Raw genomic sequence first — 112,254 nt, 5'->3', positions numbered from 1 at the left:
ACAAGGTCGGCTACCACGGCTTCCTGACCTGGGACCTGCAGTTCGACGGCGTCCGGATCCCCGCCGACGACCTCATCGTGGCGCCGGGCGACGGAGACGGCGACTCCTCTGGTGGCCAGCAGAGCAGCCGGGCGGGATTCGCCGAGGCGCAGGCGTTCCTGAACACCGCGCGGGTGCACACCGCCGCCCGGGCGGTCGGCCTGGCCCGTGCCGCCGTCGAGGACTCGGTGCTCTACCTGCAGGAGCGCGAGCAGTTCGGCCACCCGATCGGGGACTTCCAGGCGCTGCGCTTCGCGCTGGCGGAGATGGCCGCCGACGTCGAGCAGGCCCGGGCGTTCTACCGCCAGGTGGCCCACCTGCTGGACGAGGGCGTGGCCTGCGAGCGGGAGGCGGCCATGGTCAAGCTGCAGGCCACCGAGATGGCCGTGCGGGTGACCAACCAGGCCATGCAGCTGCACGGCGGCAACGGCTACACCACCGAGCGCCAGGTGGAGCGGCACTGGCGCGACGCCCGGCTGACCACGATCTTCGAGGGCACCAGCGAGATCCAGAAGCGCATCATCAGCGACCGGATGCTGCCGCGCAGCCCGCTGACCTGACCGGGCGGTGGGGTCCCGGGCGGGACCCCACCGGTGCTCAGCGCAGCTGGGTGCGCAGCCGGCGGCAGCGGCCGGCGGTCTCCGCGGCGGCCTCCGCCTGCATCCGGCAGTGCGGCCGCTCGGCCAGCCGGCCGCAGACCCGGGCACTGCGGTCCAGCGCGACGATCGTGGTCTCCAGCGCCGAGCGCACCACCAGGCCGGACGCCGGGGTGTTGCGGGACAGCAGCCGGCGGGTGCACGCGCTGAGGTCGGCGGCGTCCTGGGCGGTGCAGATGGCGGTGCGCAGCTCGGCGGGCTGGTCGTCGCCCATCATGGCCGCGATGCTGGTCAGCGCCAGCGTCTCGTAGCCGGCGAGGGCGTCCAGCACCTCGGCGAGCCGGTCGGGGCTGGCGGTGAGCGGCACGACCCGGGCCTCGGCCCGGAGCATGGCGGTGGTGGTCTTCACGTGGAGCCTCCGGTGGTCGTCCCTGTTGCCTTGCGCAACGACCGCCAGTGGAGTCCCCCGTCCTGGGGAGTTCTCCCTGATCTCGCTGTGACGTCGCTGGCAGTCGCGGCACGCCGAGCGCCGGACCCCTACGGTCGGGGCGTGACCAGCCCCGTCCGCACCGCGACGACCGCACCGGCCGCCGCCCCGGCCCGGCCCCGCCTGCGCGGCGTCGACGTCGCCCGCGGGCTCGCCGTCGTCGGCATGCTGTTCGTGGACAACCGCGGCAACGGCTCGATCGGTGAGCAGTTCGTGCACGCGCCCTGGCACGGGCTGCGGCTGGCCGACGTCGTCTTCCCGGTGTTCCTGCTGGTGGTGGGCGTGTCCATGCCGTTCTCCTCGCGCGCGGCCCGCCCCCGCGCGGTGCTGTGGCGGGTGGTCAAGCTGAGCGTGCTCGGCGTGCTGATCGTCACCGCCAAGTACGGCTGGGGCACCGTCGGTGCCGGGGTGCTCGGGCACATCGCGGGGGCCTACCTGCTCTGCTGGCTGCTGCTGCAGCTGCCCCGGGTCGCCCAGCTGCCGGTGGCCACCGCCGTGCTGGCGGCGCTGGTCGCGCTGGACACGCTGGTCGCCGTCCCCGGCACGGGCAGCGCCTCGGTGTCCCCGGAGGCGTCCTGGGCCCGCTGGTTCGACGAGACCATCGGCCTGCAGTTCTCCGCCGAGGCGCCGCACTCCTACCTGCCCAGCGCGCTGACCGTGTTCCTCGGCGTGCTGGCCGGGCGGGTGCTGCTGGAGCACACCGGGGGCGCCGTGCTGCGCCGGCTGGTGCCGGCCGGTGTCGCGCTGCTGGCCCTCGGGCTCGCGCTGGCGCCGCTGCTCCCGGTGAACAAGCGGCTCTGGACGCCGTCCTTCGTGCTGGTCACCGGGGGCATCGGCCTGCTGGTGCTGGCGGCTGCGTACTGGCTGGCCGACATGCGCCGGGTGCACCGCCCGTTCCGCCCCGCCGAGGTGCTGGGGCTGAACGCGATCGTCGCCTTCGCCGCCTCCGAGCTGCTCTTCCGGGCGCTGCTGTCCGGTGGGGTGCAGCCGGTGGTCGTCGACTGGCTGGCCTCGCTCACCTCGGTCACCGCCGCCGCCTACCTGTACCCGGCGGCCAGCGTGCTGGTCATCTGGGCGCTGTGCGCCGAGCTCGCCCGGCGCGGGATCGTCGTCCGGGTCTAGGTGTGCTGCTGGCACCCCTGCGCGGGCGCCGGCGAGGACCCCCCGACGCCGACGGGGCCCGGCGACCCGCGTGGTGCGCGGGTCGCCGGGCCCCGTGTGCGGGAACCGTGGAGCCGTGTGTCAGAAGCGGAACCGGCCCACCGTGACCCGGAGCTCCCCCGCCATCCGGGACAGGTCGTCGACGGACTCCCTGGTCCGGGTGAGGGCGTCGGTGGTCGACCCCGCGGCCGAGGACACCGCGGTGATGTTCTCCGCGATCTCACCCGTGCCGGACGCCGCCTCGGCGACCGAGCGGCTCATCTCCGTGGTGGTGGCCGTCTGCTCCTCCACGGCGCTGGCGATGGTGAGCTGGTAGTCGTTGATCGAGCCGATGACCGCGCTGATCCGGCCGATCGCCTGGGCGGCGCCGGTGGTGTCGGTCTGGATGGCCGTCACCCGGCGGGCGATCTCCTCGGTGGCCCGCGCCGTCTCCTGCGCCAGGTCCTTGACCTCGGTGGCGACCACCGCGAAGCCCTTGCCGGCCTCCCCGGCCCGGGCCGCCTCGATGGTGGCGTTGAGGGCGAGCAGGTTGGTCTGCTCGGCGATGGAGGTGATCAGCTTGACGACGTCGCCGATCTCGCGCGAGGAGTCACCGAGCTTGAGCACGGTGGCGTTGGTGGTCTCGGCCTCGGCGACTGCGGTCGCCGCGACCTGGGCCGCCTCGTTCGCGTTCCGCGAGATCTCGCGGATGCTGGCGCCCATCTGCTCCGCACCGGCGGCGACGGTGCCGACGTTGCGGGACACCTCGTCGGCGGCGGCCGACACGACCGCGGACTGCGCGGAGGTCTCCTGCGCCGAGGCCGAGATCTGGGACGCCGAGGAGCTCAGCTCGGTGGAGGACGCCGCGACGGCGTCCGCGGACTCGACCACCGATGCCATCAGGCCGCGCAGGTTGGTCAGGGCGGTGTCCAGCGTGGCCGCCATCTGGCCGACCTCGTCGCGCTGGTCGATCGTCGCCGGGTGGGTCAGGTCCCCGTCGGCCAGGTGCTCCAGCGAGCTCCGCACCCGGCCGAGCGCCCGGGTGATGCTGCGGGCGACGAGCAGTCCCAGCAGCCCGGCCAGCACGCTGCCCGCAGCCAGGACGGCGACGAGCGTGGTGCGCGTGCGCTCGTAGGCGGTCTGGGCCTCGGCGGCCTGTGCCGCTGCTTGCGCGTCCGCGACGTCGACGAGTTCCTGCAGGCCGTCGACCACTGCGGTGCTCATCGGGCTCACCGTGGGCATCAGCTGGCCCAGGGCCTGGAAGTCCTTGGCGGCCACGAGCTGGTCCAGCTTCTCGACGACGACCAGGTAGGCCGCCAGGTCCTCCTCGACGACCGCGACCTGCGCCGCCTCCGGTGAGCCGGGGCGCGCCAGGTCGCCGGCGCTCGCCACCGCCGCGCTCAATGCGTCCCGTGCGGCGTCGCGGGTCTCGGTCGCCGTCGCCGCTGTCTGGGGGTCCTTGGCGAACTGGACGGCGCTGGCCGCCACCCGGAACATGGCGTACTGGAAACGTGCCTCCGATGCCAGGCGCGCGCCCACGGTGTGCTGGCCGTACAGCTCCGCCGTCTGGTCGGCGGACGTGGACAGGGCGCGCAGCCCGCCCAGCCCCACCACGAGCGCGACGGTGACGGCCACACCCACGCTGAACAAGATCTTGGTGGTGACCCCGACGTCCCGGGCCGTCCTCGCGAGTCGTGACATCTGTGATCGCTCCTTCGTCGTCGTGCCCAAGCTCCGGCCGCATGCTCGACCGCGCACTCCTGAGGGGGACCCCTCGGGTGCCGTCCGCTGTCATCGGCACTGCGCCGGCGAGTTCGCGCCGGCGAGCACCATCGGTACCGGAACGACGCGGGGGAGGTGCTCGCCGGTCCGCACGGGTGGCCGAGTCGACTCCGCGGAGCGGAGGAGGGTGCGCAGGGGGTCACGGTGTGGCCCCCGGGCGGCCTGCCGGCCGGTTCACCCGGCGACGGCGGCAGCCTGCTCGGCGTCGGAGAGCGCCAGCATCTGCGTGGCGCTGACCAGCGAGATGCCCCGGTCGGCGATGCGCATGAGCGCCTCGGGCAGGGCCGCGACCTCCAGGTCGCGGCGGTGGGCCAGGTCCCGGGCGAACCGCGCGGTGGGGGAGAACGTGCCCCGGCCGATGCCGTCGTGCAGGCAGACGACGTCCCCGGCGTCCACGGTGGAGCCCAGGTAGGCGGCGATCGCGTCCACCGAGTCCAGCTCGTCGGGCCCGCGGGTGCACGACCAGATGTAGGTGTCGTAGCCGAGCTCGGCGGCGACCTGCAGCGCCTGGCCGGTCACCTGGCCGCGGGGCGGGCGGAAGCAGGTCAGCGGGGCGCCGACGACGGCGGCCACCTCGTCCCGGCAGCGGATCAGCTGCTCCCGGGTCTCCGCGGCGCTCAGGTAGGTCAGGTCCTGGTGCGTCCAGGTGTGGTTGCCCAGCTCGTGCCCGGCGGCCACCACCTCGCGCAGCAGCCCGGGGTGCCGGGCGGCGTTCCAGCCCATCACGTTGAAGGTGGCCGTGACGCCGGCCCTGTCCAGCGCGTCCAGCACGGCGCCGGTGTACTCCGGGGTGGGGCCGTCGTCGAAGGTCAGCGCGGCCACCGGCCGGCTCACCGGCATCGACCAGACGACGCGGTGCGTGCCCAGCCGGGCCACGCTCATGCCCTGCGCGGCCGCGGCGGAGGCCTGCAGGTGGCGCCGCTGGGCGACGGTGAACTGCTCCTCCGCCGCCTCGGCCCCGGGCAGCAGCCCGGAGGCGCCGACGGCCAGGCCCGCGGCGGCGCTGCCCGCGCCGAGCAGGAAGCTGCGGCGCGACGGCCTCACGGCGACCGCTCCGGCGTCGACGGCCCGGCGGGCCGGACGGGTCGGCCGCCCGCCGTGGCGGTGGGGCTGGTGATGCGCATGAGGTGTAGTCGGCGGTCCACCGCGGGCTCTTGAGCCCCCGGACGGGTGGCGGGTCAGCCGCCGCCGACCGGCTCCGGGCGGGCCAGGGTGAGCAGCTGGTCGGCCCCGACGAGCCGGATGCCCCGGTCGGCGATCCGGGACAGCGCCTCCGGCAGCGCCCGCACCTCCAGCTCGCGCCGGTCCGACAGCGCCCGGGCGAAGGCCGCGTCGGGGTCGAAGGTGCCCTGCCCGATCCCGTCGTGCAGGCCCAGCACGTCCCCGGCCACCACCGTGCTCCCCATGTAGGCGGCGACCTCGGCCACCTCCCGGCGGTCGCCCGGGCCGCGGGTCACCGACCAGATGTAGGTGTCGTAGCCCAGCTCCGCCGCCACCCGCAGTGCGTAGCCGGTCAGCTCGCCGCGGGGCGGGCGGAAGCTGGTGAACGGCCGGCCGGTCAGCGCCTCCACCTCGTCCTTGCAGCGGACCAGTTCGTCCCGGGTCTGGGCGGCGGTCAGCGTGGTCAGGTCGCGGTGGGTCCAGGTGTGGTTGCCGATCTCGTGCCCGGCGGCGAGCACGTCACGCAGCACCTCCGGGTGGTGCACGCCGTTCCAGCCCATCACGTTGAACGTGGCGCTCACCCCGGCGCGGTCCAGCGCGTCCAGGATCCGTGGCGTGAACTCCGGGGTGGGGCCGTCGTCGAAGGTGATGGCGGCGACCTGCTGGTCCACCGTGGCCGACCAGACCACCCGCCGGGTGCCGTAGCGGGCCACCTGCTCCCCGTCGTCGGCCGCGCCGCCGGCCTCGCCGAACCGCGCCTGGGCGGCTGCGGTGGCGTGGGCGCGCACCCGGTCGTCCTGGTCGGCGGCGAACGCGCCCGCGGCCGCGCCGACGGCGAGACCGGCCACGCCGGTGCCGGCGCCGAGGAGGAACTGCCGTCGGGTGCTCACGAGCGACGATGGAGCACCTGCTGCCTGGACGGTGGCTGGGAGACGGCTGGACGCTGGCAGCGACCTCAGCCGAGCAGCGTGTCGACCACCAGGTACAGGTTCAGCGCGGAGATGCCGGCCGCGATGGCGCCGGCGGTGACGGTGGTGACCCGGCGGTTCACCCAGGCGCCCATGATGCTGCGCCGGGCGGTCAGCCACACCAGCGGCACCAGCGCGAACGGGATGCCGAAGGAGAGCACCACCTGGGACCACACCAGGGCCGTGGTGGGGTCGGCGCCGAGCAGCAGGACGGCGAGCGCGGGGGCCAGGGTGATCAGCCGGCGCACCAGCACCGGCAGGTGGCGGCGCAGGAACCCGGCCATCACCACCTGCCCCGCGTGGGTGCCGACGCTGCTGGCCGCGAAGCCCGACGCCAGCAGGGCGAGCGCGAACGCGAGCGCGGCACCGTCGCCGGACTGCAGGGCCAGGCCGGCGTGCACGCCCTCCAGGCTCATCGCCTCACCGGTGCTGCTGCCGGAGAACAGCTGGGCGGCGACCACGAGCATCGCGGCGTTGACCAGGCCGGCCAGGCCCATGGCGAGCACGACGTCCAGCCGCTGGGCCCGGAGCAGTCGGGCGCGGCCGGCGGTGCTGCGGGCGGCGGTGTGGGTGTCGCCGTAGCGGTGCGGGGTCAGCGCCGAGTGCACGTAGATCACGTGCGGCATGACCGTGGCGCCCAGGATGCCGGTGGCCAGCAGCAGGCTGTCGCCGCCGCCGAGGGTGGGCAGCAGCCCGGCCGAGGCGGCGCCCGGGTCGAGCCCCGCGCCGAGCAGCGTGTAGCCGAAGCCGGCGGCGATGACCAGCAGCAGCGCGGCGATCACCCGCTCGAAGGGCCGGTGGCCGCGGGACTGGGCGCCGAGCAGGACGAAGGCGACGACGGCGGTGATGATGCCGCCCACCGGCAGCGGGACGGCGAACAGCAGGTTCAGCGCGACCGCGCCGCCCACGATCTCGGCCAGGTCGGTGGCGATCGCGACGACCTCGGCCTGCACCCACAGGCCACGGACGACGGGTCGCGGCAGGGTGTCCCGGCAGAGCGTGGCCAGGTCCCGGCCGGTGGCCAGGCCCAGCTTGGCGGTGAGGGTCTGCACCAGCATCGCCATCAGGTTGGCCGCGACGATGACCCACAGCAGTTGGTAGCCGAAGGACGCCCCGGCGCTGGAGTTGGTGGCGAAGTTCCCCGGGTCCACGTAGGCGATCGCGGCGACGAACGCCGGGCCGAGCAGCGGCCACAGCCGCCGCCGGGTCGACGTCCGCCTCGGTGTCCGCCTCGGTGGCCGCCGGGTGGCGGCGGTCAGGCCGACGGGCCGGGTGACGAGGGTGGCGGCCTCGGTGCGGGAGAGGAACACGGGTGCCTCGCAGGGGACGGGAGCGGTGCAGGAGGGCAGGCTCTCCTCACCTGCCCGGTGCACCCGGCCCGCCGGGGCCGACCCGTGGCCCGCCCGGGCCAGCTCCGCGGGCGGCCCGCCGGGCACCGGTCGGGCGGCGTCCGTGCGGATCCGGCCTGACCTACCCCGGGACCCGGGCGCGGCACCCGCGCCGCGGCGAGGTTGGCCCGCGCGGGCCAGGAAGTGCCGCGCAGCGGGTGGCCCGGTCCCGCCCGGGTAGCAGGACCGCGGGCCCGAGACCAGGGCGCGCCGACGACGTGCGGGAGCGCCGTGAGCAGTGCAGCAGCCTCAGGAGGAGCCGGCCGCCCGCCGGCCGTCCTCGCCCCGGTCGAGCCCCACCCGCCCGGCCAGCGCCGCCGCCTCGGTGCGCGTGGACACCCGCAGCTGCCGCAGCAGCCCGGCGACCAGCCGCTTCGCGGTGCGCTCGGAGACGTGCAGCTCGGTGGCGATGTCCACCGTGCTCTGCCCGGCCGCGACCATGCGCCACAGCCGTCGCTCGTCGGCGCTGAGCCGCCCGCTGATGCCGCGGTCCTCGCGCGGGGCGGCGTCTCCCAGGAGCCGGCGCAGCAGCCCGCTGGGCACCACCGCCCAGCCGTCGAGCACCGCCAGCAGCGGAGGCACCAGCAGCTCGGGGTCGCTCGTCTTGGGCAGGAAGGCCTCCGCACCCGCGTGCAGGGCCTCCAGCGCGGTGTCCTCGTCGGCCTGGCCGGACAGCGCCACCACCCGCGCGACGGGCGCGGCGCGACGGATCGCCGCGATCGCCCGGATGCCGCCCGGTGGGGGCATGTGCAGGTCGACCAGGGCGAGGTCCGCGCCGGTGCTGCGCACCAGGGCGGCGGCGGCCGAGGCGTCGTCGGTGGTGCCCACCACCCGCACCCGGTCCTCGCTCACCGGCGGCAGCAGCAGGGCCAGCCCGCGGCTGAACAGCTTGTGATCGTCCACCAGGACGATGCTGATCGGTGGTCGGGTGGGTGGTCCGGGTGCCTCGCGCATGTCGTCTCCCCGTCGTCTCCTGCGGTGCCCACGGCGAACGGCCGGCTCACCGGGGGTGCCCGTGACCGTCGTCGCTGACACGCCGCACGGCGCCCCGGCCCGGGCGGTGGGCCACGCCCTGCGCGAGCTGGCCGCCGCCGTCCGCCGCCGGGGCCGGCGCGGTGCCACCCGGGTCTCCGCGCAGGACGCGCTGGTGCGAGCGCTGTGCCACGACATGCGCAGCCCGCTCGCCTCGCTGGAGGCGCTGCTGCGCCACCTGGACGAGCCGGTCGGGGAGGACGCCTCCCGGCACGCGGAGCTGGTGGACCTGGCCCGCGCCCAGACCGAGCACCTGTCGTCCATGCTCCGCACCGCGGTGGCCACCGGGGGAGCGGTGGAGGGCCGGGCCGGGCTGCGCCGCCGGATGGGCGACGTGCTGGCCGCCGCCACAGCCGCCGCGGGCCTGCCGTCGTCCCAGTTGACGACAGAGTTCGGTGCCGGCGCCGCGGACGTCGAGGTGGCCGACGCGCGGGTGCAACGGATCCTGACCAACCTGCTGGAGAACGCGCACCGGCACGGTGAGGACGCCCCGGTGCGGCTGGTGCTGACCCGGCTGCCGGGCTGGGTGCGCATCTGCCTGTCCCAGCCCGGCGTCCCCGACCGGGTGGCCGGCCACCTGAGCACCGACGCCCCGCCGCAGGACCTCACCGGGCTGGGCCTGTGGTCGGTGCGCCGGCAGACCGCGGAGCTCGGCGGTGAGCTGAGCTGGCACCGGCCGCCGGGCGGCGACTTCACCTTCTGCGTCTGCCTCCCCGACCGCTGACGGAGGCCCCACCCACACGTTGGCACCGGGGGGCCAGCGGACGGCACGGGCGGGCCACCGGGCGTGGGCAGACACCTCCCGAGGCCGCACCAGCAGCCCGTCACCGCGATCGAGGAGATCACGTGTTCACCCACACCCACGCTCTGCAGTTCGAGGCCAAGCCCGACGGGCCCGACCCCGATCTCGCCCGCAAGATGCAGGAGATCCTCGGCGGTCAGTGGGGCGAGATGACCGTCGCCACCCAGTACCTGCTGCAGGGCTGGAACTGCCGGCTGCCCGGCAAGTACAAGGACATGCTGCTGGCCATCGGCACCGAGGAGCTGGCCCACGTCGAGATGATCGTGACCTGCATCGACCGGCTGCTGGACCACATGCCGCTCAAGCCGGACGCCGCCGACCGCAGCAAGGAGGCGGCCGCCGGGTACGGCCAGCACAACCCGCAGCACCCGCTGGCCAACGGCGGCGGCGCGTCCTACATGGACAGCATGGGCAACCCCTGGACCGGGGCCTACGTGACCGCCAGCGGCAACCTGTACGCCGACTTCGCCTACAACGCCTCGGCCGAGATGCAGGGCCGGCTCCAGGTCGCCCGGCTGTGGAACATGACCGACGACCCGGGAGTCAAGGACCTGCTGCGTTTCCTGCTGACCCGTGACCACATGCACCAGCAGCAGTGGCTGGCCGCGATGGAGGAGCTGAAGGCCGACGGGCTCGACGGCATCCCGGTGCCGGAGGCGTTCCCGCTGGAGGAGGAGCTGCCGGAGTTCGCCTACACGTTCATCGACGCCTCCGACGGCCCGGACGCCGCGGCCGGCCGCTGGGCCAGCGGCCCCGCCCTCGACGGCACCGACAACGTGCTGCGCGCCGCCCCGATCGCCGCGCACGCCGACGCGCCGATCCTGCCGCCGGGTGACCCGCGGCTGTACGGCACCCCGCCGGCGCCGATGACCGGTCTGCTGCAGAAGGCCAAGGACGCCCTGAAGTGACCGTCGGCGTCGGCGGCCCGGGTACCCGCCCGGGCCGCTGACGCCGGGTCCCCGCCCCCCGGAGGTCCCCGTGTCCCGCGCCCTGCCCTCGACCCTGCCCGCCGTCCTGCTCACCTCGCTCTACGCCCTCGCCCTGGTCGTCGCCCTCCTGCTCCCCGGCGCCGGCCTGCTGGCCGGCGGGCTCGTCGGTGCCGCCGTCGTGCAGCGCCTGCTGAGCCGTCACCGGGTGCACCAGCTGGCCCTCCGACGTCGTCCCGCGCTCGAGCCGGCGGCGGCCCTGCCCGCCGGCTGACCCCGCGCGACGCCGTCCGGCGGCCTCCCCCGGACGAGGTGCAGGCGTCCCCGCGGGCTCCAGTGCCGCCTCCCGGATGCCGACCCTGCGGCAGGAGCACCCCGACCCGGTGCCGCCGTCGGAGGGAGACCGGTGCACCCGCTGCGCGCCGTACGGTCCACCCGGGTGCCCGGCCGGGTCTGGGTGGCCGTGGCCGTGCTCGTCGCCTGCGCCCGCCCGCTGCTGGGAGAGCCGCTGGCCACCTGGTCCTACGTGGCCGTGGCGGTGTCCTGCTCGGTGGCCGCCTGGGTCGGCGTCCGGCGGGTCGGTCGCGGTTTCACGTCCCTCCGGCTGGTCGCGCTGGGCCTGTCGCTGGCCACCGCCGGTGACCTCGCCTGGTACCTGGTCTCGGTTCGACGGCTTCGTCGACGCAGCGGTGGTGTTCGTGGTCGTCGCCCTGGTCGAGTGGGAACTCGTCGTCGCCGACCTGCTCTCCGACGAGGGGACCCCCGTCGGCGTGCGGCTCGTCTGGGCGTCCTACCCGGTCCTGGACGCCGTCCTGATCGGCCTGGTCGTCGCCGTGACCGTCTGCACCCGCTCGCTGCAGCCCGCCCCGCTGTACGTCGCCCTGGGGGCCGCGCTGTGGCTGGTCTCCGACCTGGTCATGGCGCTGGTCGTCGACGCCGACGGCCTCACCCCGCTGCTGGACGTCGGCTGGCTGGTCGGCGGTCTGCTGCTCGCCGCGGCAGCGTGGTCACCGCTGACGCCACCCCGGGCGTCCGACGCGCGGCCGGTCGACCGGGTGCGGATGGGCATCGTCCTGTCGGCGCTGCTCGTCGCGCCGGTGCTGGAGGTCGTCGCCTGGCTGGGCGGCGCCGACACCGACCCGCTGTCGATGCTCGCCGCCACCGTCGTGCTGCTGGTGCTGGTCCACGTGCGGGCCGACCGGCTGCTGCGGGCGCAGGCCGAGCTGCACGAGGTCATCCGCTCCCGCGCCCGCTACTCCGAGGCGCTGGCCGCGCACTCCTCCGACGCCGTGGTCGTGCTCGACGAGCAGGGCCGCCTCACCCGCGACGCCCCGCTGTTCGCCGCCCTCGCCCACGACCCCCGGGCCGCCGTCGCCGGCGCCGACGTGCTGTCGCTGACCTCGGGGCAGGACGGCGAGGAGGCCCGCGCGGCCTTCGAGCGGGCCCTGCTCGCCCCGGGCCGGGTGGTCACCAGCGAGCTGCGCGGCCGGGTCCGGGACGGCCAGCAGGCGTGGCTCGGCGTCCGGCTGGTCAACCTGCTCGCCGACCCCGACGTGCGTGGCGTCGTGGTCACCATCGCCGACGTCACCGACCGCCGCCGGGCCGAGGAGGACCTGGCCCACCAGGCCTTCCACGACAGCCTCACCGGCCTTCCCAACCGTGCCCTGTTCGACGACCGCGTCACCCAGGCGTTGCACCGGGCCGCCCGCAGCGGCATCGAGCCGGCCGTCCTCTACGTCGACCTGGACGGCTTCAAGACCGTCAACGACACCCTGGGCCACCCCGCGGGGGACCAGCTGCTGCGCGAGGTCGCCGACCGGCTGCGCTGGGCCACCCGCACGGGGGACACCGTCAGCCGCCTGGGCGGCGACGAGTTCGCCATCCTGGTCGAGCGGGGGCACGACCCCGCCGAGGACGCCGCCGCGATGGCGCACCGGCTGCTGGAGGCGCTCGCCGTGCCGGTGCCGATCGACGGCGAGCCGGTCCGGGTGTCCGGCAGCGTGGGCATCGCCCTGGGCGACGGCCAGGCCACCGCCGCCTCCCTGCTGCGCGACGCCGACATCGCCATGTACCGGTCCAAGCAGGCGGGCAAGAGCTGCGCGACGGTCTTCCAGCCGCACATGCGCAGCGCCGTCCTGGAGCGGATGCGGTTGCAGACCGACCTGGTCGACGCCCTGGCGGCCGAGCAGTTCCGGCTGGTGTACCAGCCGGTGGTGGCACTGTCCGACGGGCGCGTCGTGGGCTTCGAGGCGCTGCTGCGCTGGGACCACCCGACACTGGGCGCGGTGCCGCCGGGCACCTTCGTGCCCATCGCGGAGGACTCCGGGCTGATCGAGCCGATCGGTCGCTGGGTGCTCGGCGAGGCCGCGCGCACCGCGGCCGGCTGGCAGCGGGCCCACCCGTCCCCGGTGCCGCTGACCATGGCGGTCAACGTGTCGGCCCGGCAGATCTCCTCCGGCCTGCTCACCGACCAGGTGGTGGCGGTGCTCGCCGAGACAGGCGTCGACCCGTCGTCGCTGCTCCTGGAGATCACCGAGACCGTGCTGGTGGAGGACCCGGAGCGGGCCGCGGAGTGCCTGCGGCAGCTGCACGCCCGCGGGGTGCGGCTGGCCATCGACGACTTCGGGACCGGCTGGTCCTCGCTGAGCTACCTGCGCCAGTTCGAGGTGGACGTGCTCAAGATCGACCGGTCGTTCATCGCCTCGATCACCGACCCGGACGAGGCCCCGGACATCGTGCACGGCCTGGTGGAGCTGGGCCGCACGCTCGGCCTGGAGATCATCGCCGAGGGCGTGGAGACCGAGCTGCAACGCGACCGGCTGCGGGCCGAGCGCTGCGACCTGGTTCAGGGCTACCTGTTCTCCCGCCCGCTGGAGCGCGCCGACGCCGACGCGCTGCTGCGCCAGCAGCAGCCCGCGGCCGCGCTCCCGGTGCCGGCCGCGCCGCTGGACGACCGGGTGACCGTGCCCGGCTCCTGACCGGGCTTCCGCCACACGGAAGTACCCTGGTCGCGGCCGGTGACGCAGCTCACGCTGAGCTGGTCACCCGTCGCGCCAGGCACCAGGAGTCCGCATGACCTCGATCGTCCGGGACCAGTGGTACGTCGCCGCGTACGGCCGGGAGGTCGGGCGGGAGCTGTTCAGCCGCACGATCTGCGGTGAGTCGGTGCTGTTCTGGCGCACCGAGGCCGGTGCGGTCACCGCGATGAGCGACCGCTGCGTGCACCGCCGGTTCCCGCTGTCCCAGGAGCCCAGCCACCTGGTCGGCGACACGGTCGTCTGCGGCTACCACGGCTTCACCTACGGCGCGGACGGCGGCTGCGTCGCCGTCCCCGGGCAGACCCGGGTGCCCCGCACCGCACGGCTGAAGAGCTACCCGGTGCTCGAGCAGGACTCCTTCGTCTGGGTGTTCATCGGCGACCCGGCCAGGGCCGACACCACCCGGGTGCCGCGCGCCCCGTGGCTGGCGCAGCAGGGCTGGACGACGGTCAGCGGCATGGAGCCGCTCGCCGCCCGGGCCAGCCTGCTGGTCGACAACCTGATGGACCTCTCGCACGAGACCTACCTGCACGGCGGCTACATCGGGACGCCGGAGGTGGCCGACACCCCGATCACCACCGAGGTCGACGAGGAGGCCGGGATCGTCTACGTCTCCCGGCACATGGCCGACGCCGAGTGCCCGCCGTTCTACGCCACGAGCACCGGCATCCAGGGGCGGATCACCCGCTGGCAGGACATCGAGTTCACCCCGCCGTGCCTCTACACGCTGCACAGCCGGATCGCCCCGGTCGGCGTGCTGCCGAACGACGACGGCAGCGACCCGGACGCCTTCCACGTCGAGGTCGTCTACGCGATCACCCCGGCGACCGAGTCCAGCACGCACGACTTCTGGGCCGTCGCCCGCGACTTCGCCCTGGACGACGAGGGCGTCTCGGACTTCCTGCGGGAGAGCAACCGCACCGTGGTGCTGCAGGACGTGACCGCGCTGGACGCGCTGGAGCAGGTGCTGGCCGGCGAGCCGGACGGCTACCAGGAGCTGTCGATCAACATCGACACCGGCGGGCTCGCCGCGCGCCGGGTCATCGCCCGGCTCGCCGCCGAGGCGGACGGTGCCGTCCCGGCCCGGCCGGTGGGGGTCACCAGCGCAGGTGCGGCCCGGTGAGCGACCCCGTGGCGAACACCGCGACCACCGCGCCGGCCGAGGTGCTGCCGGGTGAGCGGGTGCTCCGGGTGAGCTGGCTGCCGGGGTCCGACCGGCTGCGTGGCAGCTGCCACTGCGGGGCCGAGTCCGAGGCCGACGACCCGATCGCGATGTGGGAGTGGCTGCTGGCCCACCCCGACCACCCGGCCGCCGGCCCCGAGGCCCCGCCCGAGCCGATCGGCCCGCCGCCGGCGCACACCGTCTCCCGGCGCATCATGATCGGTGCCAGGACCCCGCTGCCCCCCACCGCGAGCACCCTCGCGGCCGGCCCCCGCAGCGCGGCCGAGACGAAGGAGCGCCGTGCACAGCACACATGACGAGGTCGACCTCCGCCTGCGGGTGGCCCGCCGGACGACGGGCGCCGAGGGGGTCGCCGTCCTGGAACTGCGTGACCCGTCGGGTGCGGACCTGCCGGGGTGGGCGCCGGGCGCGCACGTCGACCTGCTGCTGCCCGGCGGCCTGACCCGGCAGTACTCGCTGTGCGGCGACCCCGCCGACCGCTCGTCCTGGCAGCTCGGGGTGCTCCGCGAGCCGGCCGGGCGGGGCGGCTCGGCGTACGTGCACGACGAGCTGCTGGAGGGCACCGAGGTGGACGTGCGCGGCCCGCGGAACAACTTCCCGCTGGTCCCGTCGCCGCGGTACGTCTTCATCGCCGGCGGCATCGGCATCACGCCGATCATCCCGATGGCGGCCGCGGCCGAGCAGGCGGGCGCCGAGTGGGAGTTCCACTACGGCGGCCGGTCGCGCACCTCGATGGCGTTCCTGGACGCGCTGGACGCCGCGCACGGCGACCGGGTCACCCTGCACCCGCAGGACGAGGTGGGCCTGATCGACCTGGACCGGCTGCTGGGGACGCCGCGGCCGGACACGCTGGTCTACTGCTGCGGTCCCGAGCCGCTGCTCACCGCCGTCGAGCAGCGCTGCGCGGCCTGGCCCGCCGGCTCGCTGCACGTGGAGCGCTTCAGCCCCAAGGACGTCGGCGAGCCGGTGCTCACCGGCGCCTTCGAGGTGGAACTGGCGACGTCGGGCCGGACGCTGACCGTCGGCCCGGACACCTCGATCCTCGAGGCGGTGGAGGAGGCGGGCGTGCCGGTGCTGTCCTCCTGCCAGGAGGGCACCTGCGGCACCTGCGAGACCACCGTGCTGGAGGGCGTGGTGGACCACCGCGACTCGCTGCTGACCCCGGAGGAGCAGGCCGCCAACGACACGATGTTCATCTGCGTCTCCCGCTCGGCGGGCGGGAGGCTCGTGCTGGAGCTGTGAGCAGCCGGCCCACCCGTGGTGCACTGCCCGCATGAGCCGGCGGGACCCGGGCCCGCCGCCGGGCGGGCGCAGCGCGGGGGGCAAGCTGCTCGCGGTGCTGGACGCGTTCACCCGGGAGCGCCCGGCGCTCACGCTGTCCGAGCTGGCCCGGGCCACCGGCGTCCCGCTGTCCACGGCGCACCGGCTGGTCGCCGAGCTGTGCGCCTGGGGCGGTCTGGAGCGATCGGCGGACGGCCGCTACCGGGTGGGCCTGCGGGTGTGGGAGCTCGGCGCGCTCGCCCCGCGCGGCCTGGGCCTGCGCGAGGCGGCGCTGCCGTTCATGGAGGACCTGTACGAGGTGACGCACGAGAACGTGCAGCTGGCGGTGCGCCAGGACACCGAGGTGCTGTTCATCGAGCGCTTCGCCGCCCGGGACGCCGTGCCGGTGCTCACCCAGGTCGGTGGCCGGTTCGCGCTGTCGGCGACCGCCGTGGGCCTGGTGCTGCTCGCGCACGCCCCGGCCGAGGTGCAGGAGCGGGTGCTGGCGGCGCCGCTGCACCGGTTCACCGAGCACACCGTCGTCGACCCGCGCCGGCTGCGCGCTGTGCTGGCGGAGGTGCGCCGGGCCGGCTGCGCGGTCAGCGACCGGCAGGTGACCGTGGACGCGGTCTCTGTCGCCGCGCCCGTGCTGGCGCGGGGTGAGGTGGTCGCCGCGCTGTCCGTCGTCGTGCGGGGCAGCTCGGCGGCCGCGGTGCGGTCCGTGACGCCGGGCGTGCGGGCCGCCGCGCGGGCGATCTCGCGCGCCGTGGAACAGGCCGGGCTGACCCCGGAGGTGCTCAGCGCTCAGCCGGCCGGCTGAGCGGTGCGGGCTCGCGTGCCGCGGGTCGGGCCGGGTCGACCCCGGAGGCACTCCGCGCGCAGCCGGCCCTGCGCGCGCCCCGGGTCGGGTGTGGGCCCGGCGGCGGTGAGCCGGGTCCGCGCGTCGCTGATTGGATGGGGGACGACCGCCGGGGGACCCCGGCGGGGACCTGAGGAGGACGACCGTGTCTGCACCCCTGACCCGCCCCGAGGTCGACCCGCCGTCGGGTCCGGCCCCGGACGACCTGGTCATCGAGGACCTGGTCGTCGGGGACGGCCCCGAGGCGACCGCCGGCCAGCTCGTCCGCGCGCACTACGTCGGCGTGACCCACGAGGGCGGCGAGCAGTTCGACGCCTCCTGGGACCGCGGCGACCCGCTGGAGTTCCAGCTGGGCGTCGGCATGGTCATCGCCGGCTGGGACGAGGGCATCGCCGGGATGCGGGTCGGCGGCCGCCGCCGGCTCACCATCCCGGCGCACAAGGCCTACGGCGACCGCGGCGCCGGTGGCGTCATCAAGCCCGGCGCCACGCTGGTGTTCGTCGTCGACCTCGTCGGCGTGCGCTGACCCGTCGGCAGTGCCGCCGGGGGGCGGCTCACGTCCCCCGGCGCGCCGGGTGCGGCTCAGGGCACGAGCTCCGTGTCCCGACCGGCGGAATCACCGAGCCGCCCCGCCGGTTGGCCCCCACGTGCAGATCGAGGTGTGGTCGGACGTGGTGTGCCCGTGGTGCTTCATCGGCAAGCGCCGGCTGGAGGCCGCGCTGGCCCGGTTCCCGCACGCGGCCGACGTCGAGGTGACGTGGCGGTCGTTCCAGCTGGACCCGGCCGCGGTGCCGGGCGAGACGCACCCCACCCTGCCGGCGCTGGCCGCGAAGTACGGCCGCACCGTCGAGGAGATGACCGGCGCCCTGCGGCACGTCGAGGAGACCGCCGCCGCCGAGGGTCTGCGCTACGACCTCGCCCACGGGGTCAGCGGCAACACGCTGCTGGCCCACCAGCTGCTGCACCTGGCCGCCGACCGCGGTCTCGGCGCCGAGGCCGAGGAGCGGCTGTTCTCCGCGTACTTCGAGGAGGGCCGCTCGGTCTTCGACACCGACTCCCTGGTCGCACTCGGCACGGAGATCGGCCTGGACGCCGACGAGGCGCGGGCCGCGCTGACCGACGGCCGGTACCTGGACGCCGTCCACGAGGACGTCGCCACCGCCCGTGCGCTGGGCGCGACCGGGGTGCCGTTCTTCGTGGTCGACCGCGCCTACGGTGCCTCGGGCGCGCAACCGGCCGACGTCCTGCTCCAGCTGCTCACCCAGGCCTGGGCGGCCAGCCACCCGCTGGCCACCGTCCCGGCCGCCGAGGGCTGCACCGACGGCACGTGCGCCGTCTGACCCGGTCGTCCAGCCCCGGCCGGACGGCGCTCGGTCGGCCACGGACGGGCTCGGTCGGGCCGGGCCGGCTCAGTCGCCCGCGGACAGCAGCCGGGGCACCCGGCGCAGGACCGCCTCCGCGTCCGCGGACAGCCGGCGGACGACGTCGGTGGCCGACTCCTCGGCGGTGACCAGCCCGACGGCCTCGCCGGCGTAGAGCGGTGCGTGCTCGACGTCGCCGGACCGCCGGGCCGCGCGCACCTGCTCCTGGGCCGCGGTGTCCCCGCGCAGCGCGTCCTCCCGGCCGGCCCAGGCGCGGGTGAACTCGTTGGTCAGCGCCCGACCGGCCCACCGCTCGGGCCAGGGGACGCCCTGGGCGATGTCGAAGGCGCGGGTCAGCACCGTGTCCTCGCCCCGCGCGGCGCGCACCCGCTCGCGCGCGGCGGGGGTGTTCATCGCCTCGGGGCAGCTCAGCAGCGGGGTGCCCACCCACACGCCGGCGGCGCCGGCGACCAGCACCCCGGCCATCCCGGCGCCGGTGGCGACACCGCCCGCGGCGACCACCGGCCGGTCGGTCGCGGCCAGCACCTCCTGCAGCAGCGGCAGGGTCGCCCGCCGGCCGGTGTGCCCGCCGGCCTCGGTGCCCTGGGCGACGAGCACGTCCACCCCGGCCGCGGTCGCCCGCTCGACGTCGGCCAGCGTGTTCACCTGCGCGGCGACGGCGATGCCGGCGTCGTGCAGCGGGCCGACGAACGGCTCCGGGTCGCCGAAGGACACCGACACCAGCACCGGGGACGCCGCGATCGCCGCCGCCAGCAGCTCGGGGCGGTCGGCGAGGACCCACGCCATCAGCCCGATCCCGAAGGACACCTCCGCCTCGTCCGGGACGCGGGCCTGCTCGGCGATCCACTGCGGCGTCGTCGCCTGGCCGACCCCGATCATCCCGAGCCCGCCGCCCAGCGACACCGCCCGGGCCAGCTCACCGCCGGCGACCCCGGCCATGGGTGCGCCGAGCACCGGGGCGTGCAGGTCGAACCAACGGGTCAGCGAGGTGCGGATCACCCCGTCATGGTCGTCCCCGGTGGGCGCCCGCGCACGGCTGGGCACCCACCGGGGTCGCCCGGCGGGACGGGCACGCCCGTGGCGACGGCCGGGGTCAGCTGGTGGCCGGGCCGCCCGCCTCGGTGCCGGCCAGGCGGCGCAGCAGGTCGTGGCAGCGCTGGGCCCGCGGCGAGTCCTGCTCCATCACCTCGCGGAGGACGAGGCGACGTCGTCCAGGCCGGCGTCCGGGACGTGCTGGCCGTCGTGCCCGGCCTCCAGCGGGTGGTGGTGCACGGGGACCAGGTCGGAGGTGACGCCCGCGCCGACCGCCGGCGCACGCCGGCGCGGGTCGTTGACCTCGAGTGCACTGCAGGTCCCATCCTGTGCCCATGAGCATGGAGGTCACCGCCTGGACGGCGATGTACAACGCGATGCACGCCGAGCAGGACCGGCGCCCGTTCTCCCGCGCGGTGGCCCGGCGGGTGCTCGCCTTCGCCCGGCCGCACCGGGGTCACCTGGTGGCGTTCCTGCTGCTCACCGTGGTGATGGCCGTGTTGGCCGTGGCGACGCCGGTGCTGGCCGGGCGGGTGGTCGACGCCATCGTCGGCGGGGACGACGCGTCGGTGGTGTTCGCCCTGACCGGGCTGATCGCCGTCATCGCGGTGCTGGAGGCCGGCACCGGACTGGTGACCCGCTGGCTGTCGGCCACGATCGGGGAGGGCCTGATCCTCGACCTGCGCACCGCGGTGTTCGACCACGTCCAGCGGATGCCGGTGGCCTTCTTCACCCGCACGCGCACCGGCGCGCTGGTCAGCCGGCTCAACAACGACGTCATCGGCGCGCAGCGGGCGTTCAGCGACACCCTGTCCGGCGTGCTGGGCAACCTGGTCACGCTGCTGCTCACCCTGGCGGTGCTGCTCCGCATCTCCTGGCAGGTCACGTTGCTCACGCTGGTGCTGCTGCCGGTGTTCGTCGTCCCGGCCCGCCGGATGGGTGCCCGGCTGGCCCAGCTGACCCGGGAGGCCGCCACCCACGACTCGGTGATGGCCACCCGGATGACCGAGCGGTTCTCCGCACCCGGCGCCACGCTGATCAAGCTGTTCGGCCGCCCGGAGGACGAGTCGGCCGAGTTCGCCGAGCGGGCCGCGCGGGTGCGGTCCATCGGGGTGCGCACGGCGATGCTGCAGTCGGTGTTCGTCACCGCCCTCACCCTGGTGTCCGCCCTCGCCCTGGCCGTGGTCTACGCCCTCGGCGGCTGGTACGCCCTGTCCGGCAGCCTGGACCCGGGGTCGGTGGTGGCGATGGCCCTGCTGCTCACCCGGCTGTACGCCCCGCTCACGGCGCTGGCCAGCGCACGGGTCGACGTGATGAGCGCGCTGGTCAGCTTCGAGCGGGTGTTCGAGGTGCTGGACCTGGTGCCGCTGGTGCAGGAGCCGGCCGAGCCGCGCAGGCTGCCCGACGGGCCGGTCGCCGTGGAGCTGGACGGCGTGCGCTTCGGCTACCCCGCGGCCGACCGGGTGTCCCTGGCCTCGCTGGAGGAGGTCGCGCAGCTGGACACCCGGGGCGGCGTCGAGGTGCTGCACGACGTCTCCCTCCGGGCGGAGCCGGGCCGGCTGGTGGCCATCGTGGGTTCCTCCGGTGCGGGCAAGTCCACCATCGCCCAGCTGCTGCCCCGGCTCTACGACGTGGACGCCGGTGCGGTGCGGCTGGGCGGGGTCGACGTCCGGGAGCTGTCGTCGGCGACGGTCCGCCGCACGATCGGGCTGGTGACCCAGGACGGCCACCTGTTCCACGAGTCGGTGCGGGCCAACCTGCTGCTCGCCCAGCCGGCGGCGAGCGACACCGAGCTGTGGGACGCGCTGCGCCGGGCCCGGATCGACGACGTGGTGGCGGCGCTGCCCGACGGGCTGGACACCGTGGTGGGCGAGCGCGGGTACCGGCTCTCCGGCGGGGAACGGCAGCGGCTCACCATCGCCCGGGTGCTGCTGGCCCGCCCCCGGGTGGTGGTGCTCGACGAGGCGACGGCGCACCTGGACTCGACGTCGGAGGCCGCCGTCCAGGAGGCGCTGGCCGAGGCACTGGAGGGCCGCACGGCGATCGTCATCGCGCACCGGCTGTCGACCGTGCGCAGCGCCGACCAGATCCTGGTGCTGGAGGGCGGCCGGGTGGTCCAGCGGGGCACGCACGACGAGCTGCTGGCCGCCGGCGGCCGCTACGCGGAGCTCCACCGGACGCAGTTCGCCCGCCCCCAGGCGGCCGGCGCCACCTGAGGGCGGGCCGGGTCAGCTGCCGGGCAGGCCGTCCGCGGCGCCACCGGTGACGTCGCCGCCGCCGGCCTCGTCCTGCTCGGTGGCCGACGTCGGCAGCTCCTCGGCGCCCTGGGCCTCCTCGGCGAGCTCCTGCTCCCCGCTGGCGACGTCGTCGTCCGCCGCGGAGGCGAGGTCCTCGCCCTCGGCCACGGCGCCGGGGTCGGCCTGGAGCGTGCGGGGGTCCTCGAGCGGGTTCGGGACGTCGGGATCGGTGACGGTCATGCCGGTGCCGTGCCCGTTCGCTGCCCGTCCCAACCGGCGCGACCGGGGGCTGGACCGGTCCGTACCGCAACAGGACGGGTCCTGCACCCGCACGGATGGTCCGGTAGACGTCATATACGACACATGCTGGACTGTTCCCCAGTCGACAGGGCGTCGGTAGCCTCGTCTGATCATCGGACACCGGCCCAGCTGGTCGCCGAGCACCCGTTCCAGCACCACCGCAGGTGTGAGAGCCGCACCAGTGCACCCACAGTCAGGAGACGTCATGACGTCCGTGACCACCCCCGGTCTCGACAACGCCCCGACCACCCACGCGAAGCTGCTGTCCTGGGTGCAGGAGGTGGCGGAGCTGACCACGCCCGACCGCGTCGTGTGGGTGGACGGGTCGGACGAGGAGTGGACGCGGCTGACCGAGCAGCTGGTCGCGGCGGGCACCTTCACCCGGCTGGCGGCGAAGCCGAACTCCTTCCTGGCGCAGTCCGACCCCAGTGACGTCGCCCGCGTGGAGGACCGCACCTTCATCTGCTCGGTCGACGAGGCCGACGCCGGTCCCACCAACAACTGGATGGACCCGGCGGAGATGAAGTCGCTGATGACCGAGCTGTACCGGGGGTGCATGCGCGGCCGCACGATGTACGTCATCCCGTTCTGCATGGGCCCGATCGAGGCCGAGTCGCCGATGTTCGGCGTGGAGCTCACCGACTCCGAGTACGTCGTCGTCTCGATGCGGGTCATGGCCCGGGTGGGCACCGCGGCCCTGGAGGCCATGGGCACCGACCGGCCGTTCGTGCCCGCGCTGCACTCCCTGGGTGCCCCGCTGGACGAGGGTCAGCAGGACGTGGCCTGGCCGTGCAGCACCACCAAGTACATCGTCCAGTTCCCCGAGGAGCGGACGATCTGGTCCTACGGCTCGGGCTACGGCGGCAACGCCCTGCTGGGCAAGAAGTGCTACTCGCTGCGCATCGCCTCGGTGATGGCCCGCGACGAGGGCTGGCTCGCCGAGCACATGCTGATCCTCAAGCTCACCAGCCCGCAGCAGAAGACCCACTACATCGCCGCCGCCTTCCCCAGCGCCTGCGGCAAGACCAACCTGGCGATGCTCGAGCCCACCATCCCCGGCTGGAAGGTCGAGACCCTCGGGGACGACATCGCCTGGATGCGCTTCGGCGAGGACGGCCGGCTCTACGCCCTGAACCCCGAGTTCGGCCTCTTCGGCGTCGCGCCCGGCACCGGGTGGGACACCAACCCCAACGCCATGCGCACCATCGAGGCGGGCAACTCGGTCTTCACCAACGTCGCCCTCACCGACGACGGCGACGTCTGGTGGGAGGGCATGACCGACGACGCCCCGGCGCACCTGACCGACTGGAAGGGCCGCGACTGGACGCCGGACTCCGCGGAGCCCTCCAGCCACCCGAACAGCCGCTTCTGCACCCCGATCACGCAGTGTCCGATCCTCGCCCCGGAGTGGGACGACCCGAAGGGCGTGCCGATCTCGGCGATCCTCTTCGGCGGGCGCCGCAAGACCACGATCCCGTTGGTCAGCGAGGCGCGGGACTGGAACCACGGGGTCTTCATGGGCGCCACGCTGTCCTCGGAGACGACGGCGGCGGCCACCGGCGCGGTCGGCGTCATCCGCCGCGACCCGTTCGCGATGCTGCCGTTCATCGGCTACAACGCCGGCGACTACGTCAGCCACTGGGTCGAGACCGGCAAGGGCGCCGACGCCGCCAAGCTGCCGAAGATCTTCTACGTCAACTGGTTCCGTCGGGACGCCGACGGCGGCTTCCTCTGGCCGGGCTTCGGGGAGAACAGCCGGGTGCTCAAGTGGGTCGTCGAGCGCCTGGAGGGCACCGCGGCCGCCGTCGAGACCCCGGTCGGTCACGTGCCCACCCCCGGCTCGCTCGACGTGTCGGGCCTGGGCATGACCGTCGAGCAGGTCGAGTCCGCCCTCGCGGTGGACAAGGACGAGTGGCGCCAGGAGATCCCGCAGATCACCGAGTGGTTCGAGAAGTTCGGCGACAAGCTCCCCGGCACCATGTGGGACGAGCTGGAGATCCTGAAGAGCCGCCTCGACGGCTGACGAGCAGCGCCGCACCGGCCCGTCTCCCCCTCCGGGGAGGCGGGCCGGTGGCGTGTCCGCGTGTCGGGCGGCCCGTCGCGGGGTCTGCCGGGCAGCGGGCCCGCTGCCGGTCTAGCGTTGGCGGGCACACACTCCCGGCGTCGGAGGCTCCCCACCCGTGCCCAACCCGTACCTGCACGTGCTGCGGACGCCGCACGCCCGGGCCATGGCGCTGTCGGCGTTCATCGGGCGGCTGCCGCTGTCGATGATCGGCCTGGGCAGCGTGCTGCTGGTGCAGGACTACACCGGCTCCTACGCCCTCGGTGGCGGTGTCGCGGCGGCCGGCGCGCTGGCCACGGCCGCGTCCGGCCCGGTGATCGGCCGGTTCGCCGACTCGCACGGCCAGCGGCGGGTGCTGCTGCCGGTGCTGGCCCTGTTCGTCCTCGCCGGGGCGGTCTTCGTGACGTCGGTCAAGGCCGACTGGCGGGTGCTGATGTTCCTCAGTGCCGCCGTCGCGGGGGCCTGCCTGCCGCCGGTGTCCTCGATGATCCGGGTGCGCTGGACCCATCTGCTGCGCGGCTCGCCGCGCCTGCCGACCGCGCTGGCCATGGAGTCGGTGATCGACGAGTTCGTGTTCATCGTCGGTCCGGTGCTGGTCACGTTCCTGTCCACCACCGGGCACACCACCTCCGGGGTGGTCACGGCGTTCACCCTCGCCGTCGTCGGCACGCTGCTGTTCTGCGCCCAGCGGCGCACCGAGCCGCCGCCGGGCGGGCACGCCAGCCGCCAGGGCCCCTCGGCCATCCGGACGCCGGGGCTGCGGGTGCTGTTCGTCGTCGGCGCCGCGGTGGGCGCGGTGCTGGGCACCCTGGAGATCGCCCTGGTCGCCTTCGCCGACGAGGCGGGCCAGCGCTCGCTCGCCGGGGTGCTGATCGCCGCCCTGGCCGCCGGCTCGATGTTCAGCGGCATCGGCTGGGGCGCGGTGCACTGGCGGACGTCGTTGCGGCACCGGCAGATCGGCGCACTGGTGGTGCTCACGGTGCTGTCGCTGCCGCTGCTGGTGGTCACCGACATGTGGCTGATGGTGCCGTTCGTGGTGCTCGCCGGCATCGCCGTCTCGCCGTCGCTGATCAACGCCTTCACGCTGGCCGAGGTGCTGGTGCCGCGCTCGGCGGTGACGGAGGCGTTCACCTGGATCGGCACCGCGCTCGCGATCGGGGTGGCGCTGGGGGCCTCGCTGGCCGGCAAGATCGTGGACACCGTGGGCGCCAACGCCGCGTTCCTGGTCGCCACCGTCGCCGCCGCCGTCGCGGCCCTCGTGGTGGTGGTCTGCCGGCACCTGCTCGTCGCCCCGCCGGACCGGACCGAGACCGCCGTCCTGGCGCACTGAGGACGGGGCCCGCTCCGGGCGACACGCAATTCCTACCACGTCGATCGTGTTTGACGGGAGCACCTCCGTCTGGTCTGATCGTCGGGTGACGTCCTCGCTCCGCCTGCACCGCCGGTCCGCCGTGGACCTCGTGCGGGTGGCCAGCGCGCTCTGTCCGGGTCACTGACGCCCTCCGGGGCCATCCGTCCGTCACCCGCCCCACCCCTGCGCCGCGCCTGCCGCCGCGGGACCCGAGCCGCCGAGGACCCCCCCATGAGCACGCACCTGTCCACCGCGCTGCGCGACGCGCACGCCCACCCCGCCACCCACCCGGCCACCCGGCCCAGCTCCGCCGCCGCGCTGGCCGTGGCCATCGGGGTGCGCCCCGACCTCTGGACCGACCTCCTGGAGTTTCGGGAGGAGAGTCGCTGGACGCACCAGTTCGACACCGACGTCCTGGCCGCCTCGCTGGACCCGTCCCTGCACGCCGAGCTGGCCGAGGCCCAGGTCTGGCTGCTCACCTGGCTGCCCGGCCAGGGCACCCCGCTGCACGACCACGGCTCGTCGGCCGGCGCGTTCGCCGTGGCCCGCGGCACGCTCACCGAGCGGGTGGTGGCCGCCGGCCGGCCGGGCGGTGCCCCGCGGCAGAGCACTGCGGACCTGGAGGCCGGCCGGGTCCGGTACTTCGGTGCCCACTACGTGCACCAGGTGGTCAACACCCTGCACGAGCCCGCTGTCAGCGTGCACGTGTACGCGCCCCGGCTGACCCTGATGAACACCTACCGCATCGACGCCCACGGCCTCACCCGCACCGGCACCGAGCGGGCCGGGGTGGACTGGTGACCTCGCTGGCGCAGCGCCCCAGCGGCGCCCTGTCGATCGACGACCTGCTGGCCCAGGCCCGCTCCCGGATCGTCCGGGTCACCGCCCCGCAGGCCGCCGCCCGGGTCGCCGAGGGCGCGGTGCTCGTGGACATCCGCCCCGCTGCCCAGCGGGCCCAGGAGGGCGAGGTGCCCGGCGCGCTCGTGGTCGAGCGCAACGTGCTGGAGTGGCGCTTCGACCCGGCCAGCGCGCACCGGCTGCCCGAGGCCACGGGGTACGACGTCGACGTGCTGGTGTTGTGCTCGGAGGGTTACACCTCCAGCCTGGCCGCCGACGCGCTGCGCTCGCTCGGCCTGCACCGGGCCACCGACGTCGTCGGCGGGTTCTGGGCCTGGGTGGACGCCGGCCTGCCGCACACGCCGGGCAGCGAGCCGCGCGGCTCCTGAGCGCCCGGCCCCGCGCCGGACCGGAGCTGCGTGGGCAGGCCCCCGGGTCGAGCGCGCCTGGCATGCTCGGGCGGTGAGCCGAGCCCGCCCCGCCGCCGGTGGCGGCCGGCTGGTCGACGTGGCACCCGAGCGCCTCGGCGCCTGGCTGGACGGCGTGGCCGACCGGCACGGTGCCTTCGACGTCACCGTCGAGGGCGAGCTGCTGCGGGTCACCTGCGCGGACAGCACGACGCTGGAGCTGCGGGCGCCGTTCGGCTGGGAGCCGGGCGCCGCCTCCCCGCTCACCGCGTTCACCGTCGCCGCCCGGGCACCGCGGCGGGCCGGGGTGCTGCTGGTGCGTCGCGGACGCTGGGCGGTGGGCGTCTTCGACGGCGCCGACCTCGTCGTCTCCAAGGTGGACGCGCGCCAGGTGCAGGGCCGCACCGCGGCCGGCGGCTGGTCCCAGCAGCGCTACGCGCGCCGCCGCGGGCACCAGACCGACGCCGTCGTCGAGCACGCGGTGGAGACCGCGGCCCGGGTGCTCGGCCCGCACCTCGACGGGCTGGCCGCGCTGTTCGCCGGCGGTGACCGGCTGCTGGTCGACACCGTGCTCGGCGACCGCGCGCTGACCGGCGCTGCACCGCTGCGCCGGGAGCCGTTCCTGGACGTCGGCGAGCCGACCAAGGTGGTGCTGCTCGCCACGCCCGGGCAGTTCCGGGCGGTGCGCGTGCACCTGGTGGAGCCGCACGAGCGCCGGTGAGCGCTCAGGTGGCCGCCGGCGCCACCCGGGACGCGGTCAGCTCGCGCACCTCGGCGTAGCGGCGGCGCACCGCCGGCACCGGGTCGGCCTCGTGCACCTCGACGCCGGACGCCGGCCACGGCGGCGGGGCGTCACCGCCGGCGAGCACCCAGGCGGCCTGGCGGGCGGCACCGTCGGCGACGGTCTCCGCCGGCGGCGGGGCCAGCACCGGGACGCCGAGCACCGTGGCGGCGATCTCCCGCACCGCCGCCGACCGGGCCCCGCCACCCACCAGCAGCACCCGGCGCACCGGCGTACCCCCGGCCGCGATCGCGTCCAGCCCGTCGGCGAGCCCGCAGAGCAGGCCCTCGACGGTCGCCCGGGCCAGGTGTGCCGGGGTGGCGGTCGCCTGGGTCAGCCCGTGCACCGCGCCGGTGGCGTCCGGCCGGTCGGGCGTGCGCTCGCCCTCCAGGTAGGGCACCACGACCAGGCCGCCGGCCCCGGCCGGCGCCTCCAGCGCCAGCCGGGACAGCCCGTCGTGGTCCACCCCGAGCAGCCGCGCGGTCGCGTCCAGCACCTGTGCGGCGTTCAGCGTGCACACCAGCGGCAGGAAGTGGCCGGTCGCGTCGGCGAACCCGGCCACGGTGCCGGTGGGGTCGGCCGACGGTGTCGTCGCCACCATCGACACCACGCCCGATGTCCCGACCGACACCACCACGTCGCCCACCTCGGCCGACAGGCCCAGCGCGGCGGCCGCGTTGTCACCGGTGCCCGGGCCCAGGAGCACCCCGTCCGGGGTCTGCCCGGCCTGCTCGGCCGGCCCCAGCACCCGCGGCAGGACGGCGCCGTGCCCGAGTGCCCGCTCCAGCAGGTCGCTGCGGTAGGCGCCCTGCGCCGGTGACCAGTAGCCGGTGCCGCTGGCGTCCCCCCGGTCGGTGACCAGCGCGTCCAGCCCGGGCCGGCCGTCGGTGCCGAGCCCGCCCGCCAGCCGCCAGGTCAGCCAGTCGTGCGGCAGGCACACCGCCGCGGTGCGGGCCGCGGCGTCCGGCTCGTGGGTGGCCAGCCAGCGCAGCTTGGTCACGGTGAACGAGGCGACGGGCACGCTGCCCACGGCGTCCGCCCACTCCTGCCCGCCGCCGAGCTCGGCGACCAGCTCGGCCGCCGCGGCCGCCGACCGGGTGTCGTTCCACAGCAGCGCCGGCCGGACGACCGCGCCGTCGTCGTCCAGGCAGACCATGCCGTGCTGCTGCCCGCCGACCGCGACGGCGGCGACGTCGTCCAGCCCGCCGGCCGCGGCCAGCGCCTGCCGCAGGGCCTGCTCCCAGGCGGCGGGGGCGACCTCGGTGCCCGGCGGGTGGGCTGCCCGGCCCTCGCGCACCAGCCGGCCGGTGTCCGCCTCCCGGACGACGACCTTGCAGGCCTGGGTGGAGCTGTCGACGCCGGCGACCAGGGTGGCCATGCTCAGCGCGCGCCGGTCAGGTGCTCCACGGCCAGCTGCGCCAGCCGCACCACCCCGGCGCCGCGCTGACCGGCGGCGTCGGTGTCGAAGTCCTCGAAGGCCGACCGGTCGGCGAGCAGGTCGGCGAGCGACTCGCCGTCGGCCAGCGTGGGGGTCGCGAGCTCGGGCACCCGCGCGGCGGCCATCGCCTCGGCGACCTCCGGGTCGGCGCGGTAGGCCGCGGCGCGCTCCTTGAGCAGCAGGTAGGTGCGCATGTTGGCCGCGGCGGAGGCCCACACGCCGTCGGCGTCCTCGGTGCGCAGCGGCTTGTAGTCGAAGTGCCGCGGCCCGTCGTAGGCCGGGGCGCCCCCGGGCCCGCCGTTCTCCAGCAGGTCGACGGTGCCGAACGCCGACAGCAGGTCGCCGTGGCCGAACACCAGGTCCTGGTCGAACTTCGGGCCGTGCTGCCCGTTCAGGTCGATGTGGAACAGCTTCCCCTGCCACAGCGCCTGGGCGATGCCGTGGGTGAAGCTGAGATTGCTCATCTGCTCGTGCCCGACCTCGGGGTTCACCCCCACCATGTCGGCGTGCTCCAGGGTGGAGATGAACGCCAGCGCGTGCCCGACCGTGGGCAGGAAGATGTCGCCGCGGGGCTCGTTCGGCTTGGGCTCCAGGGCCAGCCGCAGGCCGTACCCGCGCTCGGTCACGTACCGGGCGAGGGTGTCCAGGCCCTCCCGGTAGCGCTCGAAGGCCGCCTGCAGGTCCTTGGCGGTGTCCACCTCGGTGCCCTCGCGCCCACCCCACAGCACGTAGGTCGCAGCCCCCAGCTCGGCGGCGAGGTCCATGTTCCGCATGACCTTGCGCAGCGCGTAGCGGCGCACGTCCCGGTCGTTGGCGGTCAGCGCACCCTCCTTGAACACCGGGTGGGTGAACAGGTTGGTGGTCACCATCGGCACGACCAGGCCGGTCTCGGCCAGCGCGGCCCGGAAGCGGTCGAGGTGCCGGTCGCGGGCGGCGGCGTCGCTGCCGTGCGGCACGAGGTCGTCGTCGTGGAAGGTGACGCCGTAGGCGCCCAGCTCGGCGAGGCGGTGCACGCTCTCCACCGGGTCCAGCGCGGCGCGGGTGGCGTCCCCGAACGGGTCGCGCGCCTGCCAGCCGACGGTCCACAGGCCGAAGGAGAACTTGTCGTCGCGGGTCGGCGCGGGCGCGCTCATGGGGGCCTCCGGGAGGTGACGGCACGTGCTGTGCAGTGGACCACAACCGGACCGGCCCGGTTCACCGGCCCGGGGGTCCGCCCGGTGTGCGGGCCAGGACCGCGCCGACGGCGGTGGCCAGCTCCTCCCGGGCGCCCACCAGCGACGGGCCGTACCAGGTGAGCAGCCGCCCGCTGACCAGCACCGTGGGCACCCCCGGGAAGGCCTCCGGCCCGTCGTCGGCGGTGAAGGCGTACGGCTCGTCGGGCAGCAGGACGACGTCCGGCCGGAGGTCGTGCAGCCCGGTGAGCTCCCGGTGCGGGTACCGCTCGGCGGTCACGGCGTTCACCAGGCCGAGCCGGGCCAGCACGTCGCCGGTGAAGGTGCGCCCGCCCACCACCATCCACGGGTCACGCCAGATCGGCACCAGGGCGCGGGCCGCCGGCAGCGGAGCCGGGGCCGACCACACCCGGGTGGCCTCGGTGAGCCAGCCCGGAACGCCGGTGCCCAGCGCCTCGGTGAACAGCCGGTGCATCGCGGTCAGCGCCTGGTCCACCGACTCGGTCACCGTCACCCACACCGGGACCCCGGCCGCCCGCAGCCGCTGCACGTCCAGCTCGCGGTTCTCCTCCCGGTTGGCCACCACGAGGTCCGGGGCGAGTGCGGCGATCGCCGCCCGGTCGGGGTTCTTGGTGCCGCGGACCCGGGCGACGTCCAGGCCGGCCGGGTGGGTGCACCAGTCGGTGGCGCCCACCAGCCGCTCGGGCACGGTCACCGCCAGCGCCTCGGTCAGCGACGGCACCAGCGACACCACCCGCCGCGGCGGCCCGGCGAGCTGCACCGCCGTCCCCAGGTCGTCCCGCACGACGCCCACCTGACCCCCGCCTCCTCCAGAACCGACACGAACAGCCCGCCACGATGGCCATCTTGGCGACGCCACGATGGCCATCGTGGCGGGGGGAGGGGGTCCGTCACGGGCTAGACGTTGCGGCGGTACTGGCCGCCGACCTCGAAGAACGCGTCGCTGATCTGACCCAGCGAGCAGTACCGGACGGCGTCCATCAGCGCCTCGAAGACGTTGCCGCCGCCGACGGCCGCCTGCTGGAGCCGGGCGAGGGCGGCCGGGGCGTCGGCGGCGTGCCGGGCGTGGAAGTCGGCCAGCCGGCGCAGCTGCGACTGCTTCTCCGCCTCGGTGGCCCGGGCCAGCTCGACCGTGCCGGGCTCCTCGTCCCCGGCGTCCGGGGCCAGGAAGGTGTTCACCCCGACGATGGGCAGCGACCCGTCGTGCTTGCGGTGCTCGTAGAGCATCGACTCGTCCTGGATGCGGCCGCGCTGGTAGCCGGTCTCCATGGCGCCCAGCACCCCGCCGCGCTCGGCGATCCGGTCGAACTCCGCGAGCACGGCCTCCTCGACCAGGTCGGTGAGCTCGTCGACGACGAAGGAGCCCTGCAGCGGGTTCTCGTTCATCGCCAGGCCCCACTCCCGGTCGATGATCATCTGGATGGCCAGCGCCCGGCGGACCGAGTGCGCCGACGGCGTCGTCACCGCCTCGTCGTAGGCGTTGGTGTGCAGCGAGTTGGCGTTGTCGTAGATCGCGCACAGCGCCTGCAGCGACGTCCGGATGTCGTTGAAGTCCATCTCCTGCGCGTGCAGCGACCGGCCCGAGGTCTGCACGTGGTACTTCAGCTGCTGCGAGCGGGCCGAGGCGCCGTAGCGCTCCTTCATCGCCACCGCCCAGATCCGTCGGGCCACCCGGCCGATGACGGTGTACTCGGCGTCCATGCCGTTGGAGAAGAAGAAGCTGAGGTTGGGCGCGAAGTCGTCGATCGCCATGCCGCGGGCGAGGTAGGCCTCGACGTAGGTGAACCCGTTGGCCAGCGTGAAGGCCAGCTGGCTGATCGGGTTGGCCCCGGCCTCGGCGATGTGGTAGCCGGAGATGGAGACCGAGTAGAAGTTCCGCACGCCGTGGTCGATGAACCACTCCTGCACGTCGGCCATGCAGCGCAGCGCGAACTCGGTGGAGAAGATGCAGGTGTTCTGGCCCTGGTCCTCCTTGAGGATGTCGGCCTGCACGGTGCCGCGCACCGTGGCGAGCACCCGGGCGCGCACCGCGTCCGGGTCCTCGGTCGAGCCCGCCAGCTGCTGGTCGATCGCGGTGTTCAGGAACATCGCCAGGACGGCGGGAGCGGGCCCGTTGATGGTCATCGACACCGAGGTGGTGGGGGCGACGAGGTCGAAGCCGGCGTAGAGCGCCTTCATGTCGTCCAGCGTGGCGATCGAGACGCCCGACGTGCCGACCTTGCCGTAGACGTCGGGACGCGGGTCGGGGTCGCGGCCGTAGAGGGTGACCGAGTCGAACGCCGTGGACAGCCGGGTCGCCGGCTGGCCCTCCGACAGCAGCCGGAACCGCTGGTTGGTGCGGAACGCGTCGCCCTCGCCGGCGAACATCCGGGCCGGCGCCTCGCCCTGCCGCTTGAACGGGAACACGCCCGCGGTGTAGGGGAACCGGCCGGGCACGTTCTCCCCGCGCAGCCAGCCGACCAGCTCGCCGTGGTCGGTGGTGCGCGGCAGCGACACCCGGCGCACCGGGTTGCCCGACAGCGTCCGGCGGGTCAGCGGGGTGTGGATCTCCTTCCCGCGCACCGTGTAGACCAGCTCGTCGCCGGAGTACTCGGCGACGGTGGCCGGCCACTCGTCCAGCAGCGCCGACACCGCGGGCAGCAGCTCGCCCCCGATCTCGCGGGCCCTGGCCGCGGCGGCCTCGGCGGCGTCGCCGTCCAGCAGCTGGGCGGCGGTGGTGAGGTGCTGGCGGCGGCGCAGCAGCTCGGCCTGCTCGGCGGTGGTGCGGTGGTAGCCGCGCACGGCCTCGGCCACCTCGGCCAGGTACCGGGCCCGGGACGACGGCACCACGCTGGTCAGCCCGGACGACGCCCGGACCTCGACCCGCGGCAGCACCCCGGAGCCGAGCGCGAGGCCCTTGCCGGCCAGCAGCGTCTTCAGCTCCTGGAACAGCGCGGTGACGCCGTCGTCGTCGAACCGGGCGGCGCTGGTGCCGAAGACGGGCATCTGCTCCCACGGGGTGCCGAACGCCTCCCGGTTGCGGACCATCTGCCGGGCGACGTCGCGGCGGGCGTCCTCGGCGCCGCGGCGCTCGAACTTGTTGACCGCCACGACGTCGGCGAAGTCGAGCATGTCGATCTTCTCCAGCTGCGACGCGGCGCCGAACTCCGGCGTCATGACGTACAGCGAGACGTCGGAGTACGGCAGGATCGCGGCGTCGCCCTGGCCGATGCCGGGGGTCTCCACGATCACCAGGTCGTACCCGGCGGCCTTCACCGCCGCGATCGCGTGGTCCAGGTGCTCGGGCACCTGCGCGCCGGCGGTGCGGGTGGCCAGCGAGCGGAAGAACGTCGAGGCCCGGTCGCCGGTCTCGAGAGCGTTCATCCGGATCCGGTCGCCCAGCAGGGCGCCGCCACCGCGTCGGCGGGAGGGGTCGACCGCCAGGACGGCGATCCGCAGCTCGTCCTCCTGGTCCAGCCGCAGCCGGCGGAGCAGCTCGTCGGTCAGCGAGGACTTGCCGGAGCCGCCGGTGCCGGTGATGCCCAGCACCGGGACGTGCCGACGGGCCGCCTCGGTGACCACCCGCGCGGCCAGCTCCGGGGAGCGCCCGGCCTCCAGCACGGTGATCGCCCGGGCCAGGGCCGCCGGGTCGCCGGCGAGCAGCGCGTCGACGTCGGGGCCCGCGGCCGCGAGGTCGACGTCGCACGCCTGGACCAGGGTGTTGATCATCCCGGGCAGGCCGAGCGCCTGGCCGTCCTCGGGGCTGAAGATGCGCACCCCGCGCGAGCGCAGCAGGGCGATCTCCTCGGGCACGATGACGCCGCCGCCCCCGCCGAACACCTGCACGTGGCCGGCGCCGTGCCGGTCCAGCTCCTCGACCAGGTAGCTGAAGTACTCCACGTGCCCGCCCTGGTAGGAGGACAGCGCGATGCCCTGCGCGTCCTCCTCCAGCGCGGCGCGCACCACGCTCTGCACGCTGCGGTCGTGCCCCAGGTGCACCACCTCGGCGCCCTGGGCCTGCAGCAGCCGGCGCATCACGTTGATCGCGGCGTCGTGGCCGTCGAACAGGCTGGCCGCGGTGACGAACCGGACCGGATGGCGAGGGATGTGGAGCTCGGGCATGAGGTCTCCTCGCCGACGGCGTCGGATACGTGGACTTCCTCACAACGTATCCGGGAGATGCTCGGACGTCCACGTATCTCGCGGGTCGACGCTCCGAGGTGTCGACCGGGTCCCCTCCCGCCGGGTCGCACGACCGGGTCGCCAGGCCGGCGTCCCCGCGCCCGGCGACCTGCGGCGGCACTCAGGAGTTCATGTAGTCCAGGTAGTCGTCGTAGCTGGCGATGACGTCCTCGATCTCCACCGTGTCGGGGAAGTCGGCGACGTCCTGGTGCTTGGACAGGAACGTCACGGTGCGACGGACCAGGTCCTCCTCGTCCTCGTCGTCGGCCCCGAGCTTGTCGAGCGCCTCGGGGGTGAGCCGGAACCAGGTCTCGACGGTCTCGCCCTGGTCTTCCAGGCGCACCACGTACTGGTGGTCTCCCTGGCTCTCGATGTCGAAGTCGTCTGGCATGCCCGCAGGCCTACCCGCCGATCGGTCGTCCACGCAAGGCAGGGCCGAGCCGATGCCCCGGAGGTGACGGACGTCGCCACCTGGGCGGACGCCGGGGGTGGACTGCGCCGAGAGCGGACGTCCTGCGCCGAGAGCGGACGAGCCCCCACGCACCGGGGGCCCTCCGGTTGGCTCACCCCCATGAGCACCCAGGGCGATGCCGGACCCGGCGGCCGGGCGGCGGCCGACTTCGCGGGGGAGACCGCCCGTCTCTACCGCAGCCACCGGCGCGACCTCCCGGCCGACCAGGCGCGTTCGCTGGCCAGGGAGCTGCGGTTGCGCGCCGAGGACGTCGTCGTCGACCTCGGGTGCGGGACCGGGCAGCTCGCCGTCCCCCTCCGTCGGCACTGCGCCGGTGTGGTGGCGGTGGACCCGGAGCCGGCGATGCTGGCCGGGCTGCGGGACCGGGCGGAGCCGGGCGTGCTGTGCCTGCTCGGCTCGGACGACGACCTGCCCGTGCTCGGGGAGTGGCTGACCGCGGATGACCCCCTGCGCGGGGTCGGCGCGGCGCTGCCTCGGCTGCGTCGAGACGTTCCCGCGGGAACGTCTCGACACCGCTGGGTGGACGGGGTGACGTAGTTGCTCGGGCACCTGTCGCCGGGGGCCCGACGCGGGTAGCGTCCACCGGCCGTGTCTCACCTCCAGGACCACGAGACCACCGTCCCCGATCCCGTCCTCTCCGCCGAGCGCGCCCACCTGTCGCGCGCGGCCGACTGCCTGTCCCAGATGCGCACCGCCAGCGTCGCCGTCGTCGACGCGGGGGTGGACGCATGGGCCTCCGAGCGGCTCGGCGCCGCCCGCGCCGAGCGGCTGCGCTCGCTGGCCGAGGACACCGGCGTGCCGGCGTTCTTCGGCCGCACCGACACCGTCCCGGGCGCCCCCGCGGGGCCCGAGACCTTCCACATCGGCCGGCGGCACGTGCGCGACGCGGCCGGCGACCCCGTCGTCATCGACTGGCGGGCGCCGATGAGCCGGCCGTTCTACCAGGCCAGCGCCGCCGACCCGCAGGACCTGGCGCGCCGCCGGCGCTTCGGCTTCGCCGACGGCGAGCTGACCAGCTACGAGGACGAGCGGCTGGCCGAGGGCGACGCCCCGGACCCCGACCGGCCCAGCGGGTTGCTGCTGGCCGAGATCGAGCGGCCGCGCAGCGGGCCGATGCGCGACATCGTCGCCACCATCCAGCCCGACCAGGACGACATCGTGCGCGCCCCGCTCACCCGGTCGATCTGCGTGCAGGGGGCACCGGGCACCGGCAAGACCGCCGTGGGCCTGCACCGCGCCGCCTACCTGCTCTACACCCACGGCGACCAGCTGGCCCGCACCGGCGTGCTCGTCGTCGGGCCGAACAGGGCCTTCCTGCGCTACATCGAGGCGGTGCTGCCGGCCCTCGGGGAGATCGAGGTCGACCAGGCCACGGTCGCCGACCTGACCGGCCGGGTCCCGGTGCGGGCCGAGGACCCACCCGAGGTCGCCGTCCTCAAGGGCGACCCGCGGATGGCCGGGGTGCTCCGCCGGGCGCTCTGGGGCGGCATCACCAAGCCGGCCGACTCGCTGCAGGTGACCCTGGCCGGGCGCCGGTACCGGGTGTCGGAGAACCGGCTGGTGCGCATCGTCGACGACCTGCGCCGGGCCGGCACGGCACCGGAGACGGGGTCGGCGGCCGACCAGCAGGTGCTGCACTACGCCGCCGGCCGGGAGCGGCTGGCCATGGCCGTGGCGCAGGAGGCCCGCCGGCAGAAGGAGGAGGGCGGCGGTGCCCCCACCGACGCCGAGACCCGCCGCTGCGCCCGCAGCCCGGAGGTGCGGGCGTTCTGCGACTCGGGCTGGCCCTCCTGGGACGCTCCCGGCCTGGTCGCCGCCCTGTTCACCGACGCCGACCGGCTGGCCCGGGCCGCCCGCGGCGTGCTGACCGACGACGAGCAAGCCCTGCTGCACTGGTCGACGCCGCCGCGCTCGGTGCGCGCCGCCCGCTGGACGGCGGCCGACGCGGTGCTGGTCGACGAGGTGGCCGGGCTGCTGGAGCGCACCCCCGGCTACGGGCACGTGGTTCTGGACGAGGCGCAGGACCTCTCGCCCATGCAGTGCCGGGCGGTGGCGCGCCGGCTGGCCGCGGGCTCGCTCACCGTGCTCGGCGACGTCGCGCAGGCCACCAGCCCGTGGTCGTCGTCCGACTGGTCGCAGACGCTCGCCGGGCTGGGCCGCCCGGACACCGTCGTCCGGCCGCTGACCCGCGGGTACCGGGTGCCCGGGGAGGTGCTCGACTTCGCCAACCGGCTGCTGCCGGTGATCGCCCCGGGGCTGGCCGCGGCGACCGCGGTGCGCCGGGAGCCCGGGTCGCTGTCGGTGCGCGCCGTCGCGGACCCCGCCGCGGCCCTGGTCGACGTGGTGCGCGGGCTCGCCGGCGTCCCCGGCTCGACCGGGGTGGTCTGCGCCGACGACGCGGTGGCCGGCGTGGTCACCCGGCTGCGCGCCGCCGGGCTGGACGTCGCCGCGCTGGCCGACGACGGGTCCGCCCAGGCCCGGCTGGCGGTCGTGCCGGCCACGCTGGTCAAGGGCCTGGAGTTCGACCACGTGGTGCTGCTCGACCCCGCCGCCGTGGTCGCCGCCGAGCCGCGCGGGCTGCACCGGCTCTACGTGGCGCTGACCCGCGCGGTGAGCAGCCTGGTCGTGCTGCACGCCGGTGACCTGCCCGAGGTGCTCATCGGTTGAGAGGACCGCGGAGGGTGCCGTCCCCCGCGGCACTCGCGGTGTCCCGACGGCCCGCCAGGGTCATCCCCCTGGCGTCGGCGCAACGGTCCAGGCGGTCGTGACGGCATGGACTGCGAGGCGCAGCGTCTCGGTCTCGCCGTCGAGCTGGAGGGCGTCGGGGGGCAGGGCGCGTCGGGTCACCAGGCCGTCGAGCACGGTCGCCAGGAACCGGGCCCGCTGTTCGATCCCGCCCGGTCCGATCGCGCCCTCGTCGACGAGGACGGTCAACCACCGTTCGATGCGCCGTCGGCCCAACCGCTCCAACGCGAGGTAGGTGACGGCTTCGTCGTCCGAGGGCGGGGACGCGACGTACGCCTCGTACAGCGCCCCCCAGTGCTGCCGCGCCTGGTCGCCGGCGCCCACCTGGGCGAGGAACAGCTGCAGGCCCGCGACCAGGCGTTCGCTCGGCGTCCTCGTGCGGTCGTCGATCGGGTCGTCGGGGAGGTCGACGTCGTAGAGCCCGGCGATCACCGTGTCGACCAGGGCTCGCTGGGTGGGGAAGAAGTGCCGCAACGACCCGGTGCTGACCTGCGCTCGGGCCGCGACCGCTCGAACGCTCAGGCGTGCCGTGGGGTCCTCGCCGAGCATCGTCGCCGCGGCGATCAGGATCTTGTCCCGCGTTCCCGGTGTCTCCGACCGAGCGGTCATGCCGTCCTCCTGGTGGTCCGTTTCTGTCACAGCGTGCTAGCGTTCGCTCATGCGACTATCACAGTGTAATAGAGCACCGGGTCGGCGGGGAGCACGACGATGACCGATGGCTGGCGGGACCGTCTCGCCGCACGGCGGGTACGCCCGGGAGCCGGTGAGCCGCTGCCACGCTTCCGCTGGTGGCAGCTGTTCGGCAGGTCGCTGCGCACGCTCACGCTGCGCGCACCTGATGGCAGCTCGGCCACCTACGCGGTCGACGTCCGCCGGGCGGGGGACGGCAGTGACGGGGCGGTGCGTGCCCGGCTGTACCTCGACGGTGCGCTGCTCGCCCACTCCACGTTGCCCGCCCGCTTCCCCGTGGCCGGCGGCCACATCGAGGTCGCCGTCGGCACCTTCGGGCTGCGCCGGTGCCACCACGTGCGCGCCGACGGTGGAGAGACCCAGCTCGCCCCCGATCCCTCCTCCGCCGAGGGGCGCCGCGCCCAGCTGCACCGCACGCGTCCCCGCCTCAGCGGGCTCATCGGTCTGGTCTCGGCAGGTCTCGTCATCGCCGGACTGTGCGTGACCGTCCCGCAGCTCCTCCAGGCGGTCTCCCAGGCCCCACCGATCGCCGACTCGATCGGGACCTTCACCTCGCCCGTCCGGCTCCCACCTGCGGCCAGCGTGCTCATCGCGATCGCCGCGGTCATCGGCAGCACCGAACGCGCGCTCCGGATGCGGTCGAGCTGGCTCGACGACCTCGCCAGCTGACCCCCAGAGAGGAACCCATGTCCCACGCCACCGACTACCTGGTCCCCCAGCTCGACGACCCGACACCCCTGGCCCACGTGCCCGCCGCGGTCGAGTACCACCGCGTGTACGCCGGGGACGGACGCCGCGTCGGGCGCGGCGTCCTCGCCATCGTGCTGCTGCTCGCCGGGCTCGTCGGCTCCGCACAGCTGTTCCTGCTCGGCGCCGACCTCATCGACACCCAGGTGCTCGGGCGCACCGGCTCCACGCCGCTGCAGCAGGCCGCCGGTGCACTCTCCCTCGCCGTGCTCATCCCCTGGTGCATGCTGGTCCAGCGCCTGCTCTACGGAGTGCCCGGCCGCTCGCTGCACTCCGTGGCCGGACGCTTCCGGTACGACCTGTTCGCCCGGGCGCTGCTCACCTACGGTCCGCTCGTGCTCGTCGCGATGTCGGTCGCGTCCCTGCTGGAGCCCGGCGAGAGCGTCCCGTGGACGACGGTCGACCTCGTCGCGTCCTTCGTGATCGGGATGCTGCTGACACCGCTGGCAGCGGCCGGTGAGGAGTACGGGCTCCGCGGGTTGATGTTCCGGGTCGTCGGCGGCTGGACCCGCGGCGCGCGTTCTGGCGCGGTCCTCGGGGTGGTGGTCACGACCGTCTTCTTCTCCCTCGTCCACGGCTCGCTCGACCCCTCCATCCTCACCTCCTACCTCGTGCTGTTCGGGTCGATGGCGATCATCACCTGGCGCACCGGTGGGCTGGAGACGGCCGTCGTCCTGCACGCCGTCTACAACGTCACCGCCCTCGTCCTCGCCACGACCCTGCACGTCGATGTCGGCGGGGCGCTGAGCAGTCGGGCAGAGGCGACCGGGTCGGCGGCGCTCCTCGTCCCCAGCGCGGCGTTCGTCCTCATCACCGCCGTCGTCTGGTGGAGGACGCGGACGACCGGCCCGGCACGGACCCCCGCCCGATGAGCCGGCGACCCCTGCCACATCGGGCCCTGCGCCGACTACGCCACGGTTCGACCTGGTCGACCTCGACCCCCTGGCGTGGGCTGCCCGCGCCCCGGTGGTGCAGCCCCTGGTTCTCGTGGTGAGCCCTCCGCTCCTGCGGTCTTGCTCCTGCGGTACTGCTCCTGCTCCTGCGGTGCTGCAGCACCGCAGGAGCGGACGGGACACCGCAGGAGCAGGCCGGCCACTCCGGTGCGGGTGCTGCTCGCGGCCGGGCTGCCGCTGGCGGCCGCGGTGCTGTGGGGGCTCTTCGCCGCACCGCGGGCCGCCCGCGCGTCGGCCGGTGCGCGCGCCGTCGTCCAGGTGCTGGTGTTCGGCGGGGCGGCGCTGGCCCTCGGTGCGCTGTCCGGCACGGCGTCCGGGGTGCTCTTCGCAGTGCTGGCCGCAGGGGACGTGGCGCTGGCGGCGGTGCTGCCGGCAGCGTCCGGTGGGCCGGCGGCCGACCGGTGACCGGCCAGGCGGACACCGCTGCTGATCACCCGCCTACCCTCTGTGGATGGCCGCCTCCCTGCGTGAACTCCTGCGGGCGCCGACCGGCCCCGTCTCGCTGACCGACCTCGACCCCCGCGGCAAGCCGCACGCCCCCGGGGACAAGGACGCCACCCGTGCGGCGATGGTCGCCGACGGCGAGCAGTTGGCCACCCTGCAGGAACGGCTCTACGCCGAGGGCTTCCGTGGCGGCCGGCGCCGGGTGCTGCTCGTGCTGCAGGGCATGGACACCAGCGGCAAGGGCGGCGTCATCCGGCACGTCGTCGGTGCGGTGAACCCGCAGGGCGTCAGCATCGCGGGCTTCAAGAAGCCCACCGAGGCCGAGCTGCGGCACCACTTCCTGTGGCGGGTCCGGCGCCAGGTACCGGAGCCCGGGATGCTCGGCGTCTTCGACCGCTCGCACTACGAGGACGTGCTGATCGGCCGGGTGCGCGCCCTCGCCGCGCCGGAGGTGATCGAGAAGCGTTACGCCGAGATCAACCGCTTCGAGCAGCAGCAGACCGACGCGGGCGTGACGATCGTGAAGTGCTTCCTGCACATCTCGCACTGGGAGCAGAAGGAGCGGCTGCTCGCCCGGCTGGACGACCACGCCAAGCAGTGGAAGTTCGAGCCCGGCGACATCGACGAGCGGGCGCTGTGGCCGGAGTACCAGCGCGCCTACGAGACGGCGGTCGAACGCACCAACACCGACGTCGCCCCCTGGTACGTGATCCCCAGCGACCGCAAGTGGTACCGCAACTGGGCGATCGGGCGGATCCTGCGGGAGACCCTGGAGGACCTGGACCCGCGGCTGCCCGAGCCGACCTACGACGTCGAGGAGCAGCGGCTGCGCCTGCTCGACGAGGGCAACAGCCACTGACCTGCGCGCCGGGACGGCGGCATACCCGGCGGGCTCAGCCGGACGGCGCGAGCCGGTCGTGCAGCGCCTGGGTGGTCAGCCAGCCGGCGATGACCACCAGGTGCAGCAGGAACAGCCACAGCCCCACGGCGACGACGCCGCCCACCACGGTGAGCCCGCCGAACGGCGCACCGATGTCCAGCGGCAGGTCCAGGAACAGCACGAAGCCCTGCAGGAACCCGCTCAGGCAGGCCGCGGTGAACAGCGCCCCCGGCACGACCGCGCGCCAGCGCAGCCGCTCGGGTGCGACCACCCGGAACCCCCACACCAGCGGCAGGGTCAGCGCGGCCAGCACGCTGTAGTAGCCGACGGCCACGCCGGCCAGACCGTAGGCGAACCCCTCGCCCCCCGCGAGGTCGGCCAGCTGCCCGCCGACCAGCAGCAGCGGGTACAGCAGGAACGGCGTGAGCAGCACCAGCGGCAGGATCAGCAGCCGCCCGCGCCAGCCGGTGAGGGTGTCGCGGTGGTCGGTGAACCGCAGCAGCGCCCGCCGCAGCCCCTCGCCGTAGAACGACATCGGGAAGAGGGCCAGCACGATCCGCAGCCAGTCCAGCTCCACCCCGGCCTGGGCGAGCCGGGTCAGCGCGTCTGGGGCACCGATGTCGTCCGGGAGCACGCCGGCCAGCCGGTCGGTCAGCGCCCGGACCTGGTCGGTGGAGGTCACCCGGGCGGTGAGCGCGAACGCCACCGCCAGCAACGGGACGACGGCGATCCCCGCGTAGAAGGTGAGCCCGGCGCCGATGAGGGCCAGGTCGCGGCCCACCAGCCGGCGCCGGACGCCGTCGAGCAGGCCGCGGACCTCCACGCGCACCCCGCGCCAGGGTGGCGGGCGGGTTGCTGCCGGGGGCGCCTGCTCCGGCGTCCGCCCGCGCAGGGTGCTCACGCGCTGGTGTCGTCGTCCGTCCGGTGCTCGGCGAGCTCGCGGGTGGCCATGCCGCCGTCGCCGCCCTCGTCGCGCGGGCCGGGGTGCACGTGCAGCTGAGCGTCCGGGTCGTGCAGCGGGCCGCCGGCGGGCTCGGTGTCGGGCGGGGTGCTGCTCACTCAGGTCTCCTCGGTCGTCGTCGATCCTCTCCAGGATGCCCCACCCGCGCCCGGGCGAACCCCACCCGACAAGCGGCCCTTTCCGCGGAAGTGGCCGGGTGGTGAGGGTCGGGCCTGGTCGAGGAGCGGCCCTTTCCGCGGAAGTGGCCGGGTGGTGAGGGTCGGGCCTGGTCGAGGAGCGGCCGTTTCCGCGGAAGTGGCCGGGTGGGCAGGGTCGGGCCTGGTCGGGGAGCGGCCGTTTCCGCGGAAGTGGCCGGGTGACGGGTCGGTCGCCCAGCGCTTGGGCGTCAGGCCTGCGTTTCCCCGGCGGCCGGTGGATCGGTGGTCACCTGCTGCAGCAGGCCCCAGACGAACCGGGCCCGGGCGCCCGGCAGGTGGACCTCGACGCGGCTGGTCACCCCCGGGTCGACGACGACCGCTCCCGGCAGGTCGGCGACGTCCCCGACGACGTGCTCCCACACCCGCAGCGCGCCCGGCCGGGCGGCGGGCACCGGCGAGCCCGCCGCCCGGACGAGCTGCTCGTCGAGCACGTCCCCGTCCGGCCCTGTCACGACCTGCCAGTCGAGGTGCGGCCACAACGGGAGCCGCCACCGACACACACTGAGAGAAACGTCACCGAAGTTCTCTGCGGTCACCTCGCCCGGAGGGCCGAGGACGGCGGTCCGCAGCGCCAGTCCGCGGGGTGCGCGACGGCTGTGCCGGAGCTCCTGCCACCGCTGGTGAGCGGCCCGCGCCTCGGCCCGGTCGGCGTCCAACCTGGTCAGCGCGGCGGGCAGTAGATCGGGGCGGAGGTCCCCCATCCGCCTCATGAGCACCAGGCAGAACTCCCGTCGCGCCAGACCACGCACGCGGGCGAGCCTGTCACGCCGTGTAACGGACGCCTCGGCGGGTCGCAGAGAGCAGTCCACAACCGGACGGCAGCCGTTTGTCAGTAGTCGTGCTCCGACCTACGGTGTGTCGGTCCGGTCGGGTCAGACCGCTCCCCAGCAGGGGAGCACCGTCCGGACGCCGCCGAACTGGTGGCCGGTGCACATGGCCGGCCCACCGGACCGGGGACCCACCGCAGCACTGGGGTGAAGCGGGGCGATCAGCTGATCGTCACGCCGGGCTACTTCCTGGCCCGAACCCGTCAGCTAACTCGGTAGGCGGCCATGGGAAGAAACGGAGAGTCGCCGCACACATGGCGAGCCCCTGCACGTCTGCCCTCGGCCGGGTCCACCCCGGTCGCCGGGCCCTCATCACCGTCGTCGGCGCCCTCTGCGTCGCACTCGCACCGCTCCCGGCGCTGGCCGCCCCCACCGAGGAGCCCACCAGCTCCGCCGAGGCCGCCGCCCTCATCGCCGCCCGCGGGCACGACCTCGAGGTCCTGACCGAGGAGTTCAACACCGCCCGCGAGACGCTCCTCACCGACCAGGCCGCCGCCGCAGCCGCCGCCGCTGCCGTCACCGACGCGCAGGCCGCGCTGACCGCGGCCCAGGGGCAGGTCGTCGACGTGGCGCGCAGCGCCTACACCGGCAACCAGCTGAGCTCGCTCGAGGCGATGCTGACCAGCGACTCGGCCGACCAGCTGGTCGACCGCGTCGGCACCCTCGAGACGATCGCCGACCACTCCAACTCGGTGCTCGGCACGGCGCAGGCCGCCAACGAGGCCGCGGCCGCAGCGGAGAAGGCGGCCTCCGAGACCGCCGCCGCCGCTGCCGACCAGGTCGAGCGGGTCGCCGCGCAGCAGGCCGACCTGCAGTCGCAGATCGCCGAGTACCAGGCCGACTACGACCGCCTCAGCGCCGAGGAGAAGGCCGCCGCGCTGGCTGCCGCCGCCGCCGCGCACGCGGCCGAGCAGGAGGCGGCGGCCTCCGCCAGCGCCTCGTCGTCGTCCGCGACGTCGTCCGGCTCGTCGAGCGCGTCGTCCTCCGGCGGCGGGTCCTCGACGCCGGCCCCGGCGCCGTCGACCCCGATCGTGGCCTCCAGCGGCGCGGCACAGACCGCCGTCGACACCGCCATGGCGCAGCGCGGCAAGCCCTACGTGTGGGCGGCCAGCGGCCCGGGTTCCTACGACTGCTCCGGCCTGATGCAGTACGCCTACAAGGCCGCCGGCATCTCGCTGCCGCACTCCAGCGCCATGCAGTCCCGCATGGGGCAGGCCGTCTCCCGGGCCGACCTGCGCCCCGGCGACATGATCTTCTTCTACAGCCCCGTCAGCCACGTCGGCATGTACATCGGCAACGGCCAGATGGTCCACGCCCCGACCTCGGGTGACGTGGTGAAGGTCGCCAGCATCGACGTGATGGGCAGCATCACCGCGATGCGCCGTCTCGCCGGCTGACACGCTCCACGCGCCACCACGGTGCCCCGGTCGCCCTCGGTGACCGGGGCACCGTCGCGTCCGGGCCCGCCCCTGGGGGAGACGGATCACAGCCCGGACCGGGACGACGTGCCCGTCCCGGTCGTTGACCCCGGCAGACACCCCGAGCACCCGACCCGAGGACCGAGCCATGAGCGATCGACCCGCCCGCCCGACCGTCGCCCGGGTCTTCGTGGCCGTCGCGATCGCGGAGGCCGTCTCCTGGGCCCTGCTGCTGGTGGGCATCTTCTTCAAGCGCGTCGTGGACGTCACCGACGTCGGGGTCACGGTCTTCGGCCCGGTGCACGGGGCGGTGTTCGTGGCCTACGTCGCCGTCACCCTGGTGGCCTGGCGGACGCTGCGCTGGTCGTTCGGCACGGCGGCCCTGGCACTGCTCGCCTCCGTCCCGCCGTTCACCACGGTGTGGTTCGAGCGGTGGGCGCAGCGCACCGGCCGCCTCCCGCGCCCGGCGCCCGCCCCGGTCGGCTGACTACGGTCGTCGGGTGACCGACCCACTGCCGCCCGCCGGCCAGAGCCCCCTGACCGTGCCGCCGCTGCTGCCGGCGACGGCGCGCGCCCTGCTGGCGCGCACCGCCCGTGTGCAGCGGGACGGCCGCGCGCCCAGCCTGGTCGCCGGGGTGGTGCGCGACGGCGGCCTGGCCTGGTCGGCCGGGCGCGGCGACGTCGCCGAGCCGCACACGGACGTGCAGTACCGGCTCGGCTCGATCTCCAAGACCGTCACCGCGGTCGTCGTCCTGCGGATGCGCGACGAGGGCCTGCTCGGGCTGGACGACCCGCTGGAGCGGCACGTGCCCGGCACGCCGCTGGGGGAGCGGACCGTCGGGCAGCTGCTGTCGCACATGTCCGGGCTGAGCAGCGAGAGCCCCGGCGGGTGGTGGGAACGGGTCGAGGGCGGCTCGCTGGAGGACCTGCGGCTGGACCCCAGTGACGTCGTCCTGGGTGCGGCGCGGCGGTTCCACTACTCCAACCTGGGCTTCGGCCTGCTCGGTGAGCTGGTGCAGCGGCACCGCGGCGCGTCCTGGGCCGACGTCGTCACCACCGAGGTGCTCAGCCCCCTGGGCATGACCCGCACGACCACCCGGCCCAGCGGGCGGGCCGCGGCCGGGTCGGCGGTGCACCCGTGGGCCGACGTGGTGCTGCCCGAGCCCGAGCACGACGCCGGTGTGATGGCCGCCGCCGGGCAGCTGTGGTCGACCCTGGCCGACCTCGGCCGGTTCGCGGCGTTCCTGCTCGGCGACACCGGTGACGTGCTGGCGCCGGGCACGCTGGAGGAGATGGGCGTGCCGGCCGGCGTGGACTCCTCGGCCCCCGGCTGGTCGGCCTACGGGCTGGGCCTGCAGGTGATGCGGGTCGACGGGCGGACGCTCACCGGGCACGGCGGCTCGATGCCCGGCTTCCTGGCCGGGGTGTTCGTCGACCGGGAGGAGCAGGTCGGGGCGGTGCAGCTGGCCAACACCACCAGCGGCCTGGACCCGCTGGTGCCCGGGCTGCTGGCCGACGTGCGCGCCGCCGAGCCGCGCGTCGTCGACGCCTGGGTGCCGTCGGCGCCACTGGTGCCGCTGGACGTGCTCGGTGTCTGGTTCTGGGGCCCCGCGCCGCACGTGCTCCGCGCCCGGTCCGGTGGGCTGCTGCACCTGGGCCCGCTGCCCGGCCGCGCGGGCCGGGCCAGCCGGTTCGCCCCGCGTGAGGACGGCACCTGGGTCGGGCTGGACGGCTACTACGCCGGCGAGACCCTGCGGATCGCGGTCGACCACCTGGACCTGGCCACCTTCGTCTTCACCCGTACGCCCTACGACCCCGCCGCCCCCGTGCCGGGTGGGGTGGACGAGCGCGGCTGGCGCTGAGCGGTACGGGCCTCGCCGCAGGTGCGACGCTGGGCCGATGAGGACGACGAGCAGCCGCGAGGTCTACCGCAACCCCTGGATCCGGGTCCGTGAGGACGTCGTGGAGCGGGCGGACGGGTCGACCGGGCTGTACGGCGTGGTGGAGAAGCCGCACTTCGCGCTGGTGCTGCCCGCCGAGCGGGACGGCTTCTGGCTGGTCGAGCAGTTCCGGTACGCGCTCGGGCGGCGCTCGTGGGAGTTCCCGCAGGGCACCTGGCCGCAGGGCTCCGGCGGCACGCCGGAGGACCTGGCCCGCGCCGAGCTGGCAGAGGAGACCGGCCTGCGGGCCGGGACGCTGCGGCACCTGGGCCACCTGGACCAGTCGCCCGGCCTGTCCACGCAGGAGTTCGACGTCTGGCTGGCCACCGACCTGGTGCCCGGCCCGACGGCGCGGGAGGAGAGCGAGGCCGACATGGTCAGCGCCTTCGTGACCGAGGAGCAGTTGCGGCTGATGGTGCGGGAGGGTCGCTTCACCGACGGGCCGTCGCTGGCCGCCCTCAGCCTGCTCCTGCTGGAGCGCTGAGCCCGCTCAGCCGCGGTCGAACCCGTCCAGCGTGGCCCGGACGACGGCCGCGTAGGCCAGGTGCGGCACCACGTCGCTGACCCGGTCGGTCGCCGACCAGGTGCGCGGGTCGGTGACGCCGAGGGCGGTCATCGGGCCGTTGGTGCCGACCAGCACGCCCACGGTGGTCAGCGTCGTGCCGAGCAGCACCCCGGCCGCCAGCCGGTGGACCGCACCAGCCCGTGACCGGCAGCCCGCGTTCACCAGGGCAGGTAGTAGGTGAGCAGGTCGGCGGTGACCGGCGGGAACAGCGTCTCGAACAGGTCCGCCGAGGAGCGCGGCACGTAGACGTCCGGCCGCAGCGCGGCCAGCCCGCGCAGGCCCCGCTGGCCGAACAACAGTGCCGGCAGCGCGTCCGGTGCGACGCCCGCGCCGCCCCGCGCGCCGGGTGACTGCTCGGGCCCGCCGGTGCGCACCGGGCCCCAGCTGCCGTCCGCGGCGACGTCCCAGCCGTAGGAGGCGCCGAAGGTGGACAGCAGCACCTCGCGTGGCGCGCCCGGTCCGGCGGCGGCCAGCCGGCGCTGCACGACGGGGGTGAGCGCCTGCAGCACCGTGGCGGTGTCGCCCAGGCGCACGTAGTACTGCTCGGGCCCGGCGTCCGCATCGCCCAGCCGTGGCTGCCACGCCGACGACGGCACGGTGCCCACCCGGTCCACGACCCGCAGCGCGGCGCCGCCCGCCTCGTGCACCAGGCCGGCGAGCAGGTCCTCGGCGGCGTCGGCGTCCGTCGCGGCCGCCTCGGCCACCAGCACGTCGTCGTCCGGTGGGGTGGTGCGGGCGGTGGCCACGACCACGCCGTCCCGCTCGAGCACGACCGTGGTGCTCGTGTCGTGCGCCAGCAACCAGCGCCGGCGCGCCGCGGAGTGCGGCACGGTGACGTCGGTTCCGGCCTGGGCGGCGTCCTGCAGGGCGGCCAGGGCCGGCAGGTCGGCGGGGGTGGCCGGGCGCAGCGTGGGCCGGCCCGCGGGCGGGGTGCCGAGCGGCCGGGCCTGCGGGATGTCGATCGCGTACTCGTAGCCGAACAGCCGGTAGAAGTACGGGATCGGCGATCATCACCTGCAGCAGGTGCCCGCGGTCGGCCGAGCGCTGGTGCGCCCAGGCCATCAGCGCGCGCACCAGGCCCCGGCCCTCGTACCCCGCGGCGGTGGCCACCAGCTCGACCTGCCCGGCCGGCAGCGCGACGCCGTCCAGCACGAGGGTCTCGTCGAGCAGCGTGGCGGTGGAGACGACGCGGTCGCCGTCGACCACGACCGCGCAGGACGCCCAGCCGGCGTCCGGGTCGTCGACGACGAGCCGGTGGTCGACGTCGTCGCCCTCCTCGCCGCGCTCGACCAGCAGCGCCTCGACCTGCCCGCGGTCGGCGGGGACGGCGGTGCGCAGCACGAGCCCGCCGGGCAGGGCGATCGGATCGGTCACGCGGTGGACCGTAGGGGCGCCGCACCGCGGCTGCACCCGGTTTTCCGTGCTCAGCCGCCCAGGCCGGCGGCGCGCTCCAGCAGCGGGGTCATCCGGTGGTCGACGAACCGGCGCAGCGCCAGGTTGGTGTCGGTGCGCTGCACGCCGGGGATGGCCAGCACCTGCTCGGTGATCCGCCACAGGTCGTCGGCGTCCCGGGCGACCACCTGCACGAGCAGGTCGGCGACGCCGGACAGCCCGGTCACCTCGAGCACCTCGGGGATGTCGGCCAGCGCGGCGCTGACGTCGGCCAGGCTGCGCTGCACCACGGTCACGGTGACGTAGGCGCCCAGCGGGTACCCCAGCGCCTCCGGGCGCACGCGGCGCTCGAACGGGTCGAGCACGCCGCTGGTCTCCAGCCGGCCGAGCCGCGCCTGCACGGTGTTGCGGGCCAGCCCGAGCTGCTGGGACAGGGCCAGCACCGTGGCGCGCGGGTCGGCGGACAGCGCGAGCAGCAGTCGGGCGTCGGTGGCGTCGACAGCGGGCACGCTGCTCAGTGTGCCACGCCATAAACCGCCCGGACTGATCTCTGTGCTCACTCTGGACGGCGGGTGTTGCGCAGAAAGTGGCGGAGTGGTCTGCTCCGGTGCGCTGAGCGTGGCACCATGTGAGTGGCGCCACACCCGGCGTCGACGTCCGTCTGACCGTGCTCACCGGCGACCCCGGGCAGCACACCAGAGGTAGGGAGCCAGCCGTGACCGCGTTGGAGCACGCCACCGAGGTGGTCGACCCGGTGCCCGGCACCGGGGCGCCGCACCTGCCCGAGCAGCCCGACAGCGGCCCGGAGTTCGTCCAGCTGCTGACCCCGGAGGGCGAGCGGGTCGAGCACCCCGACTACGCCATCGACGTCACCGACGAGGAACTGCGCTCGCTGTACCGCGACCTCGCCCTGGTGCGCCGCTGGGACGTCGAGGCCACCGCGCTGCAGCGGCAGGGCGAGCTCGGCATCTGGGCATCCCTGCTGGGTCAGGAGGCCGCGCAGGTCGGCGCCGGCCGGGCGCTGGCGCCGGACGACATGGCCTTCCCGACCTATCGGGAGCACGGCGTCGCCTGGACCCGCGGCGTCGACCCGCTGCACGTGATGAGCCTGTTCCGCGGCAACGACATGGGCGGCTGGGACCCCGTCGCCACCGGCGTGAACCTCTACACGGTGGTCATCGGCGCGCAGACCCTGCACGCCACCGGCTACGCCATGGGCCTGCAGCGCGACGGCGCCGACGCCGCCGCGCTGGCCTTCCTCGGCGACGGCGCCACCAGCCAGGGCGAGGTGAACGAGGCGCTGATCTGGGCCGCGTCGCTGTCCGCGCCGGTGGTCTTCTTCTGCCAGAACAACCAGTACGCGATCAGCGTGCCGATCGAGCGCCAGTCCCGGGTGCCGCTCTACCAGCGGGCGTCGGGCTTCGGCTTCCCCGGCGTCCGGGTCGACGGCAACGACGTCCTCGCCGTCCTCGCGGTGACCCGGGCCGCGCTCGCCCGGGCCCGGGAGGGCTCCGGGCCCACGTTCATCGAGGCGTTCACCTACCGGATGGGCGCGCACACCACGTCCGACGACCCCACCCGCTACCGCATGGCCAGCGAGCTGGAGGAGTGGAAGCTGCGCGACCCGATCGCCCGGCTCAAGGCGCACCTGGCCCGCGCGGGCATCGCCGACGCCGCCTTCTTCGACGCCGTGGACGCCGAGGGTGACGAGCTCGCCGTGCGCATCCGCACCGGGACGCTGGAGATGACCGACCCGGCCGGCACCGAGATCTTCGACCACGTCTACGCCGAGCAGACCCCCGACCTGGAGCGCCAGCGGGCCGAGTTCGTGGCCTACCACGCCAGCTTCGAGGGGGAGAAGTGACCACGCTGACCCTGGGCAAGGCCCTGAACATGGGCCTGCGCAAGGCCATGGAGGACGACCCGAAGGTCGTGCTCATGGGGGAGGACATCGGCAAGCTCGGCGGTGTCTTCCGGATCACCGACGGTCTGCAGAAGGACTTCGGCGAGGACCGCGTCGTGGACACCCCGCTGGCCGAGGCCGGCATCCTGGGCACCGCGGTGGGCCTGGCGATGCGCGGCTACCGGCCGGTGTGCGAGATCCAGTTCGACGGGTTCGTGTTCCCCGCCTACAACCAGATCGTCACCCAGGTCGCCAAGATCCACGCCCGCTCCCGGGGCCGGCTGCCGATGCCGATCGTCATCCGCATCCCCTTCGGCGGCGGCATCGGGGCGGTCGAGCACCACAGCGAGAGCCCGGAGGCCTACTTCGCGCACACCGCGGGCCTCAAGGTCGTCGCCGTGGCCACCCCGGCCGACGCCTACTTCGGCATCCAGCAGGCCATCGCCAGCCCCGACCCGATCGTGTTCCTGGAGCCCAAGCGGCGCTACTGGGAGAAGGCCGACGTCGACACCGACGCCACGCCCGACCCGCTGTTCCGCTCCCGGGTGCTGCGCGCCGGTGACGACCTCACCCTGCTGGCCTACGGGCCGATGGTGAAGACGGCGCTGCAGGCCGCCACCGCGGCCGAGGACGAGGGCCGCTCGATCGAGGTCGTCGACCTGCGCACCCTGTCCCCGCTGGACCTGGACGCCGTCTACGAGTCCGTGCGCCGCACCGGCCGCTGCGTGGTCGTGCACGAGGCCCCCACCACCCTGGGGCTCGGCGCGGAGATCGCCGCCCGGGTCACCGAGACCTGCTTCCACTCCCTGGAGGCCCCGGTGCTGCGCGTCGGCGGCTACGACACCCCCTACCCACCCTCGAAGCTGGAGGAGGACTACCTCCCCGACCTCGACCGCGTCCTGGACGCCGTCGACCGGTCGATGGGGTTCTGACGCCATGACATCGCTGCGCCAGTTCAGGCTCCCGGACGTCGGGGAGGGCCTCACCGAGGGCGAGATCCTCCAGTGGCTCGTCGCCGTCGGCGACACCGTGGTGGTCAACCAGCCGCTGTGCGAGGTGGAGACGGCGAAGGCCGCCGTCGAGCTGCCCTCCCCGTTCGCCGGCACGGTCACCGAGCTGCTCTACGAGGTGGGGACGACGGTCGACGTCGGCTCGCCGATCATCACCATCGACACCAGCGGCGGGAAGGTCGATGTCGCCCCGGTGCCCGACCCTGCGGCCGGCGACGAACCGGAGGTCGAGGCCGGCCTGATCGGTGGCCCCGCGCCGGGTGGCCGCACCTCGGTGCTGGTCGGCTACGGCCCCCGGAACACCGAGGCCAAGCGGCGTCCCCGGGTCACCGGGTCGGCCGCCGCAGCCCGGGCCACCGCCCCGCAGGTGCTGCCCGGCGCCGACTACGGCACCGGCGTGGCCGAGAAGCCCGCGCTGCTGCCCGACCAGCCCCAGCGCGCCCCCCTGCTGGCCACCGCGCCGGACATGACCGTCAAGCCGGTCCGGCACGGCGGGCTGGAGGTGGGCCGGCAGACCGAGGCCAACGCCCGCGACGAGCTGGCCCCCACCTCCCGCCGGGCCGCCCCCGGCCGGGGCGCCCCGCGCCCGCTGGCCAAGCCGCCGGTGCGCAAGTACGCCAAGGACCTCGGCGTCGACCTCGCCACCCTGACCGGTTCCGGCCCCGGCGGGGTGATCACCCGCGAGGACGTCGACGCCGCCACCGCGCCGTCCTCGTCGTCGCCGTCGTCACCCCTGACTTCTCCGGGCTCACGTCAGGAGGGTGCGGTCGTCCGGGGGACGGCGGGGGAGCAGCGGATCCCGGTCAAGGGCGTGCGCAAGCACACGGCTGCGGCGATGGTGGCCAGCGCGTTCACCGCACCGCACGTCACCGAGTTCCTCACCGTGGACGTCACCCGCACGATGAAGCTGCGCACCCGGCTGGCCGCCCGGCCCGAGCTCGCCGGCGTGAAGGTCAGCCCGCTGCTGTTCGTGGCCAGGGCGGTGCTGCTCGCGGCCCGGCGGCACCCGATGGTGAACAGCTCCTGGGACGAGGCGGCGCAGGAGATCGTGGTGCACGGGCAGGTCAACCTGGGCATCGCGGCCGCCACGCCGCGGGGGCTGGTCGTGCCGAACATCAAGGACGCCGGCTCGCTGCCCCTGGCCGGGCTGGCCGGCGCGCTGGCCGACCTCACCGCGACCGCGCGGGCCGGGCGGACGGCGCCGGCGGACATGACCGGCGGCACCATGACGATCACCAACGTCGGCGTGTTCGGCGTCGACACCGGCACGCCGATCCTCAACCCCGGCGAGTCGGTGATCCTCGCCTTCGGCGCGGTGCGCGAGATGCCGTGGGTGCACAGGGGGAAGATCGCCGTCCGGCAGGTGACGCAGCTGGCGCTGTCCTTCGACCACCGCATCGTCGACGGCGAGCTGGGCTCCCGCTTCCTCGCCGACGTCGGCGCCCTGCTGCACGACCCGGGGACGGCGCTGGCCTTCTGACCCGCGCGACCTGACCCGCGCGACCCTGCGCGGTCCACATGTGACACGAACCGCCCGCCAAGATGGCCATCTCGGCGGGCGGTTCGTGTCGGTTCTGGTGGTCCGTCGAGCCGGTGGTGCGGTCAGGCCGTCACTCGGCGTCGAGGTCCTTGGCGACCATCTCGGCGATCTGGGCCAGGACGGTCTCGTCGTCGCTCGTGACGGTGACGTCGGTGCCCGACTTGGCGCCCAACGTCATGATCATCAGCGGCGAGCCGGCGTCGACCGGGTTGCCGCCGGGCGTGGACAGCGTGACCGGCACACCGGACTTGCTCACCGCCTCTGCGATCAGGGCGGCAGGGCGGGCGTGCAGACCGACGGCGCTGCCGACGGTCACGGTCTGGCTGGGCATGGGGCCTCTCTCTCGTCGTGTGGGACGGATCTCAGGGTGATCGTGTCAGCTCTGGCTGCGGGCCACAGCGGGAGTGTCCTGCCGAGTGGGCTGCACGGCCTCGGCGCGGGGGTCGCCGGCGGCGACGGCTGCGTCGTCACCGGCCTTGCCGCGACCGACGCTCTTGGCGATCGTCACGGCCACGCCACCCACCAGCGCACCGATGAGGACGGCGAGGATGAACAGCACGGCGTTGCTCATCGCGAAGAAGACGAACACGCCGCCGTGCGGCGCTCGCAGCTCCAGCCCGAGGCCGGCCACGATGGCACCGGTGGTGGCCCCACCCAGCATCATCGATGGGATGACCCGCAGGGGGTCGGCGGCCGCGAACGGGATGGCTCCCTCGGAGATGAAGGAGGCGCCGAGCAGCCAGGCGGCCTTGCCGTTGTCGCGCTCGGCCGCGGTGTACAGCTTCGGCCGCAGGATGGTGCTGGAGATGGCCATCGCCAGCGGGGGCACCATGCCGGCGGCCATCACCGTCGCCATGATGACGAGGGGGCCGCTGGTGGCCGCGGCCGTGAGCCCGGTGGTGGCGAAGACGTAGGCGGCCTTGTTGACCGGGCCACCCAGGTCGAAGCACATCATCAGGCCGAGGATGATCCCGAGGAGGATCGCCGAGGTGCCGGTCAGGCCGTTGAGGAAGTCTCCCAGACCGGTGAGCGCGGCGGCCAGCGGGCGACCGAGGAGGACGACCATGAGCCCGCTGGAGATCAGCGTGGCCAGCAGCGGGATGATCACCACGGGCTGCAGCCCGCGAGCCCACGTGGGCAGCTTCCACCCGGCGATCCACTTCGCCGCGAAGCCGGCGATGATGCCGCCGACCAGACCACCGAGGAAGCCTGCGCCCACGGTCAGCGAGACTGCGCCGACGACGAAGCCCGGCACGATGCCGGGCCGGTCGGCGATCGCGTAGGCGATGTACCCCGCGAGCGCCGGGACGAGGAAGCCGAAGGCCGCTTGGCCGAGCACGGTGCACAGGGCGCCGAGGTAGCCGAGCAGCCCGTCGTTCAGGCCCTCGAGCGGAGCGGCGCTGGGCAGGTTGAAGAGGGTGTTGTTCAGTGCCCAGTTGGCCGCGTAGCTGGCCCCGTCGGCGGAGCTCGGGTCGGGGTTCACGATCTGGTACCCGCCGAACAGGAAGCCCAGCGCGATCAGCAGCCCACCCGCGGCGACGAACGGGATCATGTAGCTGACGCCGGTGAGCAGCCAGCGGCGGATCTCGGTGCCGGTGCCCGGCTTGCCGCCGGCGTTCGCGGCCGCGGCGTCCCCGCCCCCGCCGCCCTCGACGCGGCGGGCGTTCGGGTCGTCCGCGGCGGCCAGCGCCTCGCGGATCATCACCTGGGGCTCGTTCATCGCCCGCTTGGTGCCCGACTGGATCACCGGCTTGCCGGTGAACCGCTCCTTGTCCTTGACGCCCACGTCGACGGCGAAGATGACGGCGGCCGCATTGCGGATCACCGCCGGGTCCAGCGGGGTGGAGCCCGAGGAGCCCTGCGTCTCCACGTGCAGCTCGACGCCCATCTCCTTCGCGGCCGCGGTCAGCTTGTCGGCGGCCATGTAGGTGTGCGCGATGCCGGTCGGGCAGGCGCTGACCGCGACCAGCGAGCGGCCCGCCCCGGCCGAGGCGGTGTTCGCCGCGGCCGGCGCGGCGGCTGCCGCAGCGGTGGCACCGGCCGCGGCGCCACCCGGGGCGGCGTCCGCGGGCGCCGGCGGCGGGGAGACGACGTCCTGCACCAGCTGCACGATCTCGGCCGGCGTCGTCGCCGCGCGCAGCGAGTCGGTGAACTCCGAGCGCACCAGGGCGCGGGCCAGGGCGGTGAGCAGCGTCAGGTGGTCGGCGTCGCCGTGCTCGGGGGCGGCGATGAGGAAGACCAGCTCGGCCGGGCCGTCCGGGGCGCCGAAGTCGACCGCCGGGCGCAGCCGGCCGAAGGCGAGTGATGCCTGGGTGACCGCGGCGGAGCGGCAGTGCGGGATGGCGATGCCGCCGGGCAGGCCGGTGGCCGCCTTGGACTCGCGGTCCATCGCGTCGCCGTACAGCCCCTCGGCGCCGGTGGCACGGCCGGCGTCGGCGACGAGGGTCGCCAGGCGCCGGATGACGCTGCCCTTGTCGGCACCGAGGTCGGCGTCGAGCGCGACCAGTTCGGTGGTGATGAGTTCGGACATGGGTGGTTCCTCCGGCGTCGGTGGTTCAGCGGTCGTCGCGGCCGGCGGCCGGGACGGGGACGGGGACGGCCGGGTGCTCGACCGTGGTGATCGGGGGGCCCGGGACGACGCGGACGAGCGAGCCGTCCACCTGGTCGGGGGTGGGCACCGCGGAGCCGGGCAGCGAGGCACTGGCCGACCCGTAGGCGACGGCGTTGCGCAGCCGCTCGTCCGGGGCCGCGCCGGCCAGGTCGGCCAGCAGGTAGCCGGCCAGGCTGCAGTCCCCGGCGCCCACGGTGCTGCGCACGGTGACCGGCGGGGGCGTGGCCGACCACAGGCCGCCGTCGGCGGTGGACAGCATCGCGCCGTCCCCGCCGAGGGTCAGCAGCACCGAGTGCACGCCCCGCTCGTGCAGGGTGGCGACCGCGGCCAGCGCGGCGGCCGGGTCGGCCACGACCTCGGCCTCCGGGACGCCGGCCAGCTGGGCCAGCTCCTCGGTGTTCGGCTTCAGCAGGTCCGGGACGGCGTCCCGGCCGGCGGCGAGCAGGGCCAGCAGGGGCGCCTCGGAGGTGTCCACCGCGATCCGGGCACCGGTGTCGCGCAGCGCCCGGACGAGCGTGGCGTACCAGTCGACCGGCGTGCCGGCCGGCAGCGAGCCGGAGAGGACCACCCAGCGGGCGCCGGCGGCGTGGCCGCGCAGGGCCTCGGTGAGGGCGGCGCGCGTCTCGGCGTCCAGGGCGTTGCCGGGTTCGTTGAGCTTGGTGGTGGTGCCGTCCGGCTCGACCAGCGTGTAGTTGGTGCGCACCGCCCCGGCCACCGGCACGGTGGCCAGTCGCAGGCCCAGCCCGTGCAGCGCGGTGACGATCGGGTCGTCGGCCGCGGCCGGCAGCACCGAGACGACGTCGGCCCCGGCCGCGGCGACCGCGCGCGACACGTTGACGCCCTTGCCGCCGGGCTCGGTGCTGCTCACCCCGAGGCGGGCGACGCTGCCGCGGTCCAGCGGCCCGGGCAGCACCAGGGTGCGGTCCAGGCTCGGGTTGGCGGTCAGCGTGACCATCTGGCTCATGCGACGAGCACCTCGATCCCCTGGTTCTCGAGTTCGGTCACGGTCTCCGGGTCGGCGCCCGCGTCGGTGACCAGGACGTCGACGTCCTCGGCCGACGCGAAACGCACCAGGTGCTCCCGGCCGAGCTTGGTGGAGTCGGCCAGCACGACGACGCGCTGGCCGGCGCGGACCATGGCCCGCTTGACGGCGGCCTCGGCCTCGTCGGGCGTGGTGAAGCCGTGGTCCGGCGTCAGCCCGTTGGTGCCGAGGAAGGTGACGTCGACCCGCAGCTCGCGCAGCGCGGCCTCGGTGGTGCTGCCGACGGCGGTCTGGGTGACCCCGCGGACCCGGCCGCCCAGCACGTGCAGGCCGATCCCCGGCGACGCGGCCACCCGGGTGGCGATCGGCACGGAGTTGGTGACGGCGAGCAGGTCGCGGTCGCCGGGCAGCAGGCCGGCCAGGGCCGCGGTCGAGCTGCCCCCGTCCAGCACGATGCTGCCCCCCGCCTCGGGCACCAGCGACAGCGCCAGCGTGGCGATGGCCAGCTTCTGGGCGGGGTGGCTGCCGCGCCGCTCGGCCAGCCCGGGCTCGGTCACGCTCAGCGCCGCGGTGGGCACCGCGCCGCCGTGCACCCGGCGCAGCATCCCGGCCCGCTCGAGCACGGCGAGGTCGCGGCGGACCGTCTCGGTCGTCACCCCGAACCGCTCGGCGACGGCGGTGACGGCGACCCGGCCGCGCTGGGAGACCAGTCCGGCGATCGCGTGCTGACGTTCCTCGGCGTACACCCCGTCTCCTCCCGTCACCTGACTCGAGCCCGAAAAAGTGCGGATCGTCGACCTGGTCCACCGTGCGTGGTCCGGAGTCGTGCGGACGTCCGGCAGGTGGAGTGCCGGGTGTGTGGTTTTCGGTGCCCGCTTGTGTTGTTCTACGTGGGATCTGGTGGGATCGTCAAGAGGTATCGGTGATCCGGGTCACCGGGACGGTCACAGCCTGCTCGTCGTGAGCCCGGGTTGCACATCCGGGCCGGGTGGGTGGCGGCGGCGGGGGCGGAGGAGCACGATGCTCACCAGGCATGACCGGCGCCACACCCAGCAGTGCCGCCGTCGTCACCGACCAGCGCCGCCGACGTCGCAGGCGCCAGGCGTCCACCGCGAGCGAGGAGCGAGAACACGATGTCGATCACCAGTCCGGTCCGGGGCACCACGTCGGGCAACACCGCGGACGGCGGCACGCCGGTCGTGCTCGCCGGCACGCCGGTCGTGCCCGGGGTCGCACTGGGCCCGGTGATCCGCCCGGCCGGCGCCGTCCAGCTGCCCGGGGACGACGAGAGCCCGGTCGCCGAGGACGCGCGCCCGGCCGAGAAGGCCCGGTTCGCCGCTGCCGCCGAGCTCGTCGCGGGCCGGCTGGCCGACCGTGCCGCCGCGACCACCGGGGTGAGCGCCGCGGTGCTGGCCACCACCGCGGGCCTGGCCCGGGACCGCGGCCTGCTGTCCGCGGTCGAGCAGCGCATCGACGCCGGCGCGTCGGCGCCCGTCGCCACCGTCGCCGCGGCCACCCAGTTCGCCGACCTGTTCACCAGCCTCGGCGGGCTGATGGCCGAGCGGGTCACCGACGTGCTGGACATCCGGGACCGCGTGGTCGCCGAGCTGACCGGCCAGCGGGAGCCCGGCGTGCCGAACCCGGACGTGCCCTCGGTGCTGCTCGCCGACGACCTCGCACCCGCCGACACCGCGGGCCTGGACCCGACGCTGGTGGTCGCGCTGGCCACCCGGCTGGGCGGCTCCACCAGCCACACCGCGATCATCGCCCGCCAGCTCGGCCTGCCCTGCGTGGTCGGTGTGGGCGGTCTGGACGACGTCCCGGTGGGCGCGACCGTGCTGGTCGACGGCGAGCAGGGCACGGTCACCGTCGACCCTGACCCGGCCCGGGCGCAGGCCCGGGTGGCCGAGGCCGCCGAGGTGGCGGCCGCGCTGGCCACCTACCGGGGCCCGGCGCGCACCCGGGACGGGCACGCCGTGGCGGTCCTGGCCAACGTGCAGGACGGCGCCGGCGCGCAGGCCGCCGCGGCCGCGCACGCCGAGGGGGTCGGGCTGCTGCGCACGGAGCTGGCGTTCCTCGGTCGCGCCGAGGAGCCGACGGTCGACGAGCAGGCGCAGGGCTACGCCGCGGTGTTCGAGGCGTTCCCGGGCCAGAAGGTGGTGCTGCGCACCCTCGACGCCGGGTCGGACAAGCCGCTGGCCTTCGCCACCCCGCCGGACGAGGCCAACCCCGCGCTCGGCGTGCGTGGCCTGCGCATCGCCCGCCGCGACCCGGGCCTGCTCACCCGCCAGCTGGACGCCGTCGCCCAGGCGGCGCGGGCCACCGGGTCCACGCCGTGGGTGATGGCGCCCATGGTGGCCACCGTCGCCGAGGCCGCCGACTTCGCCGCCGCGGTGCGCGAGCGCGGCCTGGTGCCCGGGGTGATGGTGGAGGTGCCGTCGGTGGCCGTGCTGGCCGACCGGTTCCTGGAGCACCTGGACTTCCTGTCGATCGGCACGAACGACCTGTCCCAGTACACGCTGGCCGCCGACCGGCTGTCGGCCGACCTGGCCGACCTGACCGACCCGTGGCAGCCGGCTCTGCTGGCCCTCGTGGCGGCCACCGCCGCGGCCGGGCAGCGGGCCGGCAAGCCGGTGGGCGTCTGTGGTGAGGCGGCGGCGGACCCGGCGCTGGCCTGCGTGCTGGTGGGTCTGGGCATCACCTCGCTGTCCTGCGCGGCGTCCTCGGTGTCCGGGGTGGGCGCGAAGCTGGCGACCGTGGACCTGGCCACCTGCCGGCGCGCCGCCGAGGTGGCGCTGGCCGCGGCCGACCCCGCTGAGGCCCGTGAGGCCGTGCGCGCGGTGCTCGCCGGCTGACCACACCGGCTCGCCATGCGGCCCGCTCACCCCACCGGGGGAGCGGGCCGTCGGCGTCTGCGGGGTGGGCGGTGAGGCGTGGGTCACCGGGGTCGGCGCCTGCGGCCGGGAGCCTCACCCGATCGGGGTGAACGGTGGGTGGGGTGCGTCACTTCGGGACTGTTTCTGCGTCCATCAGGTGAAGTTCCGATGGTCACCTACCGATGTGACCTGTGTTCCGTAGGAACATAGGAGCTGTCACCTGGGTTGAGTCAGGTGGCACCACACCGCACAGAGAACAGAGAGCAGGACCGAGATGAGCAGCGTGACCTCCAGCTGGCGTCAGCGTCGGCAGGCCGCCCGTACCCGCCGCGCCATCGACCGCGCCCTGGCCCGCACCAGCAGCCCCGCCATGCGTGACGACCTGCTGACCCTGGCCAACGGCAGTCTGCCGTCGATGTACGTGCGCTGACCCAGCGCCGGCACTGACGCCGTCGTCCCCCCTCGGGACGTGGCCGCACACCGACCCCGGTGTCCTCCCCCCGCGGGAGGACCGGGGTCGACTGCTGTCCGGGGCCGGTAGGGGGGCCGGACGCGCGGACCGGCCGGGGACTCAGGCCTCGCGGAGCCGGGCGCGCAGCGCGGCCTGCTCGTCGGGGCCGAAGCCGTGCTCGGTCAGCCAGCCGACCGGCCCGCCGTGCAGCTCGTCGAGCACCTCGAGCACCCGGCGCATCGTCCCGGCCTGCGGGGTGTGACTGGCCACGTCCCGGGAGGCCATGTCCTGGGCGTAGGTGGGGCTGGTGGCCAGCTTGGCCACCAGGGCGTCGATGACCTCGGCGGTCTGGGCGTAGTCGGCGACGATCGCCTCCCGCTCCACCCCGGCCACCGCCAGGGCCAGGGCGACGACGACGCCGGTGCGGTCCTTGCCCGCGGCGCAGTGCACCACCGCGGCGCCCTCCCCGGAGGCCAGTGCCCGCAGCGCGCCGAGCACGTTGTCCCGCCCGTCCACCAGGTAGCCCAGGTAGGCGCGCACCGCCGGGTGCTCCTGCTCGGTGCCCTCGGCGACCTGGCGCGGCAGCAGCGACTCCGCCCAGCCCGTCGTCAGCTCGGGTGCCGGGGCGTCCGGCTCCTCGGCGGCGAACACGTCGGTGCGCTCCCCCCGCTCGGGCAGCAGCGTGAAGTGCCGGTGCACCACCGAGGGCACCTCCCGCAGCGGCCCGCGGCCCTCCAGCAGCACCTCGGCCGTGGTGCGCAGGTCGATCACCTGGCGCAGGTCCAGCTCGTCGACCAGCCGGCGCACGTCGGCCTCGGACAGCGTCTGCAGGTTGTCGCTGCGCAGCACCCGTCCGCTGACGGTCGTGCCGCCGTCGGTGGTCGGCAGGCCACCCAGGTCGCGGGTGTTCGTCGTCCCGTCGAGCGGGGTCCAGCGGTCGGTGCCGGTCTGCTGCGTCACCACCCGAACCTACGTCGCCCAGGTGGACGGCAGGTGTCCGGTCCTGATGGGACCGGTGACCTCAGACGACCAGCGACAGCAGCAGGACGCCGGCCAGGCCGACCACCGAGATCAGCGTCTCCATCACCGACCAGGTGCGGATCGTCTCGCCGACCGTCATGCCGAAGTACTCCTTCACCAGCCAGAACCCGGCGTCGTTCACGTGGGAGAAGAACAGCGAGCCGGCGCCCACGGCCAGCGCCAGCAGCGCCACGGTGGGCTGGTCGAGGCCCTCGGCCAGCGGCGCGACGATGCCGGCGGCGGTGATGGTGGCCACCGTGGCCGAGCCGGTGGCCAGCCGGATGGCCACCGCCACCAGCCAGCCCAGCACCAGCGGGGACAGCGACGCGCCCTCGGCGGCGTCGGCGATCAGCCCGCTGATGCCCGAGTCGACCAGCAGCTGCTTGAACCCGCCGCCGGCGGCCACGATGAGCAGGATGCCGGCGATCGCCGGCAGCGCCCCGCCGACGGTGTCCGAGACCTTCTCCCGGCCGAAGCCGACCGCCGTCCCCAGCGTCACCATGGCCACCAGCAGGCCGATGAGCAGGGCGATCACCGGGGTGCCGAGCACGTCGGCGACCGACCGCAGGGCGCCGCCCTCGTCCAGGGTCAGCTCACCGACGGCGCCGAGCATCATCAGCACCACCGGCAGCAGCACCGTGGCCACGGTCGCGCCGAAGCCGGGCTGGCGACGGGGGTGCTCGTCGACCGGCTCGCCGGTGTCGCCGAGGTCCTGCTCGTCGCTGCCGCCGGCGCCCGCGGTCCCGGTCTCCCGGGTGCCGGCCGCGGCGCCGACCAGGGCCCGCGGCGTGGCCACGTGCACCCGGTCGGCGATGAAGCTGCCGAACAGCGGCCCGGCGATCACGACGGCGGGCACGGACAGGACCAGCCCGAACAGCAGCACCAGCCCGAGGTCCGCGCCCAGGGCGTCGATGGCCACCAGTGGGCCTGGGTGCGGCGGGACGAAGCCGTGCAGCACCGACAGGCCCGCCAGCGCCGGGATGCCGACCGTGAGCACCGGCTGGCCGCTGCGCCGGGCCACCAGCAGCACGATCGGGATGAGCAGCACCACGCCGATCTCGAAGAACAGCGGGATGCCGATCAGCGCCGCCACCCCGCCCATCGCCCAGGGCAGCGCCCGCGGGCCGACCCGGTCCACGATCGCCGTCACCACCCGGTCGGCGCCGCCGGAGGCGGTGAGCAGCCCGCCGATCATGGCGCCCAGCGCGATGAGCAGGCCCACGCTGCCGACCGTGGAGCCGACCCCGGCGGTGAAGCTGGTGACGATGTCGGCCGGGGCCACGCCGGCCAGCGCGCCGAGGGCCGCCGAGCCGAGGATCAGTGCCAGGAACGGGTGCACCTTCAGCACGGTGATCAGCACGACCACCACGGCGATGCCGACGAGGGCCGCCGTGACCAGCAGGGCGGAGCTGCCGGTGTGGTCCACCTCGGCGGCGAGGACGGTCGGCCGGGCGGCCGCGAGCAGCGTCATGACCGGCAGTGTCGACCGGGTGGTTGCTGCCAGCAACCCGTGGGCGAGCTGCGCGCACGCTGCCGGTCACGGGTGGGGCATGAGGTCTGTCATGCCCCACCCGTGCGGTTGCCCGGGCAGCTGGTGAGGCCACGCACCTGTGCCGGGGCCGATCCGGCGGCATCGTCGGAGGTGCGTTCGAACAGACGGCCCGACCGGGGCCGCCGGACGCGACGAGGAGGCTGTCGTGGCCGTACCCACCGCACCCGCACCGGCCCCCGCGGGCACCGCCCGCAGCACCGCGCCCGCCGTCGAGGTGGTCGACCTGCAGCGGCGCTACGGCGACTTCACCGCCGTCCGGGGCATCTCCTTCGAGGTCCACCCCGGGGAGGTCTTCGCCCTGCTCGGCGTCAACGGGGCCGGGAAGACCTCGGCGCTGGAGGTGCTCGAGGGCCTGGCCGACCCCGACGGTGGCAGCGTGCGCGTGCTGGGCGCCGACCCGGTCGCCGAGCGGGCCCGCGTGCGCCCGCACCTGGGCGTGCTGCTGCAGTCCAGCGGGCTGCCCGGCGACCTGACGGTGGCCGAGACGGTGCGCACCTGGGGCCGGACGCTCACCGCACCCCGCCCGGTCGACGAGGCACTGGACCAGGTGGGGCTCACCGGCCGGGCCGACGTGCGGGTGCGCAGTCTGTCCGGTGGTGAGCGCCGCCGGCTGGACCTGGCCCTGGCCCTGCTCGGCCGGCCGAGCGTCGTGGTGCTGGACGAGCCGACCACCGGGCTGGACCCGGAGAGCCGCCGTCAGGTGTGGCGGCTCGTGCAGGACATGGTCGCCGGCGGCGCCGCCGTCGTGCTCACCACGCACCACCTGGAGGAGGCCGAGGAGCTGGCCGACCGGGTCGCCGTGCTCAAGGCCGGGCAGATCGTGCTCAGCGGCACCCAGGCCGAGATCGCCGAGACCCAGCCGGCCACCATCCGCTTCACCCTGGACGAGGGCGCCCCGCTGCCGCCGCAGCCGGCCGGCGTCCAGGTGGTGTCCACCGCGCCCCGCGTGGAGTGGCACACCCGCGCCCTGCAGCCCGTGCTCGCCGACCTGCTCGGCTGGGCCGCCCGGCACGGCGTCGTGCTGCACGCCCTGCACGCCCGCGCCGCCTCGCTGGAGCAGGCCTTCCTCGCCGTCGCCGACGGCACGCACGACGCCGCCTGACCCCCCCCACCCCGCAGACCCCAGGAGCAGAGATGACCGCCACCCTGACCACCCCCACCGACCAGCGCGGTCCCAGCCGCGCCTCCCGCGTCCGCGCGCTGGCCACCGCGGAGACCCGCCTGCTGCTGCGCAACCGCACCGCGGTGGTGAACTCCGTGCTGCTGCCGCTGCTGCTCGTCGCCGCGATCCCGTTCCTCGGCATCGGGGAGGACATCGCCGGCTTCGGCCCGACGCTGGTGATCAGCGGCGCCGCGGTCGCCCTGGTGTTCCTCGTCTACTACAACACCGTGACGACGTTCGTGGCCCGCCGCGAGGACCTCACCCTGCAGCGCATGCGCACCGGCGAGCTCACCGGCCTGGAGGTCCTGGTCGCCACTGCTGCGCCCAGCGTGCTCATCGCCCTCGGGCAGGTGCTCCTGACCGGGGTCGGCGTGCTGGCCATCGGCCGGTGGGAGGCCCCCACGGAGTACGTGCTGCCGCTGGTCGCCCTGTTCGCCGGCGCGGTGCTCGTCGTCCTGCTGGGTGCGGTGAGCACCGCCTTCACCCGGACGCCGGAGAGCGCCCAGGTGACCACGTTCCCCTTCGTGATGATCGCGCTGCTGCTGTCCGGGCTGATGATCCCGCTGGCCTCGATGCCCGACCAGCTCGCCCAGGTGGCCCGGCTGTTGCCGATGACCCCGGTGGTGGAGCTGCTCCGGCTGGGCCTGGCCGGCCAGGCCTGGGACGGCGCCACGGTGGACGCCGCCGGGGCCTGGGCTGCCGGCCTGCAGCCGCTGGGCGTGCTGGTCGCCTGGCTGCTGCTCGGGTCGCTGGCCGCGCGCCGCTGGTTCCGCTGGGCGCCCCGTCGGTGACCAGCGCCACCCGCTCCGGTCGGTACGGCAGCATGGCTGCCGTGCCGACCGTCTCGCGCTGGTGGAGCAGCCGCACCGACCCGCAGCGGATCGAGCTGTACACCCGCTCGTCGTTCTACAGCTTCGCCTGGGGCATGCCGCTGCTGGCCCTGCTGGTGCTCGCCGCCACCGGGCCGAGCAGCGTCGTCGACGTCGTGCCCTACCTGGGCTGCGTGGCGGTCACCGCGGTGCTCTGCTGGGTGCTGACCCGCGCCGGGCTGGCCACCCGCGAGTCCGGGGCCCGGGTCGACGCACGGCTGGTGACCGGGGCCTGTGCCGCCGCCCTGCTCACCTCCGGCGTGGCGCTGGCCACCCTGCGCTTCGAACCCCGGGGTGACAGCCAGGCGCTGCTGTGGGCCACCGTGCTGGCACCGCTGTCGGTGCTCTGCGTCCTGGCGACCGTGTGGGAGACCCGGCGGCTGGTCCTCGCCGCCGTCCCGGTCGGCGTGCTGGCCGGGACGGCGGTGCTGCTGCTCGGCGACCCGGCTCCGCAGGCGCTGCTGCAGGGCGTCGTGCTGGGGGTGACCGCGATGTTCCTGGCGGCGTCGTTCCGGTTCACCGTGTGGCTGCTGGACGTGGTGCTGGAGATGGAGCGCAGCCGGGGCGTGCAGCTGCGGCTGGCGGTCGCCGAGGAGCGGCTGCGCTTCGCTCGCGACCTGCACGACGTCATGGGCCGCAACCTGTCCGCGATCGCGGTGAAGGGGCAGCTGGCCGAGCAGCTGGTCCGCCGGGGCCGCGAGGGCGCTGCCGAGGAGGTCGCCGACATCAGCCGGATCGCCGAGGAGTCGCTGCGCGAGGTGCGCGAGGTGGTGCGCGGGTACCGCAGCACCGACCTGACCAGCGAGCTGACCGGCGCCCGCTCGGTGCTCCGTGCCGCCGGGGTGAGCTGCACCGTCACCGGTGAGGACGTCGGTGGCACGCTGCCCGACGAGGCGCAGACGGCGCTCGCGTGGGTGGTGCGGGAGGCGGTGACCAACGTGCTGCGGCACAGTCGGGCCACGACCTGCACGATCGTGCTGCAGCGCGAGGCCGGGGAGGCGGAGCTGACCGTGCGCAACGACGGGGCACCCGAGGGGGCGCCGGCCACCCACGGCAACGGCCTGACCGGGCTGGCCGAGCGGCTGGGCAGCCGTGACCGGCTGCGCACCAGCGCCGGGGGCGGCTGGTACGCCCTCACCGCCCGGGTCTCCGCGTGAACGCCCCGGGTGCCGGGCCGATCCGGGTCGTGCTGGCCGACGACGAGAACCTCATCCGCTCCGCGCTGGCCGCCCTGCTGACCCTGGAGGACGACGTCGAGGTGGTCGCCCAGGCGGCCTCGGGTGCCGAGGCGCTGGCGATGGCCCGGGCGCACACCCCCGACGTCTGCGTCCTGGACCTCCAGATGCCCGACCGTGACGGCATCAGCGTGGCCGGGGAGCTGGCCACCGTCGTGCCGGGCTGCGCGGTGGTCATCGTGACCGGCCACGGCCGTGCCGGGCACCTCAAGCGGGCGCTGGAGGCCGGCGTGCGCGGGTTCCTGCCCAAGACGGTCAACGCCGCGGTGCTCGCCGACGTCGTCCGGACCGTGCACCGCGGCGGCCGCTACGTCGACCCGGAGCTCGCCGCGGAGGCGATCAGTGCCGGGGAGAGCCCGCTGACCCCGCGGGAGGCCGACGTGCTGGAGCTCGCGGCCGGCGGTGCCCCGGTGGAGGAGATCGCCGCCCGGGCGCACCTGTCGGCGGGCACGGTGCGCAACTACCTGTCCGCGGCCGCCACGAAGCTGGGCGCGCCGAACCGGCACGCGGCCGTGGAGACCGCGCGCCGGCACGGCTGGATCTAGGCGGTCCGGCGGGGGAGCGCCCGGCGGGGAGCGCCCGCCTCAGCCGGAGCTGTTGCCCGACCGGACGACCGAGTCGTCGTCCTGGGCGTCGTCGTCGGTGGTGAGCGTGACGTCCCGCTCGCTGCCGTCGCTCCGGTTGTCGCCGGTGCGACCGTCGACCAGGTCCTCCTCGGCGTCGGCCGTGTCGGGGGACTCGCCGTAGCCGGTGCTCTCGCTCATGGGTCTCCTCGGGGGTGGGGCCCCGGTCCTGCCCCGCCACCGGCCCCCTCGAACACGACGGCGCCGCCTCCCCGGGGGGAGACGGCGCCGTGACGCGCTGCGGCCGGCTCAGAAGGCGGCCTCGTCGACCTCCATGAGGGAGTTGTCCGTGGTCTCGACGATCTGCCGCTCGCTGGTGATCTTGGGCAGCACCTGGGAGGTGAAGAACCGGGTGGCGGCGAGCTTGCCCTCGTAGAACAGCCGGTCCTTCTCGGTGACCTCGCCGGCCAGCGCGGTCAGCGCCACCTCGGCCTGCCGGACCAGCAGCCAGCCGGTCACCAGGTCACCGGTGGCCAGCAGCAGCCGGGAGGTGTTCTGGGCGACCAGGTAGAGAGCCTTCATGTCGTCGGTGGCGCCGCCGAGCTGGGTGAACATCGCCGACAGCATCGCCTGCACGTCGGCCAGTGCGGTGCCCAGCAGCGCGCGCTCGACCTTGAGCCGGCCGTTGCCCGCCTCGGAGTCCAGGGTGGCCTGGATCTGCTCGGCCAGCCAGGTGAGGGCGACGCCGCCGTCCTTGACGATCTTCCGGAAGAAGAAGTCCTGGCCCTGGATGGCCGTGGTGCCCTCGTAGAGGGTGTCGATCTTGGCGTCCCGCACGTACTGCTCGATCGGGTAGTCCTGCAGGTACCCCGAACCGCCGAGGGTCTGCAGCGACTCGGCCGAGAGCAGCTGGCTGGCCCGCTCGGAACCGTAGCCCTTCACGATCGGCAGCAGCAGGTCGTTGACCTTGGCCGCCAGCTTCGCGGCGTCGCTGTCACCGCGGCCCGCGGCCTCCTCCTCCAGCACCTGGTCGCGGAAGGAGGCCGCGTACAGGTACAGCGCGCGCATGCCCTCGGTGTAGCTCTTCTGCAGCATCAGCGAGCGCCGCACGTCGGGGTGGTGGGTGATGGTCACCCGCGGGGCGTCCTTCGTGGTCGCGGTGAGGTCGGCGCCCTGCACCCGGGTCTTGGCGTACTCCAGGGCCACCAGGTACCCGGCGGACAGGGTGGCGATGGCCTTGGTGCCGACGAACATGCGGGCGTGCTCGATGATCCGGAACATCTGGGCGATGCCCTCGTGCACGTCGCCGACGAGCCAGCCCTTGGCCGGCACCGGGCCCTCGCCGAAGGTGACCTCGCAGGTCGCGGAGACCTTGAGGCCCATCTTCTTCTCCACGTTGGTGACGTAGACGCCGTTGCGCTCGCCCAGCTCGCCGGTCTCGGCGTCCACGTGGAACTTGGGCAGCACGAACAGCGACAGGCCCTTGGTGCCCGCCCGCGCGCCCTCGGGGCGGGCCAGCACCAGGTGGACGATGTTGTCCGTCAGGTCGTGGTCGGCCGAGGTGATGAAGCGCTTCACGCCGAACAGGTGCCAGGAGCCGTCCTCCTGCTGCACGGCCCGCGTGCGGCCGGCGCCCACGTCCGACCCGGCGTCGGGCTCGGTCAGCACCATGGTGGCGCCCCAGCCGCGGTCGATCATCAGCTGGGCGAACTTCTTCTGCTCGTCGTTGCCCATCTCGTACAGCGTGGCGGCGAACGACGGCCCGGAGCCGTACATGAACGCGGCCGGGTTGGCGCCGAGCATCATCTCGTAGGCGGCCCACCGCATGCTGACCGGGGCACCGAAGCCACCGAGCTCCTCGGGGAGCTCCAGGCGGAACCAGTCGCCGTCCATGATCGCCTGGTAGGACTTCTTGAACGACTCGGGCAGCGTCACCGAGTTGGTCGCGGGGTCGAACACCGGCGGGTTGCGGTCGGCGTCGGCGAACGACTCCGCGACCGGCCCCTCCGACATGCGGCGGATCTCGGCCAGCACGCCCCGGGCGGTCTCGACGTCCATCTGTTCGAACGGGCCCGTGCCGAACCGGTCCTTGGTGTCGAGGAACTCGAACAGGTTGAACTCGAGGTCGCGCAGGTTGGCGGTGTAGTGGCTCATGTGGAAAGGCTCCCGGCAGCAGACGAGGCGGGTGACTTACTCGCCAGTAACAAACGATATTACCCACTGGTAAGCGGCAGCAAGGGGCATCGACTCGAACAGGGGGTGCCCCGCACGTCGCACAGCTTCTCCACCATGTCGACCAGATCACTGAGGTATCTGCTGCCGGACCCTGGCGGAGCGGCCACGGGTGGGGCACTCTCGGCGTCGTGAGCCGTGCCGACCTGGAGCCCTTCTGGCCCGGCCGACGGCTCGACGCCTTCGACGGCCTCTGTCGGGCGGCCGCACGCCCCGCGCCGGAGCCACCGGTCGAGCCCTGACGTCCCGGGCTCGGCCGGCGCCGGTGCACGTCTGCGGGGAGTGCGGCCACCGGGACCGTCCGCACGTCCCCGCCGTCCCCCGGAGCACCCGTACGTCCGTCACCGACGCGCTCGTCGCCCACAACGCCCGTTACGCCGCCACCTCCACCGGCCCGCTGCCCCTGCCCCCGGCCAAGCGCGTCGCCGTCGTCGCCTGCATGGACGCGCGGATCGACAGCGTCCGCGGATTCGTCTTCGACGTCGCGACCGGCCGCCTGGCCGAGGTCGTCTGACCCCCATCGCCAGGAGCCCACCATGACCAGCACCCGCACCAAGCCCACCGTCGTCCCGTTCACCCACACCGCGACCGGCACCGGGGTGGCCCAGCGCGTCACCGTCGGCGGGGACGCCGGGCACGTCGTCGACGTCGACACCCACCCGGCCTTCGGCGGGCAGGACGCCGCCCCGAGCCCGCTGTCCTACGTGCTCGCCGCGCTGAGCAGCTGCAACCAGATCACCGCCAGCATCGTGGCGGGCGAGCTGGGCGTCGCGCTGGGCGCGTGGTCCTTCGAGGTCGGCGGCGACCTCGACACCGCCGTCCTGGTCTCCGGTGCCGACGGCAACGCCAACTTCGACTCCGTCCGCCTGGTGGTGCGCGTGCAGACCGACGCCACCCCCGAGCAGTTCGACCGGCTGGTCGCCGAGACCGAGCGGCGGTGCCCGGTCACCCAGCTGTTCCGCCGCAGCGGCCTGGTGTACGAGAGCACCTGGACGGCGACTCCGCTGGCCGGCTGACCAGCTGACCGTGGGCCCCCGGTGGGGCCCACGGTCCGGCGGCGTGTCGGACCGGCCTCACCGCTCTCGGGCGGCCCCGTCCGTCGCCCGGACCCGGCCCGGCCGGGGGCGACCGTCCGCTCAGTCGTCCAGGGCGGGGCCGGCCTGGTGGTCGGGGTGCCCGGCGGTGCGCTCGCGCTGCTTCATCCGCGCCTCGAACACGTGCCGGTCGCCGCCGGCGAGCTCCTGGCGGGCCCGCTCGTCGAAGGCCCGGAAGGTGCTCCAGTAGGTGGCGTCGTAGTCCTCGACGATCTGGAAGGTCCACCGGTCGGCGATCACGTTGCGGCCCACGAGGTCACGCTCCAGGTCGTCGGCCAGGGCGTCCTGGCCGGCCTTGCGGAACAGCTCCACGGCGTCCTGCAGGAGCAGGTCGGCCTTGCCGCTGTGCTGGTGGAAGCCGTAGAGCTGGCCGCGGGCCTGCTCCACGGTCTCCAGGGCCTCGGACAGCTTGCCGAGGCCCTCCACGGTGGTGTCGTCGAGGTCGGGGCGGGATCGGTCGGTCACGGGGTGGGTCATCTCCGCCGCGGCCACCGGGCAAACCTGCCGGTCCGTGGCTCCCACCACGGTCGCGGGCGACCGGCTCAGGTGCCGGCGACCGCCGCGTCGACGAGGCGCTCGGCGAGGTCCCGGCCGTGCGAGGCCGGGCCGTCGGGGCCCAGCAGCCCGCCGGAGAGGTACATGCCGTCGATGATCAGGTGCACCTGCGCGGCGAGGTCCTCCGCCCGGGCCGGCACGAGCTCGCCGGCCAGGCCGAGCAGCCGCTCGTGCAGCTCGTACTTGTAGTCGGCGGCGGCGCTGCGGGCGGGGTGCTGGGGGTCGTCGTACTCGCTGCTGACGTTGGTGAACGGGCAGCCGCGGAAGCCGGTGCGGGTGACGTCGGACTCCACGGCGTCCACGACGGACAGCAGTGCGGCCCGGGGGTCGCCGTCCAGCCGGTGCAGCTCGGCGTCGATGAAGGCGAGCACGGTGGCGGCCTTGCGGGAGAGGTAGGCCCCGACGAGGTCGTCCTTGCTCTTGAACAGCCGGTAGACGGTCATCTTGCCCAGGCCGGTCTCCCGGACGAGCTCGTCCATGCCCACGCTGCGCGAGCTGCGCGAGGCGAACAGTCGCTCGGCGGTGTCCAGCACGATCGCCTGACGCTCCTCGCGGGAACGGCGGATCGGCGTGGGTCCGTCGTCGGACGGGTCGAGGGGGAGCGCAGCGGCAGTCACGGGGCGATCGTGCAGCACCGCCGTGACGGATCAGTCCACGGCGCGCCGGTGACTACACGACGGCGCAGCGTCGTGTGCGACCAGGGGGTCGCGGGGTGCGGCGGAGGTGTCCGGGACGGGTGGGACCGGCTCGTCCGCTGCCCGGCGCCCGGTGCTCGGCGGGTGGGGGACGGGGCTTGCCCGCGTCCGCCCGGCGGTCAGGTGCGGCGGATCCGGCGGGGGTTGGCGAGCGAACGGGCCGTGGTGCCGGAGGAGCTCTCGTTCGACGACGCCGTCTCGCCGTCGGCGGAGCGGGTGGCGGTCTCTACCTCGCGCTGGGTGTCGGGCATGTGCACACACTGCCCGCAGCGGCCGCCGAGGACCACCCCCCGCGGGGGGTCGTGTCCGCCGGCACCCGAGACGTCGATCACGGTCTCCCAGGACGGGGGGGCGGAGCGAGGGCCCACCTGGGGGCACCCCGGTGTGTAGCCTCGTCCCCCATCTCCCGGCCGGGCCGGGAGGGGGCCGGCCGGCCCCGGGGCCGCGCGGAGGACGTGTGCATGTCGATCGGTGACCACGACGTCGTGGGGATCGAGGGTGGTGCTCCGGAGTCGGCGGCCCGCTGCCGGCCGCTGCGCCGCGACGCCGAACGCAACCGCCAGGTGATCCTGCGCGTGGCGGCGGAGGTCTTCGCCGAGCGCGGGCTGGACGCGGGCTTCGACGAGATCGCCCGACGGGCCGGGGTCGGGGTGGGCACCGTCTACCGTCGCTTCCCCGACCGGGACGACCTGGTGGCCGCCCTGTTCGAGCAGCGCGCGGCCGAGGTGGTCGCGTCGGCCGAGCGGCTGGCCCGAGGCGAGGACGCCTGGGCGTCGCTGTGCACGTTCATCGAGGAGCTCGCCGCCCTCCAGGTCGCCGACCGCGGCCTGCGCCAGGTGATCGCCGAGGCGGCGACGTCGGCGGAGCGCTTCGCGGAGGTGCACGAGCGTCTCGGCGGGGCACTGCGGGGGATGGTGGAACGGGCCCAGGCCGCCGGGGACCTGCGGCCGGACGTGACCGCCGAGGACATCCCGGTGCTCAGCCTGCTGGTCTCCTCGCTGTCCTGCGGCGGCCAGGACCCGGTCCTGTGGCGGCGGTACCTGGGCGTGGTCCTGGACGGCCTGCGTGCGCACCGCCCCGCGGCGACGCCACTGGCCGTCGGCCCGCTGGACGACCAGCGTCTGCACCAGGTGATGATCGCGCTCAGCCAGCGCCGCCAGCGCTGAGTCCCCCGGCCCGGCCGGGCGACGACGTGCGGTTTCCCGGTCGGCATCCCGCGGTACCGCCCCCTGGCCGGCGCACACCCGTCGGCGCACCAGTCGAGAGGCAGGGCGATGGCACAGCACGACCCGGACGAGACGCGCAGCGAGTTCGGCGAGGCGGTCAACATGACCGCGGGCGAGCTGGAGAAGTGGTTGGAGACCGAGCAGTCGCAGGCCGTCGGGCAGAAGTCCGGCGGGTCGGGGGAGTCGACCGGCCACGAGTCGGGCCGGCGCATCGTGCAGCTGCTGCACACCAAGAAGGCCGACCTCACCGAGGACGACCTCGCGCACATGCGGAAGGTCACCGGCTACGTGAAGCGGCACCTGGCCCAGGAGCCCAGCCACGAGGACGTCGAGACCTCCAAGTGGCGCTACTCGTTGATGAACTGGGGCCACGACCCGCTGAAGCAGGGCTCGCGGACGTAACGTGCTGGCGGTGCCCCGTCCCGAGCCGGCCGGCCCGACGCCGCTGCCCCGCAACGACCCCCGGCAGTACGAGCAGCTGGACGACCAGTGGTGGACCCCCACCGGTGGGTTCGCGATGCTGCACTGGCTGGCCGCCTCCCGGGCCGAGCACCTGCCACCGGCGCCGCACCCCGGCGCGCTGCTGGTGGACCTGGCCTGCGGTGGCGGGTTGATGGCCCCGCACGTGCAGCGGCTGGGCTACACGCACGTCGGCGTGGACATCGGGGCGGCGGGCCTGCGGCAGGCGCAGGCGCACGGGGTGGCCGCCGTCCGGGGTTCGGTGCTGGCGGTGCCGCTGGCCGACGGGTGCGCGGACGTGGTGCTCGCCGGCGAGGTGCTGGAGCACGTGCCGGACCCGGCCACGGTGCTCGCCGAGTGCGCCCGGCTGCTGCGGCCCGGCGGCACCCTGGTGCTCGACTCGATCGCCCGCACCCGCACCGCGGACGTCGTCGCGGTCCGGATCGCCGAGAAGCTCCCGGGTGGACCGCCCCCCGGCATCCACGACCCGGCGCTGTTCGTCGACCGCGCCGCGCTGCTCGCGGCCGCCGACCGGGTCGGCCTGGAGCTCCGGCTGACCGGCATCCGGCCCTCGGTCCGGGACCTCGTGGCCTGGCGCCGCGGTCGGCGCGACGTCGTCCGGATGCGGCCGATGCGCTACTCCGGCGTGCTCTTCGCCGGGTACGGGCACCGGCGCTGACCAGCACACCGGGGCGCCCGCACGTACGGTCGTGCCCGTGACCCCCCGTCCCAGCTTCCGTCCGGGAGGACCGCACGTGAGCGACCACGACCGCCGCGACGCCCGGCGCACGGCCAGCACCCCGCCCGCCGGCGGCCCGGCATGAGCACGGCCGTCGTCACCGGCGCCGGGCACGCACTCCCGGCCGCCGCGGAGCAGCGGGTGATGTGGGACGGCTACTTCGCCGGGCACTACGCGGGGGTGCGCGCAGCCGAGCGCGTGTTCATGGGCGCCGGGGTGCGCACCCGGCACGCCGTGGTCAACCCGATCGACGAGGACATCTCCGACTGGAGCACCGGCGCCCGGATGCGGCGCTACCTGCCGGAGGCGCTGCCGCTGGGCAAGCAGGCCGTGGCCGGAGCGCTCGACGCCGCCGGCCTCGCCCCCGGGGACGTCGGGCTGTTCGGCGTGGTCACCTGTACCGGCTACGCGACGCCCGGCCTGGACATCCGGCTGGCGAGCGACCTGGGCATGCCGTCGGACCTGCAGCGGCTGCTGGTCGGCCACATGGGCTGCTACGCCGCGATCCCGGGCCTGGCCGCCGTCGGTGACTTCGTCACGGCCCGGTCCCGGCCGGCGGTGCTGCTCTGCGTGGAGCTGACCAGCCTGCACGTTCAGCCGGCCCGGGCCGAGCTCGAGCAGGTCGTCTCGCACGCGCTGTTCAGCGACGCCGCGGCCGCCGTGGTGCTGGAGCCCGGTGCCGGCCGCGGCCGCCGGCTGGCCGGGGTGGTCGCCCGCACCGACGCCTCGACGTCGGACCACATGACGTGGGACGTCACCGACCTCGGCTTCCGGATGGGCCTGTCCCCGCGGGTGCCCGACGTGCTGTCCCGGCACGTGGGTGACGTGGTGGACGAGCTGCTGCAGGGCGCCGGCCTGCGGGTGGAGGACGTCGCCGGCTGGGCGGTGCACCCGGGTGGTCCGCGCATCCTGGACGTCGTCCGGGACGGCCTGGGGCTGGCCGAGGAGCAGATGGGCCCGTCCCGGCGGACCCTGGCCACCCACGGCAACTGCAGCTCGGCCACCGTGCTGCTGGTCCTGGAGGAGCTGGGCGACGTCGACGGCCCGGTCGTGGTCATGGCGTTCGGGCCGGGGCTGACCTTGTACGCGGCCCTGCTGCTGCCTGCCTGACGCTCCGCTGAGGTGGTGCGCCGAGTCGCCCGACGACTCGGCGCACCAGCCCCGTGCAGGTCAGGCGCGTGCAGGCTGCGCCGGCAGGATGTGGTCGCCGACCTTGTCGGTGCTCAGGCACAGCGAGCAGACGTGGGCGCCGTGCGTCTGGCAGGCGGCCATGTCCGGGCGCTCGTAGTCCTGGTCGCAGACGTGGCAGTGCAGCACCAGGGCCGAGGGGTTGCCGTCTCCGTCGAGCATCGGGGCGTCGATGCCGTCGTCGGTGCGGCGCAGGTAGTACCGCCCCTTCGTGGCGACGGCGATGACCGGCGGCAGCACCAGCGCCAGGCCGATGGCCACCAGCGGGGAGTACGGCGCGATCGTCTCGCCCAGGCCGCCGAAGAACACCAGGATCGAGACCCCGGCGGCGACGAGCATCGACACGAAACCGACCGGGTTGACCGCGTAGAGCATGCCGCGGCGGAACTCCGGCTGCTCGGGCGAGATGCCCAGCAGGTACTTGTTGATCGCGATGTCGCTGGCGACCACGACCACCCAGGCGATGCCGCAGTTGGCGTAGAAGCCCAGGATGGTGTTGAGGAAGTCGAACATGTCCGCCTCCATCAGCACCAGCGCGATGGCCAGGTTGACGCCGAGGAACACCAGCCGGCCCGGGTAGGTGCGGGTGACCCGGGTCCAGGAGTTCGTCCAGGCCAGCGAGCCGGAGTAGGCGTTGGTGACGTTGATCTTCACCTGGCTGATCACCACGAGGACGACGGCCAGGGTGAGCGCCAGCCAGCTCGGCATCATGTTCTCGTAGGTCTCCAGGAACTGCTGCACCGGCTGGTTGGCGATGTCGGCCCCGTCGGTGACGTTGGCGATGATGTAGACGGCCAGGAAGAGCCCGACGACCTGCTTCACCGCGCCGAACAGCACCCAGCCGGGCCCGGCCAGCACCACGGCGGTCCACCAGCGCCGGGAGTTCTCCGGTGTCTTCGGCGGCATGAAGCGCAGGTAGTCGATCTGCTCGGCGATCTGGGCGATGAGCGACAGGCACACCCCGGCCGCGAGCAGGATCGAGCCGACGTCGGTGCCGCCGTTCCCGCTCTCGCCCTGGTAGGCGAAGAAGTCGTCGATCGACTCGGGGTTGGTGACCACCAGGTAGCCGAAGGGCAGCACCATGAGCACCAGCCACAGCGGCGTCGTCCAGGTCTGGAGCTTGGTGAGCACCTTCATGCCGTAGATGACCAGCGGGAAGATGATGATCGTGGAGACGGCGTACCCGAGCCACAGCGGGACGCCGAGCCCCAGCTCCAACCCCTGGGCCATGATCGAGCCCTCGAGGGCGAAGAAGATGAAGGTGAACGTCGCGAAGATGACGTTGGTGACCACCGAGCCGTAGTAGCCGAAGCCGCTGCCGCGGGTGATCAGGTCGAGGTCGAGGTTGTACCGGGCCGCGTAGTAGGCCAGCGGGAAGCCGGTCAGGATGATCACCACCGCGAACAGCGCGATGCCCCACAGGGCGTTGGTGGTGCCGTAGCTGATGCCGATGTTCGCCCCGATGGCGAAGTCGGCCAGGTAGGCGATGCCGCCGAGGGCGGACACGGCGACGACGCTGGTCGACCACGTGCGGTAGCTGCGCGGGGCGAAGCGGAGGGTGTAGTCCTCCAGCGTCTCCCGGGTGGCGGCGTCGACCGACCGCACTGCCGGTGTGCCGGTGTCCGCGGTCGGTCGTGTCTCGCTCTGCGTCATCGCTGTCCCCCTGGCCGGCGGTACCTGCTCGTGCCGGGGGACGGTAGGGACGGCGTGTTGCCTGTGCGTCACCGTGTCGTCTCGTTCAGCTGGCCGGGACCGCACAGTGGTGCGGAGACGACGAAGGCCCGGCCGGGACGCGGTACTGCGTCCGGGACGGGCCTGTCAGGGGAGAGCGGGTGACGAGAATCGAACTCGCACTGTCAGCTTGGGAAGCTGATGTTCTACCATTGAACTACACCCGCGGCGGCTCGTGAGCCTGCATGGAGCACTCTAGCAAGCCCCCCGCGACCCCGGTGACGCCCTCCGTCCGGCTCCCGGCAGACTCCGGGGATGAGCGATCCCACCGACCGCTACGCCGGTTTCCCGCCCGGGTTCTTCGACCGGGACGACCCGTCCCCGGACACCGAGTTCTACGCCAGCGCGCGCTTCGTGACCCACATCGACGAGCCGGCCATCGAGGCCGTCGGCGACCTGTACGCCGAGCTGGGCCTGGACGGCCGGGCGCCCGCGCCGCGCCGCGTGCTGGACCTGATGTCGTCGTGGGTCTCGCACTTCCACGAGCCGCCGGCCGAGCTGGTCGTGCTCGGCATCAACGAGACCGAGCTGGCCGCCAACCCCGCCGCCACCGAGCGGATCGTGCAGGACCTGAACACCGACACCCGCATCCCGCTGCCCGACGACGACGTCGACGGCGTCGTCTGCTGCGTGTCGATCGACTACCTGGTGCACCCGATCGAGGTGCTCGGCGAGGTCGCCCGGGTGCTCCGGCCCGGCGGCACCGTGGCGATCACCTTCTCCAACCGCTGCTTCCCCACCAAGGCCGTGCACGGCTGGCTGGCCACCGATGACCAGCAGCACGGCACCGTCGTCGCCGAGCTGCTGCGCCGCACCGGCGGCTTCAGCGAGCCGCTCATCGAGCTGCGCACCATGCCGGGCGAGGGCGACCCGCTCTACGCGGTGACCGCGACGGCCCGCTGAGCGTTCACCGCACCGCGGTGTGTCGCTCCAGGAAGTCGAGGATGCGGGGCCACGCCTCGCCGGCGGCGGAGGCGGAGTAGGCGAAGTTCGCACCCAGCGGCACCACGCCGAACAGCTTGTGGTCACCGGTGAGGAAGGAGTGCCCCGCCCCGTCGTAGCTGCGCACGTCGTGCTCGACGTCGGCGACGGTCAGCCGGGCCGCGAGGGCGTCGCCGGCGCCGGGCAGGACGGTGTCCTCGGCCCCGAAGGACCCGATCACCGGTGGGCAGCGGGTCAGGTCGACGCGCTGGGCGGGCAGCCGGCCGTAGTTGTCGCTCACCGCGCGCAGCCCGGCCGGCCCCAGCGAGCCGAGCAGCAGCGCGAACGCCCCGCCCATGCAGAAGCCGATCGCGGCGGTGCGGTCGGCGTCGACCTCGCTGCGCGAGCGCACCCACTGCTGGACGGCGAGCAGGTCGTCGGTCACCGCGCCCGGTGCCCCGGCCAGCATCTCCCGCATCGACCGCACCAGGCAGCCGACCTTCACCCCGGCGCTGAACAGGTCGGGCACGATCGCCACCCAGTCGCGATCGGCGAAGCTCCGCCCCACGGTGGTGATCTCCGGCGTCAGCCCGAACGCCTCGTGCACCACGACCACCGCCGGCCAGCCGCCCGCCGGGGGCTCACCCGCCGGCAGCAGCAGCTGCGCGTGCAGCGCGCGGCCCCCGGCGAGGGGCACGGTCACGTCCTGGGGGTCGGTGGTCACGTCCGGACCCTGCCTCCCCGTGGGCCTCGGCGCCAACGGACTGTGTGCGGCGTCACGGCGGGCGTGACCCGGTGCGCGGGCCGACCGGCCTCGGCCCCGGCAGGTGCGTGCCCCCAGGCACCACGCGCCCGACGAAACCGGCGGATGAGAGGACTCTCATCCGGATGTCATGCGGCCGGGCGTGCCGGCCGTCCACGCTGGTCGCGTGACCCCACGCCGCCTCGCCACCTGGCTGGCCGGTGCGGTGCTGCTCGTGGCCGTGCTCGTCGTCGGCGTGGGGGCGCTGCGCCCGGCGTCGGTCGAGCGGGGGCCGTCGCCCGCGCCCATCACGGTGCCGGCCCCGGCGGGCACGCCCGGCGGCCCCGGCGAGGTCGGTGTCCCCCGGCCCAGCGCGGGTCCCGGCGCCCCCACCGCCGGGCCCCCACCCGGCGGGTCGGCACCCGGCGGGTCGGCCGGATCCGGCGGCGTGGTGCAGCCGCCCCCGGTCGACGACGACGGCGACGGCGACGACGACGACGCGGACGACGACACGGGTGAGGACGACGACGGGTGACGGGGACACCACCGGCCCGCGCGACGTTGGGCAGCCGGTGAGCGCAGTCCAGCAGGGGAGCCGTCGGCGGTGGGCGCCCCGTGCTGCCCGGACGCGGATCATCGGCTGGGTCCTGCTGCTGGTCATGCTGTCGCTGGCCGTGGTCACCTTCGTCACCTGGCGGCTGCTCATCCGAGCCACCGACGAGCGGATGGACGCCGCGCTGCGCGCCGAGGTCACCGAGTTCTCCGCCCTCACCCTGTCCGGCTTCGACCCGCTCACCGGGCAGCCGTTCACCGGGGTCGACGCCGTGCTGCGGTCGGTGATCACCTACAACCTGGCCCGCCCGAACGAGAAGTTCCTCGGCTACGTCGACGGCACCTACCGGTTCCAGAGCCGGATCGAGGCCCCGGTGCTGCTCAGCGAGGACGCCGCCTTCACCCGGCTGGTGGGGTCGGTGACCAGCACGCAGGCCGGCAGCTACGACAGCGGCGCCGGTGAGGTGCTGTACCTCGCCGTCCCGGTGTCCCTGCAGGGCGACCCGCAGCGCGGCGTCGTCGTGGTGGCCTACTTCGCCGACCAGGAACGCGAGCCCGCGGCGCAGACCGCCCGGCTGATGCTCGGCGTCGGGGCGCTGACCACGCTGGCCGCGGCCGGCGGCGCCTGGGTGGTGGCCGGGCGCATCCTCCGGCCGGTGCGCGACGTCGCCACCACCGCGCAGGGGATCACCGAGACGGACCTGTCCGGCCGCATCCCCGTCGAGGGCCGGGCCTCCGACGAGCTCACCGACCTGGCGCACTCGGTGAACGCCATGCTCGACCGGGTGGAGACCGGGGTCGCCGCCCAGCGGCGCTTCCTCGACGACGCCGGCCACGAGCTGCGCACCCCGATCACCATCGTGCGCGGCCACCTCGACGTGCTCGACCCGGCCGACCCGGCCGACGTCCGGGAGACCGTGGCGCTGGTCGACGACGAGCTGGACCGGATGAACCGCATCGTCAGCGACCTGCTGCTGCTGGCCCGGGCCGAGCAGCCGGCGTTCGTGCGGCCGCAGCCGGTCGACGTGGCGGCCCTCACCGCGGACGTGTTCGACAAGGTGCGCCGGCTGGGCGACCACGCGTGGGTGCTGGAGGACGTCGCCCAGGTGGACGCTGTGCTGGACCCGCAGCGGGTCACCCAGGCGCTGGTGGCGCTGGCCGACAACGCCGCCCGGTACACCGACGCCGGCGGGCGGATCGCGCTCGGCAGCCGGCTGTCCGCGGACGACCTGCGGTTCTGGGTGGCCGACAGCGGACCCGGCGTCGACGCCGGCGACCGCGAGCGCGTCTTCGAGCGCTTCGCCCGGGGCCGGTCCGGTGCCCGCCGCTCCGACGGCGCCGGCCTGGGCCTGTCCATCGTCACCGCCATCGCCGGCGCCCACGGCGGCCGCGTCGTGCTGGACAGCGTGCCCGGCCGCGGCGCCACCTTCACCCTCGTGCTGCCGGCCGACCTCGCCCCACCGGCGGGCGACAGCAGCGACACCGTCGACGACGCCACCGCGACCGCGGACGTCCCCGAACCCGTCGGAGGCACGCTGTGACCACAGGACTGTGAGCAGGATCCTGATCGCCGAGGACGAACCCCGGATCGCCTCGTTCGTGGAGAAGGGGCTGCGGGCCAACGGCTTCAGCACCAGCGTCGTCGGCGACGGCCTGACCGCGCTGGACCGCGCCCGCACCGGCGAGTTCGACCTGCTGCTGCTGGACATCGGGCTGCCGGTGCTCGACGGCTTCTCCGTGCTGCGGGCGCTGCGGGCCGAGCGCAGCACCATCCCGGTGGTGGTGCTCACCGCGCGGGACAGCGTGCAGGACACCGTCGCCGGGCTGGAGGGCGGGGCCGACGACTACATGGCCAAGCCGTTCCGCTTCGAGGAGCTGCTGGCCCGGGTGCGGCTGCGACTGGCCCCGGACCGGCAGGTGGCCGAGCTGACCGTGCTCGCCGCCGGCGACCTGTCGCTGGACCTGCGCACCCGGCGGGCCCGGGTGGGTGAGCGGACCATCGACCTGTCGGCCCGCGAGTTCGCCCTCACCGAGACCTTCCTGCGCCACCCCGGGCAGGTGCTGGCCCGGGAGCAGCTGCTCAGCCACGTGTGGGGCTACGACTTCGACCCGGGGTCCAACGTGGTGGACGTGTACGTGCGCTACCTGCGCAAGAAGCTGGGTGCGCACCGGATCGAGACGGTCCGCGGGATGGGCTACCGGCTGGCCGGCTGACCGCCGCGCACGCCGCGGCCCCCACCCCCGTACGGCGGGGGCGGGGGCTGCGGGCCGGGCGGTCAGTCGTCGGGCGTCGTGTCGTCCGGGGTGGCGTCGTCGGGGGTGGCGTCGTCCGCGGTCGCGGTGTCGGGGGTGGTGGTGTCCGGGCTCGCGTCGTCCGGGCTGGCGGTGTCCGGGCTGGCGTCGTCGGCCGAGTCGACCGCGCTCTCCGCGGGGGAGTCCGCGGACTCCGGGGAGGCGTCGGCCGGGCCGGCGCCGGGTCCCGCGTCGGCCGGGGCGTCGGTCACCGAGATCGACGGCTGCGAGCCGGTGCGGTCGTCGTCGGCGAGCGCGACACCGGTGCCGGCCAGGCCGAGCCCGGTGAGGGCGGCGCCGAAGGTGACGATCTTCCAGGTGGCGGGGCGGGCGTTCACGGGGGTTCCTCTCCTCGGTGGTCGTGCTGACAGGAACCAGGTTCGGCGCCGCGGGTGAGCCGGGAGGGAGAGCTCGATGAGTGCTCTCTCATCGCTCGTCCGCGCTGCTCAGCCGCCGGTCAGCGCGGCCTCGGCCAGGGCCAGCCGGGCCTCGGTGCGAGCCGGCCAGCCGGCCTGCTGCACCCGGAACGGCCCGGTCGCCAGGCCCAGCAGCACGGCGGCGACCCGGGCCCGCAGTGCGTCGTCGGGCCAGCGGCCGGCCAGCTCGGCGGTCCAGGCGGCCCGGGTGCGGATCACCGTCGCCGGGTCCGGCAGCAGCTGCTCCAGCACGGCCAGGTGCGCCAGCAGCGTCGCCCAGTCGTCCACCCGGTGCCCGGCCCCGGCGGTGTCCACGTCCAGCAGGCCGGTCACCGCGCCGTCGGTGACCAGCAGCTGGGCCTCGTACAGGTCGCCGTGCACGGGCACCCGCTCGTGCCGGCCGGGGTCCACGCCCTCCAGCGCCGCGCAGAGCCGGTCCAGCCGCGGGCGCAGGTGCGGCGCCACCATGCCGAGCACCGCGGCGTGCCCGCGGGCCCGGCCGAGCGCGTCGCCGGGGGCGTGCCGACCCGGGGCCGGCAGGTCCAGCGCAGCGGCCGGCAGCGCGTCGAGGACGGCGTCCACCGCGGCCAGGTCGGGCAGCCCGGCGCCGTCGCCGGCCAGCAGCGCACGCATCGGCGTGCCCGGCAGGCCCGGGAGCACCAGCACCCCGTCGGGGGTACCGGCCAGCACCGGCGGCACAGGGGCGCCGCTGCCGAGCACGGCGTGCCGTTCGGCCAGCGGCGCGGCGGCCCGGGGCCGCACCACCTTGAGGTACCAGGTGCCGCGGGCGGAGGTCACCTCGACGACGGCACGGCGGCCGGGCCGGTAGGCCCGCAGCCGCAGCCGGGCGTCCTCGGCGGGCACGCCGAGCCCGGGCAGCCGAGCGCGCACCGCCGCGGCCGACGTCGCCCAGGCCAGCGCCGGCAGCGCGGGGTCGTGCGGCCACCGCCACAGGCCGACCTCGACGGTGGTCCCCGACACGTCCCCGGCCAGCACCGCGGCGCCGTCCGGGATGCGGCTGCCGGTGGTGGCCGCCAGGGTGTCCCGCGCGGGCCGGCCGTCGGCGGTGACCAGCGACGCCGCGTACTGCACGATGGCCGCGCCGTCGGGCTGCAGGGTGACCGAGGTGGCGCGCAGCGACCGCAGGCCGGCTCCGGTGGGCGCCAGCGCCGCCGACCAGAGGTCGACCGCGGCCTCGCCGAGCAGCAGCTGCAGGGACGGCGGCCACCCGGCGGCGAGCGCGGGGGACGCGGCGGGGGCGAGCAGGCTGGTGGTCACCCCACCACGCTGCCCGCGCCGGATGAGCCGGGGATGAGAGGCGGATGTGCGGGTGACCCCGGCCGTGGCCCACCGCGGGCGTCAGTAGGCTCCGCGCCATGCTGCTGTCCGACCGCGACATCTCGGCCGCGATCGCGGAGGGCCGGCTGGGCATCGAGCCCTTCGACGCCGGGCTGGTCCAGCCCTCGAGCATCGACGTGCGGCTCGACCGGTTCTTCCGGGTGTTCAACAACGCGCGGTACACCCACATCGACCCGGCGCTGCAGCAGGACGACCTGACCAGCCTGGTGGAGCCCGACGGCGACGAGCCGTTCGTGCTGCACCCGGGGGAGTTCGTGCTCGGGTCCACCCTCGAGGTGGTGCGCATCCCCGACGACCTGGCAGCCCGGCTGGAGGGCAAGAGCTCGCTGGGCCGGCTGGGGCTGCTCACCCACTCCACCGCGGGCTTCGTCGACCCCGGGTTCACCGGTCACATCACCCTCGAGCTGTCGAACGTGGCGAACCTGCCGATCACCCTGTGGCCGGGCATGAAGATCGGGCAGCTGTGCCTGTTCCGGCTGTCCAGCCCGGCGGAGCACCCGTACGGCTCGTCGGTCTACGGCTCCCGCTACCAGGACCAGCGCGGCCCCACGCCGTCCCGGTCGTTCCGGAACTTCTCCCGCGCCGAGACGCGCCGCCCGGCCCCGCCCGTCTGAGTCAGTCCCGCAGCCGGCCGGCCGGCTCCGACAGCTCGTCGTCGACGTAGCGCTCGCGGCAGGCCACCCACCCCGCCACCGCCAGGACGGCGACGCCGCCCAGGCACAGCGCGAACATGCCCTCGTAGCCGCCGGTGATCCCCCGGGCGACGCCGACCAGCAGCGGGCCGCCGGCGGCGAGCAGGTACCCCCAGCTCTGGGTCATCGTGGACAGCGCCGCGGTCGACTCCGGGGTGCGGGCCCGCAACGCGAGCAGCGCCAGCATCATCGCGAAGGTGCTCATGGCCACGGCGAGCAGCAGCATCCACACCACGGTCGCCGTCAGCGGGGCCACCATCAGGCCGGTGAAACCGGCGACGTAGCAGCACAGGAACACCGCGAGCATCGGCCGCTGCAGGCGCTGGCGCACGGTGAGCGCGGCGACCACGGCGTTCAGCGGGATGCTGGCGATCGAGTTGACGCCGAGCAGGAGCCCGGCCGTCGAGGCGGCCATGCCCTGGTCGCGCAGGTACTGCGCCGTCCAGCCGATGACGATGTAGGCCTCCATCGCCTGGACGCCGAAGAAGACCACCATGGCCCAGGCCAGCCGGCTGCGGAACAGCATCCGCATGCGCACCGCCGTGTGCCCCTGCCGGGACGCCCCCGGCCGCGCCCGGACGGCGAGCCAGCCCACCGCCGCGACCAGGGCCGGCACCGCCCAGATGCCCAGCGCCCAGCGCCACCCGTCGGCGCCCAGGCTGCCGGCCACCGGCGCCGTGCTGATCGCCGCGGACGCGCCGCCCACGGTCATCGCGGTGCTGTACGCGCCGACCAGCAGCCCGACCCGGGTGGGGAAGTGGCGCTTCACCAGCCCGGGCAGCAGTACGTTGCCCAGCGCACCGCCCACCATCGCGCCCACCGTGCCCACCACGAAGACGCCGAACGAGTCGGAGAGCGCCCGCAGCAGCAGCCCGGCGGTCATGGACAGCAGGGCGGCGGCCAGCACGTGGGAGTCGCGGAAGCGCGCGGCCAGCGCCGGGCCGGTGAACCCGATGAGGGCGAAGCAGAGCACCGGCAGGCTGGTGATCACCCCGGCCGCACCGCTGGAGATGCCCAGCCCCTGCTCCACCTCGTCCAGCACCGGGCCGACGCTGGTGACCGCCGAGCGCAGGTTCAGCCCGGTCAGCACGATCGCCACGCCGATCAGCACCAGGCCGCGGCCGGCGGTGCCGGTGGTGGTGGTGGGTGCGGGTGCGGTCACGGCGTCGATGGTCCCTCCCGCGCGCGACCGGTCGTGCGGTGGGTCGGGCGCCCGCCCTCAGGTGGCGAGAGGCCCACCGACCCGGTCCGCCCGCGGGGTGGCCCGCGGGACGCGGTGCCAGACCAGCCGCTGCACCGACAGGGTCAGGTACGCCGCCACGAGGATGCCGACCAGGTTGATGGCCAGCTGCGCGGTGGCCGCCCAGAACTCGCCGGCCCCGCCCAGGGCCAGCGACAGCGCCATGTCCGCGGCCGCCGGGACGGTGGTGACGGAGATGAACACCCCGACCAGCGCACCGGACTTCGACGACGTCAGCGACAGCACGCCGGCGACACCGGCCAGCACCGCCACCACCCACGACCAGCGGTCGGGCCGGGTGATGAAGCCGGTGGCCGGCCGGGCGGCGTCCAGCAGCTCGGGGCCGTACCAGCCCAGCCACCGCCCCAGCAGTGCGACCACGGTGGTCACGACGATCGCCGCCGCGAACCCGGCGAACAGCGTGACCGCCGCACGGCGGGCGGTGTTGGGCCGCCGGGCCACCGCGGACACGGCCAGCGCGGCCAGCGGCGCGAACTCCGGGCCCAGCACCATCGCACCGATCACCAGGATCGCCGAGTCGTTGACGATCGCCACCCCGGCGAGCAGCGTGGCGATGGTGAGGAACGCCAGGTAGGAGCCGGACAGGCTGGAGTCGGCGTCGGTGGTGCGCACCACCTGCTCCCAGACGACGGCGTCCGCACCGTCGCCGGGGGCCTGCTCCTCGGCCCGCTCGGCCGGGCGGGACACCGCGGCGTCCACCGCCTCGATGGCGATGCCGCCGTCCTCGTCCACCCCGAGCCCGCGCAGCGCGGCGATCAGCCCGTCGGCGGACTCCCGGGCGACGTCGACGAGGAACAGGTCGCCGGGCGGCTGGATCGAGCCGCCGGGCACGATCGCCAGGTGCGCGCAGCCGCAGTCGGCGGCGAACAGCTCCCGCACGGCCTCGGACCGGTCGGTGGGCACGGTGACCCGCAGGTGGAGCAGCATGCCGTCACTGTGCCGGATCGTGCCGCCCGGCCGGGAGACGCCGGCTGCGCCGTCACCCCGGCGAGCTGACGGTGACCGTGCGGCGGGCCACGGGCGTGGCGCTGCCGTCGTCGGCCAGCCGCAGCAGGACGAGCTCGTGCGGCCCCTCGGCGGCCGGGGCGGCGAGCACCAGCGAGGGGCTCACGCACTGCGTCAGCTGCAGCGCGGGGCCGCTGTCGGTGCTCTGGTACTGCACCGTGCTGCCGGCGTCGCCGCGCACCGGCTCGCCGTCCAGGGTGACCACGTACCGGACGCCGTCCGGTCCGGTGAGCCGGTACTGCAGGACCGCACCCGGCTCCACCGGGTCGGGCTGGGCCGCGATGCCCGGCGTGGTGCAGTCGGCGGTGAGCGGGACGTCGCCGGTGCCGCGGCCGTTCACCAGCGCCAGCACACCGAACGCCACGATCGCCACGGCGAGCCACACCCAGTGGTTGCCCCGGCGGATCGGCTCCCGGTCGTCGGAGGCCAGGGTGCGCTCGTCGTTGATGTCCCGGGCGATGTGCATGCGCGAGCGCCGGTTGGCGGACCGCAGCTCGGGGTCCTCCCGGCCGCGCACCCCGCCGAAGATGAAGCTCACCGGCCCAGTGTCCCCCCGGCCCCGGCCGGTGGTGCCCGGTCCGGGCGACGGTGTGCCCGGACCGTTCCAGGCATCCTCAGAGCCAGCACACCAGGCACAGCTGCCTGGCCGGCGCGAGACGCGGCGCGGCGGGCGGCACACCCGGCGCGGCCGGGGCCGCGCTGGTGACCACCGCCGCGCTGGAGGAGTGCTGCGCGGTCTCCGGGCGCAGCTCCCCGGTCAGGCCCAGCACCCCGGCGCCCAGCCCGCTCACCAGCAGCATCGCCGTCCTGCTCATCGAACCCGTCCTCCTCGTCCGTCCCGGCCGCCGGCCGGGCCCCTCGCCCCAGGTGGAGCTCCCGACGGCCCCAGTCTCAGTGGGGCTGCCGGGTGCTGCCAGCGGGAGGACCTGGGATGTCCGGATCCGGACACGCCCCGTGCTCAGAGCCAGCCGTGCTCGATGGCGCGCAGGCCGGCCTGGAAACGGCTGGTGGCGCCCAGGTGCTTCAGGATCGAGGACACGTAGCGCCGGAACGTGCGGTCGGTGACGCCCAGCCTGCTGGCCGCGACCTCGTCGGTGACCCCGGAGCTCATCAGGTGCAGCACCCGGCGTTCCAGCGGCGTCGGCGGTCGCACCCCGGGCACCGCCGCCGACGGAGCCTCGTCCAGCGGGCTGGCGTTGTCGAACAGGGTGTCCGCCAGCCGGTGCAGGCGGCGCACCAGCGTGGGGTCGGTGGTGAACACGGCCCCCGCCGCGAGGGAGGCGTTGTCCACCGGCACCACCGCCTCCCGGGCGTCGGCGACCACCAGGCGGTGCGGGACCCCGCCGGCGACGCGGATCTCCGCGCCCACCGCGGCCAGCGCGGCGGCGTAGGTGCGCAGCTGCGGACTGGACGCGGCCTCGGCGGAGTACACGACGCGCACCCGGACGCCGCGGGCCACCAGCTCCAGGTCCGAGGCCAGGTGCGCGTCCAGCGCCGGCCCCTCGGGGACGGCCCCGGCGTGCAGTGAGACCAGTTCCTCGCCGACCTCGCGGCCCAGCCGCTGCAGCCGCTCGGTCAGCTCCGCCCGGTCGGCGACGGTCACCGACGTCCCGGACGGCCCGCGCTGCTGCTCCAGGCTGCCGGAGAGCGCCAGCCGGGCACGCAGCAGCCGCTGCGCCGCGGCCGTGCCGGGTGCCTCGGCCAGCCGGCGCAGCGTCGCGGTGCTGCCCAGCCCGACGAGTGCCGCACCGTCCGGGCCGGTGGTGAGCCGGGCCAGCCCGAGCTGCACCAGCGAGGTGAGCGCCGCCGGGCCCCCGGGCGCGGTGGCCAGCGAGCGCTGCAGCGCCCCGGCCTCGAGCTCCCCGGCGCTGAGCAGCCGTTCGAACAGCTGGACCGTCGAGGGCGTCAGCTCGTGCAGGGCGGCCACGCGGGCCAGTGTGCACCGCCCGGTGGACTAGAAGTCCAGCTCGGCCCGGTCCGGGGGCAGCGGGACGGCGCGGCCGTCGAGCAGAAAGTGGAACGGCAGGCCGTGGGCGGATCGCGGGTCGGGCCCGGACATGGCCTGCAGGTGCAGGTGCGGCTGGCTGGAGTTGCCGGAGTTCCCGCACCGGCCGAGCACGGCACCGGCCGGTACGCGCTGCCCGGGTGCGACGGTGGCCGACCCTCGCTGCACGTGGGCCAGCAGGACGTGCACCCCGTCCGCACCGCGCACCACCACGTGGTTGCCGACCACGCGGCGGATCCCGCCGAGGCTGCGCAGGGCCGCCTCCACCAGCAGGTACGCCGCCCCGGTCAGCCCGCAGCGGGCCCGGTGGTCGCGCATCCCGTCGACCACTGTGACCACCTCGCCGTCCACCGGGCTCAGCAGCGGTGCGCCGAAGGTGACGAAGCGCTCGGGCCGGGCGAACGGCCCGCCCCCGGGGTGGTCGAGGTCCTCGCTGCGGGCGAGGTCCACGGCGTAGGTCTGCGCGTAGGTGTGCAGTCCGTGGCTGGGCACCGCGCTGGTCGGGCTGTTCAGCGCGGTCCACCGGCCGGCCGCGACCGGGGCCAGGCCGGTGGAGGTCAGGCCCGCGGCGGGCGGCCGGCGTCCGGACAGCCTGTCGGTCAGCCCGGCACCCAGCAGGTACGACCCCGGGGCGCCCAGCGCCAGGACCGCGGCCGTCCGCCAGGCGGCGTCGGGCAGCAGCAGGGCCGCCACCACCGCGGCCACGAGCAGCAGCGCCCCGACGGCCGGCCGGCCGGGCCCGGTGCCCGCGCTGGGCACCGGGACGTCCACCGCGGGCGTCGTCATCTGGTCCCGCGCCGTGGTCACGGGGTGACCTGACGCAGCTTGACCAGTGCCTCCAGGGCCGCGCTGTAGAGCTGGATGCTGTCCCGGTTGAACGAGCGCATGGCCGTGCGCAGCTCCTGGAAGGCGCTGCTGATGGCGTCGTCCAGGTCGGCGGTGTCGATGGTGGGCACGTGCTTCCTCCTCGGTGGTGTCCTGCGGTCGCCGCTCGACGGAGCGGCCGGATCGGTGGAGCGGGCCGGTCGGTGGGCTGGTCAGCCGGCGAGTGCGACCGGGCTCAGCTGCTGGTCGGCCAGCCGCCGGTACAGTTCGTCGTCGTCCATCAGCCGGGCGTGCGGGCCCTGTGCCCGCAGCCGGCCGCCCTCCATGACCAGGATGTGGTCGGCGCTCATGGCGGTGGACATGCGGTGCGCGACGGTGATCACCTGGCAGCGGTCGCCGAGTGACGTGACGGTCTCCCGCAGCGCCCGTTCGCTGTCGGAGTCCAGCTGGGAGGTGGCTTCGTCCAGCAGCAGCACGCTGGGCCGGGTCAGCAGCGCACGGGCCACGGCCAGCCGCTGCCGCTGGCCACCGGACAGGCCGACGCCGGCCTCGCCGAGGCGGGTGTCCAGCCCGTCGGGCAGCGCCGCGACGACGTCCTCCAGGTGGGCGGCGCGGACGGCGTCCCGGACCTGCTCGTCGTCGGCGTCCGGGCAGGCGTAGACCAGGTTCTCCCGGAGCGTGCCGCGCATCAGCGGGCAGTCCTGCTCGACGAGGGCGATCCGCGACCGCCACTGCGCGAGCGACACGTCCCCGGCGTCCTGGCCGAGCAGCCGGACGCTGCCCTGGTCGGGGGCCATGAACCGCTCGACCAGCTGGAACACCGTGGACTTGCCCGCCCCGGAGGGCCCGACGACGGCGGTCACCCCGGTGGCCGGCAGGGTGAAGGACACCCCGTCGACGGCCGGGGTCGCGGCGCCCTCGTACCGGAACCCGACGTCGCGGAACTCGACGGCCGGCGCGCCGGCCCGGGGGTGGCCGGCGATCGCGGTACGGCCGTCGTCCTCCTCCTGCTCGAGGTCGGCGAGCTCGACCACCCGCGCGATGGCCGCCCGGCCCTGCTGCACCTCGCCCAGCCCCATGAAGAAGAGCACCAGCGGGGACACCAGGTAGAACAGGTACATCACGAACGCGGTGAGGTCGGCCAGCTGCAGCGTGCCGGTCGCCGTCCGGGCGATGCCCCAGGTGATGACCACGGCGAGGGACAGCTGGGTGCCGACGTTGATCGCCGGCAGGAACATCGCCGACAGCCGGGTCACCCGGATGCCGCTGCGCCGGGCGTTGCCGGCCAGCTCAGCGAGGTGCTCGCCCTCCCGGTCCTCGGCGCGCGAGGCCTTCACGGTGGTGAGCGCCCCGAGCACCCGCAGCAGGCCGGACCCGTAGGCGCTGGTGTCCTCGCGGTTGCAGGTGGCGGCCCGGCGCACCGCCCCGGCCAGCAGCAGCCCGGCCCCGGCCGCGAGGCCCAGGCAAGCCAGCGCCGCCAGCAGCAGCCGCCAGTCGATCCAGGCCATGGCCACCACGCAGCCGACCACGGTGAACGCGGAGGTGACCATCTGGGCCACCGACGAGGACAGCGCGAGGCGGGCCAGCGAGGTGTCGGCCAGGGTCCTGTTCATCACGTCGCCGTGCTCCAGGCGCCGGAACGCCTCCAGCCGGGAGCGCAGCAACCGGCCGGTCAGCGTGGTGCGCATGTCCAGCACCATGTTCTCGCCGGCCAGGCCGATCAGGTACACGTTCAGGGTGGCCAGCACGGCGTCGGCCACGAACAGCAGGGCGATGCCGACCACCGGGCCGGTCGCTGACTCCCCGGCGCTCACGTTCGCGATGAGCCGGCCGAGCAGCACCGGCTGCAGCAGCATCGCCGCCGTCCCGGCCAGGCCGACCAGCACCCCGGCGGCGAGCAGGCCCTTCTGCCGGGCGGCGACGGCCCGGATCCTCATGACCGCTCCTGTCCGCCCAGCCCCGCGGCGAGCACCACGGCGACGCCGAGCGCACCCAGCACGGCCGTCACCGGCACGGCACCGCTGGACTCGTCCCGGAGGACGACGGCCAGCACGGGCAGGGCGAAGAAGAACGCGACCACGAACGAGGTCGAGCGTCGGCGGGTCAGCACGGCAGTCCTCCAGTGCGGTCGGTGGGGGCAGCACCGCTCCCGGCGCGGCAGCGGTACCAGTCGTAGGGCTCGTGCGGGCCGGCCGGCTCGACGTGCACGTCGGTGAAGCCGGCCTCGGCGAGCAGGGCACGCACCTCGTCGGGTGCGATCAGCAGGACCTGCTCGCTGAAGTGCACGGACGGTGCGTCGAGCGGGTCGACGGTGGTCCCGGTGGTGAGCCGGTCGCCGTCGACGTCCACGGTGCAGGTGGCGGTGCCCGCAGGGTCCTCGGTGGGGATGGTGACCGGGCCCAGGTCGGCCAGCTGCCGGTACAGCGGCACCGAGTAGAGGTCGAAGCAGAAGGCCGCACCCGGCTCGAGCACCTGCCGGACGTGGGCCAGTGCCGCGCCGAGCTCGGCGCGGGACCGGACGCAGGCCAGTGACCCCAGCGTGGCGTACGCCGCCTGGAAGCGGCCGGTGAGCGGGAGCCGGTGGCGGACGTCGGCCTCCACCAGGTCCAGATTCGCGGGCAGCTCCTTGGCCCGCAGCCGGGCCAGCATGGCCGGTGAGTTGTCCAGGCCGACCACGCGCTCGGCCAGTGCTGCCACCGGCAGGGCCACCCGGCCGGTGCCGACCCCGAGCTCCAGCACCCGCGCACCGGTGACGGCCGGGCGCAGCCGTTCCAGGGTGGGGCCGACCGGTATGTTCCGGGAGATGAACCAGTCGTAGACCGAGGCCACCTCGGGCCCGTACTGCACGTCGGCGGTCATGCCGCACCCCGCAGCCGGGCCGCGGTGGCGCCGTCGCCGGCGACCGGCCGGTAGTCGAAGACCATGTCGTACTTGGGGTCCTCGCTGTGGTCGTAGCCGGCGTAGCGGACCAGCAGCACCTGGAACAGCGGGTAGCCCGGCTCGGGGGTGAGCCGGTACCGCACGAAGTCGCAGATCAGGTCCCGGGCGGCGGCGGCGGCCGTGGCGCCCTTCGCCGTCTTCTCCGGGCCGTTCACCAGGGCGGCGGCGACGTCGAAGACGGCCTTCTCCGTGCGCCGTCCGGGGAACCAGAAGGCGTGCGTCAGCTGGCGGGGGGCGCTGGTGAAGACCTCGCGCCACTCGGTGTGCTCGGTGAGGTCGGCCGAGGCCAGCCGGTAGAGGAAGTGCTGGTCCTCCACGGCCGGGTTCGGCGCGAAGAACCGCCAGTTGGGGATGAGCACGCCGGTGCCCGTCCGGTCCAGGCGGCGGACCCGGTCGTAGCTGCGGTCGGGGTGCTGGCCCAGCACGCTGGCCACGAACCAGCCGGCGAAGACGGCGGGCACTGCGTGCTGCAGCACGGTGCTGCGGGTGAGCGTCACGATCGACCTCCGACGGGGGTGAGGGGACGGCGGGCACGGCTCGCCCGGTCCAGCAGGGCGGTGATCTCGGCCGCGGTGGCCGCGGCCGGGGCTGCCGCGCCGAGGATCGACAGGTGGTCGCTGCCCGGCACCGTGCGCACGTGACCCCCGGAGCCGCTGGCGACGTACTCGTCGTAGAGGTCGCGGTGCTCGGGGGTGCCCTGCAGCGTCGACTCGGCGGCGGCCACCACCACCGGGACGTCGAGCTGCTGGAGTTCGCGCCCGCCGTCGACCATGAACGCGTAGGCGTAGGCCCACTCCCGCCGCGCCGCGCGCCAGGTCGACGACGCGGACACCTCCAGGCGCAGCGCCCGCCGGTGCGGGTTGTCCGCGGCGTAGGCGAACAGGTTGCGCTTGTCCAGCAGCAGGCCGCAGCCCAGCACCGCCGAGCCCGGGCCGAGCCGGAGGGTCAGGTCCATGCCGCGCGAGCCCGAGCGCTGGGCCATCGAGTGGTGCAGCTCGCGCGGGTGCGTGGGGTCGACCAGGACGACGCCGTGCACCCGGCCGGGCATGCCGGCCGCCGTCCGGTGGGCCAGGTAGCCGCCCATCGAGTGGCCGGCGAGGACCGTCGTCCCCGCCGGGTCCGAGGCCTCGGCTACCACCTCGGCGAGGTCGCCCACGGACTCCTGGAAGCAGTACCGCTCGGGGCACCGGCGCAGCGACCGCCGGTAGCCGGCGCGGTCGACCAGCACCACGGTCGTGCCGGCGTCGACGTGGTCGGCGACGAGCAACCAGGCCGACGAGGTGTTCATCAGACCGGCCTCGCAGACCACGGTCCCGCCGCCGGGCCGGCCGCGGCGCACGTGGTAGGAGACGAGGTTGCCGCTGCCGCAGCGGCGCTCGTGCCGCTCGAACCCCGGGTGGTCGGCGAGGTGCCGCACCGAGGCGTAGGCGTGGTGCACGAGGCCGGCGCCGAGGCTGCCGGCCAGGCCCAGGGCGGTGAGCGCGGGGAACGTGGCCGCGGTCATGCCGACGCCCCCGTCCGCCGGGCGAGGGCCCGGGCCGCCGGGTAGGTGGCGAGGAACGCCCAGGCGAAGCGGGACAGCCCCATGAACCGCGCGTTGGCCAGGTGGAACAGGCCCATGGTGGCCAGGCCGGCCTCGATGAACCGCCCCCGCCCGAGCAGCAGCAGCGGGAAGCCGCACTCCATCGCCAGCACGCTGTGGCACAGCAGGCGGGCCGCGGCAGGGTGCCGGTCCAGCTGCTCGAACAGCCACCGGTCGCCGTAGGTCTGGGTACGCATGATGCCGCGCAGGGCCTCCCCGGACCGCCACGCGTCACCGGGCAGCTTGGCCCAGCCGGACGCGCCGTAGGAGAGCACGGTCTGGGCGCCGATGAACTGCACCGCGGCCCAGCGTGTCGCGTCGCTGCCCCCGGCCCGGCCCAGCGTGGCCGCGGACTGCACGAGGAACGAGACCTGGTCCGAGCCGTCGGTGCCGAACAGGTGCCGCGGGTAGAGCACCAGCTGCGTTCCGACCAGCCAGGCGTTGGCCAGCAGCCGGGACCGGTTGCTCCGGCGCGGCGCGACGAGCACCCCGGCGGCGACGACCCGCGAGGCGTGCAGCGCCTGGGTGACCGGTTCCCGCGCCACGAGGTCGCGGACGGCCTGGCCGAGGCGGGTCTTGGACCGCACCTGCTCTCGGGTGTGCTCCCACCCGTTCAGCCCACCGGGCCGGCGGTCCTCCGGGCGGACCATGTACTCCACGCTGGAGAGCAGGTGGGTCACGGCCGACAGTCGCTCGGCGGTGCTCAGGGGTTGGTCGAATGCGGTGCGGGCAGCGGTGAGGGCCGGCTGCAACACGGTCGTCACGTCGTCTCTCCTGCTCTTCGGTGCCGGCGGCCGCCGTCGGCCGCGAGGGAGGGGCTGCGGGTGCGGGGGTGGTGGGTCCCCGTGGTGTCGGGGACCCACCACCGGGGGTCACTTCTGCGCGGTCTTGACCGCCACACCCACACCGGCCGCGCCGGTGAGGATGGCGCTGGCCTTGGCGCCGGCCACGACGCCGGCGGCGAAGGCGGCCGGCGTGGCCATCACCGGCGAGGCGGTGAGGACCGGGATGCCGGGGGAGAGGGACCGGCGGAGGGACGGCTCTGCGTTGACCTTGTTCAGCAACATCTGTGGGCTCCTGTGTCTGACCGTGCGGGAGGGGGGTGCCGGTGCCCGGCGGGTCGCCGGCCCGGCGGTGGCGTGACCGGGGTCAGCCGGTGGCGACCTTGTAGGCGACGTAGGCCGCACCGGTCACCGCGCCCGCGCCGACGACGGCACCGGCCGCCTTCGCCGCGCCCGCGGCACCGATGGCGGCGAACGCCGCCGGGGTGGCCATGACCGGCACGAGGGTGCCGGTGGCCGTTGCGGGGGAGAGTGCGGCGCTCAGGGCCGGCTCCGCGTTCACCTTGTCCAGCAACATGTGTCCTTCTCCGTCTCCGAGTCGGGGTCCGTCGCGACCGTTGCGGTCACCTCGACTGTGGACGGGGACACACCCCACGGACAACGCGGACGGCGGTCGACGTCCGGATCCGGACACGGCCGTCCGTCGGTGTCCGGTCCCGGACACCGACGGAGCGCGCGGGGTCGGCGGGTGTGCGCCCGGGCAGCTCCGGCGGGCTGACGCACCCGGCGCCGGGCGCCGGTGAGCCCGGCGCCGTCGGGCCTCTGGAGTGCCCGGCGCGGTGTGCCGGTGGGTCCCGCGGAGCGACCGGTGCGGTGGTGTCAGAAGTCGCCGGTGACCCCGTTGGCCGGCAGCTCGGCCACGCCCGAGGCGCCGTCGACGTGGAAGGCCACGCCGGTCGCCCGCCGCGGGTCCGGGCCGTCCATCGCCTGGACGTGCACGTGCGGCTGGGTGGTGTTGCCAGAGTTGCCGCAGCGGCCCAGCGGGTCGCCGAGGCCGACCTGGTCGCCCGGTCGGACGGTGACGCTGCCGCGCTGCAGGTGGGCCACCAGCACGTGCGGTGACCCGGCTCCGCGGCGCCCCCAGGCGGGCAGTGCCCCCGTCTCCTCGTCGGTCGCGCGGACGATGACGTGGTTGCCGAGGACCCGGTCCATCCCTGCGACCGAGCGCAGCATCGACTCCGGCAAGAAGAGGGCGAAGCCGAGCAGCCCGCGGCGGTTGCGGTGGTCGCGCCGGCCGTCGCGGGCGCGCACGACGGTGCCGGCGACCGGGCTGCAGACCGGCGTCCCGAACGAGCCGAAGTCCTCGGGCCGGCTCAGGGCCGGGCCCGGGCGCCGGAGGTCACCCTCGGCGAGCAGGTCCACGGCGTAGGTCTGGGCGAAGGCGTGCGTGCCGTGGCTGGGCACCTTGCTGGTGGGGCTGTTCAGCGCCTCCCAGCGCCCGCGCACCACGGGGCCGATGACCAGCGGCGGCCGCTGCCGGTCCGCCGCCGGCGGGCGCTGCAGCAGCGGGATCGACGGCGAGACCAGCAGGTAGACGCCGGGGACGAGCAGCGCCGCCACCACGGCCAGCTCCCACCCCGCGTCGTCGTCGACCAGCACGGCGACCAGGAGCCCGGCGGCCGCCAGCGCCAGTCCGAGGGGGATGCGCAGGAAGGGGGACACGGGCCCCGACCCCTCAGTGCTCGGTGAGCGGGGAGCCGGCACCGGCCGGGTCGTCGGGCTCGGTGCCGACGCCGGGGCCGGACCCGGTCCCGGGCGTGCCGACTCCTGCCATGGAGCGCAGCAGGATCTGGCTGACGTCCAGGACCTCGACGTGCTCGCTGGCCTCGCCCTTCTGCTGCTTGCTGGTCACCGCGTCGCTGAGCATCGTGATGCAGAACGGGCAGGCGGTGGAGATGACGTCCGGGTTCAGCTCGAGGGCCTCCTCGGTGCGGTTCACGTTGATCCGCGACCCGATCTTCTCCTCCATCCACATCCGGGCACCGCCGGCGCCGCAGCAGAAACCGCGGTCCTTGCAGCGGTGCATCTCCTGCGTGCGCAGGCCCTTGACGGAGTCCAGGATCTCCCGCGGGGGCGTGTAGACCTTGTTGTGCCGGCCCAGGAAGCAGGGGTCGTGGTAGGTCACCTTGCGGTCGATCGGGGTGACCGGGGTGAGCCGGCCCTCCTCGATCAGCTGACCCAGCAGCTGCGTGTGGTGCACGACGTCGTAGTCGCCGCCGACCTGCGGGTACTCGCGGTTGAGCGAGTTGAAGCAGTGCGGGCAGGTGGCCACGATCTTGCGGCGGCCGGGCTCGCGGCCCTCGAAGACGGTGTTCAGCGTCTCGACGTTCTCCATGGCGAGCTGCTGGAACACGAACTCGTTGCCCATCCGGCGGGCCGGGTCGCCCGAGCAGGTCTCGCCCGAGCCGAGGACGGCGAACTCGACGCCGGCCATGTGCAGCAGCTCGGCGACGGCCTTGGTGACCTTCTTGGCGCGGTCGTCGATGGCGCCGGCGCAGCCGACCCAGAACAGGTACTCGACGTCGTCGTCGATCTCGCCCTCGACCTTGCGGACGGGGAAGTCCAGGTCCTTCATCCAGTCCTCGCGGGCGCTGCCGCCCACACCCCACGGGTTGCCCCGGTTCTCCAGGTTGCGCAGCATCACGCCGGCCTCAGAGGGGAAGTTGGACTCGATCAGCACCTGGAAGCGGCGCATGTCCATGATGTGGTCGACGTGCTCGATGTCCACCGGGCACTGCTCGACGCAGGCGCCGCAGCTGGTGCAGCTCCACAGCACGTCGGGGTCGATGACCCCGCCCTCCTCCAGCGTGCCGACCAGCGGCCGCTCGGCCTGCGCGTCGTTGGTGCCCTGGATGCGGGAGAACCCGGAGTACCAGGTCTGCTCGGCCGACGGCTGCTCCGGCTGCATCGTGGACTCACCGCCGGCGTCCTCGCCCTTGCCGTCGCCCACGGTGCGGGCGCCGACCAGGTACGGGGCCTTGGCGTAGAGGTGGTCCCGCAGGTCCATCACGACCATCTTGGGCGACAGCGGCTTGCCGGTGTTCCACGCCGGGCACTGGCTCTGGCACCGACCGCACTCCGTGCAGGTCGTGAAGTCGAGCATGCCCTTCCAGGTGAAGTCCTCGATCTTGCCGCGGCCGAAGACGGCGTCCTCGTCGGGGTCCTCGAAGTCGATCGGCTTGCCACCGGAGGTCATCGGCTGCAGCGGGCCGAGCGCCGGGGCGCCGGCGGCCTCGCGCTTGAAGTAGATGTTGAAGAAGGCGCTGAACCGGTGCCAGGCCACGCCCATGGTGAGCGTGCGCGAGATGACGATCAGCCAGGCCAGGCTGACCACGATCTTGACGAAGGCGATGACGCTGACCAGGTCGGCGTTGTCCGGGAACAGGTTCGACAGGGCCGTGGACACCGGGTGCGACCAGCTCGGCGCGTCGTCGATGCCGCTGGCGATCTTGGCCGCGCGGATCGACAGGATGCAGAGCCCGATCACCAGGACGACGGCCTCGACGAAGTAGCCGCGACCCTGGTTGGAGCCGGTGAACCGCCCGTTGCGCCCGGTGCGGCGCGGGTGGTCCTGCTGGCGCCGGATGATCAGGTAGACGATCCCGAGCACCGTGCCCAGGCCGATGAGGTCGACGAACAGGTTCCAGACGCCCCAGTTGCCGATCAGCGGCAGGTGGAACTCGGGGTGGAAGACCTCGCCGAACGCCTCGACCAGGGTGAGGAACAGCCCGTAGAAGCCGACCATCACGAACCAGTGCGCCGCACCGATGGCCGACCACTTGAGCATCCGGGTGTGCCCGAGCGACTCGACCGCGAGGGTCTTCAGCCGGGTGCCGACCGGGCCGGAGCGGCTGCTGTCGGGTTGGCCGGTCTTGATGACGGCCAGCATCTTGCGCACCGCCAGGGTGGCCATGGCGGTCGCGACGACGAGCAGCAGCACGCACAACGTGCCCAGGACGATCTGCAGGGGACCCACGGTGTTCCTCTCGACTGGCAGCGCGCTGGGGGTTCGCGCACACACCTCCCGCGCACCCTAGCTACCGGACCAGCAGGTTACTCACCGGTAACCACCTCGTGCCGGGCACTTCCTGTGAGGCGCGCCGCACCGCCCGGTTCCGGTACGTCGCCCGGGGTCCTCGTGAGCGTCGCCCGGGGGTCTCGCGGCCGGCGGCGGTGGGTCCGGTGGGGGCTGACAGCGGGTGACCTGGGGGCCGGCGGCTGGGCAGGCCGCGCGAGCAAGAAACCAGAGATGTGACCGCGATCTCAGCCCACGGCACGGACCCGGGGAACACGGTTTCAGGGCATGCCGTTACGGTGGGCAGGAAAGTTGAGCGCGGTCGGCGCAAGGCGCCCTGGGGACAGGGTCGCAGTGCCCCGGGACCCCAGGGGAGTGCCCCCGGCCGCCCAGCTCCCCGGCCAGCACCACCACGCACACGGAAGAGAGGCCATCACCCATGGCACGAGCAGTCGGCATCGACCTCGGCACCACCAACTCCGTCGTCGCCGTCCTGGAGGGCGGTGAGCCGACGGTCATCGCCAACTCCGAGGGCTCCCGCACCACGCCCTCGGTCGTGGCCTTCGCCAAGAACGGTGAGGTGCTCACCGGCCAGTCGGCGAAGAACCAGGCCGTCACCAACGTCGACCGCACGATCCGCAGCGTCAAGCGCGAGATCGGCACGACGTGGAAGACCGACGCCATCGACGGCAAGCAGTACACCCCGCAGGAGATCAGCGCCCGCATCCTGCAGAAGCTCAAGCGCGACGCCGAGACCTACCTGGGCGAGCCCGTCACCGACGCCGTCATCACGGTGCCGGCGTACTTCGAGGACGCGCAGCGCCAGGCCACCAAGGAGGCCGGTGAGATCGCCGGCCTGAACGTCCTGCGCATCGTCAACGAGCCCACCGCCGCGGCGCTGGCCTACGGCCTGGACAAGGGCGAGACCGAGCAGACCATCCTGGTGTTCGACCTCGGTGGCGGCACGTTCGACGTCAGCCTGCTGGAGATCGGCGACGGCGTCATCGAGGTCAAGGCGACCGCCGGTGACAACCGTCTCGGTGGCGACGACTGGGACCAGAAGGTCATGGACCACCTGGTCAAGACCTTCAACGCCGCCAACGGCATCGACCTGTCGAAGGACAAGCTGGCCCTGCAGCGGCTGCGCGAGGCCGCCGAGAAGGCCAAGATCGAGCTGTCCGGCGCGCAGTCGACCAACATCAACCTGCCGTACATCACCGCCGGTGCCGACGGCCCGCTGCACCTGGACGTCACGCTCACCCGCGCGGAGTTCCAGCGGCTGACCCAGGACCTGCTGGACCGGGCCAAGGCCCCGTTCAACCAGGCCGTCCGGGACGCCGGCATCACCGTCGGGCAGATCGACCACGTCGTCCTCGTCGGTGGCTCCACCCGGATGCCCGCCGTGTCCGACCTGGTCCGCGAGCTCACCGGGGGCAAGGAGCCCAACAAGGGCGTCAACCCCGACGAGGTCGTCGCCGTGGGTGCCGCGCTGCAGGCCGGTGTGCTCCGCGGCGAGGTCAAGGACGTCCTGCTGCTCGACGTCACCCCGCTCTCCCTGGGCATCGAGACCAAGGGCGGGATCATGACCAAGCTGATCGAGCGCAACACCACGATCCCGACGAAGCGCTCGGAGATCTTCACGACGGCCGACGACAACCAGCCGTCCGTGCAGATCCAGGTCTTCCAGGGCGAGCGCGAGATGGCCGCCTACAACAAGAAGCTCGGCATGTTCGAGCTGACCGGTCTGCCGCCGGCGCCCCGCGGCGTCCCGCAGATCGAGGTGGCCTTCGACATCGACGCCAACGGCATCGTCCACGTCCACGCCAAGGACCTCGGCACGGGCAAGGAGCAGTCGATGACGATCACCGGCGGGTCGGCCCTCCCGAAGGACGACATCGAGCGGATGATGAAGGACGCCGAGGCGCACGCCGAGGAGGACAAGCGCCGCCGCGACGAGGCCGAGACCCGCAACCTGGCCGAGTCGCTGCAGTACCAGACCGAGAAGTTCCTCGCGGAGAACGGCGAGAAGATCCCCGAGGACAAGAAGACGGAGCTGGGTGAGGCGCTCGGCGTCCTGCGCGGTGCCCTCGGTGGCTCGGACATCGCCGCCATCAAGACGGCGCAGGAGAACGTCGCGCGGATCTCCCAGGAGGTCGGTGGCGCGCTCTACGCCCAGCAGGCCGACGCCGGCGCCGCCGGTGCCGCCCCCGGTGGGGCCGACGCACCGACGGGCTCGACGACGACGGGCAGCGACGACGACGTCGTCGACGCCGAGATCGTCGACGAGGACAACGACCGCAGGTGACCGCCCGGCCGGCCCGGCCCGCACCCCGTGAGGGGACGGGCCGGGCCGGCCACGGCACTCCCTCGCTGAGCACCTGACAGGAGAGCAGATGAGCGAGCAGGACATCCCGGCCGAGGGCGACGAGCTCCCCACCGCCGGGACCGAGGACGACGGCGCCCGCCAGCTGGCCGAGCGCACGGAGGACCTGCAGCGGGTGTCGGCCGAGTACGCCAACTACCGGCGGCGCGTCGAGCGCGACCGCGTGCTGGTGCTCGACCAGGCCGCCGAGCGGTTCGCCGCCCAGCTGATCCCGGTCGTCGACGACATCGAGCGGGCCCGGGAGCACGGTGACCTCACCGGTGCGTTCAAGGTCGTCGCCGACCGCGTGCTGGGCCTGCTGGACGGGCTGGGCGTGGAGGGCTTCGGCGCCCCCGGCGACCCGTTCGACCCGGCGTTCCACGAGGCCGTCATGCACGGCACCTCGCCCGACGTCCAGGTCCCGACCGCGACGACGGTGCTCCGGCAGGGGTTCCGGCGCGGGGACCGGGTGCTGCGCCCGGCGATGGTCGGCGTGAGCGACCCGGAGTCCCCGGCGGCGGCGGCGGAGCCGGCCCCGTCGGTCGACGGCCAGCCCCCCGTGGCCGCGGCGACGGACGAGCCGGCGGACGCCGGCCCGGCCGGCACGAGCTGAGCAGCTCCGCCGCACCGGACAGGCCGGTGGCCGGCCCCCGGGCCGGCCACCGTCATCCCACGACCACGAGAGGGGGCGCCCGATGAGCACCCGGGACTTCATCGAGAAGGACTACTACGCCGCGTTGGGCGTCGCCAAGGACGCCGACGCGGCGACCATCAAGAAGGCCTACCGCGCGCTCGCCCGTGACCTGCACCCGGACAAGAACCCGGACAACGCGGCCGCCGAGGCGCGCTTCAAGGACGTGTCGGAGGCCTACGACGTCCTGTCCGACGCCAAGCGGCGCGCCGAGTACGACGAGGCGCGCCGGCTGTTCGGCTCCGGCGGCTTCCGCCCGGGCGGCGCCGGCGGCTTCCCCGGCGGTGCGGCAGGTGGCGGCCAGCCCTTCGACCTCGGCGACCTGTTCACCCAGGCCGGTGCCGGCGGCCGGGCGGGTGGCGCCGGCGGCATCGGTGACATCTTCGGCGGGCTGTTCGGCGGCGGTGCCGCGGGCGGCCCGCGCGGCCGGAGCCAGGCGGCGTCCGGCCCGGCCCGCGGCCAGGACGTCGAGACCGAGGCGACGCTCTCCTTCGACGAGGCCGCGCTCGGGGTGACCGTCCCGCTGCGGATGGAGAGCCCCGGCACCTGCCCGACCTGCCACGGCAACGGCGCCCGCCCCGGCACCTCCCCGCGCACCTGCCCGGTGTGCCAGGGCGCCGGCGTGACCAGCCGCAGCCAGGGCGCGTTCGCCTTCTCCGAGCCGTGCCGCGAGTGCCGCGGCAGCGGGTCGGTGGTCGACGACCCGTGCCGCGACTGCAAGGGCAGCGGCGTGACCACGCAGACCCGCACCATCACGGTGCGCATCCCGGCCGGGGTGAAGGACGGGCAGCGGATCCGGCTGGGCGGCAAGGGCGCGCCCGGCCGTCGCGGTGGCCCGGCGGGCGACCTGTTCGTGGTCGTGCACGTCTCCGGCCACGACCTGTTCGAGCGCAAGGGCGACGACCTGCTGCTCACGGTCCCGGTGACGTACCCGGAGGCGGTGCTCGGCACCACCCTCACGGTGCCCACCCTGGACGGCGTCGTGTCGCTCAAGGTCCCGGCCGGGACGGCCAGCGGGCGCACCTTCCGGGTGCGCGGGCGCGGCGTCCAGGCGAAGTCGCACGCCGGTGACCTGCTGGTGACCGTCGAGGTCGCCGTGCCCTCCCGGTTGAGCCCCGCGGCCCGCGCGGCGGTCGAGGCGCTCGCCGCCGAGCTCGTCGACGACCCCCGGCCGGAGGTCACCGCAGCGGTCGTCGCAGGGACCCGGTCGTGACGGCCCCGGCCGACCGGTCGGCGCCGCGCAGCATCGCCGAGGACGCGCCGGTGTTCGTGATCTCCGTGGCCGCGGAGCTGGCCGGCATGCACGCGCAGACGCTGCGGCAGTACGACCGGCTCGGGCTGGTCAGCCCGGGCCGCACGGCCGGGGGCGGCCGGCGCTACAGCCCGCGCGACGTCGCGCTGCTCCGGGAGGTGCAGCGGCTCAGCCAGGAGGACGGCGTCAACCTGGCCGGCATCAAGCGCATCATCGAGCTGGAGTCGCAGGTGGAGGCGCTGCAGAGCCGGGTGCACGAGCTGCTGGACCAGCTCGAGCGGTCCGAGCACCTGCGGTTCGCCGCCGAGGCCGCCGTCCGGTCGGGGTACCACGGGGACCTGGTGCCACGGGTGGCGTCGAGCTCGGCACTCGTCGTCTGGCGGCCGCGCGCCGACCGGTGACCCCCACGGAACGGGGACGGCGCGGAACCTGTGAGGCCCACCGCACGTGGTAGAGGACGTGACCACCTCGACGACGGTCCCGGCCCGGGCGGCCTACGTGGACCTCGAACGCGAAGTCGCCCTGCTGCTGCGGCGGGCGCGGGCCATCACCACGCGCCTGGCCGGGGAGCTGCACCGCGGGCTGGACGGCGCCGCCTACGGCCTGCTGGTGCTGCTGGACGACTCCGGCCCGCTGCGGGCCAGCGACCTGGTGGCGAAGCTGGGCCTGGACAAGAGCACGGTCAGCCGCCAGGTCGCCTCGCTGGTGGCTGCCGGCCTCGTCGACCGCGCGCCCGACCCCGACGACGGCCGCGCCCACGTGCTGTCGACGTCACCCGAGGGCCACCGGCGGCTCAGCGAGATCCGGGACGCCCGGCGTGCCCGTTGGGAGGCCGACCTGTCGGACTGGCCGTCCTCCGACGTGGCCACCCTGGCCGAGCTGCTGGGCCGGCTGAACCGCCTCGGCGAGGCCCGGGAGCTGAAGGAGCGCGGTGTCCCCGACCCGGCGCACGCCCCGGGCGGGGCCCTGCACCGCGACCGGTAGGTCCCTGGCCGTGCGTGCAGCGGTCAGCCGGGCACCATCCAGTCCAGGACGGCGGTCGACTGCAGCACCACGATCACGCACGTGGCCAGCACGTGGTCGGCGGCGACGACCTGGGCGACGGCGAAGGGACCCCGGCGACCAGGGCCACCGGCTCCTCACCTCGTCGTGCGCAGGGACACCGGTGCCGGCCCGCGCGGGGGCCGCGCTCAGCGCTGGATGCCCAGCCCCCGGACGGGGATGCCGCGGATGGACGCGTCGAGCACCTCGACGGTGTGCGCCAGGCCGATGCGGGTGCCCTGGCGCTCCAGCGAGGACGCGACCTGCATGAGACAGCCCGGGTTGGCCGTGACGAGCAGCTCGGCGCCGGTGTCGGCGATCGTGCGTGCCTTGCGGTCGCCCAGCTCGCGGGCGGGCTCGGGGTTGAGCACGTTCCAGATGCCGGCCGAGCCGCAGCAGATCTCCGGGTCGGCGATCTCCCGCAGCTGCAGGCCCGGGATCTCCCGCAGCAGCGCGCGGGGCTGCGCGCGGACGCCCTGGGCGTGCGCCAGGTGGCAGGCGTCGTGGTAGGCGACGGTCATGTCGACCGGGTGCCGGGGGGCGACGGTGCCCAGCTCGGCGAGCAGCTCGGACACGTCGCGCACCGAGGCCGCGAAGCGGGCCGCCCGCTCGGCGTAGGCGGGGTCGTCGGCCAGCAGGTCGGCGTACTCCTTCATGCTGGACCCGCAGCCGGCGGCGTTGACCACCACGGTCTGCACGCCGGCCCGCTCGAAGGCGTCCACGGTGGCCCGGGCGAAGCGCTCGGCCTCCTCCTGGCGGCCGTTGTGCACCGACAGCGCCCCGCAGCAGCCCTGCCGGCGGGGGATCAGCACGTCGCAGCCCTCGGCGGCGAGCACCCGGGCGGTGGCGGCGTTGACGGCGGGGAAGAACTCGCCCTGCACGCAGCCGGTGAGCATCCCGACGACGGCCCGCCGCTGGCCCACCGCCGGCACCCGCTCGGGCAGCTTCTCCCGCCTCTCCAGCGGCGGTGCCAGGGCCTCCATCGCGGCCAGGGTCGGGGCGAGCCGGTCCAGCACCTTGCTCCGCCGCAGCATGCCGGACAGCCCGCTGGCCTGGTAGGCGCGCAGCGGCCCGCGCATCGCCCGCAGGCGCCGCTTGTAGGGGAACAGCGCGAAGATCGCCGCGCGCAGCGCCCGCTGGCCGGCCGGGCGCTGGTGGTGCCGCTCGACCTGCACCCGGGTGGCCTCGATGAGCTCGTCGTACTGCACGCCGGACGGGCAGGCGGTCACGCAGGCCATGCAGCCCAGGCAGGCGTCGAAGTGCTGCACCATCGTGTCCGACAGCGGCGCGCCCTCCAGCCCGGCCTTCATCAGGTCGATCCGGCCGCGCGGGGAGTCCATCTCCTCGCCCCACAGCGTGTACGTGGGGCAGGTGGGCAGGCAGAACCCGCAGTGCACGCAGTCACCGATCAGCGCGGCCGACGGCGGGTGCTCGGTGTCGAACGCCGGACGCACCGCGGGCGTGCCCACCGGCACCGGCCCGTGCGCCTGGGCGCCGGTGCCCGGGGGCTCCTCGGGGGGCAGCTGCTGCCGGGTCTCCCCGGTGGAGTGGACCATCAGATGCCTCCCACGAACCGTCCGGGCGCCAGCCGGCGCTCCGGGTCGAACCGTTCCTTCACGCGGCGCATCAGGTCGATCGCCGGGACCGGGCCCCAGGTGTCCACCGCGGCCTCGACCTCCGGTGCGGCGTCCAGCACGACGAGCGCGCCGCCGGCCGCGGCGCAGGCCGCCCGCAGCGGGCCGAGGACGGCGGCCACGGCGTCCGGGCCGGCGGTGGCCGGCAGCGCGCCGTAGAGCACGCCCGCGCCGGCCGACCCGCGCCAGCTCAGCGTCGTCCCGGCGTCGGTCGCGGCCCGCCGGCCGGCGTCGAGCGCACCGGCCACCCCCGACAGCGCCACGGTCGCCTTGAGCGCGGTCGCGCGGCCGGTCACGCCGTCGTCGTCCCAGGGGTACCGGCCCCAGCCGGCCGGGGCGGTGCCGGCCGCGGTGCCGCCGCCGAGCAGGCCGGTCAGCGCGGCCGTCCGGGTCTCGACGCCCGCGGGGGTGCCCTCGAGCAGCACGCCGAGCGAACCCGCGCCACCATCGCCGTCGCCCGGCCAGTCGACCTCGACGGCGGCCGGGACGAGCTGGGAGTGCACCACGCGCTGGGCGAGCTCCTGGGCGCGCCCGGCCGAGTCGACGCCGACGGTGACCCACTGCCGCGCGGGGGCGACCGGGTGCAGCCGGAACACGGCCTCGGTGACCACGGCCAGCGTGCCGAACGAGCCGATGACCAGCTTGCCCAGGTCGTAGCCGGCCACGTTCTTCACCACCCGGCCACCGGCCCGGGCCACGACGCCGTCGGCCCGCACGACGGTGACGCCGATGAGCAGGTCGCGCGCGGTGCCCACGGCGAGCCGGCCCGGGCCGCTGCTGTTGGTGGCCAGGGTGCCGCCGATGCTGGACCCGGGCACCGGCTCGTCGAGCGCCAGCCGCTGCCCGGCGGTGCCCACGACCGCCTGGACGTCGGCGAGCAGCGCGCCGGCCTGGGTCTCGACGACGAGGTCGCCGGCGGCGTGGTCGAGCACCGCGGACATCCGGCTGAGGTCGACCACCAGGTCGGCCCGCTCCGGCGCCCGGCCCCACGTGCTCTTCGTGCCCCGGCCGCGCGGGACGACGGCGAGCTCGTGCCCGGCCGCGGCGCGCAGCACCTCGCCCACCTCGGCGGTGCTGGCCGGGCGGGCGACCAGGGAGGCGGGCACCCCGTCGACGGCGTCGGCCGCGGTCGCCTCCCGGACGTCGTCGCAGGCGCCGGACAGCGCGGTCCGGGCGGCGTCCAGGCTGACCGTGTCGCCGGTCGGGGCCATCAGAACGCGTCCGCCAGGCCCGCCTCGACCAGCGGGTGCGCGTGCTTCCTCTTCCCGGGCACCTCACCGCACAGCCGGGGCGTCGGGAAGAGCTTGCCGGGGTTGCTGATCCCGTCCGGGTCGAACGCGCAGCGCACCAGCTGCATGGTGTCCAGGTCGTCGTCGCTGAACATCCTCGGCATGTACGCGGCCTTGTCCACGCCGACGCCGTGCTCGCCGGTGATCGACCCACCGTGGTTGATGCAGAGGTCCAGGATCGCCCCGCTGACCTGCTCGGCGGCCTTGCCGGCTCCGGGCTGCGCGTCGTCGAAGAGCACCAGCGGGTGGAGGTTGCCGTCGCCGGCGTGGAACACGTTGGCCACCCGCACCCCGGAGGACGACGACAGCTCGGCGATCGCGCGCAGCACCTCGGGCAGCGCGGTCCGCGGGATGACGCCGTCCTGCACGATGTAGTCGGGGCTGATCCGGCCCACCGCGGCGAAGGCGCTCTTGCGGCCCTTCCAGATCAGGGCGCGCTCGGCGGCGTCGGTGGCCGGCCGCAGCTCGAAGGCGCCGTGCTCGGTGCAGAACCGCTCCACCTGCGCGTACTCGTGCTCCACCTCCACGGCGGCGCCGTCCAGCTCGATGACCAGCACCGCGCCGGCACCCGCGGGGTAGTCGCAGTGCACCGCGGCCTCGGCGGCCTCGATGGCCAGGGCGTCCATCATCTCGATGGCGGCCGGCACGATGCCCGCGCCGATGATCGCCGAGGTGGCCGCGCCGGCGTCGTCGGTGGAGCGGAAGCCGACCAGCAGCGTGCGCACCTCCTCCGGCAGTCGCACCAGCCGGACGACCGCCGTCGTCGCGATGCCGAGCGTGCCCTCCGAGCCGACGACCGTGCCGAGCAGGTCGTAGCCGGGGGAGTCCGGGGCCAGGCCGCCGAGGGCGACGACGTCGCCCTGCGGGGTGACCAGCTCCGCACCCAGCACGTGGTTGCTGGTGAACCCGTACTTCAGGCAGTGCGCGCCGCCGGAGTTCTCGGCGAGGTTGCCGCCGATGGAGCAGATCTGCTGGCTGCTCGGGTCGGGCGCGTAGTAGTAGCCCTCGCCCGTGACGGCCCTGGTGACGGCCAGGTTGATCACGCCGGGCTCGACGACGGCGCGCTGGTCGGCGCGGCGGACCTCGCGGATCGTGCGCATCCGGGAGGTCACCACCAGCACGCCGTCGGCCCGGGGGAGTGCCCCGCCGGACAGCCCCGTGCCGGAGCCGCGCGCCACGAACGGCACGCCGTGCGCGGCGCAGGCCCGCACCACGGCGGCCAGCTGCTCGGTGGTCTCCGGCAGCACCACCAGCGCGGGGGTGACCCGGTAGTGGGCCAGGCCGTCGCACTCGTAGGTGCGCAGCTGGGTGGGGTCGGACAGCACTCCGGTGACCGGCAGGACGGCGCGGGCCACGCGACCCACCGCCTCGATGCCCGCGCTGTGGCGGTGGGCATCGCCCGTGGCCGAGGTGGCCTCGGGCGGGGTGTCGCCCGGCACCGGGCCGGCCGTGGTCGTGGTGCCGTGCGTGACGCTCATGAGGTTCCGCCTTCGCTGCCGGACCTGCTGGGTGTGCGCCCGTCGGCGGCCCGGGAGCGGGTCCCGGCCGCCGGCGGGGTACGTCAGGGCATGCGCTCGTACGCCGGGACGGTGAGGAAGTCGTGGTACTCCTCGGAGAGGGCCATCTCGGTGAACAGCGCCCGGGCGTCGTCCCAGCGGCCACCGGCGAAGGCGTCGCCCCTGGCGTCGGCGATCACCGCCATCTCCTCCTCGATCAGCCGCTCGACCAGCTCGCGGGTGACGGCCTGCCCGTCGGCCAGCCGGACCTGGTTGTTCAGCCACTGCCACACCTGGCTGCGGGAGATCTCCGCGGTGGCGGCGTCCTCCATCAGGCCGTTGATGCCGGCCGCACCCGACCCGCGCAGCCACGACTCGACGTACTGGACGCCGACGCTGATGTTGGCCCGCAGGCCGGCCTCGGTGACCTCACCGGGCGTGGCCTTCACGTTCAGCAGGTCCGCGGCGGTGACGTGCACGTCCTCGCGCAGCTTGCCCAGCTGGTTCGGCTCGTCCCCGAGCACCTCGTCGAAGGCGTCCATCGCGGTCTGCACCATGCCGGGATGGGCCACCCAGGAGCCGTCGAAGCCGTCGCCGGCCTCGCGCGTCTTGTCCTCGGTGATCTTGTTGTACGCGAACTCGTTCTTCGCCGGGTCCTTGCTCGGGATGAACGCCGACATGCCGCCCATCGCGTGCGCGCCGCGCTTGTGGCAGGTGCGCACCAGCAGCTCGGTGTAGGCCCGCATGAACGGCACCGTCATGGTGATCGAGTTCCGGTCGGGCAGTGTGAAGTCCTCGCCCCGGGTGCGGAAGGTCTTGATCACGCTGAACAGGTAGTCCCAGCGGCCGGCGTTGAGGCCCGAGGAGTGCTCGCGCAGCTCGTAGAGGATCTCCTCCATCTCGAACGCGGCCGGGTAGGTCTCGATCAGGCAGGTCGCCCGGATGGTGCCGCGGGGGATGCCGAGGTGGTCCTGGGCCAGCAGGAACGCGTCGTTCCACAGCCGGGCCTCGAGGTGGCTCTCCATCTTCGGCAGGTAGAAGTAGGGGCCCTGGCCGCGGTCGATCTGCTTCTGCCCGCAGCTGACCAGGTAGAGCGCGAAGTCGACCAGGCTGCCGGACGCCGTCTCGCCGTCGACGGTGACGTGCTTCTCCGGCAGGTGCCAGCCGCGGGGCCGGACGATGATCGTCGGCAGTTCGTCGTCGGGCTTGAGCGTGTAGCTCTTCCCGGCGTCGTTGGTGAAGTCGATGGTGCGGTCGATCGAGTCCATCAGGTTCAGCGGGCCGTTCACGACGTTCTCCCACAGCGGGGAGTTGGCGTCCTCCTGGTCGGCCAGCCAGCACTTCGCGCCGGAGTTCAGCGCGTTGATGGTCATCTTGCGGTCCGTCGGGCCGGTCATCTCCACCCGGCGGTCGACCAGGCCGGGCGCGGGCTCGGCCACCCGCCACGAGTCGTCGTCCCGGATGTGGGCGGTGTCGGGCAGGAAGTCCAGGGTGCCGCCGGCGGCGAGTGCCCGGACGCGCTCCTGCCGGGCCTCCAGCCGCTCCCGGCGCCGGCCGCCGAGCTCCCGGTGCAGCAGCGCGATCAGCTCCAGCGCACGCGGTGAGAGGACCTCCTCGAACCGGGGGCCCATCGGGCCGGTGATCTCCACACCGTCGACCGTGCTCATCGTTCTCCCTCGTGTGCTCGCCGGTCGACGACCAGGCGATCTGGTGCGCTCCCACGATGCGGAAACGACTCGCTGATTGGTGGAAACCGTATCCTCCGTCACAACACCGGGCAACACCGCCGGGTCGTGCGCGTCAGGAGCAGTGGTGCCCGGAGGTGGCTCGGACGGGGTCCAGTCCCTGGAGCGTGCCTTCCTGCTGCTGGAGCTCATGGCCGAGGCCGGCGGCGAGGTGGCGCTGTCCCGGCTCGCGGCCGAGAGCGGCCTGCCGCTGTCGACGATCCACCGGCTGGTCCGCACCCTGGTGGCTCGCGGCTACGTGCGCCAGCTGCCCTCCCGGCGCTACGTGCTGGGCCCTCGGCTGGTCCACCTGGGCGAGAGCGCCGCGCGCCGGCTGAGCACCTGGGCCCAGCCGCACCTGAGCCGGCTGGTGGACTCCACCGGGGAGACCGCCAACCTCGCCATGCTGGACGGCGACCGGGTGGTCTACGTCGCCCAGGTGCCCTCCCGGCACTCGATGCGGATGTTCACCGAGGTCGGCCGGCGGGTGCACCTGCACTGCACCGGCGTCGGGAAGGTGCTGCTGGCCCAGCTGCCTCCGGCAACGGCGCGCGAGCTGCTGGTGCGCGGCGGCATGCCGGCCCGCACGCCCGCCACGGTCACCGACCCCGACCGGTTGCTGGCCCAGCTGCCGGGCATCGCCGGCCAGGGGCACGCAGTGGACGACGGCGAGCAGGAGACCGGGGTGCGCTGCGTCGCCGTCCCCGTGCCCGGGGGGCCGCTGATGACCGCGCTGTCGGTGAGCGGGCCGGAGGGGCGCGTCACCCTGGCGGACGTGCCCCGCATCGTCGCCCTGCTCAGCGAGGCGGCCGCCGCGCTGGCGGCCGAGCTGGGCGAGGAGGCCGGCGACCCGGTGCGCTGAGGGTCAGCGCGGCCAGGGCAGGCCGTGCACGTCGACGTCGGCGTCGACGTCCCAGTTGGTCACGAGGTCCTCGGTGATCTCCGGCAGCCGGACCAGGATCCGTTGCTCGGCGATCCGCTGGTCGATCGGCGAGGCGACGATCCGAGACACCGTGTCCGGGTCCTGGGCGATCAGCTCCTGGTAGCGGGGCAGCGCGTCGTGGGTGATGTAGTCCCAGCGGGATTCCCGGTCAGCGACGTTGAAGTCCGGCAGCGGGGTGGTCACCTCGGCGCTGAGCGTCGTGTCCACCAGCAGACCCGGGAACGTGACCGAGCCGCCGAAGTCCAGCGGTGAGTACTCGCCCGGGGTGCGGGTGCCCGGCACCGACGCCGAGCCGATGACGCTCATCCCGTAGGTGAACCCCTCGCCGACCAGCCCGTGGTGGTCGCGCATCTGCTTGTACTGCTTGTCGATGATCTGGTTCTGTTCGCGGTCGGAGAACTGGACGGTGGCGGCGGCGATCCGAGACGGGTCGCCGGACTCGATGCCGGACCAGGCCTGCTGGGTCTTCCGGTCGACCAGCCCGGCGGTGGCCATCGTGTCGATCCCGTCGGTGCCGTCGGCCAGGTACGCCTCGTGCATGCCGCCCTGGTCCATGAAGATGTGCTTCTGCATGGCCAGGAACTGGGTCTCGAACCACGCCAGCTCGCCGTCGCCGACATCGGCGAGCGCGGCCAGGGCGCGGACCTCGCTGGGCAGTGCCTCCCGCAACGGCTCCGGGAGCTCCTCGATCCGGTCGCCGACCTCCCGCGCCAGGTCGCGCAGCATGTCCAGGTCCTGGAAGCCGGCGGCGAACGTGGGGCCCACCATGTTGGCGAAGCCCAGCCACTGCAGTTCCGGGTGCTGGGCGAACAGGTCGCCGTAGTAGTCGTAGACGGCGTTGATGGTGCCCGGGTTGCCGTCCACGCCCAGGCCGGGATCCCAGGTGGCGAGGTCGATCCCGGCCCGGTCGGCGGCCAACACTGCGTAGTACTGCGCCAGCAGGGGCTTCATGTCCACCGCGGGCAGGCCGGCCGCCTCCGCAGCTTGCTTCAGCCGGCGCAACTGGTCCGCATCCAGCGGCAGCTGCGTGCTGGGCCCGCCGGCATGCAGGCCGTCCTCGTTGTCCAGCTCCGCGGCCAGCGCGTTCGGGCCCTCGTCGAGCTCCTCCAGGGCCACGTAGCCGAGGTCGGAGAGGCTCTTCGTGTAGCCGATCAGGGCGACCTCGTAGTCGACGACCAGCCCGGAGATCACCGCACCACGCGCCTGGACGGCGGCGACGGCGTCGGCGACGTACCCGGCCTCGACCGCGTCCCTGTCCTCCGGAGGCAGCTGTCGGCCGAGACCGGAGAGAAAGGAGTTGTACGCCGCGATGACCGCGTTCACGTCGCCGACGAGCCCCTCCAGCTCGAGCTGCGCGGCATCGGTGCCCCGGTCGAGGTCGGCGGCGACGCTGTCCAGGATGCGGGCGATCTGGGTCAGTTCCTCCGGGCTGCTCTGCAGCGAGCGGGCCTGAGCCTGGAAGTCCACCGGGGACGAGCCGTCCACGGTGTAGCCCTCAGCGACGTACTCGTCGGCCCGGCTCTGGCTGGCCCGGGCGTCGTCGGCGTCGCCGGCGGCGGACCAGAACGCGGTGGCCAGCGTCTGGATCTGGGCCGGGTCGCCACTGGCCAGCTTCTCGGTCAGCGCCCACGGGTCGATGCCGGCGGCGGCGGTCAGCGACGCCTGGTCGAACGGCATCAGCCGAAGGTGAGCTGGTAGCGGACAGACCCGGCGTGCGGGCCGGCCTGGCCCAGGGTCATGTCGACTCTCACGTCGATGGAGACGCCGGGTGCGACCGGGCGGTCCCAGGACCGCTGGACGCGCTCGCCGGAGGAGCCGGGGGAGCCCCAGGGGTTGGGTGTGCCGCTCGCCGAGGGAGTGAGGGTGGCGGTGACCTCGGCCGGGTCGATCCCGAGCAGGGCGGCGGAGGCCTCCAGGCGCTGGCGGGTCTCGGCCTCACTGCCGAACTGGTGGACCTCGGCGGAGGTGGGGGGGCCGTCCGGTCCGGTGGCCCAGGCCCCGAGGTCGTCCGCGACCCAGCTGAGCTCACCGGTCGGCAGGGTGACGTCGATGACGAACACGTCGCCGGGGCGGGTGGGCACCAGTGCCGAGCGGTAGCCGGGCAGGAAGGCCAGGGCTTCCCGGTCGGGTGGGCTGGTGAGGTCCAGCGGCATCCGGCCGTCGACGAGGACCCGGTCGATCGCGGGGTTGTGGTAGACGTCCACCTCGAACTCGTAGAGCACCTGCACGCTGTCGGCGAAGGAGCGCAGCTGCACCTGGGCGGACAGCCAGTCGTCGACGAACCCGTACAGCACCCCGGCCTGGGGCACGGGTGCGTTGCCGCTGACCGACAGGCCCGGGGTGACCCGGGTGATGTCGGCGGGGTCCAGACCGAGCAGCGGGGCGTCGGCGAGCAGGCTGGCGGTCACGTCCTCACCGAGGGCGAACTGGCGGTTGATCGAGAAGAACTTGGGCTCCCGCGGGCCGTCGCCGTAGCTGTCGACACCGCCGGCGCCGTCGGTGTCGATCGAGACGATCCCTGCCGGGATCTGCAGGGTGCCGGTCGGCAGCTGCACCGTGACGGCGAAGTCTTCCTCGTCGGCCTGGTAGGCCTTGAAGTTTCTCTCC

Annotated in this window: 111 protein-coding genes, 1 tRNA gene, 2 pseudogenes and 1 riboswitch (1 of these 115 only partly in view); of the genes and pseudogenes, 54 read left to right on the top strand and 60 right to left on the bottom strand. The window is 74.7% G+C overall.

Annotated features, from left to right (window positions below):
• Positions 1–599, top strand: the 3' end of a protein-coding gene (locus G1H19_RS03905) for an acyl-CoA dehydrogenase family protein (protein WP_152730306.1). Its footprint begins 691 nt before the window's first position; the window shows 599 of its 1,290 coding nt (coding positions 692–1,290); its start codon lies beyond the left edge, outside the window; its stop codon occupies positions 597–599.
• Positions 600–636: 37 nt separating this feature from the next.
• On the opposite strand, the gene G1H19_RS03900 is transcribed toward G1H19_RS03905, so the two are convergent.
• Positions 637–1,044 (bottom strand): hypothetical protein, encoded by a 408-nt coding sequence (locus G1H19_RS03900; RefSeq protein ID WP_152730305.1) that lies wholly within the window; start codon positions 1,042–1,044, stop codon positions 637–639.
• Between the two features lie 141 nt (positions 1,045–1,185).
• On the opposite strand from G1H19_RS03900, the gene G1H19_RS03895 reads away from it, so the two are divergent.
• Complete coding sequence (locus tag G1H19_RS03895) at positions 1,186–2,244, top strand: heparan-alpha-glucosaminide N-acetyltransferase domain-containing protein (protein WP_152730304.1); 1,059 nt, start codon at positions 1,186–1,188, stop codon at positions 2,242–2,244.
• 120 nt (positions 2,245–2,364) lie between these two features.
• Here G1H19_RS03895 and G1H19_RS03890 read toward each other — a convergent pair whose 3' ends face one another.
• From G1H19_RS03890 to G1H19_RS03870, 5 genes are all read right to left on the bottom strand, one after another.
• Positions 2,365–3,963, bottom strand: a complete 1,599-nt coding sequence (locus G1H19_RS03890) for a methyl-accepting chemotaxis protein (RefSeq protein WP_152730303.1) — start codon at positions 3,961–3,963, stop codon at positions 2,365–2,367.
• Positions 3,964–4,218: 255 nt separating this feature from the next.
• The gene (locus tag G1H19_RS03885; RefSeq protein ID WP_152730302.1) at positions 4,219–5,088 is read right to left on the bottom strand and encodes a polysaccharide deacetylase family protein; all 870 of its coding nucleotides are present in this window, start codon (positions 5,086–5,088) and stop codon (positions 4,219–4,221) included.
• Between the two features lie 134 nt (positions 5,089–5,222).
• Positions 5,223–6,095: a polysaccharide deacetylase family protein gene (locus G1H19_RS03880; protein WP_152730301.1), complete on the bottom strand. Its 873-nt coding sequence runs from the start codon at positions 6,093–6,095 to the stop codon at positions 5,223–5,225.
• Positions 6,096–6,160: 65 nt separating this feature from the next.
• Positions 6,161–7,483: an Nramp family divalent metal transporter gene (locus G1H19_RS03875; protein ID WP_162393300.1), complete on the bottom strand. Its 1,323-nt coding sequence runs from the start codon at positions 7,481–7,483 to the stop codon at positions 6,161–6,163.
• A 327-nt stretch (positions 7,484–7,810) separates the two neighbouring features.
• Positions 7,811–8,464: a response regulator gene (locus G1H19_RS03870; RefSeq protein WP_235928226.1), complete on the bottom strand. Its 654-nt coding sequence runs from the start codon at positions 8,462–8,464 to the stop codon at positions 7,811–7,813.
• 112 nt (positions 8,465–8,576) lie between these two features.
• Between G1H19_RS03870 and G1H19_RS03865 the strand changes: the two genes are divergently transcribed.
• From G1H19_RS03865 to G1H19_RS03820, 10 genes and pseudogenes are all read left to right on the top strand, one after another.
• Positions 8,577–9,317 carry a sensor histidine kinase gene (locus tag G1H19_RS03865; protein WP_162393301.1) on the top strand — a complete coding sequence of 247 codons (741 nt, stop codon included), beginning with the start codon at positions 8,577–8,579 and terminating at the stop codon, positions 9,315–9,317.
• Between the two features lie 122 nt (positions 9,318–9,439).
• Positions 9,440–10,303, top strand: coding sequence for a manganese catalase (locus G1H19_RS03860; protein ID WP_162393302.1), 864 nt, complete (start codon positions 9,440–9,442; stop codon positions 10,301–10,303).
• A 70-nt stretch (positions 10,304–10,373) separates the two neighbouring features.
• On the top strand, positions 10,374–10,595 hold the full coding sequence (locus G1H19_RS03855) for a hypothetical protein (RefSeq protein WP_152730298.1): 222 nt from the start codon (positions 10,374–10,376) through the stop codon (positions 10,593–10,595).
• 364 nt (positions 10,596–10,959) lie between these two features.
• Positions 10,960–13,299, top strand: a complete 2,340-nt coding sequence (locus G1H19_RS03850; protein ID WP_152730297.1) for a putative bifunctional diguanylate cyclase/phosphodiesterase — start codon at positions 10,960–10,962, stop codon at positions 13,297–13,299.
• A 94-nt stretch (positions 13,300–13,393) separates the two neighbouring features.
• Positions 13,394–14,482, top strand: coding sequence for an aromatic ring-hydroxylating dioxygenase subunit alpha (locus G1H19_RS03845; RefSeq protein WP_152730296.1), 1,089 nt, complete (start codon positions 13,394–13,396; stop codon positions 14,480–14,482).
• A complete protein-coding gene (locus tag G1H19_RS03840; RefSeq protein ID WP_152730295.1) occupies positions 14,479–14,838 on the top strand; it encodes a hypothetical protein in 360 nt (119 codons plus the stop codon). Before G1H19_RS03845 ends, G1H19_RS03840 begins: the two co-directional genes overlap by 4 nt.
• A 43-nt stretch (positions 14,839–14,881) precedes the next feature.
• A pseudogene (locus G1H19_RS03835) lies at positions 14,882–15,784 on the top strand (PDR/VanB family oxidoreductase); the annotation flags it as partial.
• A gap of 31 nt (positions 15,785–15,815) precedes the next feature.
• Complete coding sequence (locus tag G1H19_RS03830; RefSeq protein ID WP_152730294.1) at positions 15,816–16,622, top strand: IclR family transcriptional regulator; 807 nt, start codon at positions 15,816–15,818, stop codon at positions 16,620–16,622.
• 184 nt (positions 16,623–16,806) lie between these two features.
• Positions 16,807–17,187 carry an FKBP-type peptidyl-prolyl cis-trans isomerase gene (locus G1H19_RS03825; protein WP_322099371.1) on the top strand — a complete coding sequence of 127 codons (381 nt, stop codon included), beginning with the start codon at positions 16,807–16,809 and terminating at the stop codon, positions 17,185–17,187.
• 121 nt (positions 17,188–17,308) lie between these two features.
• Complete coding sequence (locus tag G1H19_RS03820; RefSeq protein WP_162393304.1) at positions 17,309–18,001, top strand: DsbA family oxidoreductase; 693 nt, start codon at positions 17,309–17,311, stop codon at positions 17,999–18,001.
• A 69-nt stretch (positions 18,002–18,070) separates the two neighbouring features.
• On the opposite strand, the gene G1H19_RS03815 is transcribed toward G1H19_RS03820, so the two are convergent.
• A complete protein-coding gene (locus G1H19_RS03815) occupies positions 18,071–19,042 on the bottom strand; it encodes an NAD(P)H-dependent flavin oxidoreductase (protein ID WP_162393305.1) in 972 nt (323 codons plus the stop codon).
• A 368-nt stretch (positions 19,043–19,410) separates the two neighbouring features.
• On the opposite strand from G1H19_RS03815, the gene G1H19_RS03805 reads away from it, so the two are divergent.
• Complete coding sequence (locus G1H19_RS03805; protein WP_152730293.1) at positions 19,411–21,291, top strand: ABC transporter ATP-binding protein; 1,881 nt, start codon at positions 19,411–19,413, stop codon at positions 21,289–21,291.
• Between the two features lie 12 nt (positions 21,292–21,303).
• Here the strand turns inward: G1H19_RS03805 and G1H19_RS03800 are convergent, their stop codons facing one another.
• A complete protein-coding gene (locus tag G1H19_RS03800) occupies positions 21,304–21,552 on the bottom strand; it encodes a hypothetical protein (protein WP_152730292.1) in 249 nt (82 codons plus the stop codon).
• Positions 21,553–21,817: 265 nt separating this feature from the next.
• Here G1H19_RS03800 and G1H19_RS03795 point away from each other — a divergent pair, with 265 nt between their 5' ends.
• The 5 genes from G1H19_RS03795 to G1H19_RS03775 all read left to right on the top strand — a co-directional run bounded on the left by G1H19_RS03795 (position 21,818) and on the right by G1H19_RS03775 (position 26,990).
• Positions 21,818–23,635, top strand: coding sequence for a phosphoenolpyruvate carboxykinase (GTP) (locus tag G1H19_RS03795; protein ID WP_152730291.1), 1,818 nt, complete (start codon positions 21,818–21,820; stop codon positions 23,633–23,635).
• A gap of 157 nt (positions 23,636–23,792) precedes the next feature.
• Entirely contained in the window at positions 23,793–25,004 is a 1,212-nt protein-coding gene (locus tag G1H19_RS03790) for an MFS transporter (protein ID WP_162393306.1), read from the top strand.
• A gap of 252 nt (positions 25,005–25,256) precedes the next feature.
• Positions 25,257–25,826, top strand: coding sequence for a cysteine dioxygenase (locus tag G1H19_RS03785; RefSeq protein WP_152730290.1), 570 nt, complete (start codon positions 25,257–25,259; stop codon positions 25,824–25,826).
• On the top strand, positions 25,823–26,251 hold the full coding sequence (locus G1H19_RS03780; protein WP_235928227.1) for a rhodanese-like domain-containing protein: 429 nt from the start codon (positions 25,823–25,825) through the stop codon (positions 26,249–26,251). Before G1H19_RS03785 ends, G1H19_RS03780 begins: the two co-directional genes overlap by 4 nt.
• Before the next feature lie 73 nt (positions 26,252–26,324).
• Entirely contained in the window at positions 26,325–26,990 is a 666-nt protein-coding gene (locus G1H19_RS03775) for an acVLRF1 family peptidyl-tRNA hydrolase (protein ID WP_235928228.1), read from the top strand.
• A 4-nt stretch (positions 26,991–26,994) separates the two neighbouring features.
• Here the strand turns inward: G1H19_RS03775 and xylB are convergent, their stop codons facing one another.
• The 5 genes from xylB to G1H19_RS03750 form a co-directional block, all read right to left on the bottom strand.
• Positions 26,995–28,428, bottom strand: coding sequence for a xylulokinase (gene xylB, locus G1H19_RS03770; protein ID WP_152730288.1), 1,434 nt, complete (start codon positions 28,426–28,428; stop codon positions 26,995–26,997).
• A gap of 2 nt (positions 28,429–28,430) precedes the next feature.
• Positions 28,431–29,621 (bottom strand): xylose isomerase, encoded by a 1,191-nt coding sequence (xylA, locus tag G1H19_RS03765; protein WP_152730287.1) that lies wholly within the window; start codon positions 29,619–29,621, stop codon positions 28,431–28,433.
• A gap of 61 nt (positions 29,622–29,682) precedes the next feature.
• Complete coding sequence (locus G1H19_RS03760) at positions 29,683–30,465, bottom strand: helical backbone metal receptor (protein WP_202925969.1); 783 nt, start codon at positions 30,463–30,465, stop codon at positions 29,683–29,685.
• A gap of 113 nt (positions 30,466–30,578) precedes the next feature.
• Positions 30,579–33,782 (bottom strand): fused isobutyryl-CoA mutase/GTPase IcmF, encoded by a 3,204-nt coding sequence (gene icmF / locus G1H19_RS03755; protein WP_152730286.1) that lies wholly within the window; start codon positions 33,780–33,782, stop codon positions 30,579–30,581.
• Positions 33,783–33,963: 181 nt separating this feature from the next.
• On the bottom strand, positions 33,964–34,233 hold the full coding sequence (locus G1H19_RS03750; RefSeq protein ID WP_152730285.1) for a hypothetical protein: 270 nt from the start codon (positions 34,231–34,233) through the stop codon (positions 33,964–33,966).
• A gap of 180 nt (positions 34,234–34,413) precedes the next feature.
• On the opposite strand from G1H19_RS03750, the gene G1H19_RS03745 reads away from it, so the two are divergent.
• Together G1H19_RS03745 and G1H19_RS03740 are read left to right on the top strand one after the other, a co-directional pair.
• Positions 34,414–34,851, top strand: coding sequence for a class I SAM-dependent methyltransferase (locus G1H19_RS03745; RefSeq protein WP_152730284.1), 438 nt, complete (start codon positions 34,414–34,416; stop codon positions 34,849–34,851).
• Positions 34,852–34,902: 51 nt separating this feature from the next.
• On the top strand, positions 34,903–36,981 hold the full coding sequence (locus G1H19_RS03740; RefSeq protein ID WP_202925970.1) for a HelD family protein: 2,079 nt from the start codon (positions 34,903–34,905) through the stop codon (positions 36,979–36,981).
• A 60-nt stretch (positions 36,982–37,041) separates the two neighbouring features.
• Here G1H19_RS03740 and G1H19_RS03735 read toward each other — a convergent pair whose 3' ends face one another.
• On the bottom strand, positions 37,042–37,668 hold the full coding sequence (locus G1H19_RS03735) for a TetR/AcrR family transcriptional regulator (protein ID WP_152730283.1): 627 nt from the start codon (positions 37,666–37,668) through the stop codon (positions 37,042–37,044).
• A 99-nt stretch (positions 37,669–37,767) separates the two neighbouring features.
• Between G1H19_RS03735 and G1H19_RS03730 the strand changes: the two genes are divergently transcribed.
• From G1H19_RS03730 to G1H19_RS03715, 4 genes are all read left to right on the top strand, one after another.
• Positions 37,768–38,418 (top strand): hypothetical protein, encoded by a 651-nt coding sequence (locus G1H19_RS03730; protein ID WP_152730282.1) that lies wholly within the window; start codon positions 37,768–37,770, stop codon positions 38,416–38,418.
• A gap of 17 nt (positions 38,419–38,435) precedes the next feature.
• On the top strand, positions 38,436–39,368 hold the full coding sequence (locus G1H19_RS03725; protein ID WP_152730281.1) for a CPBP family intramembrane glutamic endopeptidase: 933 nt from the start codon (positions 38,436–38,438) through the stop codon (positions 39,366–39,368).
• A gap of 228 nt (positions 39,369–39,596) precedes the next feature.
• Positions 39,597–39,854 carry a DUF2568 domain-containing protein gene (locus G1H19_RS03720; protein WP_202925971.1) on the top strand — a complete coding sequence of 86 codons (258 nt, stop codon included), beginning with the start codon at positions 39,597–39,599 and terminating at the stop codon, positions 39,852–39,854.
• Between the two features lie 46 nt (positions 39,855–39,900).
• Positions 39,901–40,752 carry a PPK2 family polyphosphate kinase gene (locus G1H19_RS03715; protein ID WP_152730279.1) on the top strand — a complete coding sequence of 284 codons (852 nt, stop codon included), beginning with the start codon at positions 39,901–39,903 and terminating at the stop codon, positions 40,750–40,752.
• Between the two features lie 34 nt (positions 40,753–40,786).
• On the opposite strand, the gene G1H19_RS03710 is transcribed toward G1H19_RS03715, so the two are convergent.
• The 3 genes from G1H19_RS03710 to G1H19_RS03700 all read right to left on the bottom strand — a co-directional run bounded on the left by G1H19_RS03710 (position 40,787) and on the right by G1H19_RS03700 (position 42,383).
• Positions 40,787–41,602, bottom strand: coding sequence for a YihY/virulence factor BrkB family protein (locus G1H19_RS03710; protein WP_235928229.1), 816 nt, complete (start codon positions 41,600–41,602; stop codon positions 40,787–40,789).
• Positions 41,603–41,670: 68 nt separating this feature from the next.
• The gene (locus G1H19_RS03705) at positions 41,671–41,832 is read right to left on the bottom strand and encodes a hypothetical protein (RefSeq protein WP_162393270.1); all 162 of its coding nucleotides are present in this window, start codon (positions 41,830–41,832) and stop codon (positions 41,671–41,673) included.
• Positions 41,833–42,119: 287 nt separating this feature from the next.
• Positions 42,120–42,383 carry a hypothetical protein gene (locus G1H19_RS03700; protein ID WP_152730278.1) on the bottom strand — a complete coding sequence of 88 codons (264 nt, stop codon included), beginning with the start codon at positions 42,381–42,383 and terminating at the stop codon, positions 42,120–42,122.
• A gap of 448 nt (positions 42,384–42,831) precedes the next feature.
• A riboswitch (cyclic di-AMP (ydaO/yuaA leader) is annotated at positions 42,832–42,995 on the top strand.
• 17 nt (positions 42,996–43,012) lie between these two features.
• Between G1H19_RS03700 and G1H19_RS03695 the strand changes: the two genes are divergently transcribed.
• From G1H19_RS03695 to G1H19_RS03680, 4 genes are all read left to right on the top strand, one after another.
• Positions 43,013–44,155: a C40 family peptidase gene (locus G1H19_RS03695; protein ID WP_152730277.1), complete on the top strand. Its 1,143-nt coding sequence runs from the start codon at positions 43,013–43,015 to the stop codon at positions 44,153–44,155.
• A 169-nt stretch (positions 44,156–44,324) separates the two neighbouring features.
• Positions 44,325–44,663 carry a DUF3817 domain-containing protein gene (locus G1H19_RS03690; RefSeq protein ID WP_152730276.1) on the top strand — a complete coding sequence of 113 codons (339 nt, stop codon included), beginning with the start codon at positions 44,325–44,327 and terminating at the stop codon, positions 44,661–44,663.
• Between the two features lie 13 nt (positions 44,664–44,676).
• The gene (locus G1H19_RS03685; RefSeq protein WP_235928230.1) at positions 44,677–46,038 is read left to right on the top strand and encodes a serine hydrolase domain-containing protein; all 1,362 of its coding nucleotides are present in this window, start codon (positions 44,677–44,679) and stop codon (positions 46,036–46,038) included.
• A gap of 37 nt (positions 46,039–46,075) precedes the next feature.
• Positions 46,076–46,600 (top strand): NUDIX domain-containing protein, encoded by a 525-nt coding sequence (locus G1H19_RS03680; RefSeq protein WP_152730275.1) that lies wholly within the window; start codon positions 46,076–46,078, stop codon positions 46,598–46,600.
• 6 nt (positions 46,601–46,606) lie between these two features.
• On the opposite strand, the gene G1H19_RS03675 is transcribed toward G1H19_RS03680, so the two are convergent.
• The 4 genes and pseudogenes from G1H19_RS03675 to G1H19_RS03665 all read right to left on the bottom strand — a co-directional run bounded on the left by G1H19_RS03675 (position 46,607) and on the right by G1H19_RS03665 (position 48,582).
• Positions 46,607–46,789 (bottom strand): hypothetical protein, encoded by a 183-nt coding sequence (locus G1H19_RS03675; RefSeq protein ID WP_202925982.1) that lies wholly within the window; start codon positions 46,787–46,789, stop codon positions 46,607–46,609.
• A gap of 50 nt (positions 46,790–46,839) precedes the next feature.
• Positions 46,840–47,511 carry a hypothetical protein gene (locus G1H19_RS22495; protein WP_202925972.1) on the bottom strand — a complete coding sequence of 224 codons (672 nt, stop codon included), beginning with the start codon at positions 47,509–47,511 and terminating at the stop codon, positions 46,840–46,842.
• Between the two features lie 187 nt (positions 47,512–47,698).
• Positions 47,699–47,887: pseudogene (locus G1H19_RS24840) on the bottom strand (GNAT family N-acetyltransferase); the annotation flags it as partial.
• A 218-nt stretch (positions 47,888–48,105) separates the two neighbouring features.
• Complete coding sequence (locus G1H19_RS03665) at positions 48,106–48,582, bottom strand: Lrp/AsnC family transcriptional regulator (protein ID WP_202925973.1); 477 nt, start codon at positions 48,580–48,582, stop codon at positions 48,106–48,108.
• A 206-nt stretch (positions 48,583–48,788) separates the two neighbouring features.
• Between G1H19_RS03665 and pdhA the strand changes: the two genes are divergently transcribed.
• From pdhA to G1H19_RS03650, 3 genes are read left to right on the top strand one after another with little or no spacing between them, the layout of a single operon-like run.
• Positions 48,789–49,937, top strand: coding sequence for a pyruvate dehydrogenase (acetyl-transferring) E1 component subunit alpha (gene pdhA / locus G1H19_RS03660; RefSeq protein ID WP_162393308.1), 1,149 nt, complete (start codon positions 48,789–48,791; stop codon positions 49,935–49,937).
• A complete protein-coding gene (locus tag G1H19_RS03655) occupies positions 49,934–50,908 on the top strand; it encodes an alpha-ketoacid dehydrogenase subunit beta (protein WP_202925974.1) in 975 nt (324 codons plus the stop codon). The genes pdhA and G1H19_RS03655 overlap by 4 nt, the downstream gene beginning before the upstream one ends.
• A 4-nt stretch (positions 50,909–50,912) precedes the next feature.
• Positions 50,913–52,466 (top strand): dihydrolipoamide acetyltransferase family protein, encoded by a 1,554-nt coding sequence (locus G1H19_RS03650; protein ID WP_152730274.1) that lies wholly within the window; start codon positions 50,913–50,915, stop codon positions 52,464–52,466.
• A gap of 130 nt (positions 52,467–52,596) precedes the next feature.
• Here the strand turns inward: G1H19_RS03650 and G1H19_RS03645 are convergent, their stop codons facing one another.
• From G1H19_RS03645 to G1H19_RS03630, 4 genes are read right to left on the bottom strand one after another with little or no spacing between them, the layout of a single operon-like run.
• The gene (locus G1H19_RS03645) at positions 52,597–52,857 is read right to left on the bottom strand and encodes an HPr family phosphocarrier protein (protein WP_152730273.1); all 261 of its coding nucleotides are present in this window, start codon (positions 52,855–52,857) and stop codon (positions 52,597–52,599) included.
• A 45-nt stretch (positions 52,858–52,902) separates the two neighbouring features.
• Positions 52,903–55,056 carry a PTS fructose transporter subunit IIABC gene (locus tag G1H19_RS03640; RefSeq protein ID WP_152730272.1) on the bottom strand — a complete coding sequence of 718 codons (2,154 nt, stop codon included), beginning with the start codon at positions 55,054–55,056 and terminating at the stop codon, positions 52,903–52,905.
• A gap of 25 nt (positions 55,057–55,081) precedes the next feature.
• Positions 55,082–56,101: a 1-phosphofructokinase family hexose kinase gene (locus tag G1H19_RS03635; RefSeq protein ID WP_152730271.1), complete on the bottom strand. Its 1,020-nt coding sequence runs from the start codon at positions 56,099–56,101 to the stop codon at positions 55,082–55,084.
• Positions 56,098–56,865, bottom strand: a complete 768-nt coding sequence (locus G1H19_RS03630) for a DeoR/GlpR family DNA-binding transcription regulator (RefSeq protein ID WP_162393309.1) — start codon at positions 56,863–56,865, stop codon at positions 56,098–56,100. Before G1H19_RS03630 ends, G1H19_RS03635 begins: the two co-directional genes overlap by 4 nt.
• 387 nt (positions 56,866–57,252) lie before the next feature.
• Between G1H19_RS03630 and G1H19_RS03625 the strand changes: the two genes are divergently transcribed.
• Positions 57,253–58,974 carry a putative PEP-binding protein gene (locus G1H19_RS03625; RefSeq protein ID WP_152730269.1) on the top strand — a complete coding sequence of 574 codons (1,722 nt, stop codon included), beginning with the start codon at positions 57,253–57,255 and terminating at the stop codon, positions 58,972–58,974.
• Between the two features lie 295 nt (positions 58,975–59,269).
• Positions 59,270–59,425 (top strand): hypothetical protein, encoded by a 156-nt coding sequence (locus G1H19_RS22485; RefSeq protein WP_174278089.1) that lies wholly within the window; start codon positions 59,270–59,272, stop codon positions 59,423–59,425.
• Between the two features lie 141 nt (positions 59,426–59,566).
• On the opposite strand, the gene G1H19_RS03620 is transcribed toward G1H19_RS22485, so the two are convergent.
• Positions 59,567–60,406: a tyrosine-protein phosphatase gene (locus G1H19_RS03620; RefSeq protein WP_174278088.1), complete on the bottom strand. Its 840-nt coding sequence runs from the start codon at positions 60,404–60,406 to the stop codon at positions 59,567–59,569.
• A gap of 61 nt (positions 60,407–60,467) precedes the next feature.
• Positions 60,468–61,937, bottom strand: coding sequence for a GntT/GntP/DsdX family permease (locus G1H19_RS03615; protein WP_152730268.1), 1,470 nt, complete (start codon positions 61,935–61,937; stop codon positions 60,468–60,470).
• Between the two features lie 226 nt (positions 61,938–62,163).
• On the opposite strand from G1H19_RS03615, the gene G1H19_RS03610 reads away from it, so the two are divergent.
• The 4 genes from G1H19_RS03610 to G1H19_RS03595 are packed head-to-tail and all read left to right on the top strand — an operon-like array spanning position 62,164 to position 65,829.
• Positions 62,164–63,120 (top strand): ABC transporter ATP-binding protein, encoded by a 957-nt coding sequence (locus tag G1H19_RS03610; RefSeq protein ID WP_162393311.1) that lies wholly within the window; start codon positions 62,164–62,166, stop codon positions 63,118–63,120.
• A gap of 32 nt (positions 63,121–63,152) precedes the next feature.
• Positions 63,153–63,971 carry an ABC transporter permease gene (locus G1H19_RS03605; RefSeq protein ID WP_152730267.1) on the top strand — a complete coding sequence of 273 codons (819 nt, stop codon included), beginning with the start codon at positions 63,153–63,155 and terminating at the stop codon, positions 63,969–63,971.
• A gap of 41 nt (positions 63,972–64,012) precedes the next feature.
• Entirely contained in the window at positions 64,013–65,206 is a 1,194-nt protein-coding gene (locus tag G1H19_RS24380; RefSeq protein WP_202925975.1) for a sensor histidine kinase, read from the top strand.
• Positions 65,203–65,829: a response regulator transcription factor gene (locus tag G1H19_RS03595; protein ID WP_162393312.1), complete on the top strand. Its 627-nt coding sequence runs from the start codon at positions 65,203–65,205 to the stop codon at positions 65,827–65,829. The genes G1H19_RS24380 and G1H19_RS03595 overlap by 4 nt, the downstream gene beginning before the upstream one ends.
• A 39-nt stretch (positions 65,830–65,868) precedes the next feature.
• Here the strand turns inward: G1H19_RS03595 and G1H19_RS03590 are convergent, their stop codons facing one another.
• On the bottom strand, positions 65,869–66,048 hold the full coding sequence (locus tag G1H19_RS03590) for a hypothetical protein (RefSeq protein ID WP_152730264.1): 180 nt from the start codon (positions 66,046–66,048) through the stop codon (positions 65,869–65,871).
• Positions 66,049–66,156: 108 nt separating this feature from the next.
• Complete coding sequence (locus G1H19_RS03585; RefSeq protein WP_152730263.1) at positions 66,157–68,001, bottom strand: acyl-CoA dehydrogenase; 1,845 nt, start codon at positions 67,999–68,001, stop codon at positions 66,157–66,159.
• A 343-nt stretch (positions 68,002–68,344) separates the two neighbouring features.
• Between G1H19_RS03585 and G1H19_RS22480 the strand changes: the two genes are divergently transcribed.
• Both G1H19_RS22480 and G1H19_RS03575 read left to right on the top strand, forming a co-directional pair.
• Positions 68,345–68,593, top strand: a complete 249-nt coding sequence (locus G1H19_RS22480) for a hypothetical protein (protein WP_202925976.1) — start codon at positions 68,345–68,347, stop codon at positions 68,591–68,593.
• A gap of 22 nt (positions 68,594–68,615) precedes the next feature.
• Positions 68,616–69,095, top strand: a complete 480-nt coding sequence (locus G1H19_RS03575) for an OsmC family protein (protein ID WP_152730262.1) — start codon at positions 68,616–68,618, stop codon at positions 69,093–69,095.
• Positions 69,096–69,215: 120 nt separating this feature from the next.
• On the opposite strand, the gene G1H19_RS03570 is transcribed toward G1H19_RS03575, so the two are convergent.
• The 3 genes from G1H19_RS03570 to G1H19_RS23820 all read right to left on the bottom strand — a co-directional run bounded on the left by G1H19_RS03570 (position 69,216) and on the right by G1H19_RS23820 (position 70,674).
• Positions 69,216–69,638 carry a hypothetical protein gene (locus G1H19_RS03570; RefSeq protein WP_235928231.1) on the bottom strand — a complete coding sequence of 141 codons (423 nt, stop codon included), beginning with the start codon at positions 69,636–69,638 and terminating at the stop codon, positions 69,216–69,218.
• A 77-nt stretch (positions 69,639–69,715) separates the two neighbouring features.
• Positions 69,716–70,345: a TetR/AcrR family transcriptional regulator gene (locus G1H19_RS03565; RefSeq protein WP_162393313.1), complete on the bottom strand. Its 630-nt coding sequence runs from the start codon at positions 70,343–70,345 to the stop codon at positions 69,716–69,718.
• Positions 70,346–70,542: 197 nt separating this feature from the next.
• On the bottom strand, positions 70,543–70,674 hold the full coding sequence (locus tag G1H19_RS23820) for a hypothetical protein (protein ID WP_268895201.1): 132 nt from the start codon (positions 70,672–70,674) through the stop codon (positions 70,543–70,545).
• Between the two features lie 210 nt (positions 70,675–70,884).
• Between G1H19_RS23820 and G1H19_RS03560 the strand changes: the two genes are divergently transcribed.
• The 4 genes from G1H19_RS03560 to G1H19_RS03545 all read left to right on the top strand — a co-directional run bounded on the left by G1H19_RS03560 (position 70,885) and on the right by G1H19_RS03545 (position 73,957).
• Positions 70,885–71,589: a TetR/AcrR family transcriptional regulator gene (locus G1H19_RS03560; protein ID WP_152730260.1), complete on the top strand. Its 705-nt coding sequence runs from the start codon at positions 70,885–70,887 to the stop codon at positions 71,587–71,589.
• A 108-nt stretch (positions 71,590–71,697) separates the two neighbouring features.
• Positions 71,698–72,051, top strand: coding sequence for a DUF3140 domain-containing protein (locus G1H19_RS03555; RefSeq protein ID WP_152730259.1), 354 nt, complete (start codon positions 71,698–71,700; stop codon positions 72,049–72,051).
• Between the two features lie 10 nt (positions 72,052–72,061).
• Complete coding sequence (locus G1H19_RS03550; protein WP_235928232.1) at positions 72,062–72,787, top strand: class I SAM-dependent methyltransferase; 726 nt, start codon at positions 72,062–72,064, stop codon at positions 72,785–72,787.
• A 141-nt stretch (positions 72,788–72,928) separates the two neighbouring features.
• Complete coding sequence (locus tag G1H19_RS03545; protein WP_152730258.1) at positions 72,929–73,957, top strand: type III polyketide synthase; 1,029 nt, start codon at positions 72,929–72,931, stop codon at positions 73,955–73,957.
• 60 nt (positions 73,958–74,017) lie between these two features.
• Here the strand turns inward: G1H19_RS03545 and G1H19_RS03540 are convergent, their stop codons facing one another.
• Both G1H19_RS03540 and G1H19_RS03535 read right to left on the bottom strand, forming a co-directional pair.
• Positions 74,018–75,688, bottom strand: a complete 1,671-nt coding sequence (locus G1H19_RS03540; RefSeq protein WP_152730257.1) for a purine-cytosine permease family protein — start codon at positions 75,686–75,688, stop codon at positions 74,018–74,020.
• Positions 75,689–75,862: 174 nt separating this feature from the next.
• Positions 75,863–75,933: transfer RNA gene (locus G1H19_RS03535), tRNA-Gly, on the bottom strand.
• A gap of 88 nt (positions 75,934–76,021) precedes the next feature.
• Here G1H19_RS03535 and G1H19_RS03530 point away from each other — a divergent pair.
• Positions 76,022–76,669: a class I SAM-dependent methyltransferase gene (locus G1H19_RS03530; protein ID WP_152730256.1), complete on the top strand. Its 648-nt coding sequence runs from the start codon at positions 76,022–76,024 to the stop codon at positions 76,667–76,669.
• A gap of 4 nt (positions 76,670–76,673) precedes the next feature.
• Here G1H19_RS03530 and G1H19_RS03525 read toward each other — a convergent pair whose 3' ends face one another.
• Positions 76,674–77,411, bottom strand: coding sequence for a dienelactone hydrolase family protein (locus tag G1H19_RS03525; protein ID WP_162393314.1), 738 nt, complete (start codon positions 77,409–77,411; stop codon positions 76,674–76,676).
• A gap of 205 nt (positions 77,412–77,616) precedes the next feature.
• Between G1H19_RS03525 and G1H19_RS03520 the strand changes: the two genes are divergently transcribed.
• From G1H19_RS03520 to G1H19_RS03510, 3 genes are read left to right on the top strand one after another with little or no spacing between them, the layout of a single operon-like run.
• A complete protein-coding gene (locus G1H19_RS03520; protein WP_152730254.1) occupies positions 77,617–77,964 on the top strand; it encodes a hypothetical protein in 348 nt (115 codons plus the stop codon).
• Positions 77,965–78,001: 37 nt separating this feature from the next.
• Complete coding sequence (locus tag G1H19_RS24375) at positions 78,002–79,522, top strand: sensor histidine kinase (RefSeq protein ID WP_235928233.1); 1,521 nt, start codon at positions 78,002–78,004, stop codon at positions 79,520–79,522.
• Between the two features lie 10 nt (positions 79,523–79,532).
• Positions 79,533–80,195 (top strand): response regulator transcription factor, encoded by a 663-nt coding sequence (locus G1H19_RS03510; protein ID WP_162393315.1) that lies wholly within the window; start codon positions 79,533–79,535, stop codon positions 80,193–80,195.
• 62 nt (positions 80,196–80,257) lie between these two features.
• Here G1H19_RS03510 and G1H19_RS03505 read toward each other — a convergent pair whose 3' ends face one another.
• Together G1H19_RS03505 and G1H19_RS24370 are read right to left on the bottom strand one after the other, a co-directional pair.
• Positions 80,258–80,611 (bottom strand): hypothetical protein, encoded by a 354-nt coding sequence (locus tag G1H19_RS03505; protein WP_162393316.1) that lies wholly within the window; start codon positions 80,609–80,611, stop codon positions 80,258–80,260.
• 108 nt (positions 80,612–80,719) lie between these two features.
• Entirely contained in the window at positions 80,720–81,967 is a 1,248-nt protein-coding gene (locus tag G1H19_RS24370) for an aminoglycoside phosphotransferase family protein (protein WP_152730252.1), read from the bottom strand.
• 98 nt (positions 81,968–82,065) lie between these two features.
• Between G1H19_RS24370 and dcd the strand changes: the two genes are divergently transcribed.
• Entirely contained in the window at positions 82,066–82,662 is a 597-nt protein-coding gene (gene dcd / locus G1H19_RS03495) for a dCTP deaminase (RefSeq protein ID WP_152730251.1), read from the top strand.
• Position 82,663: 1 nt separating this feature from the next.
• Here the strand turns inward: dcd and G1H19_RS03490 are convergent, their stop codons facing one another.
• The 17 genes from G1H19_RS03490 to G1H19_RS03415 all read right to left on the bottom strand — a co-directional run bounded on the left by G1H19_RS03490 (position 82,664) and on the right by G1H19_RS03415 (position 97,176).
• Positions 82,664–83,902, bottom strand: a complete 1,239-nt coding sequence (locus G1H19_RS03490) for a CynX/NimT family MFS transporter (RefSeq protein ID WP_235928234.1) — start codon at positions 83,900–83,902, stop codon at positions 82,664–82,666.
• Positions 83,903–83,959: 57 nt separating this feature from the next.
• Positions 83,960–84,928: a DUF389 domain-containing protein gene (locus tag G1H19_RS03485; protein ID WP_202925977.1), complete on the bottom strand. Its 969-nt coding sequence runs from the start codon at positions 84,926–84,928 to the stop codon at positions 83,960–83,962.
• A 52-nt stretch (positions 84,929–84,980) separates the two neighbouring features.
• Positions 84,981–85,544, bottom strand: a complete 564-nt coding sequence (locus G1H19_RS03480; RefSeq protein WP_152730250.1) for a hypothetical protein — start codon at positions 85,542–85,544, stop codon at positions 84,981–84,983.
• A 76-nt stretch (positions 85,545–85,620) separates the two neighbouring features.
• A complete protein-coding gene (locus tag G1H19_RS03475; RefSeq protein WP_152730249.1) occupies positions 85,621–85,821 on the bottom strand; it encodes a hypothetical protein in 201 nt (66 codons plus the stop codon).
• Positions 85,822–85,964: 143 nt separating this feature from the next.
• The gene (locus G1H19_RS03470) at positions 85,965–86,933 is read right to left on the bottom strand and encodes a helix-turn-helix transcriptional regulator (RefSeq protein WP_152730248.1); all 969 of its coding nucleotides are present in this window, start codon (positions 86,931–86,933) and stop codon (positions 85,965–85,967) included.
• A 27-nt stretch (positions 86,934–86,960) separates the two neighbouring features.
• On the bottom strand, positions 86,961–87,818 hold the full coding sequence (locus G1H19_RS24365; protein WP_152730247.1) for a M23 family metallopeptidase: 858 nt from the start codon (positions 87,816–87,818) through the stop codon (positions 86,961–86,963).
• Positions 87,815–87,967 carry a hypothetical protein gene (locus G1H19_RS22475; protein ID WP_174278087.1) on the bottom strand — a complete coding sequence of 51 codons (153 nt, stop codon included), beginning with the start codon at positions 87,965–87,967 and terminating at the stop codon, positions 87,815–87,817. Before G1H19_RS22475 ends, G1H19_RS24365 begins: the two co-directional genes overlap by 4 nt.
• Positions 87,968–88,048: 81 nt before the next feature.
• The gene (locus G1H19_RS03460; RefSeq protein WP_152730246.1) at positions 88,049–89,773 is read right to left on the bottom strand and encodes an ABC transporter ATP-binding protein; all 1,725 of its coding nucleotides are present in this window, start codon (positions 89,771–89,773) and stop codon (positions 88,049–88,051) included.
• Entirely contained in the window at positions 89,770–89,946 is a 177-nt protein-coding gene (locus tag G1H19_RS03455; protein ID WP_162393317.1) for a hypothetical protein, read from the bottom strand. Before G1H19_RS03455 ends, G1H19_RS03460 begins: the two co-directional genes overlap by 4 nt.
• Positions 89,940–90,695 (bottom strand): class I SAM-dependent methyltransferase, encoded by a 756-nt coding sequence (locus tag G1H19_RS03450; protein ID WP_152730245.1) that lies wholly within the window; start codon positions 90,693–90,695, stop codon positions 89,940–89,942. The genes G1H19_RS03455 and G1H19_RS03450 overlap by 7 nt, the downstream gene beginning before the upstream one ends.
• A complete protein-coding gene (locus G1H19_RS03445) occupies positions 90,692–91,273 on the bottom strand; it encodes a hypothetical protein (RefSeq protein WP_152730244.1) in 582 nt (193 codons plus the stop codon). Before G1H19_RS03445 ends, G1H19_RS03450 begins: the two co-directional genes overlap by 4 nt.
• Positions 91,270–92,280 carry an alpha/beta hydrolase gene (locus tag G1H19_RS03440; RefSeq protein WP_152730243.1) on the bottom strand — a complete coding sequence of 337 codons (1,011 nt, stop codon included), beginning with the start codon at positions 92,278–92,280 and terminating at the stop codon, positions 91,270–91,272. Before G1H19_RS03440 ends, G1H19_RS03445 begins: the two co-directional genes overlap by 4 nt.
• Positions 92,277–93,122, bottom strand: coding sequence for a hypothetical protein (locus tag G1H19_RS03435; protein WP_152730242.1), 846 nt, complete (start codon positions 93,120–93,122; stop codon positions 92,277–92,279). Before G1H19_RS03435 ends, G1H19_RS03440 begins: the two co-directional genes overlap by 4 nt.
• Positions 93,123–93,230: 108 nt before the next feature.
• A complete protein-coding gene (locus G1H19_RS03430; RefSeq protein ID WP_152730241.1) occupies positions 93,231–93,425 on the bottom strand; it encodes a hypothetical protein in 195 nt (64 codons plus the stop codon).
• Between the two features lie 82 nt (positions 93,426–93,507).
• Positions 93,508–93,717: a hypothetical protein gene (locus G1H19_RS03425; protein WP_152730240.1), complete on the bottom strand. Its 210-nt coding sequence runs from the start codon at positions 93,715–93,717 to the stop codon at positions 93,508–93,510.
• Between the two features lie 302 nt (positions 93,718–94,019).
• Positions 94,020–94,862: a M23 family metallopeptidase gene (locus tag G1H19_RS24360; RefSeq protein WP_152730239.1), complete on the bottom strand. Its 843-nt coding sequence runs from the start codon at positions 94,860–94,862 to the stop codon at positions 94,020–94,022.
• Positions 94,863–94,875: 13 nt separating this feature from the next.
• Positions 94,876–97,176 carry a (Fe-S)-binding protein gene (locus tag G1H19_RS03415; RefSeq protein WP_162393318.1) on the bottom strand — a complete coding sequence of 767 codons (2,301 nt, stop codon included), beginning with the start codon at positions 97,174–97,176 and terminating at the stop codon, positions 94,876–94,878.
• A gap of 478 nt (positions 97,177–97,654) precedes the next feature.
• Between G1H19_RS03415 and dnaK the strand changes: the two genes are divergently transcribed.
• From dnaK to G1H19_RS03390, 5 genes are all read left to right on the top strand, one after another.
• Positions 97,655–99,520: a molecular chaperone DnaK gene (dnaK, locus tag G1H19_RS03410; protein WP_152730238.1), complete on the top strand. Its 1,866-nt coding sequence runs from the start codon at positions 97,655–97,657 to the stop codon at positions 99,518–99,520.
• Positions 99,521–99,608: 88 nt separating this feature from the next.
• The gene (gene grpE / locus G1H19_RS03405; protein ID WP_235909809.1) at positions 99,609–100,190 is read left to right on the top strand and encodes a nucleotide exchange factor GrpE; all 582 of its coding nucleotides are present in this window, start codon (positions 99,609–99,611) and stop codon (positions 100,188–100,190) included.
• 82 nt (positions 100,191–100,272) lie between these two features.
• Positions 100,273–101,481, top strand: coding sequence for a molecular chaperone DnaJ (gene dnaJ / locus G1H19_RS03400; RefSeq protein WP_152730236.1), 1,209 nt, complete (start codon positions 100,273–100,275; stop codon positions 101,479–101,481).
• A complete protein-coding gene (locus G1H19_RS03395) occupies positions 101,478–101,921 on the top strand; it encodes a heat shock protein transcriptional repressor HspR (RefSeq protein WP_174278086.1) in 444 nt (147 codons plus the stop codon). The genes dnaJ and G1H19_RS03395 overlap by 4 nt, the downstream gene beginning before the upstream one ends.
• Before the next feature lie 58 nt (positions 101,922–101,979).
• Positions 101,980–102,504 (top strand): MarR family winged helix-turn-helix transcriptional regulator, encoded by a 525-nt coding sequence (locus tag G1H19_RS03390; protein WP_162393185.1) that lies wholly within the window; start codon positions 101,980–101,982, stop codon positions 102,502–102,504.
• A gap of 206 nt (positions 102,505–102,710) precedes the next feature.
• On the opposite strand, the gene G1H19_RS03385 is transcribed toward G1H19_RS03390, so the two are convergent.
• The 4 genes from G1H19_RS03385 to aceB all read right to left on the bottom strand — a co-directional run bounded on the left by G1H19_RS03385 (position 102,711) and on the right by aceB (position 108,647).
• Positions 102,711–104,117, bottom strand: a complete 1,407-nt coding sequence (locus tag G1H19_RS03385) for a heterodisulfide reductase-related iron-sulfur binding cluster (RefSeq protein WP_152730235.1) — start codon at positions 104,115–104,117, stop codon at positions 102,711–102,713.
• Entirely contained in the window at positions 104,117–105,406 is a 1,290-nt protein-coding gene (locus G1H19_RS03380; protein WP_152730234.1) for an FAD-binding oxidoreductase, read from the bottom strand. The genes G1H19_RS03385 and G1H19_RS03380 overlap by 1 nt, the downstream gene beginning before the upstream one ends.
• Entirely contained in the window at positions 105,406–106,962 is a 1,557-nt protein-coding gene (locus G1H19_RS03375; protein ID WP_202925947.1) for an FAD-linked oxidase C-terminal domain-containing protein, read from the bottom strand. The genes G1H19_RS03380 and G1H19_RS03375 overlap by 1 nt, the downstream gene beginning before the upstream one ends.
• Positions 106,963–107,045: 83 nt before the next feature.
• Positions 107,046–108,647 (bottom strand): malate synthase A, encoded by a 1,602-nt coding sequence (aceB, locus tag G1H19_RS03370; RefSeq protein WP_152730233.1) that lies wholly within the window; start codon positions 108,645–108,647, stop codon positions 107,046–107,048.
• Between the two features lie 145 nt (positions 108,648–108,792).
• On the opposite strand from aceB, the gene G1H19_RS03365 reads away from it, so the two are divergent.
• Positions 108,793–109,566: an IclR family transcriptional regulator gene (locus G1H19_RS03365; RefSeq protein WP_322099369.1), complete on the top strand. Its 774-nt coding sequence runs from the start codon at positions 108,793–108,795 to the stop codon at positions 109,564–109,566.
• 3 nt (positions 109,567–109,569) lie between these two features.
• Here the strand turns inward: G1H19_RS03365 and G1H19_RS03360 are convergent, their stop codons facing one another.
• On the bottom strand, positions 109,570–111,324 hold the full coding sequence (locus G1H19_RS03360) for a putative alpha/beta hydrolase (protein ID WP_152730231.1): 1,755 nt from the start codon (positions 111,322–111,324) through the stop codon (positions 109,570–109,572).
• Positions 111,324–112,254 (bottom strand): hypothetical protein (locus G1H19_RS03355; protein WP_163638783.1); only part of this gene is annotated, 931 nt, incomplete at its 5' end. The genes G1H19_RS03360 and G1H19_RS03355, both read right to left, overlap by 1 nt.

This window comes from Goekera deserti (genome assembly GCF_010685995.1).
Taxonomy (GTDB): domain Bacteria; phylum Actinomycetota; class Actinomycetes; order Mycobacteriales; family Geodermatophilaceae; genus Goekera; species Goekera deserti.
This window is presented reverse-complemented; position numbering and strand designations above follow the sequence as displayed.

Bases quoted from the DNA above. Each gene is read 5' to 3' on its own strand.
- G1H19_RS03650 (WP_152730274.1), top strand. From the start codon at position 50,913: ATGACATCGCTGCGCCAGTTCAGGCTCCCGGACGTCGGGGAGGGCCTC.
- G1H19_RS03375 (WP_202925947.1), bottom strand. From the start codon at position 106,962: ATGAGCGTCACGCACGGCACCACGACCACGGCCGGCCCGGTGCCGGGC.
- xylB (WP_152730288.1), bottom strand. From the start codon at position 28,428: ATGGCCACCCTGGTCGCCGGCGTCGACAGCTCCACCCAGGCCTGCAAG.
- icmF (WP_152730286.1), bottom strand. From the start codon at position 33,782: ATGCCCGAGCTCCACATCCCTCGCCATCCGGTCCGGTTCGTCACCGCG.
- G1H19_RS03805 (WP_152730293.1), top strand. From the start codon at position 19,411: ATGAGCATGGAGGTCACCGCCTGGACGGCGATGTACAACGCGATGCAC.
- G1H19_RS03795 (WP_152730291.1), top strand. From the start codon at position 21,818: ATGACGTCCGTGACCACCCCCGGTCTCGACAACGCCCCGACCACCCAC.
- G1H19_RS03605 (WP_152730267.1), top strand. From the start codon at position 63,153: ATGACCGCCACCCTGACCACCCCCACCGACCAGCGCGGTCCCAGCCGC.
- G1H19_RS03360 (WP_152730231.1), bottom strand. From the start codon at position 111,324: ATGCCGTTCGACCAGGCGTCGCTGACCGCCGCCGCCGGCATCGACCCG.
- G1H19_RS03450 (WP_152730245.1), bottom strand. From the start codon at position 90,695: ATGACCGCCGACGTGCAGTACGGGCCCGAGGTGGCCTCGGTCTACGAC.
- G1H19_RS03800 (WP_152730292.1), bottom strand. From the start codon at position 21,552: ATGACCGTCACCGATCCCGACGTCCCGAACCCGCTCGAGGACCCCCGC.
- G1H19_RS22485 (WP_174278089.1), top strand. From the start codon at position 59,270: ATGAGCAGCGTGACCTCCAGCTGGCGTCAGCGTCGGCAGGCCGCCCGT.
- dnaJ (WP_152730236.1), top strand. From the start codon at position 100,273: ATGAGCACCCGGGACTTCATCGAGAAGGACTACTACGCCGCGTTGGGC.
- G1H19_RS03430 (WP_152730241.1), bottom strand. From the start codon at position 93,425: ATGTTGCTGAACAAGGTCAACGCAGAGCCGTCCCTCCGCCGGTCCCTC.
- G1H19_RS03890 (WP_152730303.1), bottom strand. From the start codon at position 3,963: ATGTCACGACTCGCGAGGACGGCCCGGGACGTCGGGGTCACCACCAAG.
- G1H19_RS03830 (WP_152730294.1), top strand. From the start codon at position 15,816: ATGAGCCGGCGGGACCCGGGCCCGCCGCCGGGCGGGCGCAGCGCGGGG.
- G1H19_RS03635 (WP_152730271.1), bottom strand. From the start codon at position 56,101: ATGAGCCAGATGGTCACGCTGACCGCCAACCCGAGCCTGGACCGCACC.
- G1H19_RS03475 (WP_152730249.1), bottom strand. From the start codon at position 85,821: ATGAGCAGGACGGCGATGCTGCTGGTGAGCGGGCTGGGCGCCGGGGTG.
- G1H19_RS03560 (WP_152730260.1), top strand. From the start codon at position 70,885: ATGTCGATCGGTGACCACGACGTCGTGGGGATCGAGGGTGGTGCTCCG.
- aceB (WP_152730233.1), bottom strand. From the start codon at position 108,647: ATGAGCACGGTCGACGGTGTGGAGATCACCGGCCCGATGGGCCCCCGG.
- G1H19_RS03590 (WP_152730264.1), bottom strand. From the start codon at position 66,048: ATGAGCGAGAGCACCGGCTACGGCGAGTCCCCCGACACGGCCGACGCC.
- G1H19_RS03715 (WP_152730279.1), top strand. From the start codon at position 39,901: ATGGCCGCCTCCCTGCGTGAACTCCTGCGGGCGCCGACCGGCCCCGTC.
- G1H19_RS03485 (WP_202925977.1), bottom strand. From the start codon at position 84,928: ATGCTGCTCCACCTGCGGGTCACCGTGCCCACCGACCGGTCCGAGGCC.
- G1H19_RS03575 (WP_152730262.1), top strand. From the start codon at position 68,616: ATGACCAGCACCCGCACCAAGCCCACCGTCGTCCCGTTCACCCACACC.
- G1H19_RS03690 (WP_152730276.1), top strand. From the start codon at position 44,325: ATGAGCGATCGACCCGCCCGCCCGACCGTCGCCCGGGTCTTCGTGGCC.
- G1H19_RS03555 (WP_152730259.1), top strand. From the start codon at position 71,698: ATGGCACAGCACGACCCGGACGAGACGCGCAGCGAGTTCGGCGAGGCG.
- G1H19_RS03645 (WP_152730273.1), bottom strand. From the start codon at position 52,857: ATGCCCAGCCAGACCGTGACCGTCGGCAGCGCCGTCGGTCTGCACGCC.
- G1H19_RS03625 (WP_152730269.1), top strand. From the start codon at position 57,253: ATGTCGATCACCAGTCCGGTCCGGGGCACCACGTCGGGCAACACCGCG.
- G1H19_RS03440 (WP_152730243.1), bottom strand. From the start codon at position 92,280: ATGACCGCGGCCACGTTCCCCGCGCTCACCGCCCTGGGCCTGGCCGGC.
- G1H19_RS03585 (WP_152730263.1), bottom strand. From the start codon at position 68,001: ATGAGCCACTACACCGCCAACCTGCGCGACCTCGAGTTCAACCTGTTC.
- G1H19_RS23820 (WP_268895201.1), bottom strand. From the start codon at position 70,674: ATGCCCGACACCCAGCGCGAGGTAGAGACCGCCACCCGCTCCGCCGAC.
- G1H19_RS03615 (WP_152730268.1), bottom strand. From the start codon at position 61,937: ATGACGCTGCTCGCGGCCGCCCGGCCGACCGTCCTCGCCGCCGAGGTG.
- G1H19_RS03380 (WP_152730234.1), bottom strand. From the start codon at position 105,406: ATGGCCCCGACCGGCGACACGGTCAGCCTGGACGCCGCCCGGACCGCG.
- G1H19_RS03545 (WP_152730258.1), top strand. From the start codon at position 72,929: ATGAGCACGGCCGTCGTCACCGGCGCCGGGCACGCACTCCCGGCCGCC.
- G1H19_RS03735 (WP_152730283.1), bottom strand. From the start codon at position 37,668: ATGACCGCTCGGTCGGAGACACCGGGAACGCGGGACAAGATCCTGATC.
- G1H19_RS03540 (WP_152730257.1), bottom strand. From the start codon at position 75,688: ATGACGCAGAGCGAGACACGACCGACCGCGGACACCGGCACACCGGCA.
- G1H19_RS03845 (WP_152730296.1), top strand. From the start codon at position 13,394: ATGACCTCGATCGTCCGGGACCAGTGGTACGTCGCCGCGTACGGCCGG.
- G1H19_RS03460 (WP_152730246.1), bottom strand. From the start codon at position 89,773: ATGAGGATCCGGGCCGTCGCCGCCCGGCAGAAGGGCCTGCTCGCCGCC.
- G1H19_RS03640 (WP_152730272.1), bottom strand. From the start codon at position 55,056: ATGTCCGAACTCATCACCACCGAACTGGTCGCGCTCGACGCCGACCTC.
- xylA (WP_152730287.1), bottom strand. From the start codon at position 29,621: ATGAGCGCGCCCGCGCCGACCCGCGACGACAAGTTCTCCTTCGGCCTG.
- G1H19_RS03750 (WP_152730285.1), bottom strand. From the start codon at position 34,233: ATGCCAGACGACTTCGACATCGAGAGCCAGGGAGACCACCAGTACGTG.
- G1H19_RS03385 (WP_152730235.1), bottom strand. From the start codon at position 104,117: ATGGTCCACTCCACCGGGGAGACCCGGCAGCAGCTGCCCCCCGAGGAG.
- G1H19_RS03680 (WP_152730275.1), top strand. From the start codon at position 46,076: ATGAGGACGACGAGCAGCCGCGAGGTCTACCGCAACCCCTGGATCCGG.
- G1H19_RS03425 (WP_152730240.1), bottom strand. From the start codon at position 93,717: ATGTTGCTGGACAAGGTGAACGCGGAGCCGGCCCTGAGCGCCGCACTC.
- G1H19_RS03695 (WP_152730277.1), top strand. From the start codon at position 43,013: ATGGCGAGCCCCTGCACGTCTGCCCTCGGCCGGGTCCACCCCGGTCGC.
- dnaK (WP_152730238.1), top strand. From the start codon at position 97,655: ATGGCACGAGCAGTCGGCATCGACCTCGGCACCACCAACTCCGTCGTC.
- G1H19_RS03730 (WP_152730282.1), top strand. From the start codon at position 37,768: ATGACCGATGGCTGGCGGGACCGTCTCGCCGCACGGCGGGTACGCCCG.
- G1H19_RS03530 (WP_152730256.1), top strand. From the start codon at position 76,022: ATGAGCGATCCCACCGACCGCTACGCCGGTTTCCCGCCCGGGTTCTTC.
- G1H19_RS03745 (WP_152730284.1), top strand. From the start codon at position 34,414: ATGAGCACCCAGGGCGATGCCGGACCCGGCGGCCGGGCGGCGGCCGAC.
- G1H19_RS03785 (WP_152730290.1), top strand. From the start codon at position 25,257: ATGAGCACGCACCTGTCCACCGCGCTGCGCGACGCGCACGCCCACCCC.
- dcd (WP_152730251.1), top strand. From the start codon at position 82,066: ATGCTGCTGTCCGACCGCGACATCTCGGCCGCGATCGCGGAGGGCCGG.
- G1H19_RS03725 (WP_152730281.1), top strand. From the start codon at position 38,436: ATGTCCCACGCCACCGACTACCTGGTCCCCCAGCTCGACGACCCGACA.
- grpE (WP_235909809.1), top strand. From the start codon at position 99,609: ATGAGCGAGCAGGACATCCCGGCCGAGGGCGACGAGCTCCCCACCGCC.